Source organism: Mycobacterium scrofulaceum (assembly GCF_001667885.1).
Taxonomy (GTDB): Bacteria; Actinomycetota; Actinomycetes; order Mycobacteriales; family Mycobacteriaceae; genus Mycobacterium; species Mycobacterium scrofulaceum_C.
Map to the genome: position 1 here is coordinate 1 of NZ_LZJW01000042.1, position 104,772 is coordinate 104,772.

The window sequence follows — 104,772 nt, forward strand, 5'->3', positions numbered from 1 at the left end:
CCGCAGGCCCAAGGGGGCGATCATCGGTTGCCTGGCCGGGTTGACGGTCGCGTTCGTGGTGCTGACCGCGCTGGCCCTGGGTGGCCGTCCCGCCGCGGCCGCGGCCCTGATTGGGACGGCCGCGATCGTGCTGTGGGGGGCGATGGCCACGGCCGTGTCGCCGATGATGCAGTCCGCGGCGATGCGCAGCGGGGCCGACGACCCCGACGGGGCGTCGGGGCTCTACGTGACGGCTTTCCAGGTGGGCATCATGGCGGGCGCGCTGGCGGGCGGGCTGCTCTACGAGCGCAGCGTCGTCCTCATGCTGACCGCGTCGGCCGGTTTGATGGCCGCCGCACTGGTCGGGGCGGCGCTCAACACCAGCGCCAAGCTGACAGAAGCCAATCCGGCTGCGTTCAGGGCGGCCGACAGCCGCCCGCGCGTCCAGCCCGACATATGCATCCTCCACGTTCGAGTTCCTGACACAGTGTGGCATAGGGCGCCCGCCAGCTAACAAATTCAGGCCCGCGTGGAGGGCGATTATACCGCCATTTTGGCCGTTGAGCTGGCTGGCTATGAATCGCGTGAGCTTGTCGGCGCAACGTCGAGCGCCTGTCGGTTGGCGGCCGCCCCGACCAGTGCGGCGGCCATCAAACCGGCCGACGCGGTCAGCATGAGGACGACGCTGCGCTCGTAGAGCAGCCCGCCCGCCAGCGCGCCCGCCATGATGCCCACCTGGAAAGCCGTCACGTAGAGCCCCGACGCCCCGTCGGGGTCGTCGGCCCCGCTGCGCATCGCCGCGGACTGCATCATCGGCGACACGGCCGTGGCCATCGCCCCCCACAGCACGATCGCGGCCGTCCCAATCAGGGCCGCGGCCGCGGCGGGACGGCCACCCAGGGCCAGCGCGGTCAGCACCACGAACGCGACCGTCAACCCGGCCAGGCAACCGATGATCGCCCCCTTGGGCCTGCGGTCCAGCGGCCGCGCCACCAGGCCGACTGCTATCACCCCGGCCACGCCATAGGCGGCCAGCACCCACGCCAGATTCGGCCCGCGCACGCCGACGACTTCGCGGATGATCTCGACGATGTAGGTGTAGGAGACGAAGTGCCCGGTCACGCCGACCATGGTGATGATGCTGACGATGATCAGCCGGCGGTTGCGGTGGTGGCGGGACCGGGGGCCCACGCACTTCAGCTGGTCCTCGGTGAGCACCATCTCCGGCAGCAGCGCCCGGGCGGCCACCGTGACGACGACGGCCGCCACGGTCACACACACCACCGCCAGGCGCCAGCCCCACATCAGGCTCATGGCCGCCGTCAACGGGCTACCGACCACCAGCGCCAGGCTGGTTCCGACGTAGATCGACATCGTCGCGCGGCCGGCGTGGCTCGGCGGCACCAGCCGCGTCGCGATCGGCGCGATGACCGACCACAGCAGCCCGTGGGTGATCGCGCACAGCACGCGACCGGCGGCCAGCACCTCGAAGGTGGGGGCCAGCGCCGAGATCATCTGGGAGATGCTCAGGCAGGTCAGGCTCAGCACCAGCACCCGGCGGCGCGGCAGGTGCGCGGTCCAGCGCACCAGCGGAATCGTGGTCAGCGCCGCCACCAGGGCGTACCACGACAGCAGGGTGCCGACGAGGACCAGGCTGACGTGCAGGTTGCGGGCGATGGCCGGCAGCGCCCCGACGGGCAGGATCTCGGCGGTCACGTAGGTGAAGGCCGCCGCCGCCAGCACCACAAGCTGGGCCGCGACCCGTGGCGTCCACGTTCGGGCGGCAGCGTTGGTTTCGGCAGTCATGGCGTCGGTATCGGCCGGGCTACCCAGTTCCTGGGTTGTCGCGCCTAATGCGATCACACTGCCTTACCGTACGGACTGCAAGTACGGCTCCCCCCTTATTGGGTCCGCAAGCCGGGTCTCAACTCGGTCACCAATCAGGAACGAACGAGGCGTGCGATGGCGGCGGAGGCCTCGGCCAGCTTCTGGTCGGCGTCGTCGCCGCCCTCGGCCACGGCACGGGTGACGCAGTGGTTGAGGTGCTCGTCGAGCAGGTTCAGGGCGACCGATCGCAGCGCGCTGTTGACGGCGCTGATCTGGGTGAGGACGTCGATGCAGTACTTGTCTTCTTCGATCATCCGCGCGATGCCACGCACCTGGCCCTCGATGCGCCGCAGCCGCTTGGCGTAGTTGTCCTTCTGCTGCGAATATCCGTGCGCGTTCGTCATCGTGTCCTTCATTCCTACCCATCCGCACCCGCCGCGCGTGGCGGGCCGGCGTCCCGGAACCACTTTATACCCCGCCCGGGTATGACCCGCGCATTTGCCGTCCGGCCTGCTCACGCATACTTGCAGGATGTCCACACCACGCGATGCGACCGGAGTCACCGACATCAAACCGCGCAGTCGTGACGTAACCGACGGCCTGGAGAAGGCCGCCGCGCGCGGCATGCTGCGCGCGGTCGGCATGGGTGACGAGGACTTCGCCAAACCGCAGATCGGGGTGGCGTCATCGTGGAACGAGATCACTCCGTGCAACCTCTCGCTGGACCGACTGGCCAAGGCGGTGAAGGAGGGGGTGTTCGCGGCCGGTGGCTTCCCGCTGGAGTTCGGGACGATCTCGGTGTCCGACGGCATCTCGATGGGCCACGAGGGGATGCACTTCTCCCTCGTCTCGCGCGAGGTGATCGCCGACAGCGTGGAGACCGTGATGCAAGCCGAGCGCCTCGACGGCTCGGTGCTGCTGGCCGGCTGCGACAAGTCGCTGCCCGGCATGCTGATGGCCGCCGCACGCCTGGACCTGGCGGCGGTGTTCCTCTACGCGGGGTCGATCCTGCCGGGGCGGGCCAAGCTGTCCGACGGCACCGAACGCGAGGTCACCATCATCGACGCGTTCGAGGCGGTGGGCGCGTGCGCGCGCGGGCTCATGCCCCGGGAGGACGTCGACGCCATCGAACGCGCGATCTGCCCCAGCGAGGGCGCTTGCGGCGGCATGTACACCGCCAACACCATGGCCAGCGCCGCGGAGGCGCTCGGCATGTCACTGCCCGGCAGCGCGGCGCCGCCAGCGACCGATTACCGCCGCGACGGGTACGCCCGCCGCAGCGGTGCGGCCGTCGTCGAGTTGCTGCGCCGCGGCATCACCGCCCGCGACATCCTCACCAAGGAGGCGTTCGAGAACGCGATCGCGGTGGTGATGGCGTTCGGCGGTTCGACCAACGCCGTGCTGCACCTTTTGGCGATCGCGCACGAGGCCGACGTGGAGCTGTCGCTCGACGACTTCAGCCGGATCGGTTCGAAGGTTCCGCACCTGGCCGACGTCAAGCCGTTCGGCCGCCACGTGATGTCGCATGTCGATCAGATCGGTGGCGTGCCGGTGGCGATGAAGGCGCTGCTGGATGCCGGCCTGCTGCACGGGGATTGCCTGACGGTGACGGGTCAGACCGTCGCCGAGAACCTGGCCGCGATCGACCCGCCCGACCCGGACGGCAAGGTGCTGCGCGCGCTGGACAACCCCATCCACCCGACAGGGGGCATCACCATACTGCGCGGATCGCTGGCGCCCGAGGGGGCGGTGGTCAAGTCGGCCGGTTTCGACTCGCAGGTGTTCGAGGGCACCGCAAGGGTTTTCGACGGCGAGCGGGCCGCGCTGGACGCCCTCGAGGACGGGACGATCACCAAGGGTGACGCCGTCGTGATCCGCTACGAGGGCCCCAAGGGCGGTCCGGGCATGCGCGAGATGCTCGCCATCACCGGCGCCATCAAGGGCGCGGGCCTGGGCAAGGACGTGCTGCTGCTGACCGACGGCCGGTTCTCCGGCGGGACGACCGGGCTGTGCGTGGGGCACATCGCGCCGGAGGCGGTCGACGCCGGGCCGATCGCCTTCCTGCGCGACGGCGACCCAATTCGCCTGGACGTGGCGAACCGCGTGCTGGACGTGTTGGTCGACGCGGCCGAATTCGATTCCCGACGAGAGGGTTTCACCCCTCCCCCGCCGCGCTACAAGACCGGCGTACTGGCCAAGTACGTCAAGTTGGTGAGTACGGCGGCGAACGGTGCGGTCTGCGGGTAGCCCCGATCACCGCCGCGCTCAACGGATTTGGAGTTTATGCCCGGGTAGCCGCCGCGCGTGTGCGCCTGCCGAAGTAAGCGGCGTTGAGACCCAACAGGGTCAGCAACGCACCCGCGACCACGTTCGACCACATCATGCCGGTGGTCAGCGTGACGCCCTGCAGGATCCACGGCGACGCGATGACCCAGACGCCGAGCACCGGCATCGTCCAGGTCAACCCGTGTGCGCGGTCGAGCGCCGTCGCGAACCCGTACGCCAAGAAGGCCGCCGCGATCCCGGCGATCAGGTTGGACGTGGCAAGCGATCCCGTGGCGCTGAATCCCACCAGCCACGGTGACGCGGCCACGTACAGGCCCGTCAGCAGCGCCAGCCCGAAGGTGACGTGCGCACTCATCGACTCGGCGGCGCGGTCGTAATTCGCGCGCAGAGCCAACAAGTCGGGGTGGTGATCGATTGATGAATGGACTGTACTCATTTTGTGACCTTTCTGTTATGCAGCAAGCCTTTTGAGCCGTCTGCACCCATCCATCTGCCATCAAGATTACGCTCGAGCCCCGCACGCCAGCAACGAAATCCAGCCCGCCGGAAGCCGGATCGACCGCCCGCGTAGCGTCGTAGGACATGGACGTCGCGGACCGCCTGCGCCTGGACGTCCCGGTGGCGCAGGCCGGCATGGGCGGTGGCCTGGCCGGCCCCGAACTGGCCGCCGCGGTCGCCGAGGCGGGCGGCCTGGGCACCTTGGGCATCGCCACGCCCGGCCGATTGCGCGCGTCCATCGATGAGGTGCGGGAGCGGGCACCGGGCCGCGCGGTCGCGGTAAACCTGTTGCTGCACTTCGTTCATCGCGGGCACGTCGCGGTCTGCGTCGACGCCGGAGTCGACGCCGTCGTGCTGGCGTTCGGCGAAAAGCGGGGACTCGTGCGGCACCTTCGCGACGCCGGCATTTTCGTCTTCGTGATGGTCGGCACCTCGGGGCAGGCCCGCGCCGCCATCGATTGGGGCGCCGACGGTTTGATCGCTCAGGGGCGTGAGGCCGGCGGCCACCTCGTCGGAACGATGCCGGCGCTGCAGTTCCTCCCGCAGGCGCTGGCCGTCGCGGGCCACCGACCGGTGTTCCTCGCCGGCGGCATCGCCACCGGCGCCGACACCCGCGCCGCCCTGGCTGCGGGCGCCGGCGGGGTGGTCGCGGGGACGCGCTTCCTGATGACGCACGAAGCAAACGCCAACCGGGAGTATCAGCGGCGAGTGGCCAACGCGGACAAGACGATCGAGACCAATCTGTTCGGCCTGAGCTGGCCGCTGCGTCATCGCGTCGTGCCCAACGCCGCGACGCGGCGCTGGTGCCGAGCCGACGGCCGGGCAAAGGCGTTGCCGGCGGCCATCAATGCGATGAGCCGCCCGATGGCCGCGCTGGGCTATTTCGACGCCGGCGCTTTGATGCGCCTGCAGTCACCGGCCCGGCCGTTGCTCACACCGCTCGCGCCGCTCGCCGGTATGCCCGACGCGTGGGTGGACCGTGCGGCGCTGTACGCCGGCGAAACCGCTTTGCGCATCGGCGAACTCAGTTCCGCCGCGCAAGCGGTCGCCGAGCTCAGCCCTCGTTAGCGCACCAGCGCGAGCGCAAAGCCGTCCCAGCGCTTGGCCCCGACCGTTTGGATCACGGCCGTGTCCAGTCGTGGGTGCTCGCCCATCAGCTGCAACGTTTCGCGGACCGCCTGCGCCTGCGCGTTGTGCTGCGGGTCCAGGATCTGCCCTTCGCGAACCACGTTGTCCGCCACGATGACTGCGCCGGGGCGGGCCAGCCGGACGGCCCACTCCAGGTATTCGACGTAGTTCTCTTTGTCCGCGTCGATGAAGACCAAGTCGAACGGGCCGCCGCCCAATGTCGGCAACGTGTCCAGCGCCGCTCCGACGACCACCTCCACCCGGTCGGCGACACCGGCGCGCTCCAGGTTGGCCCGGGCCACCTCCGCGTGCCTGGGTTCGTATTCCAGAGTCACCACCCGGCCCTGCGGGCCGGCGCCGCGGGCCAGCCAGATGGTGCTGAAGCCGCCCAGCGTGCCGATCTCGAGGATGCGGTGCGCCTGGAGGGCGCCGGCCAGCAGGCTCAGGAACTTGCCCTGCTGGGCCGACACGGCGATCTGCGGCAGGCCGGCCGCGTCGCTGGCCTCGACCGCCGCGCTCAGTGCCGGATCGTCACCGATCACGGTGTCGTTCAGAAAGTCGTCGACGTCTTGGGGCGTGGGGTTCTGGGTCATGCCACCAAGCTAGCCGCGCGGCGCGGCGCCGGCCGCGGCGGTATCGGACCGGTCACGGTCGTTTACGTATACCCATGGGGGGTATATAGTGAGCGGCGTGGTCGATCACAGCCGTAAGGGATCACAACAGAGAAATGGGTGAGTGAAATGGCAAATTACGAAGCAGGCACCGAGTTGACCTGCGGCCACGAGGGCTGCGGGTGTCGCGTTCGCATCGAGGTCCCCTGCCACTGCTCCGGTTCGGGTGAGCCGTACCGCTGCACCTGCGGCGACGCGCTGACCCCGGTCAAGTAGTCCGCGCCTCTTCGCGTCGAGTGTGCGTCCGGGGCGGCGACACGCCGGGGCCGGAAACCCTGAGCGCACGGCCAAAGCCCTGAACGCACACTCGATGCGGCCGGCGAGCCGCGATCAGCGCCCGAACGTACGGCCGGCGAGCGCGACCGTGCCGCTGAGCCGCGGCGTGACCGCCGACGTGCCGACCGCAACCCGATAATCGCCCGCACCGATGCGCCAGCGTCCGACCCCGCCGTCGTAGCGTGCGAGGAGGCGCGGATCCGCCTCGACGGTCACTCGGCAGCGGGCGCCGGGTTCCAGCTCGACCCGCTCGAATCCCAGCAACCGCAGGCATGGCCCCTCGGGGGTGCCGGTGAGATAGAGCTGCGGGACGTCGGCACCAGCGCGGCCGCCCACGTTGACCACGCTGAAGCTGGCGGTCAGCGTGTCTCCGCCGCCGACCGTCAGGTCTTGGTAGTCAAAATTGGTGTAGGACAAGCCATGTCCGAAGGCAAACGCCGGCGTCGCCCCGGTGGCGGCGAACCAGCGGTAGCCGACGTCGGACCCCTCGACATACTCGATCGTGCTCGGCTCCCCCCACGCGGCGCCGAGGCCGGGCAGTTCCGGGCGCGGCGTCTGGCGCAAGTCGGTCGGGAAGGTGATCGGTAGGCGTCCCGACGGATTGACCCGCCCGGCAAGGATTTCCGCGATGGCCTGCGCGCCGGCCTGACCCGGATACCAGGCCTGCATGATGGCCGCCACCGAGTCACGCCAGGGCATGGTCACCGGGTTGCCGGTCTGCAGCACCACGACGGTGTTCGGGTTGGCCGCGGACACGGCGGTGATCAACGCGTCCTGCCCCTGCGGCAGCGACAGGTCGGCGATGTCGAACCCTTCCCCCTCGGCCCGAACGGCGAACACGATCGCGATGTCGGCGTGCCGCGCCGCGATCACCGCCTCCGCGGGACTGATGCCGGGGTCGAATTCGATGTGTGCGTGGGGGAACTGCTTTCGCAGCTCGTCGAGCGGGCTCGACGGCAGCAGGTGCAGCTTTCGCAGCCCGGCCTCCAGTCCGGCGCCACCGATCGGAATCACGGCCGCGTAGCCGCCCGGCGGAACGACGGCGCTCGAGCCGTAGCCGGCCGGCACCCCCACGTTCGCGTATCCGCCGATGACGGCGATGCGTGCGGTCGACTCCGGAGCCAGGGGCAGCAGCCCGCGGTTGGCCAGCAGCACCATCCCCTGCCGGGCGATCCGCAACGCAATCTCGTTGTGGGCGGCCAGATCCGGTGCGGGCGCGGTGTCGGCCCGGTCGACGCCGACCGCGAACACCGACCGCAGGATCCGCCGGACCATGTCGGAGAGGCGTTCGTCGCTCAGCCTGCCGTCGGCATGTGCGGCCCGCAGGGGCGCGCCGAAGGCTTCGCCCTGCCACAACAGCGCGTCGATCTGTGCCCCGCATTCTTGGTCGAGGCCGCCGAGCGCGCACTCCCACGATGGCGTGGCCCCCCAGTCGGACATGACCCAGCCCTGGTATCCCCAGGCGCCTTTGAGCACGCGGTTGATCAGGACGTCGTTGGCGGCGGCGTAGGTGCCGTTGACCTTGTTGTAGGCGGTCATCACGGCGCCCGGCCGCGCGCGCTCGATGGCCATTTCGAAGGCCAGCAGGTCGGATTCGCGATGCGCGTCGGGGTCGATGACGGCGTCCAAGAAGTGCCGATTGGTTTCGTTGCAGTTCAGCGAGTAGTGCTTGACGGTCGAGATGACGTGTTGTTGCTGGATGCCGATGATCGACTCCGCGGCGATCGTCGCGGTCAAAAGCGGGTCCTCGGAAAGGTATTCGAAGTTGCGCCCGTTCCACGGGTCACGCGCGAGGTTCATCGCTCCGGCGAGCTGCACGTTGAACCCGCGGCTGCGAGCCTCCCGGCCGATCACCTCGCCCGCCGCGCGGGCGAGCGCTGGATTGAAGCTGGCCGACAGCGCCAGCCCGGCGGGCAGCGCGGTCGCGGTGTCGCCCGGGCGGTAACCGGGGTTGGTCACGCCGAGGCCGGCGTCGCTCATCAGCAACGCCGGGATGCCGAGCCGCGGAACGCCGGGGACGTAACCGGCGCTCATCGGGACGCCCGGTGGGATGCGCTCGTCGCGCACCGGCCACATGTCACCGGCCCCCATCACGCCGACCAGCAGCGAGAATCGCTCGTCGTCGGTCAGCTGGGCCTCGACCTCGCGCGCCCGGGCGTCCGCGTCGTCGCCGAACGAGCTCACCGCACGCCCTCTTTGGCGTAGACGACGCGCAGCACGTGCCCGAGCTCCGGGCCCATCACCAGCTCCGCCAGCTCGCCGAACGTCGCGACGAACTCCGGGCCGTGCGGCGGCTCGGCCTGACACAGGTGGTGAGCGACCTCGTGCAGCACCACTAGTTCGCGTAGCGCCCAGTCGGCGGTGTCGCGGTCGGGAACCGCGATTACGCCTGTGCCGTCGCGGGATTCATAGTGGGCCGCGGTGGCGGCCCGTCGCGGCCGCACCCGCAACGGCGGGACGGAAGGCCACCGCCGGCGCACCGCCGGCAACGCAAGCACCTGGTCAACATAGCGCTGTGCGGCCGAAACCGAGCCGAATCGTCCCTCCGGCGGCAGCGTGAGCTGGGCGCCGAAGAAGTCCACGACCGGCGATCCGTGCTCGGCGGCGCGGTCGAACAGCGTCCGGACGAACTCCTCGGCCGCGTAAACCCTGGCCCGCTGGGAGTCCCTCTTGGCGGAGCGCCCCGGGCTCACCGGCCCAACGGGGTGCGCGCGCCCGGCAGTTCGGGGCTGCTGCCCAGCCGCGCCCGCCGGCCGGCCCGATCCCCCGCGCGCCGCGCGGCCGAGGAATAGCCGGCCGTGGCCCGGCTGACCTGATAGGTGCCGCGCGCCTTCGACGCGCTGCGGTAGTAGTCGCGCAGCTCGACGTCCTTGTCCCGCAACGCAATCGCCGTGCCGGGCGGGCGACGGCGGTCCTTGGTGGCCTCGCGCCGGGCCTCGTCGCGGGCCTCCGCCAGGCGCTGGCCGACGCGCGCACCGAAGGCCAGCTGGAAGTTCAGCCGCGCGGTGATGGTGGGTGTCGGCCGGTGTGCGCCCGACGCCAGGTACGCGTCCGACGCCCGCACCATCTGGACGACCAGGCTGGCGTACAAGGCGTGGGTGGCGTCGATGTCCTCGGCGAACCCGTAGGCGTAGACGAACGTCGAGTTCGATGCCACGTCACAGCGCACGTCGTTGGCCATCGCGATCAACACGAACAGCTGCACATAGGTCCGCAGCCCTCTGGTGCCGGCGTTCCCGATGGTGATGGTCCGCTGCGTCGGGGCCTGCGCCGGCGATCGGTTCGCCGCATGGGACCGCGCCACCGCCAAGTCGATGGATGACGCCGTGGCCAGCCGCTGCGCGGCGCTCATGAAGGCCTCCGCCTCGTGCGGGTTGTCGGTGCCTTCGGCCTGACGCAACAGTGCGGCGATGCGGGCCAGCATTTTGTCGTCGGTCATATGCGCCAAAATACGGGAGCGTTACGACACTTCCGCCTCAGAGCCGAGCGGTGATCCAGGAGACCACGTCACCGAGCACCTGGTCGCGCTCCGGCTCGTTGAAGACCTCGTGGTACAGACCGGGGTAGACCTTCAGTTCGACGTCGGTGGACCCGACACATTCGACCAGGCGCCGGCTGCCCGCAACGGGGATCAGGCGGTCGTCGGAGCCGTGCACCACCAGCAGCGGCGCCGTCAGCGCCGGTGCGCGCTGCGGCATGGTCTCGCCGACCTGCAGGAGGGCGCGACCGATGCCGGCCGGAACCTTCCCGTGGTACACCAGCGGATCGCTCTTGTAGGCCGCCACCACCTCCGGGTCCCGGGAGATGGCGTCGACGTCCAGCTCCTGCACCGGCAGTCCGGGCACCAGGGCGCCGAGCACCCGCGCGGCCAGCGCCATCAGCGGCGACACCTGGTCCTGCGCGGCCACCGCGGGCCCCGACAGCACCATCAGGTCGTAGCTGTCGGGCCGTTCGACGCCGTAGGCGAACACGATGCCGCCGCCCATGCTGTGCCCGAGCACGATGCATTTGAGGCCGGGGTTCTCCCGGGTGGCGATCCGCACCAGGCTGTCGAAGTCCGCCGTGTATTCGGAGATGTCGCGCACCAGCACCCGCTTGCCACCCGAACGGCCATGCCCGCGATGATCCAGCGCGTAGGTGACCAGGCCCGCCTGGCCGAAACACTCCGCGACGTGGTCGTAGCGGCGGGCATACTCGCCGAGACCGTGCGACAGCACGACCACCGCCCGCGGCGCGGTGTCCGGCGTCCAGACGTCGTAGACGATGCGCACTCCACCGAATCCGTCGAAGTTCCGTTCGGCTCGGTTCACTGCACGGTCCTAGTCATTACGGGCAGCGTAATGGCTGCCGGTGCCGGTCGCCCCGCCAGACACTGTCGTAGGCTTTCCCATCGTGGGACTGCTTGCGCAAAACGCCACAGACTCCGACCTCGCTCCCAGGGTCGGCGGTGACTTCTCGACGCACGCCGAACCGTACCGCCGCGAGCTGCTCGCCCACTGCTACCGGATGACCGGGTCGCTGCACGACGCTGAGGACCTGGTGCAGGAAACGTTGTTGCGCGCGTGGAAGGCCTACGACCGCTTCGAGGGCAAGTCCTCGATGCGGACGTGGCTGCACCGCATCGCCACCAACACCTGCCTGAGCGCGCTGGAGGGCAGGCAACGCCGGCCGCTGCCGACCGGATTGGGCGCCCCCAGCGCCGACCCGACCGCCGAACTGCAGGAGCGGGGCGAGGTGCCCTGGCTGGAGCCACTCCCGGACCTGACGAACGACCCGGCCGACCCATCGGTCATCGTGGGGTCGAAAGAGTCGGTCCGGCTGGCGTTTGTCGCTGCGCTGCAACATCTCTCACCGCGGCAGCGCGCCGTGCTGTTGCTGCGCGACGTGTTGCAGTGGAAGGCCGCCGAAGTGGCCGACGCGATCGGCACCACCACGACCGCCGTCAACAGTTTGCTGCAGCGCGCCCGGACCCAGCTGGACGCCGTCGGGCCCAGCTCGGGCGACCGGTTGGCGGCACCGGATTCCCCGGAGACCCAGGACCTGCTGGCGCGCTATATCGCCGCCTTCGAGGCCTACGACATCGACCGCCTGGTCGAACTGTTCACCGCCGAGGCCATCTGGGAGATGCCGCCGTACGTCGGGTGGTATCGCGGTGCCCGGGACATCGTCACCCTCATTCACCAGCACTGCCCCGCCGAGGATCCCGGCGACATGCGCCTGTTGCCGCTGGTCGCCAACGGTCAGCCCGCCGCCGCCATGTACATGCGTACCGGCGATCGGCACGTGCCCTTCCAGCTGCACGTGCTCGACGTGTGCGGCGGCACGGTGTCGCACGTGGTCGCCTTCCTCGACGAGAAGCTGTTCGCGAAGTTCGGGCTGCCGGAGGCGTTATGACATACATCGACGTCACGCCCGCGTCCGGAAAGCCGCTTCTGCTGTTGGGCGCGTTCGACATCGGCAGCGTCGGTTACGCCGCCGAAGAGTTCTTCGTCGCCGGCACGGCCTCGGCCTACGCGCCGAAGGGCGAGCTCGGCCCGGACGGTCGCTGGGACGTAACACCCGGTGACACCGCCGATTACACGACTCGGATCGTGGCCATCACTCCCACCGATCCGGCCCGTTTCAACGGCACCGCGCTGGTCGAGTGGCTCAACGTGAGCGGCGGCATCGACGCGCCGGCCGTATGGATGATGGCGCACCGTGAAATCGTCCGCGCGGGCTACGCCTACGTCGCCGTCTCCGTGCAGAAGGTGGGGATCGACGGCGGCGCCAGCCTGCTCGGGATGGACATGTCGCTGAAGACCCAAGATCCGGCCCGCTACGGGAGCTTGCATCACCCGGGCGACGCCTACGCGTACGACATCTTCTCCCAGGCAGGCGAACTCGTCAGGGATCGGGGCGACGGCATCCTGGGCGGGCTGCATCCGCAACACGTCATCGGGATCGGCGAGTCGCAATCGGCGATGTTCCTCACCACCTACGTCAACGCCGTCGATCCGCTCGCCCAGGTTTACGACGGCTTTCTGGTGCACTCCCGATTCGGGCCCGCCGCACCACTCGACGGTGTCTCGCTGATCGAGGGTTTGGAATCCTCCCGGGGGTCGCAACAGGCGGTGAAGTTCCGTCCGGACCTGCGCGTCCCGCTGCTCGCGGTCATCACCGAGACCGACCTGTTCGGCCATGTGCCGCTTGGCTATTACTCGGCGCGGCAACCCGACAACGACATGTTGCGGGTGTGGGAGATTCCCGGCGCCGCCCACGCCGACAACTACACCATTCAGGTGGCCCCGATCGACTCCGGTTCGGCCCCGCTGGCCGACATCGTGGCCGCCTACGCGCCGACCAACATGCTGATGGGTCAGGAACTCGACCACTACATCAACTTCGGCCCGCAGCACCACTACGTGGTGCAGGCCGCGGTGGCCGCGCTCGACGGGTGGGTCCGCACCGGCGAGCCGGCGCCGTCCGCCGCGCCGATCGCCATGAGCGAGTCCGAGTCACCCCAGCTTCTGCTCGACGCCAACGGCCTTGCCCGCGGCGGCATCCGGAGCCCCTGGGTCGACGTGCCGGTCGCCCGCACGTCCGGCGTCACCACGGACGAAAACCTGATGGCCGCGATCTTCGGGTCCGGTGAACCCTTCGACACCGACACGGTGGGCCGCCTCTACCCGGGCGGCAAAGCGGAGTACCTGGAGCGTTTCACCGCCGCGCTCGACGAGGCCATCGACGCTCGCTTCATCCTGCCTGCTGACCGCACCGAGATCCTGGCGCTGGCCGACGCGACATACCCCGGCGGCAGCGCCTAGAACAGCCGGCTGTCCGGTGCGGGCCCCGGCACCGGTCGGACCAGGCCCGCCCCGGTGACCAGCGGCAGATCCAGCGCCGAGAGCAGCCCGGGCGGGGCCGCGCACACCGCCGGGATGGCATTGACCATCCGCGAGGCGCCCGCGATGCGAGCACCCAGGTCGTGGTCGTGGTCTTCGGCCATCTCGAATTCACACCGCATCGCGGGCGATCCCTCGATCTCCACCCGATAGAGGCCGCGTCCGGAGGCCTGCCCGTAGCCGAGGTCTTTCGGAGGGATCGAGATGTGAGGTTGCGGCCAGTCCGGCGCGATGTCGTCGCGCATCCGCGTGACGTGGTCGAGGACGAAAGTCGGCTTGCCGCCGACGTATCCGGTCAGCGTGGAGCGCATGGCAGCGATCGTCCCGGCGGCGATGTGGCCGGTGGGTGTGTCGAAGGATTCGGTGGCGGGGATGCGTTCGTTGCTTTCCTCGATGTCGTCGATCTTGACGCCCAGACCGGCGGCGAGCTGATGCAGGACCGGCCCCCAGCCGAAGGTGAACATTCCCGGTTGGGCCGCGAACGCCTGGTACTCCGGGGGCTTGCCGAATCCCAGGATCTCGTACACCGCGGCCTGATCCGGGTACGTGGCGTAGTTGAACATCTCCGTCACCCGGACCGACTCGATGACGCGTGAGACGCCCGTGAGCACCAGCGGCAGAACGTCATTGGCGAACCCGGAGTCGATGCCGGTGGTGAAGAACGACGCACCGCCGTCGAGCGCGGCCTGCCGCAGCGGGTCGGTGAACGCCGCGTCGACACCGTCGGGAAAGACCAGCGGCACAACCGAACACGACACCACGTTCTTACCCGCGCGCAGGATCGAGACCATGTCCCCGACGGCCTCCAGCGGCCGCAGGTTGGCGCCGGCGGCGTACACCACCGCGTCGGCGTCGCCGGCGAGCAGCGCCGACGGGTCCTGGGTGGCGGTCACCCCGACCGGCGCGATCCCGCACAACTCCCCCGCGTCGCGCCCCGCCTTGGCGTCGCTGTGCACGACGACGTCGACCAGTTCCAGCTCCGGGTGGTCGATCACGCCGCGCAAGGCGATCACCCCCATCGAGCCCGGCCCCCACACTCCCACCTTGATCACTGCGGATCATCTCCTAATATTAGGACGCATACGATTAGAATTTGGACGGATCGTAGGGAGGTGAGCATCGGTACGTCAACCGCCAAATCGCCGCCCACCGGTCGGGTCGTCGACGTGCTTGCGGCGCTTGCGGATTCGCCGACGGGACTGACGTCCGCCGAGGTGGCGAAGCGCTGCGCGATCAGCACGTCCACCTGCGCCCTGGTGCTGGCCGAACTGGAAGGGCGCGCCTGGGTGGCGCGCCGCGAAGATCGCCGCTACGTGCTGGGCAGCGGCCTCTTCGGATTGGTTCACGGACTGCGGGCGCAGTTCCCGCTGCTGGACCGGGGCCGCGACGCCCTGCGTTTTCTGCATGACACGCTCGGCGCCGGTTGCTCCATGTCGAAGATCGGCGGGCGGCACCTGATCACCGTGGACGCGGTCGGCCACGGGACCGACGGCGGGCAAGCCGTCGGCCAGCGCTTCCCCATCGACCCGCCGTTCGGCCTGGTCGCCATGGCCTGGCGCGACGACGAATTCGTCCGGACCTGGCTGCACCGGGTGATGCCGCGGCTGACCCGGGCGGAAGTCGCCGAACACCAACGGGTGCTCGCCGACATTCGCGCCCGTGGGTACGGCGCGTGGCGATTCGACGACACCCACCAGTCGCTCCACGATCGGCTGACGGAGGTGCTGGCCTCCCTGGAGCCGACGGCGAGGGTGACCCGCCAGCTCACCACGCTGATGACGATGGTGACGCTGCAGTCCGTCACCGATGCGCTCGAAACCGACTTGGCGGCAGCCGAATTCGTCGTGCTGCCGATCTTCGGGCCGGACGGCCAGCCCGAGTATCAGATCGAGATCCACCTGGGCCGCTCGCCCGGGCTGACCCTGCCCGAGCTCGACGCCGCGCTTCGGCATGCCCAGGGGATGCTCGCCGCGACCGTGTCCTAGAGCCCGCGGGTCGGATTAGGCTGGGCGCATGGCAGCCCACGCGGACGTTCGGCGAGCGGCCGAGCGGGCCGTCACCACGACGCCCTGGCTGACATCGCGGCACTCGTTCTCGTTCGGCGATCATTACGACCCGGAGAACACCCACCACGGATTGCTGTTGGTGAACAACGACGACATCGTCGCGCCCGGAACCGGATTCGGCACGCATCCGCACCGGGACATGGAGATCGTGACGTGGGTCATGCGGGGTCGACTGGCGCACCGGGATTCCATCGGCAATCATGGTGTGATCTATCCGGGTCTGGCCCAGCGCATGTCGGCGGGTAGCGGGATCCTGCATTCGGAGGAGAACGACTCATCAACGGAGCCAGTGCATTTCGTGCAGATGTGGGTGGCGCCGGACGAGGCGGGCATCGCCCCGGGCTATCAACAGCACGAAATCGACGCGGAGATGTTGGACGGCACGCTCGTGCCGGTCGCCTCGGGTATCCCCGGTCGGGACGGGGCGATTTTCCTGCACAACCGCAGTGCCGCCCTGCACGTCGCGCGGTTGCGGGCCGGTGACTCCGTGCTGCTCCCGCAGGCGCCCTACCTGCACCTCTTCGCGGCGCGGGGCGCAATCACCTGCGAGGGCGTCGGCGACCTGCACGAGGGTGACGCCGTTCGGTTCACCGACGCCGGCGGCACGCGGGTGACGGCGGACGAGCCGGCGGAACTATTGGTCTGGGAGATGCACGCGAAACTGGGCGCCACGAGCCCATAGAGTGGGCGTGACAGACAGGAGCCGGCATGTCTCAATCGCGGCCGCAGCACGCGGCGCCCCGCCCTGACCGGAACATCAAGGCGGTCCGGACCGTGCGGTTCTGGGCGGCGCCGCTGGTCATCACGCTGGCCCTGATGTCGGCGTTGTGCGCGCTTTACCTCGGCGGCATCTTGAACCCGATGACCAACCTGCGGCACTTCCCCATCGCGGTGGTGAACGAGGACGCCGGGCCGGCCGGCGCGGAACTCACCGGCCGCCTGGTCAACGGCCTGGACAAGAACAAGTTCGACGTCCGGGTGCTCAGCCGCGACGCCGCCAAACACCAGTTGAACACCGGGCACGTGTACGGCTCGGTGCTGATACCGCCCAGCTTCTCGTCGAAGCTGCGCGATCTGGGCGCCAGCGCGGTGTCGCCCGGTCCCGCGGAACGGCCGGTGATCACGATCTCGACGAACCCGCGGGCCGGCACGCTCGGCTCCAGCATCGCCGCCCAGACGCTCAACATGGCGATGGGCGTGGCGAATGGTGAAGTGGGCGAACGACTCCTCGCGCAGGTCAAGGCGCAGACCGGCGGCGCGCCGCTGGCCGGGGCCGCCGAAGAGGGCCTGTCGACGCCGATCGAGATCGAGTCGACGGTGTACAACCCGCTGCCCGAGGGCACCGGCAACGGGCTGTCGGCCTTCTATTACGCGCTCTTGCTGCTGCTCGCGGGGTTCACCGGCAGCATCGTGGTCAGCACCCTGGTCGACGCGTTACTGGGTTACGTACCAGCCGAATTCGGCCCGGTGTACCGCCTGGCCGAGCAGGTCAAGATTTCGCGATTCCAGACGCTGCTGCTCAAGTGGGCGATCATGGTGCTGCTGGGGTTGCTCACCTCGGCGGTCTATCTCGCGATCGCCCACGGGCTCGGCATGCCCATCGACCTCGGCTGGCAACTCTGGGCATACGGGGTGTTCGCGATCGCCGCGGTGGGCATCACGTCGAGTTCGTTGCTCTCCGTGCTGGGTACCGGCGGCCTGCTGGTCAGCATGTTGATCTTCGTGATCCTCGGGTTGCCCTCGGCGGGCGCCACCGTGCCCCTGGAGGCGACGCCGACCTTCTTCCGCTGGCTGGCCGAATTCGAGCCGATGCACCAGGTCTTCCTGGGCACCCGGTCGCTGCTGTACTTCAAGGGGCAGGCGGACACCGGCATCTCGCAGGCGCTGATCATGACGACGATCGGCCTGGCGATCGGGCTGCTGCTGGGCGGCATCGTCACGCACCTGTACGACCGCAAGGGATTCCACCGGATACCTGGCGCCGTCGAGATGGCGATCGCGATGGAACACCAGGCGCAGCACAAGGCGCGGCAGGGCAAGCGCGAGCGGACCGGCACCGCCACCGCCACCGAGCCGGAGACCGCTAGCGAAAGCCCAAGCGAGCAAACGTAATTCGACCGCCGCCCGAGCGTCATCCGCCCGTTATCTAAATTGACAGTGTGACGGATGTGACTGATGATGTTTTTGTTGCATCCAGATTCGGGCGGAAAGGGCGATCGTGCTGACCCGACGCGCCAGCTTGCGCCGGCTGGTGGCCGGCTGCACCGCCATCGTCGCCGGCGCGGCCCTTGCGTGGACCGCCGGACTGCCGGTCGCGCACGCCGCCGACGGCCGCGATCTGCTGGCCAACGCCATCAACACCACCAAGGGCTCCTACCTGGTCTACAACTTCGGCCCCGGCCATCCCACCCCGATGCTCAACGCCGGCGGCAGCTGGTACGAGATGAACAACGGCGGCCACCTGATGATCATCAAGAACGCCGCGGGCCGGCTTTCGCCCCACCTGCTGGTGGACACGCACCAGGGCGATCAGGCGCGCTGCGAGAACAACCCCGGTGCCCGCACCGGGGAAGGGCTCTGGCAGGCCTCCGAACTGTATGCGCCGCTGCAGGCGTGGCAGCGGATGGGCCAGCCCACCATCGCGATTAACGCGAACTTCTTCGACGTGCGCGGGCAGAAAGCCGGCTCATGGCGACAGACCGGCTGCAGCTCGCCGCTGGGCGCCTTCGTCGACAACACCAACGGTCAGGGCCGCGCCAACCAGGCCGTCACCGGCACCGTGGCCTACCCCGGCAAGCAGGGCCTCTCGGGCGGCGGCGAAAGCTGGAGCGCCCTGACGACGATGATCCTGCCGTCGGGCGGCGCCCCCTATGTGGTGTGGCCCCGGAGCAAGAGCGACTACGACTCCGCCACCCCGGTGGTCCAGGATCTGCTCAACAAGAACGAGCGGTTCGTCGCGGTCTCCGGGATCGGGCTGCTGGCGCCCGGCAACACCGGGCAGCTGCACGACGGCGGACCCAGCGCCGCGCGAACGGCTTTGGCGTACGCGCGGCAGAAGGACGAGATGTACATATTCGAAGGCGGCAGCTACACCCCGGACAACATGCAGGACCTGTTCCGCGGGCTGGGTAGTGACAACGCCGTTCTGCTCGACGGGGGCGGGTCGTCGGCCATCGTGCTGCGCCGCGACACCGGCGGCATGTGGGCCGGCGCGGGCTCGCCGCGCGGATCGTGCGACACCCGGCAGGTGCTCTGCGATTCGCACGAGCGCGCGCTGCCCAGCTGGCTCGCCTTCAACTAGCTCGGCCCGAAGCGGAAGATCAGCAGGCTGGCCGCCACCACCGCGGCAGTGACGGCGAACACCGGTGCGACGACGAACCGCGACATCGACGCCCCCAGGAAGGCGCCCGCGCACATGGTCAGCACGACGCTGAGGCGCAACGCTTGACGCTCGCCCGATCCGCCGGCCAAGCGGCTGTCCAGACCGAGGCTGACGATCGTCGACGTCAGCACCGTGGTGGACAGTTCCTGGATGCCGAACTGGCGGGCGCTCGAGTGCTGCAGGCCGAACGTGACCGCCAGGACGCCGATCATGATCAGCTTGGTGTTGTTGTGATAGTGCAGGATTCCCGCGCCCGCCAGGATCGCCAAAGTCACCAGAAGGGTGATCTCCGTTGCCAATACGGTGGTGATCCACTGCCGCGTCCGGTCGGCGAAGTGCCGCGATATCCGGCCGCTGAGGATCGTGGTGCACACGAACATGGGCAAGGCGACCACGACCGCGGTCAGGTCGATGCTCGTCCTGGGCGCCAGCCAAAAGCCGAGGAAGATCACGTTTCCCGTCATGTTGGCGACGAAGACGTGGCCGAGCACCAGGATGCTGATCGAGTCCGCGAGGCCGGTGGCGAAGGTCAGCAGCAACAGGGCCGCGACGGTCGATCGCTCCGACACCGGCGAGGTAACGGCCATGGGTCGTAGCAGACCGCGCTAGACGTGCGGCGTCAAATCCAGCGACGTGATGGTCGTCATCCTGGTCACCAGCCAGCGGCTCTGCGCGCGCTTGAGGAACAGCCGGTAGGACAAGTACTTCAGCGACGGCACGTTCTTGGTCAACGGGCTGGTGGACGTGGTGTTGGTGTAGACGATGACGACGGCGTTGGTGTCGTCGATCGATTCGACGGCCGCGCCGGTGACGTCGGTGTGGTTGGTGATCTTGGCCTGCTTGTTGGGCGCGACGATGGCGTCGACGAACTTGCGGTACTGCGCCTCGAAATCACCGCTGAGGTAGCCCGACGCCCGGTCCGCGAGGGTGTCCATGTTCTCCGGCGTGTAAGTCCACAGCGTGGTGATCGCGTTGGCCGCGGTCCGCGCCACCTTGAGTTTCGTTGCGGCGGCGGCCCGATCGCTCAGGTACGGCTGCACGGTTGCCCCGGCGAACGCCGCGGATCCGACGAACAACGCGGCGGCCACGACGACGGTGATGGCCATCCGCTTGCCGGCCAGCAATTTGCGCCGTTTGCGCGCGGGGGGTTGATCTTCGGCCGCGTCGGCGGCCTGGGCGTCACCGTCGGCGGCCTCGGCGCCACCGTCGCCGGACCCGGCGTCACCATCGCCAGAGGCGGATTCGGCTGCGGTCGAGGCCGTTTCATCGGCGCCGCTCGATCCTTCGCGCTCCTCGGTCACCGCCTCGTCCGAGGCGGCGGCGGTCAGATCACCTGCTGCAGGTTGCTGATCTTCCACTGCTTTCCTTCCTGCGTGGCGGTCGCCGTCCACCGATTGGCGTTTTCCCAAACTTGTTTACCGTCGGGCGATTTCGCGCTCACGGCGGTGGCCACGATCGTGGTGACGCTGCCATCGTCGTTCCACCGCTCGACCCCGGCGTCCAGCACGGTGCCGGTGGCCGGTTCGGCGCGGGCCACCTGCAACAAGATCTCGTTCGCCTTCTCGCGGTACTCCTTGGCGAAGTCACCGGTCGCCTGAGCCAGCACCCGCGTCACGTAGTCGTTGGCGTGAAACGGATCGATGGAGGTGAACTGCGTCATGAAGCCGGTGACATAGCTGAGCACCTCGCGGTTCTTCGACGCGGAGCGTTCACGGGATTCATGGTCGACGAGCATCAGGCTGCACACCGTGATGGCCGCGGCCATGAGAGCCGCGGCGACGGCACTGGCCAGCGGCAGGCCCCAGGGCCGCCCCGGCGGCAGCGGATGCGGAACCAGCAGCGGCTCCTCGCCGGGCTGAAACTTGCGGCGTGGGCTCATTTCTCGGCTCCCGGCGGTTTGGGCTTGGTCAGCACCGTGAGGTCGTCGACGAGCCAGCGGCCGCCACCGCCCTTGACGAACGTCACCCGAACGGTGGCCGAAATGTAGCGCTCGTCGGGCGCGGCGCCGCGCCGCCCCTGCATGAACATCAGCATCGTCGCCCGATCGGGCGCCGCCGACTGGATGGCGTGGTCGGTCACCCAGTACTCGTTGATGACCGGGTTGCCCTTCTGCACCATGTCCTGCTGGGCGGCCAGCTGGGCACGGTACTTGTCGGTGGCCAACGATAAGGCGCGGGCGAAGTCGTCGTGCAACGATTTGGGGTCGTAGGTCAGCATCTGCGCGACGATCTTCGGCCCCTGCGTGTCGAGCTCTGCGCGGGTCCGGTCGGTGGCCCGGTCCGGGGCGAACACCGCCGCGTAGCTCATCAGCGCACCGGCGACGCACAGCCCGGCCGCGGCCGCCACCAGCACCGTCGTCCATCGCCGCGCGTTGAAGGCCGGCTCGGCCGGTTCGTGCCGGCGCACTTCGGTGCGCAGCAGCATGTCGGCGAAGGTGCGGCGGCCCGAATCCCACAGCGGCCAAAGCCATCCCACCACCGAGACGGTGTCGAGCAGGTGTGCCAGGTCGCGCAGCAGCAGGCCCCACGGCCCGATGGGTTCGCCGTCGCGGCGCGCGACCGCGATCCCGAAAAGCGCCCGCCCGATGCTCCAGCCGATGACCGTCGGCAGCAGCAGCCGGTTCACCAGCACCAGCAGGATGACAACCCCGATGACCGCGATGCACAGCCACCACCACACGCCGTTGGGCGGAACGGTGAACCAGGTCACCGCCATCGTTGCCACCACCGCGGCACCCGGCACGACGTCGACGGCGAGGGCCCCGGCGCGAATGTGCCAGGACGCCAACGAAGTCCGCGGGGACTGCTGGGCGGCCGTGGCCGGTGGCTTTTCGACCACCACCGTCACTTCGTCACCTGGTCGAGCTTGGCTATCTTATATTGGCCTTCGGCCTGAGCCATTTTCACGCGCAGCCGGTACCCGGTTTCGTTTTGCGTCTGGTCGTTGGCGACCTTGACGCGGACCGCGACGAGCACCTCCACCGAGCCGTCGGGGTTGTTGCGCTCGACGGCCGCCCGCATGTCCGACACCTGGACGTGGACGTTGGCGGCCTGATACGCCTGGACGAGCATGCTGGTGTAGAGCAGCGCCTGCGAGCGGAAATTGTCTGTGCCGCAGTCGATGATCTTCTGCTCACTCGCCGCCATCGCGTTGGTGTCGGGGGCCTGCGTCGCCGAAACGCAGTCGACGGCCGCCTTGAGCGCCGCGGCGTCGTTGCGGGCTATCGCCTGGCTTTCGTGGTGGTAGCGCAACGCGAAGTAACCGCCGACACCGACGCCGGCGGCGCACAGCACGAGCGCCGCGGCGATCCCGGTCAACCAGCCCCGGCCCATCCGGGACGGACGGCGGTCGACCGCCTCGCCGGGTACTGCGTCGGGCTCCGACGCTTCGTCGGCCGCGCTCTCGGGGACGGCCTGCTCGGTGGCGTCCTCGGGTTCCGCCGGGGCGGTGGCGGTCGTCTCGGCCGCGGGCGGCTCCTCGGCGGGCACGTCGGCCGCTTGCGGCTCCTCGGGAGCCGTCGGCTCGACCGCCTCGTCGGGTGCTGCGGCATCCTCGGGCGTCGCGTCGGAATCGATCGGGTCGACGGCGGCCGCGTCCTTGGGGCGCCGTCCGCGCAGACGACGAAACTTCGGCATCGGTGGGGGGTTCAGCCGGCTGGTGCCAGCATCTCCTTCCATCCGTCGTCTCCTGTTCTGGCCGAGTTCTCGACGGAGTATTTAACTCCATCTGGCCCTACCAGTTCACCGCTTTGGGGACTGTAGACCGCCGCGGGAGGCCCGCTGGGGGTGTAGACACACGGGTTGGGCTGCTGGCCGTTGCACTGCACGGTACCGGACCCCGGCCGCGACAACGGGTCGCTGGTCGGCGGGGGCGTGCCGGACACCCGGTCCGAGGGCGCCGGGTTCAGTCCGGTGTCGATCGACGGCGCCGGGATCACCTGTCCGGGCTTCACGGGCTGGTCGCAGCGCGCCGCAGGGGCGGGGCAGGTCACGATCTGGTTGGGGTCGCCGTACCAGGGGTTGGTACCCGCGGGCACGTACGGCTTCGGGTCGCGGCACTCCCGGGGTGTGGCCGCGCGCTTGCCCTCGACGTCCGTACACGGGATGTTGCGCGACCCGCGCACGCTGTTGGCCGGGGTGTCCATCGGGATCTTGCAGTACGTGCCCGACGGCAGCGGCTGCATGCTGGTGTCGGCCGGGGACCGCCACTCCGAGGCCGGGATGAAGCCGGTCAGGCAGGGCGGCGGCTGGTTGATCGACAACGCCAGGTCCAGGGCCGCCATGTTCGGGAAAGGCGCGGCCACCGTCTGGGCGATCGATGCGCCCTGGGGCAGGAACACCAGGACCTGCTCGACGCCGGTGTGGTAGCGCTTGAGCAGGTCGAACACCACCTCGAGATTCGCCAGCGTCTGCGGCAGCGACTCCCGCACGTCGTTGAACACGTCGTTGACCTGATCGGCCGTCGGTGCCGCCTGGCGCAGCACGCTTCTCAGGTGCGAGTCCTCCTGCGCGGACTGCGCGCCCAGCCGGTTCAGGTTGCGCGCCCAGCGTTCGATGGCGTCGCCCGACTTGACCTGGCTGTCCAGCACCGGGCCCGAGTTCTGGATGATGTCGTTCACGTCGTTGATGTTGGTCTTGAAATCGCCGACGATCGCCTGCGTCGAGTCCACCAGCCGTTGCAGGGCGGGCCCCAGGCCGCCCACGGACTGCGCCGTCTCGTCGAGCAATTGGGCGATCTTGTCCTTGGGCAAGACGGCCAGCCCGCGGTTGGCCGTGTCCAGCGCCGGCCCGATCTCGGCGGGCACCGTGCCCTTCGTGATCGTCTGTCCCTCCGACAGGAACTTGCCCGGATTGCCGGTCGATTCCAGGTCGAGGTACTGCTCACCGACCGCCGACACCGAGTGCACGTTGGCCGTCGCGTCGATCGGGATCTTGTAGCGACTGTCGATGCTCATCGTCGCTTCGGCGCCGCGCTCGGTCGGTTCGACGTCGGTGACCTTGCCGATGGTGATGCCGCGGTAGGTCACGTTCGCCGTCGGGTACAGGCCGCCCGAGGCGGGCAGCTCGGCCTTCAGCGTGTAGCGACCGATGCCGGCAAGGCTCGGAAGCTGCAGGTAGTACACCCCGAGCACGAGGATCGAGATCACGGTCAGTATCCCGAACGCGATCAATTGGCGTCTGATGAAGGGAGTCAGCAATTCCTGTCCCCCCTTTCCACCAGTGGCCCACCGGGCGCGTCGTTCGGGTTCGGCGTGTAGCGCACGTCGGGGATCATCGTCTCGGGGTCACGCCCGAACGACTGCTCGAGCGCGCGCAGGGCGCCGGACAATCCGGTACCGGTCAGGAACGCGTTGTCGACGGAGCTGTACGTCACGTCGAGCGTCAGCGAGATGTTGATGTAGTCACCCCGGAAGATCTTCGGCACGGTGTCGATGTCGAACGGCTGGGTGAGGATCAACTTCAGCGCGCCGATCAGGTACGGCGAGGCTTTACCCAATTCCTTCAACGGGCATTGCAGCGCCTGCAGGTCGGTGTGCAGCGGCCCGCGGGCTTCCGACAGGTACTGATCGGCGGCCTGGCTGAGCCGGCCCACCGCGTCGACGGCGTTGATCAGCAGGTTCTTGGTGTCGGCGAAATGCTTGATCAGCGGCGGAATGTCGGTGAGCACCCGGTCGAGGACGTCTGCGCGCGCGCCGACATAGGTCAGCAGCCGGTTCGTCGAGTCGATCGCGTGGGTGATGTCATCGCGCTGCTGGTTGAGCTGGCTGGTGAAGGTGTCCAGCTTGCCGAGGAACGACCTGATCGCGTCGCCCCGCCCGTTGAAGATGTTGTAGACCTCGTTCTGCAGCACCTCCAGGTTGGGGATGCCGCCACCGCGCAGGATCAGCGACAGGCTGGCCAGCGTCTGCTCGGTGGTGGGATACGACGACGAGTTCTTCAGCGGAATGGTGTCGCCGTCCTTCAGCAGTTCCTGCGACGGGTTCGGCGGCGAGGCCAGCTCGACGTGCTGGGAACCGAGCAGCGAGGTCTGGCCGATCTTGGCGATCGCGTTCTTGGGCAGCTTGGTGCTCTTGTCGACACCCAGCGTCAAAGTGGCGATCCAGTTCTTCAGCTGAATCTTCTTGATCGAGCCGACGAAGACGTCGGCGACCATCACCTTGCTGTTGCCGTTGATCGCCAGCGTGTCCGGCACCTGCACGTAGATCGTCATGGCGCCCGAGCCGCTGCCGGGACCACCGGGGATCGCGACGTTGGAGATGCCGCGCCAGCCGCACGAACTCAGCACCAGCGCCGCCATCAGCAGGACCAATGCCTGCCACGATCCGCGGCGGATCAGCCTCATTGCCGCCCTCGCGCGTTCCGCGCTCGTCTCGCGCTTCACTGGCCACCCCCGTCAGTCGGCACCGCGGGCCCACCCGCGTTGGGCGCCGGCGCCGCGACCGGCGCAGGCGTCGGGGCGACCGGGCCCGGGGCCACGTTCGGCCCGGGTGGCGGCGGCTGGATGGGAACCGGCGCGTTCAAACCGATGGGCGGCACGATCGGGTTCTCGTCGTAGGCGTTCGGCGGTCCCGGCGGCGTCTGCAGGTTCGATTGCACGGGCGCGATGTTGGGGCCTCCCATGAGCTCGGACAGCGAGTCCGGGGTCATCAGCCCCGCGGTGATCGGCCCGACCTGCTGGCCCTGCATGCCGGGCGCGACGATCCAGCCGGGCTGGGTGTTGCGGTGCGACGTCGGGGTGTCCGGAACCCAGATGCCGGGCACGGTGGTGTCCTTGTATCCGTTCGGCGGGTGCAGCCGATCTTCCGAATAGGCCACCTGCTTGGGCAGGGTCTCGGCGGTGCTGAACAGGTTCACGCCGAACGGCAGGTAGTTGAACTTGATCGCGTCGAGGATCGGCGCCAGGTACTGCGCGCACAGCTCGGCGGACTCCTGATACCCGAGCCGGCTGCCGGCCTGGATCGAGCTACAGATGAACTGCATCGGGTTGGCGAAGTTCGTGATCGCCGGGATGGCGACCACCGACCCGTGCGACGGGTGATAGATCTGGTTGATGTTCGCGGCGGCCGTCGGCAGGACGTGCAGCGCGGTCTCCAGCCCGTTCAGCGGATCCGGCTGCAGAATCGTGTTCGTCACCGTGGCCAGGTTGTTGATGTCGTAGGTCAGCACACCGCGGTTCTTGTCCAAAAACGGGCGCACAGTGGACAGCAGTCCGTCGAACTGCTCGATCGCGTTCGCAAGGTCCGTGTCGTTGTGCGCGAGCCGGGTGGTGAAGTCGGCCAAGTTCTGGTTCAGCGCGACGAACTGCTGGTCGTCCTTGTGCAGCGCGTTGACGAACAGCGCCAGGCTCTTCACCACCGCGAAGAAGTCGCCGCGGCCCTCGTTCAACGCGGTCAACGCCTTCGACAGGTTGGTCAGCGTCGTGTTGATCTCCTTGCCCTTGCCGGCCAGGCCATTGGCATAGGACTCGATGACCTCACCGAACGGGCCGGTCGGCTGCTCGGGCGTGGGGCCCAGCTTGGAGATGATGTTCGTGATGCTGTTGCGCAGCTGGTCCCACTCCACCGGGACCTGCGTGCGCTCCTCCGGGATCACGGCGTTGTCGGCCAGCACCGGGCCGCCCTTGTAGGGCGGCTCCAGCTGGATGGCCCGCGACGCCACCAGCGTCGGGTTGAGGATCACGGCGTTGGCGTTGGCGGGGACCCGGTACTTGTTCTCGTAGTGGAAGGTGACCTTCATCTTGTCGCCGGCCGGCTCGATCTTGTCGATCGCGCCCACCCGCAGCCCCATGATCTGGACCTTGTCGCCCGGGTAGAGGGCGTTGGCCGCCGGGAAGTAGGCCACCACGGTGTTGTTGGTCAGCTTTTCGTACAGCCGCCAGCCGACGAACCCGACGACCAAGGCGAGCACGATCACCAGCGAGCCGATGATCACGGTCGCCCGGGTCATCTTGGGTAGCCGGATGTTCCGGATGTCAAAGGCGGTGCTCAATTCTGGCTACCTCCCCCGGCAGCACCGCTGCCGCCCGTTCCGCCCGGGTTGATGAAGGGCGCCGGTAGCTGGTTCCCCGGCCCGGGTGGGGCCGCCGGTCCCGGCGGGAAGCCCGGCGCGAACGTCGACGGCGGCGGCGTCGGACCGGCCGGCGCCAGGTTCTCGGTGCGCGCGCCCGGGGGCGCCTGCGCCGGCAGCGGCACCGGTGTGCCCGGCACGTCCGGCGGCGGGTCGCCCGGTCGCCCGGCGATCGGGATGCCCGGCGTCGGCGGCAGACCGCCCGGGTTCGGCGGCGAGGTCATCACGTCGACCGGCGCCGGGAAGCCCGGCCCGCCGAACGGTCCGATGCCCCCGCCGGCGCACGGCAGCGGGTTCCACGGCCGCGGCAGACCCTCGTCGCCGACGGTCACGTTGCCGCCCGGGTTGGCCGGGGTGTAGGAGCAGGGCGACCCGGGAGGAACGGCCGGCCCCGGGTGCTCCGGGGTGCCCTCCAGCACCGGCGGCGCCGGCGGCGGCGCGCCGTTCGGGAGCCGGGTGCCGTTCGGGTCGGGCCACCGGAATTCGGGCAGCCCGGCGCTACGCCAGAAGTTCTCCGGGTCGATGCCGCGCTTCTTGAATGCGGCGTCCACCCAGGGCTGGATGATCTGGTACAGCGCGAGGTTGTGCAGGACCACCTTGAAGAACGGTCCCGACGCGATCGCCTCGTTCAGGGACGGCAGGAACTTGCCGACCTCGGTGAGTCCCGCGGCGACGTCGTCTTTGCGCTCCTTCAAGATGTCGCTCACGGTGCGCAACTGTTCGAGCACATGGTTGAGGTTGGGGTTGTCGTTGATGAAGCCCTTGACCTGCTCGGAGAAGGCGGCGACGTTCGCCAGCAACGCGTTGATGGCCTGGCCGCGCTCGTTGAAGGCGACCAGCAGGTCCTTGGCGTTGACCAGCAGGCGGTCGACCTGGTCGCTGCGGTCACCGAGGACGCTGGCCACCTGGTTGGCCTGGGCCAGCAGATGCTTGACCTGCTCGTCGCGCTTGCCGATGGTGTCGGAGAACTTGGCGACGCCGTCCAGCGCCGCGCTCAGGTGGGGATAGGTCTGGTCGATGGTCTGCGACAGCACGTGCAGCGATTCCTTGACCGTGTCGATGTTCCAGCCCTGGGCGGCCTTCGTGACGTCGAAGAACGCGTCGTAGATCTGATAGGGCGTGGTGCTCTGACCAATCGGCAACGAGTCGCCGGGCTTCAGTTTCTGATTGCCCCGGGCCTCGACGTCCAGGATCTTCTTGCCGAGGATGGTGTCGGTCTTGATCGCCAGCCGGCTCTCGGTGCCGATGGTGGCGGTACCGAGATTGAATTTGACCAGGATGTGGTCGCCCTCGATATTGAGGGCCTCGACCTTGCCGACGTCCACGCCGGCGATGCGCACCTTGTCACCCACGCCGATACCGCCGGTGTCGGTGAACTGGCCGTAGTAGTGCGGTTTGGCCATCAGCATCGGAACGCTCGTGAAGCTTTGACCGACGCCGATGACGAGCAGCGTCACGATGATGCCCATCAACCCGATGCGAACCCGGTTGGGTGGTTCCAGTGTCCTCATTGCGGGGTGCACCTACCCGTCGGCTGCTGGAAGAGCCGGACCGTGCGGACCGGCCCACCCGCCTGCAGACCGTTGATCTTCAGGGTGATGTCGCAGGCGTAGAAGTTCACGAAGTCGCCGTAGGAGCCGATGGCGCGCCCGATCATGTTCAACGCGCTGGGCACCTTCTTGAGGTAGTCGTTGAGCCCATCGCGCTGGTCGATGAGCGGCTGCTGGATCGCGTCCAGGTAGTTGAGGGTCTTGTGCAGCAGCCCGCGGTCCTCGGCGAGCAGGTCGGCGACCGTCCCGGCGGCGTTGCTGATGTGCGCGGTCCCGCCCGCCAGCTGGTCACCGTGGCCCTTCAGCCCGGTGATGAGCACCTCGAGGTTGTTGACCGTCTGGTCGAACTGCTGCCGGTGGCGGACCGTCGTGTCCAGGACGATGTTCAGGTTCTTGATGACCTCGCCGATCGCCTGGTCGCGCTCACCGAGCTGGTTGGTCAGCTGCGCGGTCTGATCGAGGATGTCGTTGATCGTGCCGCCCTGCCCCTGGAACACCGTGATCAGCGCGGTCGCGATGGTGTTCACCTTCTGCGGGTCCAGCGCACGGAACAGCGGCTTGAAACCACCGATCAGGGCGTCGAGGTCGAGCGCCGGCGCGGTCCGCGACATCGGGATGAAGCCGCCCGGCGGCAGCACCTTCTCGGCGCCCTCACCCTCGCCGCGCTTGAGCTCCAGGTAGCGGTTGCCGATCAGGTCGAGGTAGCGGATCTGCGCGGTCGTCGACTGGTACAGCGGCACCGAGCGGTCGACGTTGAACTTCACCCGCGCCCGCTTGCCGCCGTCGGCCAGCTCGACCGTGTCGACCTTGCCGATCTCCACGCCGGAGGCGCGGACGAACTGGCCCGCCCGCAGCCCGCTGACGTTGGTGAATTCGGCCGAGTACGAGTTGGTGCTGTCGAACCGCATCTGCCCGAAGACGACGATGATCATCACAGTGAAGATCAGCAGCACCAACGAGAAGATGCTGAGCCTGACGATGGTTCCGGTGATTTTCATGGGTTGATCGTGTTGTCCCCTACTTGGCGGCCCCAGACGTACTCGATGGCGTACGGCGAGCCGGTGTCGAGGTGGTTGTACGGCGCGATGCTGTTGCCGCTGTCCATCACCAATTCAGGTGCCGGCCACAGGTCGTGGGTGATCTGCTGCCAGCAACCGGGGGCGCCCCCCGGCCCGCCGCGCGCGTTCACCCGCGGCAAGTTCTCCGGGTAGGTGTACGGGTTCGGCGCGCCGCCGATGAGCCCGGCGAGCCCGCCCACCAGGCTGGCGAGGGTGGCCACCGCCGACACGGGGTTGGCCAGCAGCCCTAGCCCGGACAGGGCCTCGGTGTGGGCGCTCAGCGAGTAGCCGTTGCCGCCCAGGAACGACGAGGCCTTGGGCTCGATGTCGTGGTAGTTGCGCAGCGTGCAGAAGATCTCCGGGCTGTAGGTGTCCAGCAGCTGGGCCGAGGGCACCAGGTCCTGGGCACCGCGGGCCAGGTACGGGCCGCCCCGGTTGAAGATGTCGGCGCCGGTGTTGCCGAACCCGGCCGCCGACAACAGGGCCTGGTCGAGATCCTTCTGCTGCGCGTTGATCGTGCGCGAGGTGATGACCGCGTTGTTGAGGAAGTCGATGAGGTCGGGCGCGGCGTTGGCGTAGGTGTCCCCGAGCGCCGCCAACCCCTGAATGTCGCGGCGGGCCTGGGGCATCTGCGGATTGACGTCATCGAGGATGGCGTTGGCGTTGACCACCGACTGCCCGAACCGATCGCCCAGCCCGGTCAGCGCCTGGGCGGCGGCGCTCAGCGTCAGGTTCAGCTTGACCGGGTCCACCTTCTCCGCGATCGAGGTGACGGTCTGGAACAGCGTGTTGATCTCGGTGGTCACCGACCGCGCGTCGATCACGGTGTGCGGGTTGAGCTTCTGCGGCGACGGGTTCTTCGGCGTCGTCAGCGACACGTATTTGCCGCCGAACACCGTGGTCGCCTTGATGTCGGCGTTCACGTTGGACGGGATCAGCGACAGGTACCTGGGGTAGACGTCCAGGGTGAACTTCGCGGCCGGCTTGCCGTCGCGCACGGTCTCGGAGATGCTGGCCACCCGGCCGATCTCCACCCCGTTGTAGGTGACCTTCGAGCCGGGATCCATCACCAGCCCCGCCCGCGACGCCAGCATGGTCAGCTTCGTCTTGGGGGTGAAGTCGCCGCGGAACTGCCCGTAGACCAGCACCAGCGCCACGATGGCGATGATCAGCGCTGCCACGCCCGCCAGCTTGTACGGCGGGTTGCGGGGCTTGTTGACCTTCACTGGTGACGTCATGGCTACACCGTCAACGCGAAGTTGGGGTTGACACCGTAGAGCGCCAACGCGGCTGCCAGAACGACGACCTGGACCGACACCAGCGAGAAACGCATCGATCGGCCGACGGCCTCTCCGACGCCGACGGGTCCGCCGCCGGCGTTGTAGCCGTAGAAGCAGTGGGTGATCATCACGACCGCCGTGATGATGATGGCCTCGAGGAACGACCAGAACACGTCGTCGGGACGCAGGAACGTCCGGAAGTAGTGCTCGTAGGTTCCGTTGGACTGTCCGTACAGCACCGTGGTGGTGATCTGCGGGGACAGGAACGACATGATCATCGCCAGCGAGTAGAGCGGGATGATGACGACCAGACCGGCCATGATCCGGGTGGTCGCCAGGAACGAGATCGACTTGATGCCCATGACTTCCAGGGCGTCGATCTCCTCGCTGATGCGCATGGCGCCCAGCTCGGCGGTCGCGCCGGCGCCGACGGTGGCGGCCATGGCGATGCCGGTCACGACGGGGGCGGCGATGCGGACGTTGATCAGCGCGGCGAAGAAGCCGGTGAACGCCTCGACGCCGATGTTGCCCAGCGAGGCGAAGCCCTGGATCGCGACCAGGGAGCTACCCGACAGGGTCACGAAGCCGACGATCGCGACGGTGCCGCCGATGACGGCCATGGCCCCGGTGCCCATGCCGATCTGGGCGATCAGCCGCAAGGTCTCCTTGCGGTAGTTGCGCAGCGCGTGCGGGATGTGGCCGAGGGCGACCACCCCGAACCACGCCATCTGGCCGACGTCGTCGAGCCCGCGGGCCGCGGCACCGCCGTAGCGGTTGAGGTTTTCGGCTGCCCGCGGGAAGCGGGCGCGCAATACGGCAGAGGTCGACATGTCAGTGGCCCGTTCCGAATCGCACGCCGATGGTCGTCAGCACCACGTTGACCGCGTACAGCGCGACCACGCAGAGCACGACGGTCTCGTTGACGGCGGTGCCGAGCCCCTTCGAGCCGCCCCGCACGGTCAGGCCGCGGTAGCAGCCGACCAGCCCGGCGATCAGGCCGAACGTTGCGGCCTTGACCGTCGCGATGACGACCTCCGGCAGACCCGTGATCGTGGTCAGCGTGGCGAGGTAGGCGCCGCCCGAGACGTTTTGCAGGTAGACGCCGAACAGGTAGCCGCCGACCAGGCCGACGGTGATCACCAGGCCGTTGAGCAGGGTGGCGACCAGGGTCGCGGCGATCACCCGGGGGACCACCAGCCGGTGGATCGGGTCGATGCCGAGCACCTCCATGGCGTCGATCTCTTCGCGGATGGTGCGGGCGCCGAGGTCGGCGCAGATCGCCGTCGACCCGGCGCCGGCCACCACGAGCACCGTGGTGAGCGGGCCGAGCTGGGTGACCGCGCCGATCGCCGCGCCGGCGCCGGACAGGTCCGCGGCGCCGAACTGGGCCAGCAGCACGTTGAGCGTGAAGATCAGCAGGACCGTCAGCGGGATCGACACCATGATGGTCGGCAGGAAAGCGACCCGCATGATGAACCAGCACTGCAGGACGAATTCGCGCCATTGGAACGGCCAGCGGAACAGTGCCCTGCCGGTGAGGACGCACATCCGGAAGAATCCCCCGATGAGCGTCAGTGGGGTCTGCAGTTGGTCGCGTACGTAACCGACCAAATAGGGGCCCCGTCGACTCGCCGACGTTGAAGTCACGGCTGCCCCCTCCAGCTGATACCGCGCGCCTCTCGGCGCGGCGGCGGATCGTGTCGCACGCCTCTCCCCTTCGCCGTTGCCCGGCTGAGGGGACCCCCCCGCCTCGCCGTTACGTGGCCGGGCATGCCCCCGCGTCGCCCCGACCCAACGTGTGTGACCATCGGCTCCCTACTGACAAGTAGTAACGGAGACCACAGGAATGTACCCGATGGCCATGCACGTGTGAACTGCATCTGCACAATTAACCCTTCGTCAACAGCGGGCAAACGTTACAGGTTCCGTCAGCTTTCCTCTCTGGTCGTGAATTATGTTGCACCGGAGCGCTTTTCACCGATATTTGCGTTTCCGTAACGGATCCGTAGCTCAGTCTTGAGCACCTTGCCGGCGGGGTTGCGCGGCAACGCATCCACAATCTCGAGCGCCTTGGGATGCTTGTAGCGCGCCAGCCGCTCGGTGAGGAATTCCTCCAGCTCGTCGAGCAGCAGCTGGTCGCCCGCGACGGCCGCGACCGCGATCGGCACCTCGCCCCATTTCTCGTGGGCGCGCCCGATGACCGCGACCTCGACGATGCTGGGGTGGCTGGCCAGGACGTTCTCCACCTCCGCGCAGTAGATGTTCTCGCCGCCGGAGATGATCATGTCCTTCTTGCGATCCACCACCCACACGTAACCCTCGTCGTCCATCCGGACGAGGTCGCCGGAGTGGAACCACCCGCCGGCGAAGGCCTCCGCGGTGGCCTCCGGGTTGTTCCAGTAGCCGCTCATCAAAGTTGGTGCGCGATAAACGATTTCGCCGACCTCGCCGGTCGGCACGTCGTTCATGTTCTCGTCGACCACGCGGGCGGCCACGGTCGGGATCACCTTGCCGACCGAGCCGCGTTTACGGATCGCGTCCTCCCCCGGCAGCATGCAGGTGACGGGAGACATCTCGGTCTGGCCGAACGCGGCGAGGATCTGGGTGCCGGGGAACGTCGCCGACATCTCGCGCAGCAGCGCGTCGGGCGCCGGCGCGGCCCCCCAGGACATCACCCGCAGCCTCAGGTCGCGGGGCCGGGCCCGTTGCTCGGCGCAAACCGCCTGCCACTGCGCGGGCACCAGGAACAGGCCGGTGACCTTCTCTTCGGCCAGCACGTCGAGCAGTTGCCCCGGCTCGAACGCGCCGAGTGGGTAGATCACCGTCGGGGTGCCGAGCAGCAGCCCGGTCAGCATGTTGCCGATGCCCGCGATGTGGAAGAACGGGACGCCGACGAAACCGACGTCGTTGTTGATGTCGGCGCCGTTGGTGTACAGGCCCGTCATGGTCTGGCCGGTCAGGTTGGTGTGGGTGAGCACGGCGCCCTTCGGCCGGCCCGTGGTGCCCGAGGTGTACATGATCAGCGCCGGCGAATCGTTCGGAATGTCGACGTGGTCATGCGAGGCGCCCTGCTCGCCGATCAGGTCTTCGTAGCCGAGCAGGCGCTCGTCGCCCGCGCCGCCGGCCACGACGATGGTGTCCAGCAGTGGCTCGACCTCGCGCACCCCGGCGGCCACCGGGACGAGCACCGACTCGGTGATCATCACGCGGGCTTCACAGTCCTGGACCAGGAAGGCGATCTCGGCCGGGGTGAGCCGGAAGTTCAGCGGCACGGCGATGGCGCCGAGCATGTTGACCGCGAGCACCGATTCGACGAATTCGGTGCGGTTGAGCATCAACACCATGACCCGGTCGCCGAAGCCGACTCTCCGCCGGCTCAACGCATCGGCCAGCGCCGCCACCCGCTGCCGCAGGTCCCCCCACGTCACGGTCTTGCCCAGGAACCGCAGCGCCGGGGCGCCCGGTTGCATCAGGGCGTGCCGCTCGAGTTGGGTCACCCAATTCTGCCGCCGGGCGAGGTACGGCTGCTCCGTCCCCTGCGTCAGATGGCTCGCTAATTGCGCGGTCACTCCGGCCTTCCCCTTCACTCGCGCACCGCTTGCGCCAGGTTGATATTTGATAAAACATGGTGTTGTCTGGGTCACATTATGGCCTGAAAGCCCTGCTGACAAGCCCCGACAAAAGTTTCAAACCAACCTCCGCGACGCCCCGAAAGCCCTGGCAGCCCCCGTGAACGCACCGATATCCACGCGACTGAGGCGCCGACGGCCCCTGCGCCGGGCACAGTTGTCCGACGAGGTCGCGGGTCACCTCCGGGCGGCGATCATGTCCGGGGCGCTGCGGCCGGGGACGTTCATCCGCCTCGATGAGACTGCGGCCGAGCTCGGCGTCAGCGTCACGCCGGTGCGTGAAGCCCTGCTGAAGCTGCGCGGCGAGGGCATGGTGCAGCTCGAACCGCACCGCGGCCACGTCGTGCTGCCGCTGACCCGCCAGGACGTCGAGGACATCTTCTGGCTGCAGGCCACCATCGCCAAGGAGCTGGCCGCCGCGGCAACCGACCACATCACCGACGCCGAGATCGACGAGCTCGAACGCATCAACGAGGCGCTCGCGGCGGCCGTCGGGTCCGGGGATGCCGAGACCATCGCGGGCATCGAGTTCGCGTTCCATCGGGTCTTCAATCAGGCGAGCGGGCGAATCAAGCTGGCCTGGTTCCTGCTCAACGCCGCGCGCTACATGCCGGTGCTGGTGTACGCCGCCGATCAGCAATGGGGCGCCGCCGCCGTCGACAACCACCGGCAGCTGATCGCGGCGCTGCGCCGGCGCGACGCCGCCGCGGTGATCGAGCACACCGTGTGGCAGTTCACCGACGCGGCGGCGAGGCTGACGGAAATGCGGGACCGCACCGGCATCTTCGACTAGCGGCGATCACGAGCGCGGCCGCAAGGCCGGGCGAAGTGGGTCGCCGCCATCTTCGACTAGCGGCGATCACGAGCGCGGCCGCAAGGCCGGGCGAAGTGGGTCGCCGCCATCTTCGACAAGCGGCCGCGATCAGGACGAGCCGGCGGCCAGCTGTTCGGCGCGCTTCTTGAGGCTTTCGGCGAGGTGGTCCAGGACGTTGTTGAGGAGTTGCTTGACCATCGGCGCCGGAACCGGCATCGAGGTCTCGACGTCCAAGTCCACGGTCAGCAAGCTCGAGGTGCCCATCTCCACCACGCTGAACAACTGCTCCTGCTTGGTGAATAGGTCGCCCTGCTGCAGGACGGTCTGGATCTGGTTCTCCCCCGGGTAGTACACGGCCTGGATGAACACGCTCTGCATGCCTTGGTAGTCGGTGTCGAGCCGCAGCTGGCTGGGGCGCCCATCGTCGTAGCGGGCGAGCACCCAGAGGCCCTTGATCTCCTCGTTCCACTGCGGGTAAGCCTCGAAGTCGGCGACGATGGCCATGATCAAGGCGGCGTCGGCGCTGACTTCGACGGTCTTGCTCATAACTGGCATTGGCGAAGCATAGCCGGGTGGGCAGCACGCCCCGACGCTGCGGCCGGGCGGCGATTGTCGCGAAAGCCCCGGCGCGGCGGGCAATCTCGGGCCTATCGGTCCACGCGGGCCGTCGACAGCAACGACCGGATGGGGTCGGGAATTTCGATCGGCTTGCGGCTGGCGCGATCGACGTAGACGTGCACCCAGTGGCCCAGCGCGGTGATGGGCTGGGCCTGCCCGTCCCGCGCCGCGCGGAAGACGCCCAGCCGATACGTCACGCTGCTGCGGCCCAGCCGGGTCACCGCGACACCCACCGTGAGGCCTTCGGGGAAGTGCAACTCCGAGAAGTACCGGCAGCCCGACTCGGCGACGATCCCGAGTGCGGGCGTGGTGAGCGGGTCGAGGCCGGTGCTGGTGTTGATCCACGCGTTGATGGCGGTGTCGAACAACTGGTAGTACACGGCGTTGTTCAGGTGGCCGAACATGTCGTTGTCGGCCCACCTGGTTCCCACCGGCCGCAACACCGGGAAGTCGTCGCTGGTGAGCCCGTCCGGCGCCGGCGGCACCGCCGGAGCCGGCGAGACCGGAGGTTCCGCAGCCATGGTTGTATTCCAGCATGGTTCAGATTCGGGGGGCCGTGCTGGACCGGATCGGTCTGGCCCGCCCGTACGCCGAGTCCCGGCCGATCCGCGTCGTCGATCTCGACTTGGATCCGCCCGGCAGCGGTGAGGTGATGATCCGCATCGAGGCGGCCGGCGTCTGCCATTCCGACCTGTCGGTGGTCGACGGCAACCGGGTGCGGCCGGTGCCGATGCTGCTCGGTCACGAGGCGGCCGGGATCGTGGAGGAGATCGGTGCCGGCGTTTCGGATCTCGCGATCGGTCAGCGGGTCGTGCTGGTGTTCCTGCCGCGGTGCGGCCGGTGCGCGGCCTGCGCGACCGGGGGTCTGACACCGTGCGAGCCGGGCAGCGCGGCCAACGCCGCCGGGACGTTGCTCGGCGGGGACATCCGGCTCAACCAGGACGGCCACCGCGTCTACCACCACCTCGGGGTGTCGGGCTTTGCGACGCACGCGGTCGTCAACCGCGCCAGCGTGGTCCCGGTGCCACCCGACGTGCCCCCCGAGGTTGCCGCCCTGCTGGGCTGCGCGGTACTGACGGGCGGGGGCGCCGTGCTCAACGTCGGCAATCCCCAACCGGGTCAGACGGTCGCCGTCGTCGGGCTGGGCGGTGTCGGGATGGCCGCGGTGCTCACGGCGCTGACCTACGACGGTGTGCACGTGGTCGCCGTCGACCAACTGCCGGACAAGCTGGCCGGCGCGCGTGCCCGGGGCGCGCACGAGGCGTACACGCCGCAGCAGGCCGTCGACGCCGGCGTGAAAGCCGCGGTGGTCATCGAGGCCGTCGGCCATCCCGCGGCGCTGGAGACGGCCATCGCCCTCACCGGGCCGGGCGGCCGCACCATCACCGTCGGGCTGCCGCCGCCGGACGCACGAATCACGGTGTCGCCGTTGGGTTTTGTCGCCGAGGGCCGGTCGCTGATCGGCAGTTACCTGGGTTCGGCGGTGCCGAGCCGGGACATCCCCCGGTTCGTCGCGCTGTGGCAGTCGGGCCGGCTGCCGGTGGAGGCGCTGGTGTCCTCGTCCATCCGGCTCGACGAGATCAACGCCGCGATGGACAACCTCGCCGACGGCACCGCCGTGCGGCAACTGATCACGTTCGACTGACTACCGCGGGTGTAACGGCGCGACGGGCTCCACCGCCGCGTCCGGCAGGCGGTGTTCTTCGATGTAGTCCCAACGGATTTGGTAGCCCAGTCCGGGGGTCGACGGTATCTCGACGAACCCGTCCGAGGTGAGCGGGTCGCACGGCGCCGTCAGGTAGGGCGGCGCGGCGTCGTAGCGGGCGCCGGGCCCGAGCAGGCCGCGCTCGTAGTACTCGCAGACGTCCTCGCTGGTGGCGCCGAGCACCTGCAGGTTACCGAAGCCGCTCATGTGCAGCTCGCACCGCACGCCGACCGCCTCGCACATCCCGGCCAGCTTCATCACGCCCGTGATGCCCCCACGCAGGACGTCGATGCGGCTGATGTCCGAGGCGTGGCGCAGGATCCAGTCCGCCCGGGTGAAGAGGCCGCCCTCGGCGATCTCGGGAGAGCAGATCGGGATGTCGAGTTCGTCGCCGAGTCGCCGGTAGGACTCGACCCGGTACTCCGGCATCGGGTGCTCATACCAATAGAAGCCCAGCCGCTCCAGCTCGCGGCCGACCCGCAGCGCGTCCTCATAGGTGTGGTAGGTGCCCCACGGGTCGAACATCAGCACCATCTCGTCCCCCACCGCCGCCCGCACCTCACGACACACCCGGATGTCCCAGTCCACATACGACGGCCGCGGCAACGCGAACTGACCCGTCGCCGGATTCCAGTAGTGATAGGGGTGGATCTTGTAGGCGCCGTAGCCCTGACCTTTGCATTCGACGGCGTGCGCGGCGTACGCCTCGGGCGGTCCGAGATTGTTGAAACTGCTGGCGTAGGCCTTGACCCGGTCCCGGGCGCCGCCCAGCAATTTGCGGACCGGCAGCCCGGCGGCTCGGCCCGCCAGATCCCAGAGTGCGAGATCGATGACGCTGCAGACGTTTTCGGGTAGCTTGGCCGCCCACAGTTGCCGCCATATCTCGGCCCGGTCGAGCGGGTCCTGGCCGGCCAGCAGCGGGCTAAGGAATTGGGTGATGATCGCGCGGTCCCCCGGCAGCAGGCCGTCCTGGTCCCCGTGGAAGTGGCCGCCGAAGTAGTAGCCCTCGATGCCCTCGTCGGTGGTCACCTTGGTCACGGTCTGCACCACCCGGTAGTCGGTCATCAGCTGCCCGAACGAGATTCGGTCGACTTGTGTCTCGAACGGCACGACCTGGAGGCCGGTGATCTTCATGGCAGACATTCTGCCGACGCTCCGGGCCCTCAGGGTAGAGGCGAAGGTCCCGCGCGGCTCCCGTGCAGGGCGCGTCCCAATGCGTGCCCCTGCAGCGCGAACAGGTACTCGGATGTCGGCGAATCGGGCAACAGCGAGTCGAATCCGTGGCAGGTGCCGGCGAACACGTGCAGTTCGGCCGACACCCGGGCGTGCAGCAGGTGCAGCGCGTAGTCGACCGCCTCGTCGCGGAAGGGATCGATCTCCGCGCACGTGATCAGCGCCGGGGCCAGCCCGTCGAACCGGTCCCGCCGAGCGGGCACGGCCGCGTCCGGCCTGGCCGTTCCGCCCAGGTAGTGGCCCCACATCAGGTCGGCGGCCGCACCGTCGAACGCCGGGCTGCTACGAAACTCCTTCTTGGACGGGGTGACTCGATCGTCTAGCACCGGCTGGTGCAGCAACTGGAAGACGACCGGGGGCAGTGACCCGTCGGCCGCCGCCTGCGCCAGGCACGCGGCCAGGGCGGCGCCCGCGCTGCTGCCGGCGACGGCGAGCCGGGCGGGATCGACGCCGAGCTTGCCGGCGCCGGCCACCACCCACCTCAGCACGGCGCTCGCGTCGGCGAGCGCGGCCGGGTAGGGATGCTCCGGCGCCAGCCGGTAGCCCACGGACACCACCGTGCAGCGGCCGCGGCGGGCCAGTTCGACGCACTGGCGGTGGTCGGTGTCCAGGTTGCCCAGGGCGAACCCGCCGGCATGGCAGTAGACCACCACGGGTCCCGGTGTCTGCCCGCCGCGATAGATCCGCACCGGCACCGGCGACTCGGCCGGCACCGTCTCTTCGCCGATCTGGACACCGCGCGCGTCGGTCTGCTCGGCGGCGGCCCGCCGACGCTCGTTGAACGGCTCACGGGTGAGTTCGATTGAGCCGAAAGAAAAGTCGGTGCGGGTGGTCGCGATGGCCCGCAGTGCGGGGTCAAGCCGCTCGACGCCGTCCAGCTCCGTCATCGCGTTCCGCGCTCTGACGCCGTCAATGTACCGGCCACAGAATCGGCGGTGGGCTCGAAGTGGAAGTCACCCGGTGCGAACCTGCGCGTCATGCCCCAGAAGCTGCGAGCGCTTCGCGGCCATTGCGTCACCACGCGGCCGTTCGGGGCGCGGAAGTAGTTGCTGCACTGGGTGGTCCAGACGGTGCCGACCATCCAGCGGTCGATCTTGGCGACGAAGTCCGCGAGCGCGGCGGGCCGCACCGAGATGTAGGTCTTGCCCTTGCGCCGCAGGTGTTTCAGCGCCCGCACGATGTAGCGCGCCTGCGCCTCGAGCATGAAGATCACGCTGTTCGAGCCGACATTGGTGTTCGGGCCGTACAGCATGAAGAAGTTGGGAAAACCGGGCACGGCCATCCCCAGGTAGGCGTGCGCCCCGTCGCGCCAGGCCTCGCGCAGGGTGGTGCCGCCCTCCCCGCACACGTCCAGTTCGCCCAGATAGTCGGCGGCCGCGTAGCCGGTGGCACACACCACCACGTCGACCTCGCGTTCGGTGCCGTCCTCGGTGACCAGGGACCGCGCCCGCAGGTACCGCGCCGGGCTGGTCAACACCTCGACGTTGGGCCGGGTCAGCGCCGTGAGGTAGTCGGAGGAGAACACCAGCCGCTTACATCCCAGGGGGTGGGTCGGGGTGAGCTTGCGGCGCAATTCCTCGTCGGCGACGGTCTTTTCGAGCAGACCCAAAGCGGCCGACGTGAACTCCCGGGTCTTGTCGCTGCCGTTCTCGATCACCGATATGTTGGCTTCGCTGCGTAACCACAGCCGGGTCCGGTACAGCCTTTTGGCGCCCGGGACGTGGGCGAACGCCCAGCGCTCGCGCCGGGTGTAGTGCCGGTCGGGCTTGGGCAGGATCCAGGTCGGCGATCGCTGCACCGAATACACCTGGCCGGCCACCTTCGCCAGTTCGGGCAACAGCTGCGACGCCGTGGATCCCGTGCCGAGCACCGCGATCCGCTTGCCTTCCAGCGGGATCGAATGGTCCCACCGCGCCGAGTGCAGCACCGTTCCGGTGAACGGCTCCTGCTCCACGAGATCGGGCAGGAGCGGGCGGGTGAACAGGCCGACGGCGGAGACCACCACATCGAAGTGGTGGAGTCGGCCCTCGGCCGTGGTCAGGCACCACCGCCGGGTGTCTGCCTCCCACCGCGCGGCCCGGATGTCGGTGCGCAGCTTCAGGTGCGGGACCAGCCCGTACTTGTCGGCGCATCGCTGGAAGTACGCCAGTATCTCGGGCTGCGCCGACCACAGCCGCGACCAGTCCGGATTCAGGTCGAACGAGTAGGAGTACAGGTGCGATTTGACGTCGCACGCCAGTCCCGGATAGGTGTTGATCCGCCAGGTGCCGCCGACGCCGTCCTCGCGGTCGAAGATGGTGAAATCCCGAAAGCCGGCCCGCGACAGTAGGATTCCGAGCGCCAGCCCCCCTGGCCCGGCGCCGATGATGCCGATCGTGGGGCCGGTCATCGGATCTGCACGCATTGGCCGCCGTCGACGACCAGTTCGGCGCCGGTGATGAACGACGCCGCCTCGGAGACCAGGAACGCGACCGCGTCGGCGACCTCGCGCGGCTGGCCGATCCGCCCGAAGGCCGACGACGCGGCCAGCCGCAGCTGGGTGGCGTCATCGAGCATCGGGGTCGCGATCGGCCCGGGGAACACCGCGTTGACGCGGATCCCGAAGGGGGCCAGTTCGGCGGCGGCGTTCTGGGTCAGGCCGCGCAGCGCCCACTTCGCCGAGCCGTAGGCGGCGTGGTGCGGGAAGGGGCGGATGGCGCCGGTGCTGCAAATGTTGACGATGGCGGCCTGGGTGGCCGCCCGCAGGTGTTCCAGCGTCGCGTGCATGCCCAGAAACGCGCCCAAACAGTTGACCCGCCAGGAGTTTTCGAAGTCATCGGCGGTCTCGTCGGCCAACGACGCCCGGTGCAGCACGCCAGCGTTGTTGACCAAGGTGGTCAGCGCGCCGAAGCGGTCGACCACGGCGCGCACGGCCGACCCCCACCGGGACTCCGAGGTGACGTCGAGTTCGATCGCGATCACCCCATCGTCGCCCAATTCGCCCACCAGGCCGTTCAGCTCGTCGACGCGCCGGTCGCAGGCGGCCACCGAATAGCCGTTGGCGCGCAGCCGATTGGCGATGGCCCAGCCCTGGCCGCCGGCGGCGCCGGTGACGAGGGCAACGCGTTCATTCATGATGGTGTGACCTCGGGGGTGTCGGACAGGCCGCGCCCGGTGACGAACTGGCACCGCCGCCGCCGGAAACGCCATTGCCCGTCGGTGCGGACCATTTCGTCGTCATACAGGGCCGGCCGTAGGTGCAGGTCGCCCGCCCGGACGAACAAGACCTGCGACCGGGCCGTCGCGCTGTCGCCGTGGACGGCGATGCGGGAGACTCCGGTCAGGTGCAATCCGTGCGGGGCGTCCCTGAACATCTTCCCGATGCCGTCGTGTCCGGCGAAGACCCGTCCGTAGACCAGGAATTCGGCGTCGGGGGTGAACAGGCCAAGGCACTCGTCGATGTCGCCCGCGTCGAGCGCGAGCGCGTAGCCGGCGAGCAGCTCGCGGATCGCTTCCGGGTCATCCGCCATCGGTGGCCTCCCGCAGGTGCTCGGCGGCTCCCCGCCGCAACGCATGCGATTCGGCCGTCAGCGTGATCATCGACAGCCCCAGCTTCGCCATGGCGCGGCCCGTCGTGCCGTCACCGGCGTGGATGCCGGTCACCAAACCGGCCGCTGTGGCCACCCGGTGGGTTTGCACGATCGCATCGAGAACGGCCGGCTGCGTGGTTGCGCCAGCCACATCGACGCCGAGGGAGAGCGCCAGATCGGCGGGCCCCACGTAGAGCCCGGCGAGCCCGTCGACGGCGCAGATCTCATCGAGGCTGGATAGCGCCGCGGCGGTCTCGATCATCGCGAACACGCTGACCCGAGATTCCAGCGCGGCGGTGTCGCGGCCCAGGCTGGCCCGCAGCGGGCCGAAGCTGCGGATACCCGCGGGCTGGTAGCGGGTGGCGGCCACCGCCGCGGCGGCCTGGTCCGCCGACTCGATCATCGCGATGACCACGGCGTCGGCGCCGGCGTCCAGCACGCGCCCGATCGGTGCCGCGTCGGCGTTGGGCAGCCGCACCACGGTTCCGATCGGAAGGTGCTCGATCCGGCGCAGCATGCCGGCGATGTCGGCGTCGTCCAGGTAGCCGTGCTGGGCGTCGAAGCCCACGTAGTCGTAACCGGCCCTGGCGAATTCCTCGGGCCCGAGCAGGGTGGGACCGGTGATCCAGCCGCCCCATATCGGCCCACCCCGGTTCAGCGCCCGTTGCAAAACGCTCTGCGAATTGTCCGTCACGCGGGATGTCCGATCGCGATCTTGATGCGCTCGGGGACGGGGCGACAGGCCAAGTCGAAGGCGCCCTGCACGTCGTCGACGCCGAACGTGTGCGTCAGGTAGGTGGTGAGGAGGTCGGGGTGTTCGGCGGCGAACTTGCCGGCGAGTTCGAGCATCCGCCGCCGGTCCAGTGTCACACCGGATTTCAGCGTCAGGTTCTTGCGCAGCATGGCGCGCATGTTGATGGGGTAGGCGTCGTCGTCGGCGACGCCGAAGTAGAAGACGGTGCCGCCGGGGGCGGTGGCATCGATGGCGTGGCCGAGCGTGGCGACCTGGTGACCGACGGCCTCGATGACCACGTCGGCGCGGTCGGCGGCGGCGAGCTGGCTCACCCACCGGTCGCTGGTGGCACGCACCGGGTCGTCGACCCCGAAAGCGGCTGCCGCGCTTGACCGGTCGACGGGATCGACCCCGGTGACGCGCCGGGCGCCGGCCGCCTTGGCCACGTAGGAGAACAGCAGACCGATCGACCCCTGACCGATGATCGCCACGTGCTTGCCGGCGAGATCCGGCAGCTGCTCGCAGGCGTACAGGACGCACGCGAGCGGTTGCAGGCCGACCGCCTGCGCCGGGGTCAGTGCTGGGTCGTACGGCGCGAGGCCGTCGCCGTTGCTGATTACGCGTTCCATCATGCCGTCGAACCCGGACGCCCAGCCGACGACCCGGTCGCCGGCACGGTGCGCGGGATGCCGGCTGGCGATCACCTCACCGGCGACTTCATGGATGGGGAAGCCGTCCTTCTCGGCCGCGCTGGTCCCGTCGTCGCCCGGAATGCGCCCGCGGGCACCGCGAAAGGCGGGCAGATCGCTGCCGCACACGCCGGCGGCCATGAACCGCAGCAGGACCTCGCCGTCGGCGAGGCACTCGGGCGTCTTTTCCGGGATCGTGGTCCGCTCGAACCGGTAGGGCGCGATGATCCGGTAGGACCACACGTCAGACCTCCACCGGGATGTTGTTCCAACCCCACTGAAAACTGGAGGGCAGCCGCCTGGCGGCTTTGGCCTGAACCGCGAAGTCGGGCACCCGGCGCAGCCATTCCTGCAGCAGCACAGCGACTTCCAACCGGGCCAGGTGGTAGCCGATGCAGAAGTGTTGCCCGCGACCGAAGGCCAGCGAGCGGCGGATGGGCCGGTCCCAGATGAAGTCGTCGGGCTCGGGATATTCCCGTTCGTCGCGGTTGGCCGAGGCGAGCAGCGTGATGACGCGCTGCCCGGGCCGGATGGTCTCGCCATGAATGGTGAAGGGCTTTCGCGCGGTTCGGGCGAACCACTGCGCCGGCGCGCAGAACCGGATCATCTCCTCGCGCGCTACGGGCACGTTGTTCTCGAGGTCGGCGCGCACCGCGGCCAGCTGGTCGGGCCGCTGGATGAGCTCCCACAACCCGTGGGCGACGATCTTGGGCACCGTCTCGGTGCCGCCGATGAAGATGCAGAGCATCTGGGTGGCGACTTCGACGTCGTCGAGCGGGCTGCCGTCGGGCAGGCGGTAGCCGATCAGGCCGTCGACGACGGCGAGCGGCTCGCCGGACTGGTCGGCGCGGCGGCGCCGCACCGCGGGCAGCAGGTATTCGAAATAGTTGGGTCGCGCCTGGGCGGTGTCCACCCCGACACCGGCCTCGGCCAGGCTGCCCGCATTGACCGCGGCCAGCACCTGCGGCGCGAGATCGGTTGAAATGCCCAGCAGTTCGCACACCACAGAGGCGACGACGATGCCGCCGTAGTCCTGAGTCAGGTCGAACGAACCGCGCGGCAACAGCTCGTCCAGCCGCTCATTGGCCAGCCGGCGGATGCGCGCCTCCCAGCCGGTGACCGCCCTGGGGCGCAGCGGCTGGGAGTGGGCGCGGCGGATCTCCGCGTACAGGTCCGTGTCGAACACCGCGTGGAACGGCAGGGGATGCAACGGCGGGTCGTCGACCGGGCCGGTGTTGTGCTCGGCCAGGACGCTCGCCGCCGGCAGGGTGCCTTCCGACGCGACGAACGTGCCGTCGTTGACCTCAAGCACCTGCCAGATGTCCTCGAAGCGGGACAGCGCGTAGGTATCCCACTGCGGCATGTAGTAGACGGGATAGTGGTCGCGCAGGATTCGGTAGTAAGGCAGCGGATTCGCCATCACCTGCGCGTCGAAGGGGTCGTAGGCGAAGTCCGCGAAACCCGGCGCCGCTGGCTGTCCCGTCACTGCAGCGGCGAGGGCGGTAGGGCTTGCAGGATCGAGTCCTCCCAGCCGTCGCGCAGGGCGGGCGCCACACTCATCCAGGTGACGATCTCGGCGGGCGGGCTGTCTTTCCACGAGGGGTAGTGATTCGCGAAGCATTCCCAGCCGCCGTCCAACGCCCAGTAGTGGATGACCTCGTTGTAGCGGAAGGTCGTGGTGAACGACCCAAGCCAGCGCTTGCCGGTGCGTTCCGACCAGGGGACGTAGAGGCGCTCGAGTTCGCGGATGTAGTCGTCTTGACGCCCCGGCTTTGTCTGCATGATCTCCTGAATCACCAGCGGCGCAGTGAAATTGGTCTCGCGCAATTGGGCGAGGTTTTTGTTACTGGGCCCGGGGTACATGATTCGGCCCTCCCCCGCGGCGCCGATGTCGGCCAGGAACGCCGACCATTTGCCCGCCGCGGCCTCGTGGCTGCCGCCGCGCGCCTGGGCGGCCCCGATGCGCGCGTAGTCGGCGAACCCGTCGATCTCCCAGATGATCGTCACCTGGGGCCAGTGACCGTTGTACGGCGTGGTCTCCCAGATCGCGAACAGCCGCGCGCCCAGCTCGTCCATCATCGGCCGGTAGGTATCGCAGAAAACCTCGGTGAAGTGGTCGCTGCGCCCGGCGCCGAGCGAGACGGTCTCGTGCAAATAGAGCAGCGTGTGCCCGTAATACTTCTTCATCAGTCGAGCCGGACCAGCCCCGAGTCGCCGCGCCCACAGGTTCCCCAGTCGCAGAGCAGGGTCTCGGTGGAATACACCGTGGGGCAATCGATTCCGGCCGCCGCCAGCGCGTGACCCTTGAACCTGCGCGCCGCCGCGCTGAGCGCGTACTGTGCGCGGGCCATCCCGCGATCCACCCGCAGCGGCCACCCGGTCGGCGCTCGGCCCCACAACGCGACTTCGGTCATCCGGTCGTCCAGCGACTCGAGCACCCGGTCGCGCACCCGCGCGTCCGCCGCGAACGCCTCGGCGCTCACGGCCAGGCTCTCACTCGTCGCGCCCGGGCCCATCGCGGCGAAATACTCCTCCACATCCAGGGCATGCACACCGAGGATCCGCAGCGATCGGGCGTCGCCGCCACCCGGCAGGAGCACGGTTACCTGCCAACCGGCCATCGCCCGGTCATAGAGCCACCCGCCGGCCGATTGGACGACATCGAGGGCGCTCGCCGCGATGACGTCGAGCCGATATCGCAGACAGTCGCGGTCCGCGCGGCCGGCTCGGGCGGCCTTCACCCGGCCGCCGTGGCTGATGTCGAAGGTTGACGTGACCATGCAATCCGTTCCTCACCGCCGCACCGAAACTGGCGCTTACCGCAACGCTTGTCCTGGGCTGGGTGCCGCCTCGCGCGGCTCACCGGACAGCGTGACACTTAGGAGCAATTTTGTAAAGGCGCGACCGGTGGTCACGAGCCGCGGCGCGCCTTCAGTTCGGCCAGCACTTCGTCGGTGTGCTGACCGAGTTCCGGTGCCGCAGAACGCGGCGCCCAGGGTGTGCCGTGGAAATCGGCCGGGGTGGCGACCATCGCGACGCCGGCTTCCCCGTCGGGCACGTCGACGATGCCGCCCGCGGCGTGGAACTGCTCGTCGGCGACGACGTCCTCCAGGCTGTTCACCGGTGACCAGAAGAAGTCGGGCTCGGCGGCGAAGGCCTGCGCCCATTCGTCGAGGGTCCGGGTGGCGAAGATGGCGTCCAGTTCGGCGATCAGTTCCGCCGCGTTGGCGAAGCGCGCGTAGGCGTCGGCGAAGCGGGGATCGTCCAGCCACTCCGGATGGCCGACGACGCGACACAGCGGGGGCCAGTGCCGGTCACCCTCGAGCCCGACGATCCAGAACCGCCGCCCGTCGGCGGTCGCGTAGTTGTTCATGCAGGGGTTGCCCATCGATTCGCGTTGCCCGATCGCGATCGGCTGGCCGGTCAGCAGATAGGTGTTGAGGTCGAAGCTCACGGTGTAGGCGCCCTGGCGATAGAGCGAGGTGGTGACCAATTGGCCGGTTCCGGTGCGCTGCCGGGCGACCAGCGCCGCGCAGATCGCCGCGGCCAGCGTCATGCCGGCCGAGTGGTCACCCATGCCGCCGCGCTGGAACGGCGGGGTGTCACCCGGGCGGGTCAGCAGGTGAGCCACGCCCGCGCGCGACCAGAACGCGGCCACGTCGTAGGCGGCCCGGTCGGCGTCGGGCCCAGTCTCGCCGTAGCCGGTGATCAGGCCGTAGACCAGGCGGAGATTACGGGCGGCCACCGATTCGAAATCCAGCCCCAGGCGTTGCAACGCGCCGGGCCGCACATTGGTGACGAAAACGTCCGCGTCGGCAAGCAATTCGAACGCGGTGTCGAGGTCCGCCTTCTCCGCGAGATTCAGCACGACGCTGCGCTTGGAACGATTGTCCATTTCGAACGGCGGGTTGACACCCAGGTCGCAGCCCAGCATCCGGCCGAACAGGCGTCCGGGGTCACCGCTCGGCGGCTCGATCTTGACGACGTCGGCGCCCCAGTCGGCGAGGATGCCGCCGGCGGCCGGCCCGGCCACCCAGACCCCGAGCTCGACGACCTTGATGCCCTCCATTGGTCCCGCCATGGCTAAGTTCCTACCCTGCGCTCTCCGGATGTCACGCCAGCGTGACGCTGCATAGTGAGTGCCACGCTAGCGTGACATTCGGTGGCGTTTGCGTGCGATGGAAGGAGCGCCATGAGCCTGGTAGCCGGACGTGGTCCGCTCAGCAGTGATCCGGCCGGGCGATTCTCGCCCCCGCTGCCTGACGACGTCGTCTTCATCGAACCTCATCCGCGTCGGGTGCAAGCGTTCCAGGATGGACGCCTGGTGATCGACACCGAAGGGGCCCTGCTGGTCCACCGGCGGGGCCGACCGCTCAGCTACGTCTTTCGCGCCGAGGACGTCGGCGATCTGCCCACCGAGCCCGAGCCGGAGGCGCCGGGGTTTGTCCATGTGCCGTGGGACGCCGTCGACACCTGGCTGGAAGAGGGCCGAGAACTCGTCCACTACCCGCCGAATCCCTATCACCGCGTGGACTGCCGGCCCACCAAACGCCGGCTGCGCGTCTCGGTCGCGGGCACGGTGCTGGTGGACACCGACGACACCGTGATTCTATTCGAGACCGCCTTGGCGCCAAGGCTTTACGTCGACCCGGTGCACGTGCGCACCGACTTGCTGCGGCGGTCGGACACGGTGAGCTACTGCAACTACAAGGGTTTCGCCACGTACTGGTCTGCCGACGTGGACGGCCGCGTCGCCGAGGACGTCGCGTGGAGCTACTCAGATCCGCCACCAGAAAGCCTGCCCATCAAGGGTTTTCTGAGCTTCGACCTCGCCCGGGTGGACGTGGTGGCCGAGCTGCCGCACACCGGCGGTTAACTCGCGAGCCCGACGATCGCCAGCATGAACAGCACACCGCCGATCGTGCATGCGAGGGTCGCCGAGGTTCGGCGGCCGGCGTGTGCCCTGGGCAGGATGTCGGCGCCGGCCAGATACATCAGGAAACCGGCGAAGAACCCGAGGTACACCTCGAGCAGGCGATGGGGAATCGTCACCGCCAGGGTGAGAGCCGCCCCGGCCACCGGCGCGACCGCGTCGGCGCCGAGCAGGGTCAGGGCCCTCCGCCGGTCGTTTCCATATAGCGAGGTGACGGTGTAGGTGTTGAAGCCGTCGGCGAAATCGTGGCCGATCACCGCGACCGCCACCACCGCACCCGCCGCCGCTCCCGCCTGGAATGCGGCGCCAATGGCGAATCCGTCCATGACGCTGTGGCCGATCAGACCCGACGCGGCGACGATCCCGACGCCGGGCGCGTCCGGATCACCGGCATCCTCCGATCCGTCGCCGCGATGGATGCCCACCGCGTGTTCGATGACGTGCAGTACGAGAAAGCCGAGGACGAACGCGAGCAGCGGAGCCGGTATGCCGAAAAGGACCCAGTACCGTTGGCTCAGCGCTTCCGGCAGCAGGTCGAAGGCCACGGCGCCGAGCATCAAGCCGGCGGCCAGGCCGAGCACCAGATGGCGGTAGGAACCGATCCGCAGCGCCGCATACCCGCCCAGCAGCGTGGTGATAAAAGAGCCGAGGGCCACGAGAACCACCACTGCGGGCCCACCTCTCTGCGACCGGTACCCGGTGAAAAGGTAGCGCGCGACCCGGCGATCGGCGACCCGGCGACCCTGCGAGCCGAGTCCGCGAAAGTGTCGCTAGCGAAGCGCTTCTGAGCTAGCCGCCGTAACTGGGGCGGCCGAGCTTGAGCTCATGCTGGGCGATCATGTTGCGGAACACTTCCAGGGTGCCGCCATAGATCCCCAGCGGCAGCGCCAGCCGGTAAAGGTGTTCTGCCGCACCGTCGGTGGCCGAGCCCGCGGCTTTGGCGGGCAACGCCGACGCGGTCCCGAGGATGTCCATCAGGTCCGGGGTGATGTCGCGCATCGTCTGCGCGATGGCGACCCGTCCGAACATCCCGGGAGTGGACAATGCCGCCTCCATCCGGGCGACGTCGCGGCCGAGCCGGTATTTCACCGCGTCGTCGTCCAGCGGCCGCCGGCCGTCGGGCCCGGTTTGGGCGGCGGCCGCCACGACGGCGTCGACGACTTCGGCCATCAGGTCACCGTGCGCCGACATGGCGGCAAGGTATTGCAGGCCATGGTCTTCCGGGTCCACAATGCCGTGCTCGGAGTCCAGCGCCGAGCGCATCACCGTCCAACCGCCGTTCACCTCGCCGATGCGGTAGCGGTCGTCGACGCGGACGTCGCTGTAGTAGACGATGTTGGTGCGGTCGCCGTCCAGGGTGCGGATGCCCTGAATCTCGATCCCCGGCGAGTCCAGCGGCACCAGGAACATGGTGAGGTTCCGGTGCTTCGGCCCCTGCGGGTCGGTGTTGGTGAGCAGAAAGACGTACCGGGCGTTCTGCGCATTCGACGTGAACATCTTGGAGCCGTTGATGATCCAACCGTCGCCGTCCCGCACGGCGCGCGTCTTGCAGGTGGCGACGTCGGAGCCGCCCTCGGGCTCGGTATAGCCGAGACAGAGCCGGATCTCGCCGGACAGCACACCCGGCATCACCTGGTCGGCCAGTTCCGGCGCACCGAATTGGCGCACCAGCCGCGCGACCGCGGATGTGGTGCCCCAGTGATACCACGGCGTATGCGCCCGGGCGATCTCGAGCTGGAAGATGCGCCGGCGGACCGGGCTGAACCCGCCCTCGGACTCCAGCTTCCAATCCGATTCCAGATAGCCGGCCTCACCCAGCGCCAAATGCACTTGCTCGTCGAAGTTTTCGCCGAACTCCAACTGCCGGTGCAGCACTTCATCGGTGACGATCTTCGCGATAAACGCCCGGGTCTCGTCGCGGAAGGCCTGGTCCTCGGGTGAGAGTTCGACGCGGGAGAAGTCCATCAGGCGGCGTCGATCACCAGGGCGCGGAAGCGGTCGAGGGTCTCGAGCGCGTGGGCGATGCTGTCGCCCGGCAGGTGGACACTGACCCACGTCACGCCCAACTTGTTCAGCTTCTCCAAGCCGTCGAGGTAGGCGTCGGCGTTGAAGTCGTCGTCGGTAACGCTGCCACCCGCGAAGTTGGTGAAGGTGATGTCGATCGCCGACCAGTCCCGTCCCGCGGCATCACAGCGGCGCCGCAGGTCGTCGATGCCCTCGCGCAGGCGTTCCGCCGAGTCGATGACGGCGGTGCCTGCCGTCTGGGCCAGTTGGGGCGGCGCGGGGAAGGGACACCAGCCGTCACCGTACTGCGCCACACGCTGCCGCGCCGACGACGTGTTGCCGCCGATCCAGATCGGCGGGTGCGGGTCGCTGACCGGCCGGGGGTGCGCGGTGATCCCGCGGGCGCTGAAATGCTTTCCCTCGTAGGTGATGTCGTCGCCGGTCCAGACCGCCCGGATCGCCTGCAACGCTTCCTCGAACAGCTCGGCCCGCTCGTCGTAGCTCACGCCGAGCGCGGCGAACTCGCGCTTGAGATAACCCACACCGACCGCAAGGGTGAACCGGCCGCCGGATAACAGATCCAGCGTTGCGCCAGACTTGGCCACCACGAACGGGTTTCGATACGGCAGCACCACGATGTTGGGAATCAGCCGCAGGGTGCTCGTGGTGGCGGCCGCGAAGCCCAGCGCGACAAAGGGATCCAACGCGTCATGCCCACCGGCTTCCAGCCAGCGCTGCGACGGCGCCGGGTGATCGGTGAAGCCGAACCCGTGAATGCCGGCCGCTTCGGTGGCGGCGGCCACCTTCGCGATGCCGTCCCCGCTCACCAACTCCGGGTTGTACGGGTGGCTGTGCATCGGGTGGGTGATGGTGAACCGCATGAGGACGACCAGCCGCTAGAACCGGGCGCGGGAGTCGATCGATGTGTCGCTGGTGCGCAGCGGCCTGATCAGCGCTTCTTGGGCGAAGGAGCACAGCAGCTCGCCCTCCTCGGAATGCACCGTGCCGCGCACATACGACATTCCCGCGCCGACCTGGGTGCTCTCGTGCGTGTAGAGCAGCCAGCCGTCCCATCGCACCGGTTCGTGGAACGCCACGGAGATGCTCATCGGCGCGGTGGACACGGTCAGGTGGGCCTGGGCGGTGCCGATGCCCGGGTGCGCCCGCATCGTGGTGGAGATGCCCAGGTGGCCGGTGAAGTACGCGAGCAGCGCCTTCGCCAGGTCATCGCGTTCCGGGATCGTGTCGTAGTGCAGCCACGCGTACAGCTCCGGCGGCCCGACTTCGTCGGGGCTGTTGACGTCGACGACGTCGACTAGGCGCAGTTCGCGGCCGACCATCGGCATGGGCGAGGGGTTGGCGCCGTCGGGCCCGGTCACGTCGGGGCGGGGCAGGTGGTGCCGGATGACGTCACCGGTCGGTACGTCGGCCAGCACGGTGACGCTCAGGCAGCGCCGCCCGTTCTGATGCACGGCGACGACGGCGGTGGCAGTGGACCGGCCCTCGGCGACCACGTCGAGCACGAGCTCGATGGGCGGCCCCACGGTGACGGCGCGGGAGAACACCGCGTGCGCCGAGCGCACCGACTTGTCGGGAAATCGCTTGGCCACCGCGACAATCGCCTGGGCGAGCACCTGGGTGCCCTCCACCACCTGCCGTTCGTCGCCGCCGGCTCCAAGATCACCGCCGGTATCGCCGGTGAACCGGTCCTGCCCGTCGGCCCGCACGTCGAACAGATCCAGTAGCCCCTGAACCGTCCACTCGGTCTGCTCAGATTCGGTAGTCAATTCGGCCCCATCTCTCGTTGGCAGCTCATCGCACAGCGTGACACTTTGACTAAGATTTGTAAAGCTTGGCTAACAAAGGCAGGGAGGCAACGCAATTGGGCATCGTGACCAGCACATCGGAGACCGCATTCACCCAGTCCGCCGAGACCGTCTACGACTTCGTCACCAACCCCGAGAATTGGACGAAGACCTATCCCGGCAGCGCGCACATCGGCGGCCTCCCGGAGCTGCCGCTGCGGGTCGGCGACACCTGGGAGGAGGCGGGGCCCGACGGGGACCGGATCTTCACCTGGCAACTGGCGGCCGCCGTGCGCCCGACGCTCTTCGTGTTCACCTCGATCGGGCGGCTGGGCCACGATCGGGACGGGAACGGCGGACTGGAGGGCCGCATCACGGTCGCGTACCGGTTCACCAGGCCGGGGCAGGACGTCACGCTGTTCTCGCGGACCATGACGATCGAGGCGTTCAAGCACGCGCCGCTGCCGGATCAGCTTTTTCAGCAGGTCAATCCCGCGAAGATCGATGCGTACCACCAGGCCGTCGCCCGCGAACTCGGCAAGCCGCGAGATTGACACCGATACCCGCGGTGCATGACACTTTGGCGGTGTTTTGTAAAGCGGTGGAGGGGGTTCGCGGATGATTCCCGAACCGCTGGCCAACAGCTTCTGCTTCGGTGAGGGCCCGCGCTGGTTCGAGGGCCTGCTGTGGTTCTCCGACATGCTCGGCGAGGCCGTGCACACCTCGACCATGAGCGGGTCGGTGACCACGCTGCCGCTGCCCGGGCATTCGCCGTCCGGCCTGGGGTTCCGGCCCGACGGATCGCTGCTGATCGTCTCTGCCGAAGACCGCAAGGTGCTCCGCTACGACGGTGAAACCGTCGACCTCATTGCCGATCTCGCCGACCTGGCGCAGGCCAACCTCGGCGACATGGTCATTGACGACACGGGCCGGGCCTACATCGGGTGCCAGGCGATGAGCGGCGGTTGCATCATCCGGCTTGACCCGGACGACGGCGCCGCGATTGTCGCGGAGGACCTCGACTTTCCCAACGGCATGGTGATCACGCCGGACCGTAGGACCCTGATCGTCGCCGAGTCGACCGGCCGCCGGCTGACCGCGTTCACGATCGACGAGGACGGCGGGCTGGCCGACCGCCGCGTGTTCGCCGAGGGCCTCGACGGTCCGCCCGACGGCATCGCCCTCGACGCCGACGGCGCGGTGTGGGCGTCGATGACGCTGGCCCACCAATTCGAGCGGATCACCGAGGGCGGCGACGTGACCGACCGCATCGACATGGGCGAGCGCGTCGCCATCGCCTGCGCGCTGGGCGGCCCCGAGCGCCGGACACTGTTCTTGTTGTCCAGCACGGACGCCTATCCCCAGCGCCTGGTCGGGACCCGGCTGTCCCGGCTGGACGCCGTCACGGTGACCACGCCCGGCGCCGGACTGCCCTGACGAGAGGTTGAGGATGACCGACTCCTACTACGAGCTCGTCGACGCCGCCGACCCGCTGGGGGAAAAGTTTCGGGCCACCGACCTGGCGCGCGGCACCTGGTCGGCGGCGATCCAGCACGGCGGGCCGGTATCCGCGCTGCTGGTCCGGGCCTTGGAGCGGTGCGATCAGCGCGACGACACGCGCCTTTCGCGCGTCGTCATCGACCTGCTGGGCGGGGTGCCCGCCGAGGGCGACCTGTGGGTCAGCGCCCAGGTGCAGCGCGGGGGCAAACAGATCGAGCTGGTCGGCGCCGAGATGCTGGCGCCGGGTCCCGACGGTCAACCCCGCCCGGTCGCGCGCGCCAGCGGCTGGCGGTTGCAGACGCTGGACACCCGGGAGGTGGCCCACGCCGCATCCGATATGCCGGCGCCGCGCAGCGTGGCGCGCGATCGCAACCTGACGGCGCGGGACTGGGACCGCAACTACGTGCACAGCCTGGACTGGCTGTGGCTGACGGAACCGCTGAGCCCGGGCCCGGGCGAGTCGTGGATTCACCCGACCGTCGACCTCGTCACCGGCGAGAGCATGACCCCGCTGGAGCGCCTGTTCGCCGTCGCCGACTGCGCCAACGGCATCGGCAGCAAGCTGGACATCAGCCGGTGGACCTTCCTCAACACCGATCTGGCCGTGCACGTGTTCCGGGTCCCCGACGGGGAGTGGGTCGGCATTCGCGCCGAGACCAACTACGGCCCGGACGGCATCGGCACCACCGTCGGCACATTGTTCGACGAGCGTGGCGCGGTGGGATCCATCCAGCAGTCCGTCCTGGTACGCCCGCGCCCGCCCAAGCCTGCCCGGGAAGCGAAATGACCTTCCCCCGCTTCGTAGAGTTACAGACATGAGCCGGCCGGCCCAGACCGCAGAACCCGACACCTCGACGCGTCAGCGCATCCTCGACGCCACGGCCGAGGTGCTCGGCCGCAACGGCAAGACCAAACTCAGCCTCTCCGACGTCGCCGCCCAGGCCGGGGTTTCCCGCCCGACGCTCTACCGCTGGTTCGCCTCCAAAGAGGAGCTGCTATCGGCGTTTTCGAGCTACGAGCGGCAGATCTTCGAGAGCGGCCTGGTCCGGGCCACCGCGGGCCTGAAGGGGGTGGACAAGCTCGACGCCGTGCTCCGGTTCATCGTCGAGTACCAGCACTCCTACTCCGGCGTGCGCATGGTCGATGTCGAGCCCGAGCACACCATCGCCCAGTTCTCCGGGGTCATCCCGCAGATGCGGGAGGGCCTGCAGCGCCACCTGCCCGGGCCCAACGCCGCGGTGAAGGCGGCGACAGTCATCCGCATCGCCATCTCGCACTACATCGTCCCCAGCGACGATGCCGACCAGTTCCTGGCGCAGTTGCGGCATGCGGTCGGCATCAAGCCGCCTTCGGACTAGTCGAGCCGCACCTCGACCTTGACGCGGCCCTTCTCATCGCGGCTGGCGATCGCGTGGCCGGTGCGGTCGGCGCCGTCGAAGTTGAGCAGCGTGATCGGACCGCCCTCGCCGAGGAAGTTTCGCCACCACGTCTTGCTATCGGGCGACATGACGTTGATGACGATGCCGTCGCCGGAGCGGCGGTACCCGACCGGGGTCTGGATCGTCTTACCCGAACGCCTGCCGACGTAGCGAATCTTGATCAGCCCGCGTCGCACCAGTGGCCCGACGACGGGCGCGTCGATCATGCCATTGAACAAATTGTTGACGAACCCGACGATGGGCGTGTCGAAGATCCCGGAGGCCATGGAGCCCAGCGTATGTCAGACGGCGCGAGAACGATCAGTCGAACAGCACCGCCGCGTTAAGGTAGCCGGTCGGGTCGAGCGCGGCCTTGATCGTCCGCATCGCCGCGATGTCCGCGGTCTCGCGTGACATGCCCAGGTAGTGCCGCTTGCGGGTGCCGACGCCGTGCTCGGAGCTGACGTTGCCGCCGGATCGCGCGATGAGTTCCATCATCGGCCTGTACAGCGCCGTCTCCCGCTCGACCGGGCAGCGCAGCACGTTGAGATGCAGGTTGCCCTCACCGATGTGGCCGAACAGCACGGGCAGCGCCTCCGGCGCGTTGGACCGTACCAAATCGACTGCGGCGCTGGCGAATTCGTCGACCGACGACAGCGGCAGGGAGACGTCGAACTTCAACGGCGGCCCGTACACGCCCAGCACCTCGGCGAGTGACTCGCGCACCTGCCACAACCGTTGCTGCGCGGCGACATCCACCCCGACCGCGGGTTCGGAGGACATTCGCGCGCCGTCGAGCAGGTCGGCGAGCCGGTCGGTCTGGTCGTGGTCGGCGGCGAGCTCCACCAGCAGCAGCCAGTCGCCGTCGACCGGTGCGCCGACCCCGAGGTGCTCGCCGGTCAGCGCGGCGGCCCGGCCGTCGATCAGTTCCAGCGCCGCGATGCCGTCGGTGTCCCGGAACGTCCGGCCGGCATCGACCAAATCGGCCAGGTCGTCGAATCCGCAGATCGCCGTGATCCGCCGTGCCGGGGTGGGGTGCAGGCGCAGTTCGAGCGCGGTGATCACGCCGAGGGTGCCCTCGGCGCCGACGAACAGCGCCGACAGGTCGTAGCCGGTGTTGTCCCGGCGCACCCGGCTGTGACGGCGCAGCAGCGAACCGTCGGGTAACGCCACCTGGAGGCCGACGACCTGTTCGCCCATGTTGCCGTAGCGAACGGTGCGCAGTCCGCCGGCGTTCGTCGACGCCATCCCCCCGACGGTCGCCGTGTCCCGGGCGGCCAGATCCACACCGAACAGCAGGCCGGCGGCGCCGGCGGCCCGTTGCACCGCGGCCAGCGTCGCGCCGGCGCCGGCGTGGACACGGCGCTCGACGGTGTCCACGTCCTCGATGCCGTGCAGCCGCTCGGTGGACAGCAGCACGTCGTCGTGTTCGGGAACGGTGCCGGCCACCAGCGAGGTGCGACCCCCCTGCACCGTCACGTGCGCCCCGGCGTCCCGGCATAGTCGCAGCACCTCGGCGACCTGCTCGGCCGATCCCGGTCGCACCAGCGCACTGGCCCGTCCGCGATAGCGCCCGGTGTGGTCGACGCTGCGGCCCGCGAGCACGTCGGGATCGGTGACGACGTGGTTCGCTCCCACTACCTCGGCCAGGCTACGCAGCATCGACACCATCCCCTACGCCGAACGTGCACTGACGGCGAAAACAAAGCCCAATTCTCGCCGTGAGTGCACGCTCGGCGACGAACCGCCGGGCTAGAACTCCTTGTGCGGCACGTCGGTCACCAGGCCGCCGTCCATCACGAACTCGCTACCGGTGGAGTAGGACGACTCGTCGCTGGCCAAGAACAGGATGAACGTCGAGACCTCCCGCGACTCGGCCGGGCGGCCGAGCGGAATCGTCACCATGTCCTCGGGCAGGTGCTGGGTCATCGGGGTGCGGATGAAGCCGGGGTGCACCGAGTTGACGCGAATGTTGTGCGGCGCCAACTCCAGGGCCGCGGACTTCGCCAGCCCGCGCACGCCCCACTTGGACGCGACGTAGGGGTGCACCATGGGTGCGCCGCGCAGGCCCTCGATGGAGGACACGTTGATGATCGAACCGCCGCCCGCGGCGATCATCGGCTCGACGGCCGCCCGCATGCCCAGGAAGGTTCCGGTCAGGTTGACGTCAATCACCTTCTGCCACTTGGCCAGATCGAAACTCTTCAGCGGTCCGAGCGCGACGGTTCCGGCGTTGTTGACCAGCACGTTGAGCTTGCCGAATTCGCTGACCGCGGTCTCGACGGCGGCGTCCCACTGGTCGGGCTGGGTGACGTCGAGGTGGACGTAGCGGACGGAGTCGCCGATTTCGTCCGCCACCGCCTTCCCCTCGTCGTCGAGGATGTCGCCGATCACCACCTTGGCGCCCTCGGATGCCAGCAGCCGCGCATGCTCGGCGCCCATCCCCCGGGCGCCGCCGCTGATCAGCGCAACTTTGCCTTCTACCCGTCCCACAGGGACTCCTTTCGATTTAGGTGCTCACCAAAGTGGTTGGTGCGTAAAGGCCTTTGCCGGTGACCAGCGGCAGGTCGAGCGTGGTCCGAATGCCGGGAGGCGCGGCGATGACCGCGGGGATGGCGTTGACGATGCGGCCCGCCGCGCCGGCGATCGCGGCGTGATTGTGGTCGCCCTTGCGGCTGCTGGGAATGATGTCGACGGCGTACGACGGCTCCCCGGTGATCTCGACGCGGTAGGAGCCGTCGCCCGCGGCGGGCTGAGGCAAGTCCGGTCGCAGGTCGGGCCGCAGCCGGGTGACGTGCTCGATGACGATCGCGGGATGGCCCTTGACCATGCCGCGGATCTCGAACTGCAGCACGGCCACGGTCCCCTTGGCGACCCGGCCCACCGCGATGTCGAAATCCTCCGGTGCCGGCTCGCGCTGGTAGGACTCGGTGATCTCGTCGACCTCGATGCCCAGGCCGGCGGCCAGCTGACGGATCGCGGTGCCCCAGGCGATGCTGAGAATGCCCGGTTGCAACAGCATGGGGATCTCGTCCATGGGACGGGCAAATCCCATGTAGTGCATCACCTCTGCGCCGTCGTAACTCGCGTAGTCGTGAATCTCCATGCAGCGCACCTGCTCGACGCGCTGGCAGGTGCCGGCGAGCGCGAACGGGATCAGGTCGTTGGCGAATCCCGGGTCGACGCCGCTGATGAAGATGCTCGAATTGCCCTGCTTGGCAGCGTCTTCGACGCGACCGATGTACTTGTCTGGCATCACGCCCCACGGGTATTGCAGCAGCCCGGGCGACGAGCCGACGACGTTGACGCCGGCGGCGAGGATGCGCATGACGTCGGCCATCGCGTCGGGCAGCCGGGTGTCGCCCATCGCGCAGTAGACGACACATTCGGGCTTGGTGGCGAGCAGTGCGTCGAGGTCCGAGACGGCCGTGACCCCGGTGACGACCCCGGGTTCCAGGGCGACGCCGCACAGTTCGCCGGCGTCCCTGCCGACCTTCTCCGGGGTGGACACGCACACGCCCGTCAGTTCGAACTGCGGGTTGGTGATCAGTTCGGCAAGGGCCAGCCCCCCGACGTTTCCGGTGCCGACGTGCGCGACGCGGATCGCCATGAGAGTCTCCGTCCGTTGAGCGCTCCAAACGTTTCTAGACAGTAGTCCATAAATTCTTTGCCGCATACCGCCGGACCGGTCGCGATCGCCCGGGCAGAATGACTCCCCGATGACACAACGCGAAGACGTCCAGTTCCCCTCCGGCGGCGACTTGATCAGCGCCTGGCTCTACCGGCCGGCGGCCGGCGAACCGGCGCCGCTGCTGGTGATGGCGCACGGCCTGGGCGGGGTGCGGAGCATGCGGCTGGACGCGTACGCCGATCGTTTCAGCGCGGCCGGTTACGCCTGCCTGGTGTTCGACTACCGCAACTTCAGCGACAGCGAGGGCCGGCCCCGCCAGGTGCTCGATGTCGGGCTGCAGCTCGCCGACTGGGCGGCGGCGGTCGCCTACGCCCGCACCCTCCCGGGGATCGACCACGATCGAATCGCCTTGTGGGGCACCTCTTTTGCCGGCGGGCATGTGATCGCCACGGCGGCCCGGCTGCCGGGCATCGCCGCCGCGGTCGCCCAATGCCCCTTCACCGACGGCATCGCGTCCGCGCGCACGATCAGCAACCCGGCGGTCTTCGCGCGAGTCGGCCTCCTGGCGACGCGCGACCTGGTGGCCGCCCGGCTGGGCAAGCCTCCGGTCATGGTGCCGACCGTCGGAAGACCGGGCGAAGTCGCCCTGATGAGCACGCCCGACGCGTACCCCGGCTACCTCAGGCTCGTGCCCGAGGGAGCGGAGCTGACCAACGAAGTGGCGGCCCGCATCGCGTTGAAGATCATGGCCTACCGCCCCGGCCGCGACGCCGCGAAGATCCCCTGCCCGATCTTGTTCTGCGTGTGCGAAGCCGACTCGGTGGCACCGGCGGCGGCGACGCTGCGCTATGCCGCCAAGGCTCCGCGGGGCGAGGTCAAGCTGTATCCCGAGGGCCACTTCGCGATCTACGTCGACGAGGCATTCGATCGTGTCGTCGCCGACCAACTCGCCTTCCTCGACAAGCACCTGAAGGGCCCGGCGTAGCCGGGCGAGCTCACGGGCCGAGCGGAGAACTCGTCCGGATCGCTTCGTCACGGATCAGGCCGCGCAGCAGCGCGGTGCTGAACTCCGCGGCGATCTCCTTGGCGCTGCGACGTCCGCTGGGCCGCAACCACCGGTAGGCGCCGAGCGTCATGCCGATGTATCCGAGCGCCAGGACGTGCGAGTCGCACTGATAGAACTCCCCGCTGGCGATCCCCCGGTCGATCAGGCCGTGGACGTGCTCGTAGACCTGGGTCTCCTTCTCGCGGACCGCGGCGACCTGCTCCTCGGTGAACCACTCGGTGATGTACGGCTGCTCCTGGAAGTACACGGCGGCACCCTCGGGATTGGCAGCGATCTGGTCGAGCAGGCGCACGGTGTACTGGTACAACGCCTCTCGCGCCGTCATCGAGGGGTCGTCGTGCACGGCGGCCAGCGTGCGCTCGGCGGCCTGCTGGTAGATGTCGTAGAGGATCAGGGACTTGCTGGCGTAGTAGTGGTAGACCGTCGCCTTGTTCAGCCCGATGACGTCGGCGACGTCGTCCATCCGGGTGCCGTGGTAACCGCGCGCGGCGAACAGCTTGGTGGCGACGGCCAGCAACTCCTCGCGTCGCGTTAGTCCGTTCTCGGATGGCATCTGCCCTCGCTATCGTCACTGCCGGGCGGGACCCTTGGGGTGCCGGGCAAGGCCAATTATCAATCAACTGGTTGGACAGTTTAGGCAAACGCCAGGTGTCGCCCGGACACGGATGGGACTAGACTCGCTGTCAAAGCTCAAGTCGCGACTGGAGGGGTGGCCTCATGGATCCGAGCCCGGACTACGACGCTAGCGACGAGATCGAGTTCTTCTTCCGCTATGTCCCGTGGGGCCTGCGCGGCGTCGTCGACGGAAACGGCTACCCGCCGCCCGCCTACCCGCCGGTTTAGCCCTACAAGGCCTTCAGTTCCTCGGCGACCTCGGTCACCGATTTCTTCGCGTCCCCGAACAGCATCGTCGTCCCGTCCGCGTAGAACAGCGGGTTGTCGATGCCCGCGAACCCGGAGTTCATCGACCGCTTCAGCACGATCACCGATTTGGCCTTGTCCACGTTGAGGATGGGCATGCCGTAGATCGGGCTTGACTGTTCGTTGCGCGCCGCCGGATTGGTGACGTCGTTGGCGCCGATGACGATCGCGACGTCGGTGCGGGCGAACTCGTCGTTGATGTCGTCCATGTCCTTCATGGCGTCGTAGTCGACCTCGGCCTCGGCGAGCAGCACGTTCATGTGCCCGGGCATGCGGCCGGCGACCGGGTGGATCGCATACTTGACCGGCACACCCTTGTCCTCCAGCAGCGACGCCATGTCCTTGACCGCGTGCTGGGCCTGCGCCACGGCCAGGCCGTACCCCGGAACCACGATCACCTGGTTGGCGTAGGCCATCTGGATCGCCGCGTCGGCGGCCGACGTCGCCTTGACGTGCTTGTCGCCGCCGCCGTCGCCGCTGGGCGCCACGCCGCCGCCACCGAATCCGCCCGCGACGATCGCCGGGATCGAGCGGTTCATCGCCTTGGCCATCAGGTTCGTCAGGATCGAACCGGAGGCGCCGACGATCATGCCGGCGACGATCATCGCGGTGTTGTTCAGCGCCAGGCCCGCGGCCGCGGCCGACAGCCCCGTCATCGCGTTCAGCAACGAGATCACCACGGGCATGTCGGCGCCGCCGATCGGCAGCACCACCATCAGGCCCAGCACGCCGGCCGCGACGAGCAGGCCGATCATCCACCAGAGCGGCGCCCCGCCGGTCCCGGGATGCGCGTGCAGGCCGATCACCACGGCCGCGGCGACTGCGGCGACCAGCAGCAGCAGGTTGATCGGCTGCTGGGCCTTGCCGAAGCCGATCGGCGAGCCGGAGATGATCTCCTGCAGCTTGCCGAACGCGATGATGGATCCCCAGAACGAGATCGAGCCGATGATCGCGGCGAACAACGACGCCACCACGATGTGCACCGTCGGCGACTCACCGTGCTGGAACGCCGAAAAGCCGGACGTCTCAATGAATTCCGCGAGCGCGATCAACGCGACCGTGCCGCCGCCCACGCCGTTGAAGAACGCCACCAGCTGCGGCATGGCGGTCATCTTTGTCAGCCGCGCCGGCGGCACACCGAGCACCACACCCACGACCAGACCGGCGATGATCAGGACCCAGGACTCGGTGTGGCGGATCTTGATCAGCGTCGCCGCCACCGCGATGGCCATGCCGACCGCGGCGATCAGGTTGCCGCGCACCGCCGTCTTGGGCCCGGTCAGGCCCATCAGGCCATAGATGAAAAGGGCGAACGAAATGATGTAGAGAACGGTGACCAGGTAGTTCATTTCGCCGCCAGGTCTTCGGTCTTCACGGGCACGGCCTTCTTCTTGCCCTTGAACATCCCGAGCATCCGGTCGGTGACGATGAAGCCGCCGATGACGTTGAGCGTGCCGAACACCACCGCGACGAACAGGATGATCTGCACGGCCAGCGAGGGGTGTTCGACCTCGCCGAAGACCACCAGGGCGCCCAGCACCACGATGCCGTGAATGGCGTTGGTGCCCGACATCAGCGGCGTGTGCAGGGTGTTCGGCACCTTGGAAATGACCGCGAACCCGACGAACCCGGACAGCACCAGGATCGCCAGGTTGGCGAGTAATTCGTCGTACATCTAGGAGTCCTCTCCGGTACCGGCGCGGGTCACGCAGGAGGCCGCGATCACTTCGTCGTCGAAGTCAGGGGCCAGCTTGCCGTCGGTGATCAACAGGTCCAGTAGCGCCGTGATGTTCTTGCTGTAGAGCTCGCTGGCGTGCTCGGGCATCGTCGCCGGCAGGTTCAGCGGCGAGGCGATCGTGACGTCGTGCTTGACGACCGTCTGCCCGGGCTCGGTCAGTTCGCAGTTGCCGCCGGTCTCCCCGGCCAGGTCGACCACGACGCTGCCGGGCTTCATCGACTCGACCGCCGCGGCGGTCACCAGGCGCGGCGCGGGTCGCCCCGGGACCAGCGCGGTGGTGATCACCACGTCGAACCCGGCGATCGCCTTCTCCAGCGACTGCTGCTGCTGGGCGCGTTCGGACTCGGTGAGCTCGCGGGCGTACCCGCCCTCACCGGCCGCGTCGATGCCGAGGTCGAGCCATTGAGCGCCGACCGAGCGGACCTGGTCGGCCACCTCCGGGCGCACGTCGTAGCCGGAGGTCCGCGCGCCCAGCCGCTTGGCCGTCGCCAGCGCCTGCAGCCCGGCCACCCCGACGCCGAGCACCAGCACGCTGGCCGGCTTCACGGTGCCGGCCGCGGTGGTCAGCATGGGGAAGAACCGGGTCGACTCCGACGCGGCCAGCAGCACGGCCTTATAGCCGGCCACGTTGGCCTGCGACGACAGCGCGTCCATGACCTGGGCCCGCGAGATTCGCGGAATGGCCTCGAGCGCGAACGCCTGGACCCCGGCCTCGGTGAGCGCGCCGATCGAGTTGTCGGCGTTGCGCGGCGCCAGGAACCCGATCAGCGTCTGCCCGCGGCGCAGCCTGCCGACCTCTTCTTTGGTCGGCGGCGCCACCTTGACGACGATGTCGGCGGCCCAGGCGTCCCCGATGCTGGCGCCCGCCTCGGTGTAGAGCTGGTCGGGAAGCAACGCCTTTTCGCCCGCGCCCGACTCGACCACCACCGCCACACCGCTGCTGATCAGCGACGCCACCGCCTTGGGGACCAGCGCGACCCGTCGTTCGTCGGCCCCGGATTCGGCGACCACCCCTACCGTCGTCTGCGCATCTGTCATGGCGCGTACATCTGCTTTCCCATTTTCTGCCGTTTGAATGTGCCGCTGGCTGGCCGCACGCTTCGCTACCTTAACGCCTGCCGGTTTTCGCCCCGGACGTGCGATCGACCGGGGCCGGGATACCCCCCGACGGCCGATCGGCCCCCGTCGATCGTTCGTTACCCGGGGCGCACGCAGTACCGCCCGCCGCGTTGTGGAGTCACACGACGGCGTTGTGGCCGGCCCCGGTTACCAGAGCGGAATGTCGAGGCCGTGCTCGGCGGCCGGCCGCGGCCCGAAGTAGCGGCGCTCGGACTCGTCGATGCGTACGTCGTTGATGCTGGCCTCGCGGCGGGCCATCAACCCCGACGGGGAGAATTCCCACAACTCGTTGCCGTAGCTGCGAAACCACTGGCCGCTCTCGTCGTGACACTCGTATTGGAACCGCACGGCGATGCGGTTGTCGTGGAAGTCCCACAGGCTTTTTCGCAACGCGTAGTCGAGCTCGCGCTGCCACTTGCGGGTCAGAAATCCCACGATCGCATCGCGGCCGACGACGTGTTCGTCGCGGTTTCTCCACTGCGAGTCGACCGTGTAGGCGAGGCTGACCCGTTCGGGATCGCGGGTGTTCCAGGCGTCCTCGGCGGCCTGCACCTTCTGCAGCGCCGTCTCGTAGGTGAACGGGGGGAACGGCGGACGGGATTCGGTCATGGCGTCCATGGTGCGCCCCACGCCCGCCGCAGCCGAACGCAATGGGTTACATCCCCGGGCCCCGCGACCGCTCGCCATACCGCGAGACTGAAACCACGCACACCCGTCACGGCGTTTCGTGTGCGAGGTTTCAGTGTCGCGAAGGTGAACCATTAAGGCTCGCCATGTGGACCGTCAGGACACGTGTCCTATCGTGGCGGCATGGACTTCGCGATGTCGGCCAAAGCCAACGACTACCACAAGCGACTGTCCGACTTCATGACCGAGTACGTCTTCCCGGCCGAGGCCGACTACGAGAAGTACCGGCACGAGGCCGGCCCGAACGATCACACCGTCCCGCCGATCATCGAGGAACTCAAAACCAAGGCCAAAGCGGCCGGGCTGTGGAACCTGTTCCTGCCAGCCGAGTCGGGCCTGACCAACCTCGAATACGCGCCGCTGGCCGAGCTCACCGGCTGGAGCCTGGAGATCGCGCCCGAGGCGCTCAACTGCGCGGCGCCCGACACCGGCAACATGGAGACCTTGCACCTGTTCGCCACCGAGGAGCAGCGCAAGCAGTGGCTGGAGCCGTTGCTGAACGGCGAAATCCGCAGCGCCTTCTCGATGACCGAGCCCGCGGTCGCCAGCAGCGACGCGCGCAACATCGAGACCTTCATCGTCCGCGACGGCGGTGATTATGTGATCAACGGACGCAAGTGGTGGACGTCCGGGGCGTCCGACCCGCGCTGCAAGATCCTGATCGTGATGGGCCGCACCAACCCCGAGGCGGCCAGCCATCAGCAGCAGTCGATGGTGCTGGTGCCCATCGACACCCCGGGCGTGACGGTCGTCCGCTCGACAACCGTCTTCGGTTACCAGGACCAGCCCGGGCACTGCGAGATCATCTACGACAACGTGCGGGTGCCCGTGACCAACCTGCTCGGCGAGGAGGGCGGCGGCTTCGCGATCGCGCAGGCCCGCCTGGGGCCGGGCCGCATCCACCACTGCATGCGCGCGCTCGGTGGCGCAGAACGCGCGCTGGCCCTGATGGTGGACCGGGCCAGCAAGCGGGTGGCGTTCGGCCGCCCGCTGGCCGAGCAGGGCGTGGTTCGGGAGTCGATTGCCAAGTCGCGCAACGAAATCGACCAGGCCCGCCTGCTGTGCCACAAGGCGGCGTGGACCATCGACCAGCACGGCAACAAGGCGGCCCACACGCTCGTATCGCAGATCAAGGCGGTGGCGCCACAAGTCGCCTGCGACGTGATCGACCGCGCGATCCAGGTGCACGGCGCCGCCGGGGTCAGCGAGGACACGGTGCTGGCCCGGTCGTACGGCTGGCACCGGGCCATGCGCCTCTTCGACGGCCCCGACGAGGTGCACATGCGTACCATCGCGCGCGCCGAGCTCGGCCGGGAGAAATCTCCGCTCGCCGCGGCGGTCACCTCACATGACTGAAACATTGCGGGAGTTGTCCGGCGCGTGGAACTTTCGCGATGTCGCCGACGAGACGCCCGGGCTCCGGCCCGGCCGGCTGTTCCGCTCCGGTGAGCTGAGCCGCCTCGACGACGCGGGCCGCGCCACGCTGCGCGAGTTGGGTATCACCGACGTCGCCGATCTGCGCGCCACCCGGGAGGTCGCCCGCCGCGGCCCCGGACTGGTTCCCGACGGCGTCGACATCCACCTGCTGCCCTTTCCCGACCTCGGTGACGAAGACCAGCTCAGCGACGACGACGCGCCACACGAAACCGCGTTTCGGCGGCTGTTCGAGGGCGATCCGGACCAGTCCGACGAGGCGGTCAACGAGGCCGCCATCCGCCACATGATCGACGAATACCGGCAATTCCCGTTCCGCAACGGAGCGCAACGCGCTGTGCGGCATGTCTTTTCGCTATTGGCAGCCGGGCGTTCGGTGCTCACCCACTGCTTCGCGGGCAAGGACCGCACCGGCTTCGTGATCGCCACGGTGCTGGAGACGGTCGGCATCGACCGCGACACGATCGTCGCCGACTACCTGCGCAGCAACGCCGCGGTACCGCAGCTGCGTGACCACATCTACGAAATGATCCAGCAGCGTTCCGACGTCGAATTGACCCCGGAGGTCGTCACGTTCACCAAGGCACGGCTGGCCGACGGTGTCCTGGGCGTGCGTCCGGAGTATCTGGCCGCCGCGCGCCAGGCTATCGACGAGGCGCACGGCTCTCTGGATGCCTACCTGCGCGAAGCAGGTATTGCGCAGGCGGATGTCGACCGCCTGCGCAACGCGCTGCTCGCCTGATCCCGGCCGCTAGAGCTTGAAGTTGGCCTGCTTGGCTGCCGAGAGGTCGTCGATCTCGGACCAGTGCGCGGCCACGTCCTCCACCGTCGGCGGCTTGTCGAAGTTGGCGCCCTCGTTCTGGAACAGCGCCACCCGCTGCACCTTGCCCCCGCCGACGACGAAAACCGAAGCGGTGTTGGGGTTTTCCTCGGTGCACAGGTAGGCGACCACCGGCGCGACGTACTCGGGCGTCAGCTTTTCGAGCACTTCCTTGGGCAGGATGTCCTCGGTCATCCGGGTGGCCGCGATCGGCGCGACGGCGTTGGCGTGAATGTTGTACTTCGCGCCCTCCTGAGCCAGCGTGTTGATCATGCCGACGAGGCCCAGCTTGGCGGCACCGTAGTTGGTCTGACCGAAGTTGCCGAACAGGCCGCTGGTGGAGGTGGCGACGACGACCCGGCCGTAGCTCTGCTCCCGAAAGTGCGGCCAGGCGGCGCGCAGCACGTTGTACCCGCCGTAGAGGTGCACCTTGAGCACCGCGTCCCAGTTCTCGTAGGTCATCTTGTGGAAGGTGCCGTCGCGCAGGATGCCGGCGTTGCTCACCACACCGTGGATGGCGCCGAACTCGTCGATCGCCGTCTTGATGATGTTGGCGGCGCCGTCGGGGTCGGCGACGCTGTCGTAGTTGGCGGCCGCCCGCCCACCCGCGTCCCGGATCTCCTTGACCACCTCGTCGGCCATGTTGTGGCCGGCGCCGGTACCGTCGCGCGCACCGCCGAGGTCGTTCACGATGACGCTGGCGCCTTCGGCGGCCAGGGTCAGGGCATATTCACGGCCCAGTCCCCCACCGGCTCCGGTGACGACGATGACGCGATCCTGCACTCCGGGCATAAGGTTCCTCTCTAAGATGAAAAGTTGTTGCTAGCAAGCGATTTGGAACAGTGTCAGAACATCCGGCGGGCCATCTTGAAGGCTCGTTCGGTGTACGGCGGGTAGATGAAGCTGGACAGGTCGGGCCGCGTCGGCTTGGTCAGCACCGACTTGCGGTGGCTGAACTCCTCGAAGCCGTAGCGCCCGTGGTAGGCGCCCATACCCGACGCGCCGACCCCACCGAACGGGAGCTTGGCCGTCGAGACCTGGAAGGCCAGGTGGTTGACCAGCATGCCGCCGGCCGGCACCTCCTTGATCACCCGCTCGCGGGTCTCGCGGGTCTTGGTGAACAGGTACGCGGACAGCGGCTTGGGTCGCGCGTTGATGAAACGTATTGCCTCGTCCAGGGATTGGACGGTCACCACCGGCAGTACCGGTCCGAAGATTTCGTTCTGCATCAGCGGGCCGTTCGGGTCGGGGTCGACCACCACGGCCGGCTGGATGCGAAGGCTCGAGGCGTCGCAGGCCCCGCCGACCGCCACCTTGCCGTCCCCGCTGGCCAGGTAACCGCTGATCCGGTCGAACTGACGCTGATTGACGATCCGCATCCCGTTGGGTTTGTCCGCCGTGAACTTGGTGATGGCGGCGCCGATCTTGCTCACCAGCTCATCGCGAATCTTGGCGTCCGCCAACACATAGTCGGGGGCGACGCAGGTTTGGCCGGCGTTCAGCAGCTTCATCCACGCGATCCGCTTAGCGGCGACATCCACGTCGGCGTCGGCCGCCACGATCACCGGGCTCTTGCCGCCGAGCTCCAGCGTGCAGGGGGTCAGGTGCGGTGCGGCGCCCTCGTACACCTTGCGGCCGATCTCGGTGCCGCCGGTGAACAGCAGTCGGTCGAGGCCCTGCGCGATCAGCTCCTGGCTGACCGCGCCGTCGCCCTCGACCACGGCGATCGCGTCGTTGTCGAGGTACTTGGGCACCAGCTCGGCCATCAAATGCGCGGACGCCTCGGCGATCTCCGAGGGCTTGAGGATGACGGCGTTGCCGGCGGCGATCGCACCGACGGCGGGGCCCAGGGTCAGGTAGAACGGGTAGTTCCACGCGCCGATGATGAGCACGGTGCCGTAGGGCTCGTATTCGATCCAGCCGCGGCCGGGCAGCTGCGGCACCTCGAGGAGCTGGTAGCGCCGGCGGGCCCACCTGCGCACCCGCTTGGCCGCGAACTTCGCCTCGCCGGCGGTGGTCGCGATGTCGGCGATGAACGCCTCGAACGGGCTGCGGTCCAGATCCTTGGCGAGCGCGTCCGCGATGGCCGCCTCGTTCTCTTCCATCAGCTTCGCCAGCTGCAGCAGCTGGCGCTTGCGCCACTCGATGTCACGGGTGCGCCCGGTGGCGAACGTCTTGCGGAGCCGGGCCACCGTGCCGGGAACGTCGACAGAACCCCCGGGACCGGCGGGCGCGCCATTCGTGGCGGATGTCTTGGGTGTAACCGATTCGGTGGTCATCGTTGTCCTTCCCCTGCTTCGGTCATCCCGGGCGCGCCCGCCGCTCGTCGCACGGGCGCTCATGGGTGATAACCGCGATCCTAACCATCCGGTTGGGAGAGCAGTAGAAAGGATCTGTGGCTGCGGCCGGTCAGGGTTTGGCAGCGGTCACATAGGTGATGACGAACGGTCGGCCATCGGGCTGCGGTGGCCGCCCCAGCCGGAGCGCCTCTTCGTGGCCGTCGACCACCCCGGTGGTCCAGCCGTGCGCGGTGAACCACGCCGCGCAGTCGGGCCGCTCCCCGTCTTCGAACCACAAGTCGAACGGGTTGAAAGAGGTGTCCTGGCCGCGGGCTTCGCGTTTGGCGCGCAATTCGGCAAACCTCGCCTCGGCTTCCCGGCGTCTTTCCGGGTCGATGCCGAAGTCTTCCACCGAGACCTGGCTGCCGGATGCGCTCAGCCCGTCGATCGCGACGAACAAGCTTTCTTGCGCCGCAGCCGGCAGGAACGGCAACAGACCCTCAGCCAGCCACGCGGTGGGCTGACGCGCGTCAAAACCCTTGTCTCGCAAGGCCCGGGGCCAGTCATGGCGCAAGTCGACGGGAACCGGCCGCCGATCGGCGCGCGGCGTTGCACCGTACTCGGCGAGCGTCTCGGTCTTGTAGTCGAGCACCTTGGGCAGATCGATCTCGTACACGACGGTGCCGGCTGGCCAATCCAACCGGTAGGCGCGTGAATCAAGGCCGGCGGCCAGCAGCACCACCTGTCGAATGCCGGCCTGTGCCGCGGTGGCGAAGTAGGCGTCGAAAAAATGCGTCCGCACCGCCTGCGAATCGATCATGTTCTGCGACCGGACCGAGTAGTCCTCGTCTTCCGCCTCGTCCGGGTCCCCGGCCCACCACGCGGCCACCTGTTCGCGGACACCCGCCAGTTCGGGCGTGGAGACCAGCGGCTCGGCGAACTGGTCACGGATGAGCGGTGAGTCGCTGGCGGTCTCGGCCGCGCGGGCCAGGGCGACCATCACCGCGGTCGCTCCGACGCTCGTGGCGATGTCCCAGGAGTCGTCGAGCGAGCGCGGCATTACAGCCGCTCGGCCACGACGAAGTCGGAGAACGCGTCCTTGTCTTCGTCCAGCTCGACGCTTTGCACCCTGCGGTTCAGGCGGTGCATCTCGTCGATCGAATTCACCGCCGTCGCGCGCCAACCGTGCTCGTTGAGCCACTCGGTGACGTCCGCGCGGTGCTCGTCGCGGTACATCAGCTCGCCGACGTCCACGGTCTCCTCCAAGCCCAGCTCGTCGGCGACCTTCTTGAACCGTTCCCGCATCTTCTGGCGACGCTCCTCGGCGTGCATGGGTGCGGTTTCGGCCGAAACGCGGCTGCCGGCCGGGCTCAGCTCCCCGATCTGGGTGAACAGCTTGTCCTGGGCCTCGGCGGGCAGGTACATCAGCAATCCCTCGGCCAGCCAGGCCGTCGGCTTGGTCGGGTCGAAGCCGGCGGCGCGCAGCGCGGCGGGCCAATCTTCACGCAGGTCGATGGCGACCTCGCGGCGTTCGGCGGACGGCGTGGCCCCGCTTTCGGCCAGCGTGGTCGATTTGTAGTCCAGCACCTGCGGCTGGTCGATCTCGTAGACGACGGTGCCGGCCGGCCAGTCCAGCCGGTAGGCCCGGGAGTCGAGCCCCGACGCGAGGATCACCACCTGGCGGATCCCGGCGGCGACGGCGTCGGCGAAGTAGGAGTCGAAGAAGTGGGTCCGCACCGCCTGGTAGCCGCGCATGTGCTGGATGCGAGCGGCGGATTCCTCGTCGATGGCCTCGATCTTGGCCACGACCTCGGGGTCCAGCATGGCCTCCCACAGGACCGCGGCACCGGCGTTGTTGACCAGCAGCCGGGCGTAGGGGTCGCGGATCAGCGGGTCGGGCTGCTCGGTTTCGATGGCGCGCGCGGCGGCCACCATCACCGCGGTGCTGCCGACACTGGTCTTGATGTCCCAGGTGTCGTCGTGGGTGCGCAGTGAACTCATCGGGTTGCTCCTTGGGTCCTTGACGGAGGTCAGGCGGTCGGATCGCCGAGGCGCGCCCGCAGCAGGATGCTGCGCACCGCTTCTTCGGCCAGGTCTTCGGGTACCGGACGGCCCAGGCGGGCCATCTCCTCGCGGTTGCCCACGGCTCGCACCTGCCAGCCGTGTTCGGTCAGCCATTCGGCCGCGTCCGAACGGTCCGGCTCGTGATAGGTCAGCGCCTGGACATTGACGTCCAGGCCCAGTCGCTCACGCATCCGCACCCAGCGCGCTGAATTGCTCCGCTTGTTCAAACCGAACGCCTCGATGGCGACCCGGCTGCCCGGGGCGCTCAGGGCGGTGAACATTTCGAACAGGCGATCTTGCGCGTCGCTCGGCAGGTATGGGAGCAGGCCCTCGGCCAGCCAGGCCGTCGGTTCGGTGCGGTCGAATCCCGCCGCTGCTAAAGCGGCCGGCCAGTCGTCACGCAGGTCGACGGGGACGGTGCGGCGGCTGGCGGTGGGAGTCACGCCGTGCCGCTGCAGGACTTCGGTCTTGTACTCCAGCACCTTCGGCTGGTCGATCTCGTAGACCGTGGTGCCGTCCGGCCAGTCCAGGCGGTAGGCCCGCGAGTCCAGGCCCGCGGCAATGATGACCACCTGCCGAATGCCGTCCCGCGCGGCGTCGTCGAAGTACTCGTCGAAGAAGTGCGTGCGAACGGCCTGGTAGTCGATGCCGATGCGGTGCGCGCGGCGGCCGTGCTCATCGCCCTCGAGCCAGGCCAGCTCGGGATCGGCGAGCCGCTCCCAGGCCGGGCCGGCGGACGACACCAGGACGCGCGCGAACTCGTCGCGGATCAGCGGGTCACGCCCGGCGGTTTCCGCCGCGCGCGCTGCCGCGACGCCCAGCGCGGTGGCACCGACAAGTTCGGTGATGGCCCAGCTGTCGCCGGCAGATCTCAGGGAGGGCGGTAACGACTCGTCCAGATCAGTCATGACCTGACCATGGTACCGGGATAAGTTAGTTAGCCTATACGCTTTGTGCGCAACTTCACTGTCGGTCGCGGCGCCTAGGCGTTGGACCGCCGGAATGCCCCCTCGAGGAGCCGCCGCATCATTCCGGTGATGGAAAGCAGCGCGTCCGGGCCTTGAACGAAGCCGGCGTACAGACCCACCCCGCACATCAGCACGAGCAGCGCCTCGATCAACGCCGGCGCGTCGACGTCGGCGGGCACCTCGCCGCGCTCCATTGCGTCATTGACGACGCGAACGAGGAATTCCCGGCAGATCCGCACGGAGTCGTTGTCGTTTGTTCTCCATTCCGGGTGCCGCTGCGACTCGAGCACCCCGGAGATAATCAACGCCGACCCGGCGGGATTCTCCGAATTGGCACGCACCGCGGCGGAGATGAATGCGGTCAACTGCCCCGCCAGTGTGGTCTCCCGCTGGGCCTCTCTGATTCCGGCTCCGATGATGGCTTCGTTGGTTTGCTCCAACAGCTCCCGATACAAGACCCGCTTGCTGGAGAAGTAGTGGTTGATCGCCGGCCGGGTGAGGTCGGCGCGGGCCGCGATGGCCTGGAACGTCGCCCCGTCGTACCCCCGCTCGCTGAACACAAGGCGAGCTGCCTGCATGATCCGCTGTCGCGTCTCATCGGCCTTTGCGGCTGGGGGGCGTCCTGGCCTGCGGCTCACCCCTGAAGACATCGTTAAAGTGTGCCATTGCCATGGTGTGGCATTAGCGCATTTGGCGGAATGCTGCCGAACTTTCCAGCCTGGTAGTCCTGCATCGCCTCGACCAATTCCGCCCGTGAGTTCATCACAAAAGGCCCGTAGTGGAATACCGGCTCGCGAATGGCTTGGCCGCCCAGCAGCAACACATCCATGGCGGTCGTGCGCGACGATTCCTGCGCCTGGTCGGCCCCCACGGTGAACCGATCCCCGGGGCCCAGCACGGCCAGTTGGCCCTGCCGGATCGGGTGTGCGACCGGACCGACGTAGCCGCTACCCGACAACACGTAGACGAGCGCGTTGAAGTCGCGACGCCACGGCAGGTTCAGCCGGGCGCCATTTTCGATGGTCGCGTGCGCGAGAGTGATTGGGGTGTGGGTGATTCCGGGCCCCCGGTGACCGTCGACCTCGCCCGCGATGATGCGGACCAGCGCCCCGCCGTCCTCGGAGGCGATCAAGGCCGCGTCGCCACCTTCGATGGCCTGGTAGCGCGGGGGCGCGAACTTATCCCGCTTGGGCAGGTTCACCCACAGCTGGATGCCGTGAAAGAGGCCGCCGCTGTCGACCAGTTCCGCGGGCGGCGTCTCGATGTGCAGGATCCCCGAACCGGCGGTCATCCACTGCGTCGCACCGTCGGTGATCAGCCCGCCGCCACCATGGGAATCCTGGTGGGCGAATTTGCCGTCGATCATGTAGGTGACCGTTTCGAACCCGCGGTGCGGGTGCCAATCGGTGCCCCTCGGCTCACCCGGTTGGTACTCGACCTCGCCCATTTGGTCCATGTGCACGAAGGGATCCAGCGCCGCGGCGCTGACCCCGGCGAACGCCCGGACGACGGGGAAGCCCTCCCCCTCGTAGCCGCGGGGTCCGGTCGTGATCGATCGGACCGGCCGTTCGGTCTCGGTGGGGGCGGCGGCGCCGACCCGTGGCAACGTCAGCGTGTCGGCGGTGATGGCGGGCATAATGACCTCCCTGAATCGGAACTATCCGTATAACCGGACCGCAGTCCAGTTATTCCCGGCGACTCCCCGCGCGAACAGACGGTTGCGTAGTGCAATATTTGCTCTGGGGAATGGTCGGCCGGACAGCCCGATCGGTTGGGCGGTCGCCGGGCAAAGCGACGCTGCCGGGGGAAGGATGCGTGGATGGGGCAAAAACCGACGGCGGCCGCTCCCGTTCGGACCACCCGGCCCGTCTCCCGGGCGGTGGGTCAGCTCGCGGGGTGGCTGCGCGCAAACCGGCTCGGCCTGTTCTGCGTGGCAGTCGTCGTCGGCCTCGGCGCGGGGCTTGGCGCGGTGGCATTCCGCTACCTGATCTTCGGTTTCACCTGGCTGGCGACGGGGCACGACGAGTTCGGTCAGGACGGTTGGGTGGGCAGCGACCACCTGCCCTGGCTGGGGATCGGCTTCTTCGTGGTCATCCCCGTGGTCGGCGGGTTGCTGTACGGCCCGTTGATCTCGCGGTTCGCCCGGGAAGCCCGCGGCCACGGCGTTCCGGAAGTCATGATTGCGGTGGCCGAGAACGGTGGCCGCATCCGTCCCCAGGTGACCGTAGTCAAAGCGCTGGCCTCCGCGCTGTGCATCGGCACGGGTGGCTCGGTGGGCCGCGAGGGGCCGATCGTGCAGATCGGGGCGGCCCTGGCGTCCGGCTTCGGTCAGTGGGTGCGGATGCCGGAAAACCGGCTGCGGGTGCTGGTGGCCTGTGGCGCCGCGGGCGGGATCTCGGCCACCTTCAACGCCCCCATCACCGGGGTGTTTTTCGCCGTCGAGCTGATCCTCCGGGAACTGTCCGTCGAAGCGGTCTTCACCATCATGTTGTCGTCGATGGTGGCCGACGTGGTCGCCCGCGTGTTCTTCGGGTCCGCGCCGTTTCTCACACAGTTACCCGCCGGGATCGAGCTGGACCACATTGCCAACTACCTGTTGATCGCGGCCCTCGCCGCGATCGCCGGGCTCATCGGCATCGTCTTCAAAAACATCCTCTACAAGACCGAGGACGTGTGCGATCGGGTGTGGGGTGGGCGTCCGGATTGGGCCCGGCCGGCCGTCGGCGGGATCGTGCTCGGCTTGCTGTTACTGGCGGTCCCGCAGCTGTACGGGGTCGGCTACCCCGTGATGTACGCGGCCTTTGCCGGGCACTATGCGCTGTGGCTCTTGGTGCTCCTGGCCGCCGGCAAGATGCTGGCCTGCAGCCTGACCATTGGGATCGGCGGGTCGGGCGGGGTGTTCGCCCCTTCCCTGTTTGTGGGGGCGACCTCCGGCATGGCTTTCGGGTTGTTCGTTCAGCACGTCATCGGCACCGCCGTCGGGCATCCCGCCCTCTACGCCATCGTGGGCATGGGCGCGGTGTTCGCTTCGGCCGCCAGGGCGCCGCTCACCGCACTCGCCAGCACGGTCGAGATGACCGGGGATTTCACCTTGACTCTCCCCGTCATGCTGGCTGTGGCCGTCGGCACCACCGTGTCCCGCAGCGTCTCCTACGGCACCATCTACACCACCAAGCTGCTGCGCCGCGGCATTGACATCGACCGTCCCAAGCCGACCCACGCCTTCGACGACCTCACCGCGGCGGACGCGATGCACCGGTTCGGTGTTCCCCTGGATCTGACCCATGCCACCGCCGACACCGGAGCCGACCTGACCGCCCTGCTCGGCCCGGTCACCCGCGTCCGCGAGCCGCAGGCGCTGTTCGCCAATGACAGCCTCGCCCAAGCCCTGCGCCAGCTCGTCCTGTTCGGGCGTGACGGGCTGCCGGTCATCGATACCGACGCCCAGTCCGTTCAGGGCTGGCTGACCAATCAGAACGTGTTGCGTGCGGTCGCCGCGTCCTTCACGGACATGCCCCGGGACGCGCATCCGACAACCCCGGAGCACGACCCGCACAGCGAATTGGACGGGTACTGCATCGTCGAACACACGCTCGGCGCGGATTCGATGGCCGTCGGCCGACTCCTGGGCGAGCTCGACTTTCCGGACGGTCACCTGCCGGTGTCCGTCCTGCACAACCGACAACTCACCGATGCCGACGCCAAGTTACGGCTCACGGTGGGCGACCGGATAAATGTCCTCGTGCCCAAAAATGGTGCCGCCCAGAACGGGCCCTCGCCCGCCTAGGAGCTGCGAGCGGTACTCGCCGCGTCTTTCTCGGTGGTCGAGCCCTCGTGGGTCAGCTGGCCGCCGGCGCTCTCCAGGTGCGCCCGCACGAACCACTGGAACTTCTCGAGGTTGCCGGCCTGGTCGATCAGCAGGTCCTGCGTCACCGGGTCGAGCTCCTCGGTCTCCTCGATGTACTTGCGGATGTCTTCGATGACGCCGGTGTAGACGAGGTCGAGCGCCGCGAGGTGGGCCTGGACGGTATCGCGGCCGACTGAATAGTCGTCCCAGGTGCGGTCTTTGATGATGGCCCCTGGCGTGCCCTGCGGCGAACCGCCCAGGGCCGCGATGCGCTCGGCGACGTCATCGGCGAAGCCGCGGACCGCGTCCACCTGCGGATCGATCATCTCGTGGACACCAATAAAGTTGGGCCCCACCACATTCCAGTGCACGTGCTTGAGCGTCAGGTGGAGGTCGTTGTAGGTGCTCAGTTGTTTTTGCAGCAGTTCGGTCAGCCGCGCTCCCTGTTTATCGGTGAGCCCCGGGATGGTGAACTGTGTCATCGATTTCCTCCGTTTCGCACACGGTCACATATTCGGGGTTGGTTACCCGATGGCCGTTGCTGAAAACCCGGGGCCGACGAGGTGATGACCACGTTTAGAGATCGCTGATGTGCTGCACGGGGAGCCGGGCGCCGCGCCGCGGTTCATACGCGAGACCGCTGGCCTCGAGCAACCGGACCACCCGGTGGCGGTGCGGCCGCATGGGCTCGAGCAGTTCGAGCATGCCGGCGTCGTCGACCGGACGGCCGATCAGCGTCCAGCCGATCATCTTGGGGATGTGATAGTCGCCCACCGAGAGCGCGTCGGCGTCACCGAACGCTCGTTGCGCCGTCTCGGCGGCGGTCCATTCGCCCACGCCCGGCAACGACATCAACGCCTCGCGGGCCTGCGCGGCAGGACGGGACGCCAGCCTCTCGAGGGAAGCGGCCCGCTGCGCGCACGTCACCACCGTTCGCGCTCGTCCCGGGTCGACGTTGGCGCGATGGAACTCCCAGGACGGGATGTATCGCCACGCCTCGGCCGAGGGCGGCACCCGCATCCTGGCCGGCGCCGGTCCCGGGGCGGGTGACCCGTACTTGGACACCAGCAGGCGCCATGACCGAAACGCGTCGGCACCGGGCACCCGCTGCTCGATGATCGCGGGAATCAACGCCTCGAGCACCCGCCCGGTGCGGCCCAGGCGCAGGTGTGGGACCCGGCGGTGCGCGGCGGCGACCGTCGGGTCGTGCGGCGTGAAATCCGAGGCGTCGTCCTCGAGGCCGAGCAGCGCGGGCAGCCCCTCCACGAACTCCGGCGCCCCGCCTCCCCAAGCGACGCAGTAGGCCGCGTTGGCGGCGGCCCGGCTGATCCGTGCGGTGACGGGTCCGGTGGGCAGCAGGCTGGTTCGCCAGATCGCGCCGTCCCCGGACGACTGAAAACACGGGTCGCGCGGCCCCCGGCGAAGCGGCGCCAGCGTGTGGCCGAAGCTGACCGGCCCCGGGAACGTGACAGTGCGCGCGCTCTCCACCGACCGACTCTCCGATTGACCGTTAACGATGTGCCAAGTCAATATTGCGATGTGATGACGCCGTTCGATGACCCACAGGGCGAACTGGCTTGGATGTTCCTACAGAGTACGAGCGACGGTGGCGACCTCGACGAGGGCTTCACCCTGCTCAGCGACGACTTCACCTACTGGACGCTGCTCACCCGCTCCTCGTGCGACAAGGAGACGTTCCGGCGGGCGATCGAGCGACGCAAACAACAACTCGAGCTGACCATCGACCTGGTGCGCTGCGTCAACGAGGGAGAGACCGTGGTCGTCGAGGCGCAGGCCAGCGGCACCACCACCGGCGGCGTCGAATACGACAGCCCGTTCGTCTGCATCTTCGACACCCGCGACGGGCTGATCGTCTCGATGCGCCTGTACAGCGACACCCGGGCACACGAGGCCGCGCTGCCCGGGTGGACTTATTAGGACGCCGACACGCTGATTTCGGCCTTGTTCGGGTAGAAAGCCACATGCCCGGCGATCGCCGCGACCGCCGGATAGGGCTGCTCATACGTCCAGATGACGTCCTCGACGGTGTCACCGGCCGAGCTCGTCACGCTGTAGTAGCTGGCCTCACCCTTGAACGGGCAGTAGGTGCTGGTGTCCGTGCGGGTCAGCCGGTCCTGAACCACGTCGCTCATCGGAATATATTGCACCGCAGGCAAACTGGCTTCGCGCAATTCCAGGGCGGCCGTCGTGTCGGCCACCAGCTCGCCGTTGACGCGCACCTGCACCCGCCCCTTCGTGGTCTCGATGGTGATCGGGTGGCCAGCGCTGGGCTCTTTGATTTCGGGGTGGCTCATGGTCTCCTCCTAGACGCCGATGAGTTGTGCAACGCGAGCCGGCGCCCGAGGCTTCCCGATCAGTCGGGTTGGGCGGCCGGGCTGGTCTTCCGGGGGTTGCGCATGGCGGCCCAGAACCGCGCCGCCTCGCGGATCGATTCCTCGACCGGGCGCGGCTGCCAGCCCAATTCCCGCTTCGCCTTGCTGCTGTCCACGGGGGCTTCGGCGCGCATCATCCGCACGGAGGCCAAACTGAGCTCGGCGTCCTTCCGGGTGAGCCGCGCCTTGAGCGTGCCGGCCGCCGCCAGGGCGTAGAGCATGGGGACGGAGATCGACCGTTGCGGCGGCGGCACCCCGGCCTCGTCGGCCGCGATGCGGACCACGTCGTTCAGCGCGATCATCCGTTCGGACACCAGGTATCGCTCACCGATGCGCCCGCGCTCGGCCGCCAGGATCATCGCCCGCGCGGCGTCGTCGACGCCGACGACTTCCAGCTGAATGCCGTTCATCAGGAAGGGCAGCTTGCCGAACACCGCACCGGCGATGAAGGCGCCGTGCGGAGTGCCGCCCCAGTCGCCGTTGCCGTAGGTCGTCGACACGCACATCGCGATGGCGGGCAAGCCGGCCTCGGCCACGTACCGCAGCACCAGATTCTCGGCGTCCAACCGCGACTGGACGTAGGGAGTCAGCCGGCGGGACCGGATCACGTCGTCCTCGGTCGCCACGTGCCCATGTCGCCGGCCGACCGTCGTATAGGTGCTCGTGAAGATGAACCTGCGTAGGTCAGGTTGGTTGACGGCGACGTCGAGAACGTTGCGCAGGCCGTCGACGTTGGTGCGGAACAGCGGCGTCGGGTCGCGCAGCCATGCGCGGGTGTCGACGACGCAGTAGTAGACGTCGTCCACGCCGTCCATCGCCTCCCGCAACGTCGCGTCGTCGAACACGTCCCCGTGGAACCGGGTCAGCTCGAGGTCGTCGATGGAACGGGTGTTGGCGTTCGGGCGCACCATCGCCCGAACCGGCAATCCGTCGGCCACGAGCTGGCGGGTGACGTGCGAACCCAGAAAGCCGTTGGCGCCGATGACGAGCTTGGGCTTGGTGGTCACTGGGCTCCCCCGTTCTCCTGCATCCACCTAGCCGCGTCCTCGTCGAGCGTGCCCAGCGCCTGGGCCTTGCGGCACCACTTCAGCCCGGCCCGCAGGAAGCGCAACGGGTTATAGATGTCTTCCTGGCGGCGCCACAACCCGTCCCCCGCGTACGTGACGATGGAGATGTTGGTCGCGCTGATGACGCTCCCGTCGCCCGGATCGCGCATGGGGTTGTCCAGTTCGCAGATGATCCGGCCGGTCGGCTCGTCGATGACGGACCACAGCGAGGGGAACGCCACCATGTGGCTGCCGGGGTACGTCGTCATCGTCCGCTTGATCCACTGGCGTACCTCGTCGCGGCCGTGCATGGTGCCGGCCGCGTGCTCGACGTACTCGACGTCGGGTGTGTACTGCTCGACCCAGGCGTCCCAGTCGTGCGTCTCGGCGGCCCGGGCCACCGTCTGCTCGAACTTCTCGAAGGCGGCGGACAGTTCGCTGCGGGAGAACGTAGGAGTCGTCATGCTGCGGCACTTCGGAAAATCGTCGCGACGTTGCGGCTCATCGGCGGAGTGTAGCCTGGGCGGCATCGTGGCGGGCTAGGAGGACGAGCAATGGCAACCGAAAAAGCGATACTCGCCGGCGGCTGTTTCTGGGGCATGCAAGAGCTCATCCGCAAACAGCCGGGTGTGGTTTCGACGCGGGTCGGTTACACCGGCGGTGACGTCCCCAATGCGACCTACCGCAACCACGGCACCCACGCCGAGGCCATCGAGATCGTCTACGACCCGGCGGTCACCGACTACCGCACCATGCTCGAGTTCTTCTTCCAGATCCACGATCCGACAACGAAGGACCGGCAGGGCAACGACCGTGGACCCAGCTACCGGTCGGCCATCTTCTACCTCGACGAGGAGCAGAAGCGCATCGCGCTGGACACCATCGCCGATGTCGACGCGTCGGGGTTGTGGCCCGGCAAGGTCGTGACCGAGGTCAGCCCGGCCGGGGATTTCTGGGAGGCCGAGCCCGAGCACCAGGATTACCTGCAGCACTACCCGAACGGGTACACCTGCCACTACATCCGCCCGGGCTGGAAACTGCCGCGGCGGGCCACCGCCGGCCAGTAGGCGGGCCCGGCTCAGCGCCGGTGCACCACGATCCGGCCGCCGTCTTTGGGCGTGTAGGCAACGCCGCGGCCGTGCCACCGCTCCCCGGGCGCCGTCGTGGTCTCGATGGTGAAGTGGCGCAATACCGTTCGCAGCACGACGTCCATCTCCATGTTGGCGAACGCCGCCCCCACGCAGCGCCGGGTGCCACCGCCGAACGGGATCCACGCGAAGGCCGACGGCTTGGTCCCGATGTAGCGTTGCGGATCGAAGCGCTCCGGATTCGGGAAGACGTCGGGGTTTTCGTGGATCTGCGCGATGCTCACCAGGATTGACATGCCGCGGGGGATGACCCACTCCCCGAGCTGGTAGCGCGGAGGGTAGACGCGCCGGGCGGCGAAATCGATCACCGTCCGCGCCCGCTGGACTTCCAGGATGGTGGCCTGGCGCCATTCCTGTCCGTCGCCGTCGGCCTCTTCGGCCAGGGCGGCCAGCACGTCCGGGTGGCGCGTCAGTCGCTCGAACGCCCAGCCCAGCGTGGAGGCCGTCGTTTCGTGACCGGCAGCCAGCAGCGTGAGCAGCTCGTCGCCGATGTCCTTGCGCGACATCACCGAACCGTCGTCGTAGGTGCTGCGCAACATCAGCGCGAGCACGTCGCTGCGCTCGTCGAAGTTCGGGTCGGCGCGCTCGGCTTCGATCAGCCTGTCGATGACGGCGTCATACCGGCGGCGCCACTCGTCCAGGCGCCCCCACGGGGTGAAGCGCCCGTAGTTGCGCCGCGGTTTGGGCATGGTCGCCATCCGCGAGCCCAGCGTGACCCACGGCGGGATGAGGCGGCGCAGCTCGTCGAGCTCGGCGCCTTCTGCTCCGAAGACGGCGCGCAGGATGGCGTTGAGCGTGATGTGCATCATCGACGGTAGCGTCGGAAACGCCTCACCCTCGCGCCAGCCTGCGGTCTCCCGCAGGGTCTCTTCTTCGATGATCGATTCGTACTTCTTCATGCTCTTGCCGTGGAAGGGCGGCGCCAACAACCGGCGGCGCCGGCGGTGGTCTTCGCCGTCGAGCGCGAACACGGACCCCGAGCCGAAGAGCCGGCTCAAGTTGGGCTGGATGTTGCCGAGCTCGTCGGGGCTGGTGGTGAAGATCTGCTTGGCCAGCTGCGGGTCGGCGACCACCACGACCTCGCCGTACATCGGCAGGTTCAGCGTGAAAACATCGCCGTAGCGGCCGGCGAGCCGCTGAATCATCCCGCGACGCGACACCGCAAAACCCAAACCCTGCAACATCTTTGGCAGCCGGGCCGCCGGGGGCAGCCTGACGGCGGCGGAGGCCGCGGGGGCGGTGACGAGTTCACTCATGGCGGGCTGCTCCCCTATTCTCCCCGGAAATCCGGGGTGGTACCGCGGTGTACCAAGACCTTTGCCGTTACGGTACTCTGTAGTACCAACCTCTGACAAGAGGGGCGTGCCTGACGGAAGGGGCCGGCCGTGACTTCAGCGGCGACAACGACTGACGAAGCGGTCGTTGGAGATCCGTTCCGGCTGAGGTTGCTCGACGGCCTCGCCGCCTCCATCGCCGAGCGCGGCTACCGCGCCAGCACCGTGGCCGACGTTGTCCGTCACGCCCGCACGTCCAAGCGCACCTTCTATGACCAGTTCGCAAGCAAGGAAGAGTGTTTCCTGGAGCTGCTGGGGTCCGATATTGAAAGGCTCGGCGAGTGCATTGCGGCGGCCGTCGATCCGGAGGCCGACTGGCATGAGCAGATAGGCCAGGCGGTCGAGGCGTACGTCAGCTACATCGAGTCGCGGCCGGCCATCACGCTCAGCTGGATTCGGGAGCTTCCCTCGCTCGGCGCCGCGGCCCGCCCGGTGCAGCGTCGTGGGCTGCAGCTGCTGTCCAGCCTGCTGATCGACCTCAGCGCCAGCCCCGGCTTCCGGCGGGCCGCGCTGCCGCCGCTGACCGCCCCGTTGGCGGTCATCCTGCTCGGCGGGCTGCGAGAACTGACCGCCCTCGCGGTCGAGGACGGAAAACCGGTGCGGGGCATCGTAGAACCGGCCGTCGACGCCTCCATAGCTCTGCTCGGCCCGCGACACTAGGGTCGATCGCAGACATCCAACCGAACAAAGGACCTTGCGATGCGGCTATCGACCCGGAACCAACTCACCGGGACCATCACCGAGGTCGACCTCGGCAGCGTGATGGCGATCGTGAGGGTCAAGCTCGACGGCGGTGAGCAGATCGTCACGTCCTCGGTCACCAAGGACGCCGCGCTCGATCTCGGGCTCAAGGCCGGGCAGCCGGCGACCGTCTTCATCAAGTCCACGGAAGTCACCATCGGGGTCGACTAGCCATGGCGTCGACGATGCGCGCCGAGCGCTTCTACGCGGACACCAAAACCGTTGCACTCGAAGACGTTCCGATTCCCGAGCCGGGCCCCGGCGAAGTCCTCGTCAAGGTCGCCTTCTGCGGCATCTGCCATTCGGACCTGAGCCTGATCAACGGCACCTTCCCGGCGCAGCAACCCGTCGTGACCCAGGGCCACGAGGCGTCGGGCACCATCGCGAAACTCGGCCCGGAGGTGACCGGCTGGGACGAGGGTGACCGCGTGGTCGTTCCCGCCGGCCGGCCGTGCCAACGGTGCGCGAACTGCCGCCGCGGCGATGTGGTCAATTGCCTGCGGATTCAATTGATGGCGTTCGCCTACGACGGGGCGTGGGCCGAATACACCGTGGCGCAGGCGACGGGCCTGACCCGGGTGCCCGACAACGTTCCCCTGGAGCAGGCCGCGATCCTGGCCGACGCGGTGTCGACGCCGTTCGGGGCCGTCGTCCGGACGGGAAAAGTCGCGGTCGGTGAGTCGGTCGGCGTGTGGGGCGTGGGTGGGGTCGGCACCCACATCGTCCAGCTCGCGCGGCTGGTCGGCGCCGCGCCGATCGTCGCCGTCGACATCAATCCCGCGGTGCGGGAACGGGCGTTGAGCCTCGGTGCGGACTACGCGTTCGACTCCCGTGACGACGGACTCAGGGACGGCATCGCGGAAGTCACCGGCGGGCGGCTTCTCGATGTGGCCTTCGACGCCGTCGGGCTGAAGGCGACGTTCGAGCAAGGGCTCGACTGCCTCACGCCCGGCGGCCGGCTGGTGGGCGTCGGGATGAGCGCGGAGGCTCCGACCGTCGGCCCCACCTCGCTGTTCGGGTTGACCCACAAGCAGGTGCTGGGGCACTTGGGCTATCAAAACGTCGACATCGAAACGCTGGCGAAGTTGGTTTCGGCTGGGCGCCTTGACCTTTCAAAGTCGATCAGCGCCATCGTCGCCCTGGAGGACCTCACCGAGGGCATCGAGATGCTCGAGCACCAGGACGGCAATCCCATCCGGATCCTGGTGCGGCCCTAAGCGCGCCGGCGCTTAACCCTCGCCGCGCAGGAAGGTCCGCACCCGGTCGAGCACCAGCTCCGGGCGCTGGTCGATGATCCAGTGGCCGGCGCCGTCGACCAGCTCCACTTTGAAATCGCTGATGTGGTCGGCGTACCCGTCGGTGAGGTCGGGAGTGATCACCGGGTCTTGGGTGCCGGTCAGCCAGCGGACCGGCACCTCGACCCGCGCGTCGCCGTACTCGCCGCGCATCCAGCGCAGCATTTCCCCGGTCTGGAAGCTGCGGTACCAGCGCGAGCCGGCTTCGGCATGGCCGGGCTGAAGCATGCATTCGGCGTACACGCGCAGATCGTCCTCGGGCAGCGCGAAGCCGCCACCCACCCACGACCCCAGCAGGCGGCTCGTCCTCGAGTTGAGATTGCGGATCATCCGCGGGCCGACGACGGGCAACGAGATCGGGATCTGATACCAGAGCCGCCAAATGTTGCGCACCGCACCCAGATCGCGCTTCACCCAGGGCGCCACCGTGTTGATGCCGAAGAAACCGGTCACCTTTTCCGGGTGGCGCAGCATCATGATGAACGCGGCCGGTCCACCCCAGTCGTGGGCGACGAGCTTGACCGTCGCCACGCCAAGCCGATCCAGGACGGCCGCCAGATCGTCGGCCATCTCGGTCTTGGTGTAACTCGAGCGTGGCGCCGAGCTCCAGCCCGCGCCGCGCAGGTCGGGGCACAGCACGCGATAGCCGTCGGCGGCCAGCGGCCCGATCAGGTTGTGCCACTCCCACCAGTTCTGGGGGAAACCGTGCACCAGCATGACCGCCGGTCCTTCGGCCGGGCCCGCGTCCGCGACGTGGATCGTCACACCGCTTCCGAGCTCGACATACCTGTGTTCGACACCGTCCAGCGCGGGCATAGTGACCATGCATCCAGAAGGTAGCCGCCCGCCGCGGGTTAGGCCAGAAACCGCTCGACATATGGCGCGAAGCGGCTGCGCAGATCGGCCTCGTCCAGCCCGAACATTGCGCAGGACGTCACGACGTTCCCCAGCCGGCCGCGCCGATGGCCCGCCAGGTATTCGTCGATCGCCGTACCGGCTTCATCGCCGAACGGCTCGCCGGCCAACGCGTACACCCGGTTGGCGACGCCGGTTTCGTCGGCCATGAAGTCGTCGAACCGCACGTCGATCGAGCGTTCCGGCCCGATGGTGTCGCGATCGCGGACGAGCGCGGTCAGCATGTCGTCCAGGCGGTCGATCCACGATGCCGCGATCTCCTCCACCGGGACCGGCGAGCGGTGCATGCGTGCCGAGTAGGTGATCATCGCGATCATCGACAGCGCCACCGGCACCGGGTCGCGGTGGGTGAAAACGACGATGCTGCCGGGGAAGACGCGGTTCAGCACCGGCACCTGCTCGAGGTGCTGGGGCGACTTGAGCAGCCAGCGCCGGCCACCGCGCAGGAACTGCATGGCCTTGAGTTGCCGGGCGAGGTATTCGTAGTGCGGCGTCTGGTCGTGGGCCTGGTAGTAGTCGCGCCAGCGCGGCACGTGGGCCAGCGTCTCGAACAGCATCGTCGAGAAGTCGTTGGCCAGCAGCTGGATCTCTTCGTGGACGTGCTCGGTGGTCATTTCGTGCATCAGCGGGAAATAGGGCATCACGGTGTTGATCACGCCGACGGCGACGTCCATCCGCGCCCGCCGCGGATCCGGGTCGATCCCGGCCTCTGCCGGCAGCGGGAACGGTTCGACGCTTTCCCAGTACGGCATGGTGCGGAACGTGGGCGGGGCCGCCAGCAGGTTGTGCAGGTGGGTGGTGCCGGTGCGCGGCAGCCCGGCGATCACCACCGGTGGTTGCAGCTCGATGTCGTCGATCTCGGGGTGCCGCCGCACCAGGTCGGTCAAGAGCAGCCGGTTCTTGAGCAGTTGCAGCAGTTGCCCGTAGAAGTTGACGGTGCCCGCGTCGTGGCGGCCGTCGATGTCACGCAGCGCGGCGAGGTAGACGTCGAGCCGCTCCCGGTAGTCGGGCGGGCCGAAATCGTCCAGGCCGGTGTCGGCCGAGGCCCGGGCATGCAGCGCGTCGGCATCCAGGGGGCAGTCGCGCGCCAGCGAGGCCATCATGTCGAGGATTTGCTGGGCCTCGGGGCTGAAGCGGGGCTGGGCGAGGTCATCGAGGCGAACGGCGTCGGTCACGGCGACTTATGTTACTCTCGGTTTCGTAATGGTAGTGGATTTTGGCCGGCCCCGTGACCCACGCATCGACGGCGCGGTGCTCAACGCGACCGTGGAACTGCTCGCCGAGACCGGCTACACCGGGCTGCTGGTCTCCGCGATCGCCGAACGCGCCGGCACCAGCAAGCCCGCGATCTACCGCCGCTGGCCGAGCAAAGCGCACCTGGTCCACGAGGCGGTGTTTCCCATCGGCGCCGCCACCGAATTGCCCGACACCGGGTCACTGCCCGAAGACCTGCGCGAAATGGTCCGTCGCTCAATGACTTTCCTGACGACTCCGGCCGCCCGGGCCGCGCTGCCCGGGCTGGTGGGCGAGCTGGCCGCGGACCCGACGCTGCATTCGGCCCTGCTGGAGCGGTTCGCCGGCGTCATCGGCGGCGGGCTCGCCGAACTGCTGGAACGCGCGGCGCGCCGTGGCGAGGTCCGGCCCGACGTGAGCGCCACCGAACTCACCGACGCCATCGCCGGCATCACGCTGATGGGCCTGCTCACCCGCGTCACCGAACTCGACGACGGGTGGATCGATCGCACAACCACGTTGCTCCTGAAGGGAATCCGCGCATGACGCACGAGACGACGGCCGCGTGGCAGGAGCTACTCGGCACCCTGGGGACCCTTGACCGTTCCTTCCTGGAGGGTGACCGCGCGGTGACCGACGACCGGCACGTCGCCGACGGTTACCGCATGCTCGCCAGCACGCTCGGCGTCGCCTTCGACACCTACCTCTTCACCGAACCCGGCCGGCCCCAGTTCGTCGCCGTGAACACACCGTTCCGCCGGGACCGGCGCTGGGGCGGCGACAACACCGACGCCTACTACTACATCTGCCCGGTCGACCCGTGGCGGCGCTACCGCATCAGCGGCAACAAGGGTGACAGCGCGTACTTTTCGGTGACCGCCTACAACGAACCGTCGCCGGGCGCGTGGTCGGATCGGGTGGTCGCAATCGTCCGGGACAGCGACCTGGACATCGACGGTGACGGCAACTTCACGTTCGAGCTCGGCCCCACGCCCGGCGCCGCCGTGTTGATGACCCGCGATTACCAGGCCGACCCGCTGACCGGCCGGCCCGTCACCTGGCGGGTCGAGGCGCTCGACGAACCCGACCCGATCCGGCACGGGGATGCCGAGACGGCCGCGCGGTTGCGGGCGGTCTCGACCTGGCTGCGCACCATGTTCGCCATCGTGCCGCTGGCCGTCGGGACGCGGGCCGAGGACGAGCACGCGCTCGGGCACGAAACCGCGCACGCCGCAAACGAATTCGCCGACCCATACCAGGTGCCCGACGCCAACTTCGGCTGGTCGGCGCGCGACGCCTGCTATTCCTACGGCAGTTTCGTGCTCGACGAGGACGAAGCGCTGGTCATCACGCACCGCCCTCCGGCATGCAGGTTCTGGAATCTGGTGGTGTGGAACCAGTTCATGTCCACGTTCGGCGCGGCCGACGCCCGCTGCTCGATCAACGGCCACAGCGCCGCGCCCAACAGCGACGGCACGGTGACGGTGGTGCTGTCCCGCGGAATGACGGCCCACCCGAATTCGCTGACCACGCTCGACTATCCGCGCGGCAACCTCGCGTTCCGGTGGTTCCTGGCCGACGGTGTGCCGGGGCGTCCGGAGGTGCGACTCGTCAAGGCGACCGACGCGCCCACGACAGTTCGCTAACGCCCGGACCGCCGAGCGTGTGGCCTAGGTACGAAATCGCCGGCGAATCCATCCATAGCCCCCACAGTCGAGGTTCAGCCGACCTCCCCAACCAGCTCGATGGCCCGGCCGAGCGTGCGAAGCTTCGCCTCCACCGTGTCACCGGCGGGATACAGCCGCACGGTGTTCACCCCGGCGTCCCGCCACACGGTAAGCCGGGCGCGGACCATCTCCTCGGTGCCGATCAGCGTGGTGGCCAACACCATCTCGTCGGTGATCAGTGCGGCCGCGGCGTCACGGTCGCCGCGCTGCCAGCGCTCGCGGACCTCTGCGGCGATGTCGGCCCAGCCTTGCCGGCTGTAGGCCTGGTTGTAGTAGTTCGTGCTGGACGAGCCCATGCCGCCCAGGCTGAAAGCGAGTTCCTTCTTGCGGCCCGCGACCATGCCGCGCAATTCCTCCTCGTCGCCGGCGAAGGCGACTTCGGCGCCCTGGCAGATGTCGAGGTCGGCGCGCGTGCGGCCGGCGGCGGCCAAGCCTTCGTCCAGGTGCGAGAAGTACGCGTCGCCGGCGCCCTCCGGCACGAAGCTGGTCCCCAGCCACCCGTCGGCGGTCCGACCGGTCAACCGCAGCATCGCCGGTGACAGGGCGGCCAGGTAGATCGGGATGGGGTGTTCGGCCCGCGCCGACAGCCGCATCGGCACTCCCTCGCCGCCGGGGAGCGGAATGTGAAATTGGTTGCCGGAGTAAGACACTTTGCCTCCGGCGAAGACCTGCCGCACGATGTCGACGGTTTCGGAGATGCGCGCCAGCGGCCGGCTGAACGAGACGCCATGCAGGCCCTCGATCACCTGGGGGCCGGACGCGCCCAGCCCGAGGAGGAAACGCCCGCCCGACAGGTTGGACAGTGTGATGGCGGTCTGGGCGACCATGACCGGCGTGCGAACGCCGACCTGCAGGACACCCGAGCCCAGGAGCACCCGCTCGGTTCGCGCCGCGAGGTAGCCCAACGCCGAGGGCGCGTCGGAGCCCCAGGCCTCGGCGACCCAGCACACGTCGAGGCCCAGCTTCTCCGCTTCGACGACGAAGGCCGCGGTTTCACCAGCGCCGCTGGACAACTCGACCGTCGTCGCGGTTCGCATCAGCGCACCCCGTGCTCGGCCAGCCTCTTGATGGCCGCGAGCGTCTTGCCGATCGCGGCCTCGAATTCGCGCATCCGCACGAACACGATTTTCTGCTCCTTGTCGGGCATCGACTCGATGGCCACCGACAGCCCCGAACGTCCCGGTCCCATCTGCATCCAGTAGCTCAGCGCCGTGCCGCCGTCGCGGGAGGTCAGCCTGAACCGCCACATCGCCGCGGGATTGTCGGGTTCGCCTACGGCCCAGGCGAATTCACGCGGCTCGTCGCACGAGACGATCTGGGAGGTGGTGCTCCATCGCCCGAAGGCTTCGTGCTCGTTGTGTCCGGTGAAGCGGGCGCCCACGCGCGGGGCGTCGGCGCCCTCGGCCCACTCCACGGCTTGCAGCTCGTTGCTCAGCGTCGGCATCAGCTTGATGTCGGAAACCAGGCCCCACACCCGGGCCGGATCGGCATCAATCCATGTCGATGCCTCGACCGTTGGTTTGTCCGCGTAGCGCGCGCCGGTCCATTCCACGCAGCCCATTGTCCCCCGCGCGCAAGGCCCGGTTTGCGCGTGGGGGACGGGGCGGCCGTCAGGCGGCCGCGGGCACCGGATCGGCCTGGCGGCCGGCGGCGGTCTTGCGCAGCACGGAGTCGGGGAAGGTCAGCCGGACGATCTTGCGGACGACGGTCCCGAACTGCCGCGGCAGCGGGCCGCGGTTGTACGGGATGCCGTAGCGCTCGCAGATCTCCTGCACCTCGGGCGCGATCTCGGCGTAACGGCGCGCCGGCATGTCCGGGAACAGGTGGTGCTCGATCTGGTGGGACAGGTTGCCCGACAGCAGGTGGAAGAGCTTGCCGCCGGTCAGGTTTGCCGAACCGAGGACCTGGCGGAAATACCACATGCCGCGGGATTCGTCCTTGGTCTCCTCGACGGTGAATTCCTGGGTGCCGTCCGGGAAGTGGCCGCAGAAGATGATCATGTACGACCACACGTTGCGCATCAGGTTGGCCGACAGGTTGCCCGCGAAGACGAATGGGGCGAAGGGCCCGGCCAGCAGCGGGAAGGCCACATAATCCTTCAGCGTTTGCCGGCGCGTCTTGCGCCAGATGGCGCGCAGCACCTCGCGCTTGTCCGCGAGTTCGATCTCGCCGGAGCGGATCCGCTCGGTCTCGAGTTCGTGCAGCGCGACGCCGTACTGGAACAGCACCATCAACAGGAAGGCGTAGAGCGGGTTGCCCAGGAAGTAGGGCTCCCAGCGCTGATCTTCGCTCATCCGCAGGATGCCGTAACCGATGTCGCGGTCCATCCCCACAATGTTCGTGTGGGTGTGGTGCATGTAGTTGTGCGAATGCCGCCATTGATCCGCCGGGCACGCGGTGTCCCACTCGAACGACCGGCCGGAGATGGTGGGATCACGCATCCAGTCGTATTGACCGTGCATGATGTTGTGGCCGATCTCCATGTTGTCCAGTATCTTTGACAATCCGAGCATCGTGGTTCCCAGCAGCCAGGCGGGCGGCAGGAAGAGCAGCGCGCGGCCGCCGACCTCCAGCGCGCGTTGGGCCTTGATGACGCGGCGAATGTAGTCGGCGTCCTCGGCGCCCAGGCTGGCCATCACGCGCTCCCTGATGGCGTCCAGCTCGCGGCCGAACGCGTCGGCCTGTTCGGGGGTCAAGGTAATTTTGTTCTGTCTCATGGCTTTTCCTCTCGGGAACTTCTGGCGACTCAGAGGGATAGGTCGACGTCGCCGACGGGGACGGACACGCAGATCTGCACGTCTTCGTCGGGCAGGGTCGAGACGGCGCCGGTGATCAGGTTGCGCACCGTTCCGGCGGTCTTGCGCCGGGTGCAGGTGTGGCAGATGCCCATGCGGCAGCCGTTTTCGGGTGACAGGCCGGCCGATTCCGCTTGTTCGAGCAGCGGGCGTCCGTCGTCGACGACATCGATCCCGCTGTCGGCGAAGGTGACGCGGCCGCCCGACGGGTTGGCGGGTGCCTCGAACGACGGCGGCACGAAGCTTTCGGTGTGGACGTTGTCGCAGTGATTACGCACCGCTTCGACCAAAGGCGTTGGGCCGCAAACGAAGACCGCGTCGGGTGACGGCATGGCGGCTTCCAGGTGCGCGGCGCCGAACCGGCCGGCGAGATCGCCGCCGCCGGACCGGGTGTAGCCGTGCAGCACGCGGACGCCGGGCAGGGCCGACAGCTCGTCGCGGTAGCAGGCCTCGGCCGGGGTGCGGGCGTAGTGGATGAACGCGATCTCGCCGGGATGTTTCTCGGCCAGAAGTGTGCGCAGCATCGCCATGACCGGAGTGATGCCGCTTCCACCGGAGACGAAGAGGATGCGGCGCGGCCGCTGGGGTCCCCGCGCGGGCAATATGAAGTCGCCGCCGACACCCGCCAGTTCGACCACCATGCCGCGGCGGGCGTGCTCGTACAGATAGTTGGAGACCAGGCCGCCGTCGTGCCGGCCGATGGTCAGCTCGAGGGTGGCCGCCCCTTCGGCGTTGGCCGGCGAATAGCAGCGGGTGTGCCGGCGGCCGTCGATCTCGACGGCGAGGTTGACGTACTGGCCGGCTTGGACCGTCCAGGCGGACGTGAAGCTCTCGTTGGGCGCGAGGGTGAGGGTGACGCTGCGCGCGGTGGTGCGGCGCACGTCGATCACCTTCGCGCGGGCCTGGCCCAGCGTCCAGGTCGGCGCCACCAGCTCGGTGTAGCGGTCGACACCGTGCGGGCCGGTGAGCAGGTCGAGGAGGTCCGAACCCAACACTCGCTTCCGAAGAGTCCGGGCGAGGGCTCGACTGGGAGTGGTTTGAGTGAACATATGTACACCGTGCTGCCCCACCACCCGGTCAGTCAAGGGTTTACTGCTGCTCTGTGGTAGGGTTCACATAGTGAACAGCCGTACTCCTAGCTCACGGGTGCGCGGTTCTGGTCGCGAGCGCGTGCGCGAAAGCCGGTCGCGTGAGGAGCGCAAGGAGGCGACCCGGCGCGCCATCATTGCCGCGGCCCTGAAGCTGCTGCAGGACCGCAGCTTCTCCAGCCTGAGCCTGCGCGAGGTGACCCGCGAGGTCGGGATCGTGCCGGCGGCGTTCTACCGGCACTTCGAGTCGATGGAGGCCCTGGGGCTGGTCCTGATCGACGAATCGTTCCGCAGCCTGCGCGACACCCTGCGCGACGCGCGGGCCGGCAAGCTCGACCCGAACCGGGTCATCGAGTCGTCGGTGGAGATCCTGGTCGCCAGCGTCGCGCAGCGGCGCGAACATTGGCGGTTCATCGCGCGAGAACGCAACAGCGGACTGAGCGTGCTGCGCTATGCCATCCGCACCGAAATTCGGTTGATCACCTCGGAGCTCGCCACCGACCTGGCGCGCTTCCCGCGGCTACACGAGTGGACCACCGAGGATCTCAACGTGCTGGCGACCTTGTTCGTCAACGCGATGATCGTCATCGCGGAGGCGATCGAGGACGCGCAGAGCGCCGAAGCGCTGGAAGACATCCGGCGGATCGCCGTCAAGCAGCTGCGGATGATCGCGATCGGGATCGCCGGCTGGAAGAGCACCCCCTAGCGGACGCCCGACCGCCGCACGCGCAGTGAACAGTCGAACACTGGCCGCATCACTCCGTCGTCTGGGTGAAGTCCGGCTCCACGGTCTCGTCGACCACCTCGTACAGCGACTCACCGTCTTCGGGCGCTCCGTCGATCTGGCCCCGATGAGCGCGTCCGGGCGGACCGTCGGCGGGCACGCCCACGCCCGGCATGTCGGGTGAGACGTCGGGCACCTCCTCGGCGAGCCGGGCATCCAGGGATTCGCCCTCCCGCTCTTCCCGGGCCGTCATGCCGAAGCGGTTGGCCTCGCTCCAGTCCTCGGGCGGGTCGACCACGATGTCACCGTCGTCGTTGTGAAGTTCGTCGGAATCGGTGCCTTCGCTTGCGTTCAGGGTGTCACCGGGCCCGCCTTCCTCCGGGAAGTCCGCGGGATCAACGTCGGCTTGCGGGTTTTCGCTCATGCGGAAACGGTTGCCCGCCGGATTGGGGGGCTAAACGCTACCGCGGCGAGCGCCACATCGCCCACATCGTGGGGCCACCGTCGGGCAACACCAGCTCGCGGGTCACCGTGAAACCGAAACGCTCGTAGTACGGCACATTTTCGGGCTTGCTCGACTCGAGGTAGGCCGGACAGTATTCGGCGTCGCAGCGGTCCAGCCGGGACCGCATCAGGGCCTGGCCGAAGCCCCGGCCGCGGACCGACGGGTCGCTCCCGATCGCGGCCAGATACCAGTGCGGCTCTTCGGGATGTGTGCGCTTCATCAGTTCCTGCACGCCGCGCGCCCTCGTCGCGCGCAAGCCGAACACGCGCAAGAAGGTCGGGGTCATCGCCAGTTCACCCAGGCGCGTCTCCCGCCAACGGTTGGGGGGATCCCACAGGGCCGCCGCGCCGATGCCCGGACCGTCGCTGGCCACCTCGACACCGCCGCAGCCCAGATGATGGTGGCGGGTCATCGTGGCGAAGACCCGGTGCAGGTTCGCGGTGCGCGCCCTGTCGTCGGGCAGTAGCCAGGTCATCACCGGGTCGTCGTAGAAGGCACGCGCCAGGGTGCGTGACAACTCGCGGACATCGGCCTTCCGCGCCGGGCGCGCCTGGGGAGTCACCCGAGTCAGGTTAGCGGGTGAACACATCCGGGGTGTCATCGCCAACGCGGTGGGTACGTTATTTCGGTGACCGGCGTTTCGCGGCGCGTATTCGGGCGGGCGGCCGCCGGTGCGGGCCTGCTCGGCACCGCCGGGCTTGGTGCCGGGTGCGGGCGGGCGGGCACCGACCACGCGGCGCCCGCCGCCCCACCGCCGCCAGCGGCCAAGCCGGTGGGTCTGGTGCTTTCGCACGAACAGTTCCGCACCGACCAGCTCGTGGCGCAGGCCAAGGCGGCCGAACAGGCCGGGTTCCAGCACGTCTGGGCCAGCGACCATATCCAGCCGTGGCAGGACAACGAGGGCCATTCGATGTTCCCGTGGCTCACCCTGGCGTTGGTCGGCAACGCCACCAGCCGCATCTCGTTCGGCACCGGGGTGACCTGCCCCACCTACCGCTACCACCCGGCCGTGGTGGCGCAGGCCTTTGCCTCGTTGGCGATCCTGTATCCCGGACGGGTGTTCTTGGGAGTCGGGACCGGGGAACGGCTGAACGAACAGGCGACCACCAACGCGTTCGGCAAGTACACCGAGCGTCACGACCGGCTGGTCGAGGCGATCAGCCTGATCCGCCAGTTGTGGAGCGGATCACGAATCTCGTTCGCCGGCCGTTACTTTCAGACCAACGCGTTGAGGCTTTACGACACACCTGCCGCCCCAACGCCGATCTTCGTGGCGGCCAGCGGGCCCAAAAGCGCGACCATCGCCGGTCAATACGGCGACGGTTGGATCGGTCAGGCGCGCGACGTCACGAGTCCGACGCTGCAGGCGGCGTTCGGTGCGGGCGCGCGGGCCGCCGGCCGCGACCCGGGCGGCCTGGGTAAGCGGGCCGAGCTGTTCGCGGTCGTCGGCGACACCGCCGAGGCGACCGCCGCCGCAGACCTGTGGCGGTTCACCGCCGGCGCCGTCGACCAGCCGAATCCGGTCGAAATCCAGCGCGCCGCGCAGGCCAACCCCATCGACAAGGTGCTGGCCAACTGGACGGTCGGAACCGACCCGGCACCGCACATCAAGGCCGTGCAAACGATCCTCGACGCGGGCGCCGTCCCGTTTTTGCATTTCCCGCAGGGCAATCCGCTGACGGCCATCGAGTTCTACCGCACCAACGTGTTGCCGAAGGTGCATTAGCTCGACGTGGGCTCGACCTCGGGCTGAATGTAGACGACGCGCACCGCGGGCACCGTCTCCCGGACGCGCGCCTCGGCGTTTCGGATCACATCGGCCGCGGCGGCGAATTCCTCCTTCGGCCCGAACACGACCTTGGCGGCCACCACCATCTGATCGGGGGCGAGGTACTGGGTGCGCAGGTCCAGCACGGAATCGACGTGCTGCGCTTGTTGCAGGGCACACCGAATCATCTTGCATTGGCTCGCCGTGGCGCCCTCGCCGATCAACAGACTGTGCGTCTCTATGATCAAAACCACGGCGATGACGGCCAACAGGGTGCCGATGCCGAGCGTGCTGACGGCGTCCCACAACGGGTTTCTCGTCACGGCGGTCAGCGTGACGCCCGCAAACGCCATGCCCAGACCGAGCAGCGCGGCGCTGTCTTCCAGCAGCACGACGGGCGGCTCGGGTGCACGGGAATTGCGAACGAACTGCCACCAGTTCTCGGAACCCTTCAGCCGCTTGGACTCCCGCCGCACCGTGCGCAGGCTGAAGCCTTCCAAGACCGCGGCGACGACCAGGATCGCGATGGCGACGGCGGGCGCGGTCAACGGCTCGGGATGCGAGAGCTTGCGGAACCCCTCGTACAGGGCGGCGACAGCGCCCAGCACGAACACCAGGAGTGCCACAACGAAGGAATAGAAATACCGGCTTCGCCCATAACCGAACTGATGCAGGGCATCCGGGCGCCTGAGCGCCGCATGTTTGCCGACCAACAGCAGCGATTCGTTGATCGTATCGGCAAGCGAATGAAGCGATTCCGCGAGCATCGCCGAACTCCCGGTCACCAGGAAGCCGACGAATTTGGCCGCCGCGATCCCCGCGTTGGCGGCGAACGCCACCACAACAGACTTGGTCGTGCCGTCGCCCGCCATCGCGTAGAGCTACCCCCGGCGGGACGGGGCGAAACGATCGATGTTTTGCCACAGCCACACTCGAAGCTCAGCGCGGGCCGGCCCGTTTCAAGGCCGTCGCCCCGGGTATCCGCAGGCCACTTCGAGTCATAAGCCCAACTGGAAGGCAAGGCATGGACGCAATCACTTTTCTTCGCCAGGACCATAAAAGCGTGCTCGGTCTGTTCGAGACGCTCGACGGGGCGCCGTCGGGCTCGGGCGCCGAGGCGAGCGGCCTGGAGACCGTCGTGAACAATCTCATCATCGCGGAGTCACAGCACGAAGCCATTGAGGAGCAATTCTTTTGGCCGGCGGTGCGCGATGCGATCGGCGACGGAATCGTCGACAAGGCGCTCGAGCAGGAGCAGGCCGGCAAGAAGCTGTTGCAGCGCCTCGAGGACGGCAAGCCCGGCGAGCCCGACTATCACGAAGCGCTGCAGGAGTTCGTCAAGGCGGGCCGCGAACACATCGCCTACGAGCAGGACGTGGTGTGGCCGCAGGTCGAGCTTGCGATCAGCCGTGAAGATCTGGAGAAGATCGGCGAAAAGCTGGAGCAGGCAAAGAAGATCGCCCCGACCCGTCCCCACCCGGGTACGCCGCCGAACCCGACGGTGCTGAAGACCATGGGAATGGGCGCGGCGGTCGTCGACCATGTCCGCGATGCGCTCACCGGGCGCGCGGAGGACAACCCGCCGGATCCTCAGGTCAAGTAGCGAAAGACTCGACGGCCGGGCGCTGGATCGCCAGCGCCCGGCCTTCTTGTCCTTGAATCAGCTTGTGGGCGTGTGCTGTTCGTGCGTGAAGGGCTTTTCGGCCTTGATCGCGGGCGAACCCTGGGGGTTCTGCTGTGCGCCCTGGTTCTGGCGCGTGCTGCCCCCCAGCCACTGCTGTTCGGGCTTTTCGACGTACTCCCACTCGACGCCCTCGGGCCACGGCCCCTGACCCTGGTTCCACGGGCCGCGGATCGATTCGCCGTTGCCGTTGGACATGTTGAACGCGACGTTCTGGAAGCGCGGGTCACCCGGCAGCTGCCCCGGCGGGAAGTTCACCGGAAGCTCGTTCAGCGCCGCGGTGAACTGTTGGTAATGCGCCACCTCGCGCGTCATCAGAAAGTTGAGGGTGTCCTGCACGCCGGGGTCGTCGGTGTACTGCTTGAGGTACTCGTACACGATCTTGGCGCGCGACTCGGCCGCGATGTTGTTGCGCAGGTCGACGGTCGGGTCACCGTTGGCGTCGATGAAGGCGCCGGTCCAGTTGTTCCCGCCGGAGTCCTTGACGTCCGGGCCACCACCGCTGAGCACCAGGAACAGCGGGTTGATCGACACCGAGTGAATGATGCTGTCGCGCCCGTCGCCGCTGGCCACCGCCGGCATCCAGTCGCACTTCTCGTGGGCGATCTTCAGGTTGTCGTTGAGACCGTCGAGCAGCATCGTGATCATCGAGCCGACCATCTCGAGATGACTGAGCTCCTCGGTGGCGATGTCCATGAAAAGGTCGTACATTTTCGGGTTTTTCTGTCGCAGCACGAAAGCCTGGGTGAAGTACTGCAACGCGGCGGTGAGTTCCCCGTTCGCTCCGCCGAATTGGTCCATCAGCAACGTCGCGAACCGTGGGTCCGGCCGGTCGACGCGGACCTCGAATTGAAGATCTTTGTTGTGAACGAACACTGGGTCTCCCTTGGCTTGTCGAGAAGGTTATGGTGTCGCCGGGTACCCGCGGCCTGTGTCACCAAACGGCCGCGGCAGCAACTCCTAAACCGTCACCGAGGGTGCCCGTGTGACGCGCCGGGGGTGCATCATGGACAATCCCGCTTATGGACCTATCGGACCCGAGCTCCCGGCACGAGCTGGCGAGACGGATGGCCGAGCTTTCTCGCGACATCGCGGCTCCGCGCTCGCTCGGACAGGTGCTCGCCGACGTGAGCGCCGCCGCGGTGGAGCTCATTCCGGCGGCAGACGTCGCCGGGGTGCTGCTGATCAAAGGGGGCGGAGACTTCGAATCCGTCGCCGACACCGACGGCCTGGCTGCGGAGCTCGACAAGCTGCAACACGAATTCAATGAGGGGCCCTGCCACGACGCCGCCCTGAAACAGACGATCGTGCGCACCGACGACCTCCGCGAGGAGCCACGCTGGCCCCAGTACGCGCCCGCGGCCGTGCAACGCGGCGTGCTAAGCAGCCTTTCGTTCAAGCTGTATACGGCCGAGCGCACGGCGGGGGCGCTGAACCTGTTCAGCTTCAAGGCCGACGTGTGGGACACCGAGGCCGAAACCATCGGCACCGTCTTCGCCGCGCACGCCGCTTCGGCAATCATGGCCGGACGCCACGGCCAGCAGATGCAATCGGCCCTGTCGACGCGCGACCGCATCGGGCAGGCCAAGGGCATCATCATGGAGCGCTACAACGTAGACGAACTGCGCGCGTTCGACCTGCTCCGCCAGCTCTCCCAAGAGAGCCAGGTGAAGCTCATCGACATCGCGCAGCGCGTCATCGATACTCGCCGCGAAGACTGACGCTGGGTCGAGGCCATCTACGATGGGGTGGCTCCATCGACGAGGCCGGCGCGGCGCGGCGCCGGGGAACGGGTGGCCACCGTGTGGGATTTCGAAACCGACCCCGAATACCAGGCAAAGCTGGACTGGGTCCAAAAGTTCATGGTCGACGAGCTCGAACCGCTCGATCTGGTCGCTCTCGACCCGTACGACAAGAAGAACGCCGAGATGATGGCCATCTTGCGGCCGCTGCAGCAGCAGGTGAAGGACCAGGGCCTGTGGGCCGCACACCTGCGCCCGGAGCTGGGCGGACAGGGCTTCGGTCAGGTCAAACTCGCGCTCCTCAACGAGATTCTGGGGCGGTCCCGCTGGGCGCCGTCGGTCTTCGGCTGCCAGGCGCCCGACTCCGGCAACGCCGAGATCCTGGCCATGTTCGGCACCGACGAACAGAAGGCCCGCTACCTGCAACCGCTGCTCGACGGCGAAATCACCTCGTGCTATTCGATGACCGAGCCGCAGGGCGGTTCGGATCCCGGGCAGTTCGTCACCGCCGCGACCCGCGACGGCGACTACTGGGTGATCAACGGCGAGAAGTGGTTCTCCACCAACGCCAAGCACGCCTCGTTCTTAATCGTCATGGCGGTCACCAACGCCGAAGCGCGTACCTACGACAAGATGTCGCTGTTCATCGTCCCGGCCGAGACACCGGGCATCGAGATCGTCCGCAACGTCGGCGTGGGCGCCGAGTCCTCGGCGCGCGCGAGCCACGGTTATGTCCGCTACACCGACGTCCGGGTCCCAGCCGATCACGTGCTGGGCGGCGAGGGCCAGGCGTTCATGATCGCGCAAACCCGGCTCGGCGGGGGCCGCATCCACCACGCGATGCGCACAATCGCGCTGGCGCGCAGCGCCTTTGACATGATGTGCGAACGGGCGGTATCGCGCAAGACGCGGCACGGGCGCCTTTCGGATTTTCAGATGACCCAGGAGAAGGTCGCCGACAGCTGGATCCAAATCGAACAGTTCCGGTTGCTGGTGCTGCGCACCGCGTGGCTGATCGACAAGCACCACGACTATCAGAAGGTGCGCCGGGACATCGCCGCGGTGAAGGTCGCCATGCCCCAGGTCCTGCATGACGTCGTGCAGCGGGCCATGCACCTGCACGGCGCACTGGGGGTTTCCGACGAGATGCCGTTCGTCAAGATGATGGTCGCGGCCGAGTCGCTGGGCATCGCCGACGGCGCCACCGAACTACACAAGATGACGGTGGCGCGCCGGACGTTGCGCGAATATCAGCCCGTGACAACGCCTTTCCCGTCGGCACACATACCCACCCGCCGCGCCGAGGCCCAGGCCCGGCTGGCCGAGCGGCTCGAGCATTCCATCGCAGAGTTCTGAACCCTTCGCCAGGCTTCGCCGTGCCCCGCCGTCCGCGACACTTAAACCACGCACACGACACGCCGTAAAGCACCGCCATGGTTTAAGTCTCGCGGTTCGCGGGGCGCCGGCTCAGGCGCGCCAGGCTTTGTCGTGCGCGACCGCGGCCGTGGTTTATGACTCGCGGCGCGCCGGCTCAGGCGCGCCGGGCTTTGTCGCCCGCGACACTTAAACCACGCACACGACACGCCGTAAAGCGCCGCCGTGGTTTAAGTCTCGCGATTCGCGGCGCGCCAGCACGGGCAAGCCGGGCTTCCCCGTGCGCGACCGCGCCTTGGTTTAAGACTCGCGGGGCTCCGGCTCCGGCTCAGGCGATGTAGCGGACGATGCTCTCGGCCACACACGCCGGCTTGGCTGCGCCCTCGATCTCCACGGTGGTCGACATGGTCGCCTGCACAGCGCCGTTTCCGACGTCGTCGACGCTGACCAGCGATGTCTGCGCACGCACCCGGGAGCCGACCGGCACCGGGGCGGGAAAGCGAACCTTGTTGAGGCCGTAGTTGATTGCGAGCTTGATGCCGTTGACGGTGTAGATCTGGTGCTGCAGGCGGGGCAGCAGCGCCAGCGTCATGAAACCGTGGGCGATCGTCCCGCCGAACGGCCCGGCGGCCGCGCGCTCCGGATCCACGTGGATCCACTGGTGATCACCGGTCGCGTCGGCGAACAGGTTGACGTCCTCTTGGGTGATGGTCACCCAATCGCTGTGGCCGATTGTTTCCCCGGTAGCGGCCGCGAGGTCGGCGACTGATTCGAAGGTGCGCATTGAGTCCTCCTTGACTTCGCGGGTAACAATAACGCTCGTCTCAGCCCGGCGGCGGCGCGGGTTTCAAGGACACGCTGTGCCGTGGCCGGAACAGGTTTCACACCAGCGAGCCGGGGAAGCCCTGCGCGAGGATGCAGAATCGCACGGAGGGAGACGGCATGCCCGAACGCACACGGCACGGGACTGAGCCGAAGGCGCAAAGGGCCACGGCGGGTCGGCGGCCATCGGAGCGAATCCGCGAAGCCGAAAGCATGCGCCTGAATGTTCCGATGCTCGGACAGGTGCGAGTACCCCGCGCCGACCACCTCGCGTTCTACGGTGGACTGGCCGCGCTGGCGGCGATCCAAGTCCTGGATTGGCCGATGGTGCTGTTGCTGGGAGCCGGGCAGGCGCTGGCCGAAAGTCAGCACAGCCGCGTCGTCCGCGGGTTCGGTGACGCGCTGAGCGACACCTGATCGACCCCGTCGGTCGCAACCGCAATGGCGCTGCCACAAGCGGATTGGTTTCGATGCTCAAGGTCACACCGCCCCAAGTTTGGCAGCGCCTGAGGGGGGAACCCGTCAGGGGTTGAGAGCCCCACCGGAAGGAAACGAATGGCTGAGAATAAGGGCCACAAAGCCGAGTCGGACGTGGAACCCGAGACCCACGAGTCTCGATCGCGCGACGCGGCGGGAGAGGCCGACGGCTCGTATGTCGGGGCGGCCGGTTCCGATGACTCTTTCGACGCCGGGGAAACGGGTGCTGAAGCGCGGAGCCAGCAAGACTGATCCGCTGCGCCACAGGCCAATTCGAGGCGCGAGGTGTTGCTATCCGAGCGCGCCGATCGCGGCCTGCAGTTTGGCGGTGGCCTGGTCGGCCACGTCCTGCAACGCCCCCGGTTCGCCCGTCACCTTGACCATGAGTTGGGGATCCATCGCCTCGACGAGCACCGCGTCACCCGCGCCTTCGGGGTCGGCGCGCACCACCACGTTGCACGGGAGCAGCTGGCCGATCTGACGGTGAACCCCCAGCGCGCGATGCGCCAGGGTCGGGTTGCACGCCCCCAGGATGAGGTAGTCCTCCATGTCCTCGCCCAGCTTTTGCTTCAGCGTGGCCTTGACGTCGATGGTGGTCAACACGCCGAAACCCTGCTCGGCCAAGGCTTCGGTCGTTCGTTTCACCGCGTCGTCGAACGACGTGTGCAAAGTGGTGCTCAATCCGGTTGTCATTTCTTCTCCTCTTTCCAGTGTGGAACTGGTGGAAGCGCTAGGCCGCGGAGCGCGGGCGTTGCAGCTGGGCGAATTGGGGAACCGCGGCCAACGTGGCGACCGCGTCGAACAGCGCGACCGTGTCCTGGACCTCGGGTAAAGCGGTCAGGACCGGACCGAAGAAGGCACGCCCGTCGATCCGCAGAATCGGGCTGCCCCCGGTTTCGCCGAGCGCATCCTGGGCCTCCTGGTGCCCACGCCGCACCGGTTCATCCCACGATTCGTCGGCGATGACCGCGGCGGTGGTGTCCCGGGCGCCCGCCGCGGAAAGCATGCGGCCGACGAGGCCCTCGTCGAAGGGTTCGGAGCGATCGAAGTATCGCTCACCGAACGCGAAATACGCGGCGGTCCACCCGGCTACGCCCCGCTCCCGCGCGATGGCGGCCATCAGCCGGCCGACGCGTTGAGAATCACGCATGCGCGCCTGCTGAGGGGGCGGAAGTTCCCGTCCCTCGTTGAGCACCGCGAGGCTCATCAGCCGCCAATCGACCGCCGAGCCGGTCTTCTCGGCGACGGTGCGCAGCCAATGCGCGGTATTCCAGGAGAACGGGCACACCGGGTCCAACCACAGCGTGACTTCGGATCCGGCTCGACCATCGTCGGCGGGGTTCATCGCTCTTCGCCTTTCGTAGACGCCGGCCGTCAGGCCAGGCTCAGGAACAGTTTTTCCAGCTCGTCGATCGACACGGCCGGCTGGCCGGTACCACCCGCCGGCCGGGTGATGCAGTCACGCAGGCCGGAGGCGATGATCTTGAAACCGGCGCGGTCCAGCGCCCGGGACACCGCGGCCAGCTGAGTGACGACGTCTTTGCAGCTGCGCCCCTGCTCGATCATCGCGATGACGCCGCCGAGCTGACCATGCGCCCGGCGCAACCGGGCGAGGACGGCGTCCATGTCGCCCGGGTCATGCCCGACGATGTCGGCCGTGCGCGACGCACCGCCGCTAACTTCGTTTGCCATGACTCCTTCATACCATACCCCGAGGGGTATATGCTGTACCGGTGTTGATACCCCCGGGGGTATGGTATACCTGGACGCCGGACAACGTCGCCGGTGCCTGCGGGGCCCCGGAGTGCGGGCCGAATGGCCCTATCGGGTGCGGCCAGGCGGGCGTACTCCGTAACGAATAGGCCAGGTCACGAGCGAAAGGCTACGTCAGTGTCCACGTTTCTCAAACGGGCTTGGGTGCCGCTCGTCGTCGTGGGGGCGGTCGCCCTCGGCGGCGTCGCCGTCGACCGGCTCCGCGGCGTTTTCGGCTCGGACGCGATCTTCGCCGCGACGGGCACCAGCGCCGAACCGCTCGAGCCCTCGCACATCAAGCGCGTGACCTACGAGGTGTACGGGCCAAGCGGCACAACGGGAAGCGTGAGCTACCTGGACAAAAACGCGCAGCCGGAACAGGCGGACTTCACCAACCTGCCATGGACCCTCACGGTCACCACGACCATGCCGGCCGTCATCGCCAGCCTGGTGGCGCAGGGCGACAGTGACGGCATTGGGTGCCGCATCACCGTCAACGGTGAAGTCAAGGACGAGCGGTCCTCGGCCGGACGACACGCCCAAACTTCCTGTCTGGTCAAAGCCGGATGAACACCGAGTCCGAGGCGCGTCCGAGGTTCATGCGGTTCGTCCGCAGATTCGCCGTGCCCATCCTGCTGGCATGGCTGCTGCTGACCGTCGCGCTGAATGTGCTTGTGCCGCCGATCGAGTCGGTGGCCCGGAACCACGCGGTGACGATGTCACCGCAGGACGCGCCGGCGATGATCGCCGCCAAGCGCATCGGCGCCACTTTTCACGAGTCGGACTCCGACAGCATCGCGATGATCGTCTTGGAGAGCGACAGGCAACTCGGTGACGAGGCGCACCGGTATTACGACGGCCTGGTGCGGAAGCTGCAGGCCGACCCCAAGCACGTCCAGCATGTCCAGAACGTCTGGGGTGATCCGCTCACCGCCGCCGGCGTCCAGAGCCGCGACGGCAAAGCGGCCTACGTTCAGCTCAACCTCGCCGGCAACCAAGGCAGCACCCTGGGGAACCAATCCGTCGACGCGGTGCGCAAGATCGTCGACAAGTCGGAACCTCCACACGGGCTGAAGGTGTACGTCACCGGGCCAGCGCCGCTGACCACCGATATGAACGAGGCCGCCGACAAGAGCATGTTCAAGATGATGGGCGTCACGGGGGTGGTCATCATGATCATGCTGTTCATCGCCTATCGCTCGATCAGCACGGTGCTGCTGGTGCTCGTCATGGTCGGCTTCGAAATGGGCACGGCCCGTGGGCTTGTCGCGCTGCTGGGAAACTCCGGCCTGTTGGGCTTCTCGACGTTCGTGGTTGCCATGCTGTCCTCCTTGGCGATCGCGGCCGGAACCGACTACGCGATCTTCCTCATCGGCCGGTACCAGGAGGCGCGCCAGGCCGGACAGGATCGGGAAGCCGCCTACTACACGATGTTTCGCGGGACGTCGCACATCATCCTGGGGTCGGGCTTGACCATCGCCGGAGCCACGTTCTGCCTGCACTTGGCGCGCCTGTCCTACTTCAAGGCGCTGGGCATACCTTCGGCTCTGGGACTGCTCGTCGTCGTCGCGGGAGCGATGACCGCCGCGCCGGCCGTCGTGGCGGTGGCGAGCCGGTTCGGCTTGCTCGACCCCAGACGGATGATCAAGACGCGCGGATGGCGCCGGATCGGGACCGCCACCGTGCGCTGGCCCGGCCCGGTCTTCGCGGCCTCGCTGGTCATCGCGATCGTCGGCATCCTGATCATGCCGAGCATGAAGGTCAGCTACAACGACCGGTACTACATACCCGGCGGCCTGCCGTCAAACGTCGGATACGCCGCCGCGGAGCGCCACTTCAGCGCCGCCACAATGAATCCCGACATCCTCATGATCGAAAGCGACCATGACATGCGGAACAGCGGCGACATGATCATCCTGGACCGGCTCGCCAAGGAGGTCTTCGCCTCCCCCGGCATCGCGATGGTGCAGAGCATCACCAGGCCGCTGGGCGGTCCGATCGAGCACACGTCCATACCGTTCCAGATCAGCGCCCAGG

Annotated in this window: 112 protein-coding genes and 2 pseudogenes; 38 read left to right on the forward strand and 76 right to left on the reverse strand. The window is 68.3% G+C overall.

Annotated elements, in window-relative coordinates; genetic code table 11:
* A pseudogene (locus tag A5681_RS04865) lies at nucleotides 1-358 on the forward strand (MFS transporter); the annotation flags it as partial.
* Between the two features lie 194 nt (nucleotides 359-552).
* Here the strand turns inward: A5681_RS04865 and A5681_RS04870 are convergent.
* Both A5681_RS04870 and A5681_RS04875 read right to left on the reverse strand, forming a co-directional pair.
* A complete protein-coding gene (locus A5681_RS04870) occupies nucleotides 553-1,785 on the reverse strand; it encodes an MFS transporter (protein WP_067269943.1) in 1,233 nt (410 codons plus the stop codon).
* Nucleotides 1,786-1,919: 134 nt separating this feature from the next.
* On the reverse strand, nucleotides 1,920-2,210 hold the full coding sequence (locus A5681_RS04875; RefSeq protein WP_007167284.1) for a metal-sensitive transcriptional regulator: 291 nt from the start codon (nucleotides 2,208-2,210) through the stop codon (nucleotides 1,920-1,922).
* A 127-nt stretch (nucleotides 2,211-2,337) separates the two neighbouring features.
* Here A5681_RS04875 and ilvD point away from each other — a divergent pair, with 127 nt between their 5' ends.
* Nucleotides 2,338-4,053 carry a dihydroxy-acid dehydratase gene (gene ilvD / locus A5681_RS04880; protein ID WP_067269946.1) on the forward strand — a complete coding sequence of 572 codons (1,716 nt, stop codon included), beginning with the start codon at nucleotides 2,338-2,340 and terminating at the stop codon, nucleotides 4,051-4,053.
* 34 nt (nucleotides 4,054-4,087) lie between these two features.
* Here ilvD and A5681_RS04885 read toward each other — a convergent pair whose 3' ends face one another.
* Nucleotides 4,088-4,528 (reverse strand): SPW repeat protein, encoded by a 441-nt coding sequence (locus A5681_RS04885; protein WP_067269948.1) that lies wholly within the window; start codon nucleotides 4,526-4,528, stop codon nucleotides 4,088-4,090.
* 146 nt (nucleotides 4,529-4,674) lie between these two features.
* On the opposite strand from A5681_RS04885, the gene A5681_RS04890 reads away from it, so the two are divergent.
* A complete protein-coding gene (locus A5681_RS04890; RefSeq protein ID WP_067269951.1) occupies nucleotides 4,675-5,658 on the forward strand; it encodes a nitronate monooxygenase in 984 nt (327 codons plus the stop codon).
* On the opposite strand, the gene A5681_RS04895 is transcribed toward A5681_RS04890, so the two are convergent.
* Nucleotides 5,655-6,311, reverse strand: coding sequence for an O-methyltransferase (locus tag A5681_RS04895; RefSeq protein ID WP_067269953.1), 657 nt, complete (start codon nucleotides 6,309-6,311; stop codon nucleotides 5,655-5,657). The genes A5681_RS04890 and A5681_RS04895 overlap by 4 nt on opposite strands.
* 147 nt (nucleotides 6,312-6,458) lie before the next feature.
* Here A5681_RS04895 and mymT point away from each other — a divergent pair, with 147 nt between their 5' ends.
* Complete coding sequence (mymT, locus tag A5681_RS26290) at nucleotides 6,459-6,605, forward strand: metallothionein MymT (RefSeq protein WP_055401173.1); 147 nt, start codon at nucleotides 6,459-6,461, stop codon at nucleotides 6,603-6,605.
* Between the two features lie 114 nt (nucleotides 6,606-6,719).
* On the opposite strand, the gene A5681_RS04900 is transcribed toward mymT, so the two are convergent.
* From A5681_RS04900 to A5681_RS04915, 4 genes are read right to left on the reverse strand one after another with little or no spacing between them, the layout of a single operon-like run.
* Nucleotides 6,720-8,849, reverse strand: a complete 2,130-nt coding sequence (locus A5681_RS04900) for a beta-glucosidase (RefSeq protein WP_197498509.1) — start codon at nucleotides 8,847-8,849, stop codon at nucleotides 6,720-6,722.
* Nucleotides 8,846-9,358 (reverse strand): TIGR04338 family metallohydrolase, encoded by a 513-nt coding sequence (locus A5681_RS04905; protein ID WP_067269955.1) that lies wholly within the window; start codon nucleotides 9,356-9,358, stop codon nucleotides 8,846-8,848. The genes A5681_RS04900 and A5681_RS04905 overlap by 4 nt, the downstream gene beginning before the upstream one ends.
* Nucleotides 9,355-10,104: a DUF2786 domain-containing protein gene (locus A5681_RS04910; RefSeq protein WP_067269957.1), complete on the reverse strand. Its 750-nt coding sequence runs from the start codon at nucleotides 10,102-10,104 to the stop codon at nucleotides 9,355-9,357. Before A5681_RS04910 ends, A5681_RS04905 begins: the two co-directional genes overlap by 4 nt.
* A gap of 37 nt (nucleotides 10,105-10,141) precedes the next feature.
* Entirely contained in the window at nucleotides 10,142-10,936 is a 795-nt protein-coding gene (locus tag A5681_RS04915) for an alpha/beta hydrolase (RefSeq protein ID WP_419866292.1), read from the reverse strand.
* On the opposite strand from A5681_RS04915, the pseudogene A5681_RS04920 reads away from it, so the two are divergent.
* Nucleotides 10,929-12,059 (forward strand): annotated as a pseudogene (locus tag A5681_RS04920) (sigma-70 family RNA polymerase sigma factor). The gene A5681_RS04915 and the pseudogene A5681_RS04920 overlap by 8 nt on opposite strands.
* Nucleotides 12,056-13,471, forward strand: a complete 1,416-nt coding sequence (locus A5681_RS04925; RefSeq protein ID WP_067269963.1) for an alpha/beta hydrolase domain-containing protein — start codon at nucleotides 12,056-12,058, stop codon at nucleotides 13,469-13,471. Before A5681_RS04920 ends, A5681_RS04925 begins: the two are co-directional and overlap by 4 nt.
* On the opposite strand, the gene A5681_RS04930 is transcribed toward A5681_RS04925, so the two are convergent.
* Complete coding sequence (locus tag A5681_RS04930) at nucleotides 13,468-14,601, reverse strand: dihydrodipicolinate reductase (protein ID WP_082968198.1); 1,134 nt, start codon at nucleotides 14,599-14,601, stop codon at nucleotides 13,468-13,470. The genes A5681_RS04925 and A5681_RS04930 overlap by 4 nt on opposite strands.
* Before the next feature lie 60 nt (nucleotides 14,602-14,661).
* On the opposite strand from A5681_RS04930, the gene A5681_RS04935 reads away from it, so the two are divergent.
* The 4 genes from A5681_RS04935 to A5681_RS04950 all read left to right on the forward strand — a co-directional run bounded on the left by A5681_RS04935 (nucleotide 14,662) and on the right by A5681_RS04950 (nucleotide 18,916).
* On the forward strand, nucleotides 14,662-15,534 hold the full coding sequence (locus A5681_RS04935) for a MarR family transcriptional regulator (protein WP_067269965.1): 873 nt from the start codon (nucleotides 14,662-14,664) through the stop codon (nucleotides 15,532-15,534).
* Between the two features lie 28 nt (nucleotides 15,535-15,562).
* On the forward strand, nucleotides 15,563-16,297 hold the full coding sequence (locus tag A5681_RS04940; RefSeq protein WP_067269968.1) for a pirin family protein: 735 nt from the start codon (nucleotides 15,563-15,565) through the stop codon (nucleotides 16,295-16,297).
* Nucleotides 16,298-16,323: 26 nt separating this feature from the next.
* A complete protein-coding gene (locus A5681_RS04945) occupies nucleotides 16,324-17,727 on the forward strand; it encodes a YhgE/Pip domain-containing protein (RefSeq protein ID WP_067269970.1) in 1,404 nt (467 codons plus the stop codon).
* A gap of 79 nt (nucleotides 17,728-17,806) precedes the next feature.
* On the forward strand, nucleotides 17,807-18,916 hold the full coding sequence (locus A5681_RS04950; protein ID WP_156737849.1) for a phosphodiester glycosidase family protein: 1,110 nt from the start codon (nucleotides 17,807-17,809) through the stop codon (nucleotides 18,914-18,916).
* Here the strand turns inward: A5681_RS04950 and A5681_RS04955 are convergent.
* From A5681_RS04955 to fadD5, 14 genes are all read right to left on the reverse strand, one after another.
* Entirely contained in the window at nucleotides 18,913-19,584 is a 672-nt protein-coding gene (locus A5681_RS04955) for a YoaK family protein (RefSeq protein WP_067269974.1), read from the reverse strand. The genes A5681_RS04950 and A5681_RS04955 overlap by 4 nt on opposite strands.
* A gap of 18 nt (nucleotides 19,585-19,602) precedes the next feature.
* The gene (locus A5681_RS04960; RefSeq protein ID WP_067269977.1) at nucleotides 19,603-20,355 is read right to left on the reverse strand and encodes a mammalian cell entry protein; all 753 of its coding nucleotides are present in this window, start codon (nucleotides 20,353-20,355) and stop codon (nucleotides 19,603-19,605) included.
* Nucleotides 20,322-20,876, reverse strand: a complete 555-nt coding sequence (locus A5681_RS04965) for a mammalian cell entry protein (protein WP_067269979.1) — start codon at nucleotides 20,874-20,876, stop codon at nucleotides 20,322-20,324. The genes A5681_RS04960 and A5681_RS04965 overlap by 34 nt, the downstream gene beginning before the upstream one ends.
* The gene (locus A5681_RS04970; protein ID WP_067269981.1) at nucleotides 20,873-21,844 is read right to left on the reverse strand and encodes an RDD family protein; all 972 of its coding nucleotides are present in this window, start codon (nucleotides 21,842-21,844) and stop codon (nucleotides 20,873-20,875) included. The genes A5681_RS04965 and A5681_RS04970 overlap by 4 nt, the downstream gene beginning before the upstream one ends.
* Complete coding sequence (locus A5681_RS04975; protein ID WP_067269983.1) at nucleotides 21,841-22,674, reverse strand: Mce protein; 834 nt, start codon at nucleotides 22,672-22,674, stop codon at nucleotides 21,841-21,843. The genes A5681_RS04970 and A5681_RS04975 overlap by 4 nt, the downstream gene beginning before the upstream one ends.
* The gene (locus A5681_RS04980; RefSeq protein ID WP_067269985.1) at nucleotides 22,644-24,194 is read right to left on the reverse strand and encodes a virulence factor Mce family protein; all 1,551 of its coding nucleotides are present in this window, start codon (nucleotides 24,192-24,194) and stop codon (nucleotides 22,644-22,646) included. The genes A5681_RS04975 and A5681_RS04980 overlap by 31 nt, the downstream gene beginning before the upstream one ends.
* Entirely contained in the window at nucleotides 24,188-25,339 is a 1,152-nt protein-coding gene (locus A5681_RS04985) for a virulence factor Mce family protein (RefSeq protein ID WP_067269987.1), read from the reverse strand. The genes A5681_RS04980 and A5681_RS04985 overlap by 7 nt, the downstream gene beginning before the upstream one ends.
* Before the next feature lie 35 nt (nucleotides 25,340-25,374).
* Nucleotides 25,375-26,985: a virulence factor Mce family protein gene (locus tag A5681_RS04990; protein ID WP_067269989.1), complete on the reverse strand. Its 1,611-nt coding sequence runs from the start codon at nucleotides 26,983-26,985 to the stop codon at nucleotides 25,375-25,377.
* The gene (locus tag A5681_RS04995; RefSeq protein WP_067269991.1) at nucleotides 26,982-28,574 is read right to left on the reverse strand and encodes a virulence factor Mce family protein; all 1,593 of its coding nucleotides are present in this window, start codon (nucleotides 28,572-28,574) and stop codon (nucleotides 26,982-26,984) included. The genes A5681_RS04990 and A5681_RS04995 overlap by 4 nt, the downstream gene beginning before the upstream one ends.
* Complete coding sequence (locus tag A5681_RS05000; protein WP_067269993.1) at nucleotides 28,571-29,611, reverse strand: virulence factor Mce family protein; 1,041 nt, start codon at nucleotides 29,609-29,611, stop codon at nucleotides 28,571-28,573. Before A5681_RS05000 ends, A5681_RS04995 begins: the two co-directional genes overlap by 4 nt.
* Entirely contained in the window at nucleotides 29,608-30,909 is a 1,302-nt protein-coding gene (locus tag A5681_RS05005; protein ID WP_067269995.1) for an MCE family protein, read from the reverse strand. The genes A5681_RS05000 and A5681_RS05005 overlap by 4 nt, the downstream gene beginning before the upstream one ends.
* 2 nt (nucleotides 30,910-30,911) lie before the next feature.
* Nucleotides 30,912-31,781, reverse strand: coding sequence for an MlaE family ABC transporter permease (locus A5681_RS05010; protein WP_067269997.1), 870 nt, complete (start codon nucleotides 31,779-31,781; stop codon nucleotides 30,912-30,914).
* Between the two features lies 1 nt (nucleotide 31,782).
* The gene (locus A5681_RS05015; protein ID WP_067270001.1) at nucleotides 31,783-32,598 is read right to left on the reverse strand and encodes an MlaE family ABC transporter permease; all 816 of its coding nucleotides are present in this window, start codon (nucleotides 32,596-32,598) and stop codon (nucleotides 31,783-31,785) included.
* 305 nt (nucleotides 32,599-32,903) lie between these two features.
* Nucleotides 32,904-34,520 (reverse strand): fatty-acid--CoA ligase FadD5, encoded by a 1,617-nt coding sequence (gene fadD5 / locus A5681_RS05020; protein WP_067270193.1) that lies wholly within the window; start codon nucleotides 34,518-34,520, stop codon nucleotides 32,904-32,906.
* Nucleotides 34,521-34,680: 160 nt separating this feature from the next.
* Between fadD5 and A5681_RS05025 the strand changes: the two genes are divergently transcribed.
* Nucleotides 34,681-35,373, forward strand: coding sequence for a GntR family transcriptional regulator (locus A5681_RS05025; protein ID WP_082968199.1), 693 nt, complete (start codon nucleotides 34,681-34,683; stop codon nucleotides 35,371-35,373).
* Nucleotides 35,374-35,502: 129 nt separating this feature from the next.
* Here the strand turns inward: A5681_RS05025 and A5681_RS05030 are convergent, their stop codons facing one another.
* Complete coding sequence (locus tag A5681_RS05030; protein WP_067270004.1) at nucleotides 35,503-35,949, reverse strand: SRPBCC family protein; 447 nt, start codon at nucleotides 35,947-35,949, stop codon at nucleotides 35,503-35,505.
* A gap of 92 nt (nucleotides 35,950-36,041) precedes the next feature.
* Nucleotides 36,042-36,533 carry an acyl-CoA thioesterase gene (locus A5681_RS05035; protein WP_067270006.1) on the reverse strand — a complete coding sequence of 164 codons (492 nt, stop codon included), beginning with the start codon at nucleotides 36,531-36,533 and terminating at the stop codon, nucleotides 36,042-36,044.
* Nucleotides 36,534-36,547: 14 nt separating this feature from the next.
* On the opposite strand from A5681_RS05035, the gene A5681_RS05040 reads away from it, so the two are divergent.
* Complete coding sequence (locus tag A5681_RS05040; RefSeq protein ID WP_067270197.1) at nucleotides 36,548-37,657, forward strand: alcohol dehydrogenase catalytic domain-containing protein; 1,110 nt, start codon at nucleotides 36,548-36,550, stop codon at nucleotides 37,655-37,657.
* Here the strand turns inward: A5681_RS05040 and A5681_RS05045 are convergent, their stop codons facing one another.
* From A5681_RS05045 to A5681_RS05095, 11 genes are all read right to left on the reverse strand, one after another.
* Complete coding sequence (locus A5681_RS05045) at nucleotides 37,658-38,851, reverse strand: enolase C-terminal domain-like protein (RefSeq protein ID WP_067270009.1); 1,194 nt, start codon at nucleotides 38,849-38,851, stop codon at nucleotides 37,658-37,660.
* A gap of 29 nt (nucleotides 38,852-38,880) precedes the next feature.
* Entirely contained in the window at nucleotides 38,881-39,837 is a 957-nt protein-coding gene (locus A5681_RS05050; protein WP_067270011.1) for an alpha/beta hydrolase, read from the reverse strand.
* A complete protein-coding gene (locus tag A5681_RS05055; RefSeq protein ID WP_067270013.1) occupies nucleotides 39,834-41,339 on the reverse strand; it encodes a flavin-containing monooxygenase in 1,506 nt (501 codons plus the stop codon). Before A5681_RS05055 ends, A5681_RS05050 begins: the two co-directional genes overlap by 4 nt.
* Nucleotides 41,336-42,064, reverse strand: a complete 729-nt coding sequence (locus A5681_RS05060) for an SDR family NAD(P)-dependent oxidoreductase (RefSeq protein WP_067270030.1) — start codon at nucleotides 42,062-42,064, stop codon at nucleotides 41,336-41,338. The genes A5681_RS05055 and A5681_RS05060 overlap by 4 nt, the downstream gene beginning before the upstream one ends.
* Nucleotides 42,061-42,459 carry a nuclear transport factor 2 family protein gene (locus A5681_RS05065; protein WP_067270036.1) on the reverse strand — a complete coding sequence of 133 codons (399 nt, stop codon included), beginning with the start codon at nucleotides 42,457-42,459 and terminating at the stop codon, nucleotides 42,061-42,063. The genes A5681_RS05060 and A5681_RS05065 overlap by 4 nt, the downstream gene beginning before the upstream one ends.
* Complete coding sequence (locus A5681_RS05070; RefSeq protein ID WP_067270038.1) at nucleotides 42,449-43,213, reverse strand: HpcH/HpaI aldolase family protein; 765 nt, start codon at nucleotides 43,211-43,213, stop codon at nucleotides 42,449-42,451. The genes A5681_RS05065 and A5681_RS05070 overlap by 11 nt, the downstream gene beginning before the upstream one ends.
* Nucleotides 43,210-44,184, reverse strand: coding sequence for a zinc-binding dehydrogenase (locus tag A5681_RS05075; protein ID WP_067270043.1), 975 nt, complete (start codon nucleotides 44,182-44,184; stop codon nucleotides 43,210-43,212). The genes A5681_RS05070 and A5681_RS05075 overlap by 4 nt, the downstream gene beginning before the upstream one ends.
* A 1-nt stretch (nucleotide 44,185) precedes the next feature.
* The gene (locus A5681_RS05080; RefSeq protein WP_067270200.1) at nucleotides 44,186-45,361 is read right to left on the reverse strand and encodes a cytochrome P450; all 1,176 of its coding nucleotides are present in this window, start codon (nucleotides 45,359-45,361) and stop codon (nucleotides 44,186-44,188) included.
* A gap of 62 nt (nucleotides 45,362-45,423) precedes the next feature.
* A complete protein-coding gene (locus tag A5681_RS05085; protein WP_067270045.1) occupies nucleotides 45,424-46,128 on the reverse strand; it encodes an NIPSNAP family protein in 705 nt (234 codons plus the stop codon).
* Complete coding sequence (locus tag A5681_RS05090) at nucleotides 46,128-46,721, reverse strand: hypothetical protein (RefSeq protein ID WP_067270046.1); 594 nt, start codon at nucleotides 46,719-46,721, stop codon at nucleotides 46,128-46,130. The genes A5681_RS05085 and A5681_RS05090 overlap by 1 nt, the downstream gene beginning before the upstream one ends.
* 131 nt (nucleotides 46,722-46,852) lie before the next feature.
* Nucleotides 46,853-48,022 carry a CaiB/BaiF CoA transferase family protein gene (locus A5681_RS05095; RefSeq protein WP_067270050.1) on the reverse strand — a complete coding sequence of 390 codons (1,170 nt, stop codon included), beginning with the start codon at nucleotides 48,020-48,022 and terminating at the stop codon, nucleotides 46,853-46,855.
* A gap of 111 nt (nucleotides 48,023-48,133) precedes the next feature.
* On the opposite strand from A5681_RS05095, the gene A5681_RS05100 reads away from it, so the two are divergent.
* On the forward strand, nucleotides 48,134-48,817 hold the full coding sequence (locus A5681_RS05100) for a DUF427 domain-containing protein (protein WP_067270052.1): 684 nt from the start codon (nucleotides 48,134-48,136) through the stop codon (nucleotides 48,815-48,817).
* Here A5681_RS05100 and A5681_RS05105 read toward each other — a convergent pair.
* The 4 genes from A5681_RS05105 to A5681_RS05120 all read right to left on the reverse strand — a co-directional run bounded on the left by A5681_RS05105 (nucleotide 48,814) and on the right by A5681_RS05120 (nucleotide 52,665).
* The gene (locus A5681_RS05105; protein ID WP_067270054.1) at nucleotides 48,814-49,542 is read right to left on the reverse strand and encodes a ZIP family metal transporter; all 729 of its coding nucleotides are present in this window, start codon (nucleotides 49,540-49,542) and stop codon (nucleotides 48,814-48,816) included. The two genes, A5681_RS05100 and A5681_RS05105, sit on opposite strands and share 4 nt — an antisense overlap.
* 121 nt (nucleotides 49,543-49,663) lie before the next feature.
* Nucleotides 49,664-50,839, reverse strand: coding sequence for an acyl-CoA dehydrogenase family protein (locus tag A5681_RS05110; protein WP_067270055.1), 1,176 nt, complete (start codon nucleotides 50,837-50,839; stop codon nucleotides 49,664-49,666).
* Nucleotides 50,839-51,759, reverse strand: coding sequence for an LLM class F420-dependent oxidoreductase (locus tag A5681_RS05115; protein ID WP_067270058.1), 921 nt, complete (start codon nucleotides 51,757-51,759; stop codon nucleotides 50,839-50,841). Before A5681_RS05115 ends, A5681_RS05110 begins: the two co-directional genes overlap by 1 nt.
* A 15-nt stretch (nucleotides 51,760-51,774) precedes the next feature.
* Entirely contained in the window at nucleotides 51,775-52,665 is an 891-nt protein-coding gene (locus tag A5681_RS05120) for an acyl-CoA thioesterase (RefSeq protein WP_156737851.1), read from the reverse strand.
* A 95-nt stretch (nucleotides 52,666-52,760) separates the two neighbouring features.
* On the opposite strand from A5681_RS05120, the gene A5681_RS05125 reads away from it, so the two are divergent.
* The 4 genes from A5681_RS05125 to A5681_RS05140 all read left to right on the forward strand — a co-directional run bounded on the left by A5681_RS05125 (nucleotide 52,761) and on the right by A5681_RS05140 (nucleotide 55,541).
* Entirely contained in the window at nucleotides 52,761-53,237 is a 477-nt protein-coding gene (locus A5681_RS05125) for an SRPBCC family protein (protein ID WP_067270062.1), read from the forward strand.
* Nucleotides 53,238-53,301: 64 nt separating this feature from the next.
* On the forward strand, nucleotides 53,302-54,120 hold the full coding sequence (locus A5681_RS05130; RefSeq protein ID WP_067270063.1) for an SMP-30/gluconolactonase/LRE family protein: 819 nt from the start codon (nucleotides 53,302-53,304) through the stop codon (nucleotides 54,118-54,120).
* A 13-nt stretch (nucleotides 54,121-54,133) separates the two neighbouring features.
* Complete coding sequence (locus tag A5681_RS05135) at nucleotides 54,134-54,970, forward strand: thioesterase family protein (RefSeq protein WP_067270065.1); 837 nt, start codon at nucleotides 54,134-54,136, stop codon at nucleotides 54,968-54,970.
* A gap of 28 nt (nucleotides 54,971-54,998) precedes the next feature.
* A complete protein-coding gene (locus A5681_RS05140) occupies nucleotides 54,999-55,541 on the forward strand; it encodes a TetR/AcrR family transcriptional regulator (RefSeq protein WP_067270068.1) in 543 nt (180 codons plus the stop codon).
* On the opposite strand, the gene A5681_RS05145 is transcribed toward A5681_RS05140, so the two are convergent.
* The 4 genes from A5681_RS05145 to A5681_RS05160 all read right to left on the reverse strand — a co-directional run bounded on the left by A5681_RS05145 (nucleotide 55,538) and on the right by A5681_RS05160 (nucleotide 59,211).
* Entirely contained in the window at nucleotides 55,538-55,888 is a 351-nt protein-coding gene (locus A5681_RS05145) for a hypothetical protein (protein WP_067270070.1), read from the reverse strand. The two genes, A5681_RS05140 and A5681_RS05145, sit on opposite strands and share 4 nt — an antisense overlap.
* A 34-nt stretch (nucleotides 55,889-55,922) precedes the next feature.
* The gene (locus A5681_RS05150) at nucleotides 55,923-57,263 is read right to left on the reverse strand and encodes an FAD-binding oxidoreductase (protein ID WP_067270202.1); all 1,341 of its coding nucleotides are present in this window, start codon (nucleotides 57,261-57,263) and stop codon (nucleotides 55,923-55,925) included.
* A gap of 90 nt (nucleotides 57,264-57,353) precedes the next feature.
* Nucleotides 57,354-58,094, reverse strand: a complete 741-nt coding sequence (locus A5681_RS05155; RefSeq protein ID WP_067270071.1) for a glucose 1-dehydrogenase — start codon at nucleotides 58,092-58,094, stop codon at nucleotides 57,354-57,356.
* A gap of 16 nt (nucleotides 58,095-58,110) precedes the next feature.
* Nucleotides 58,111-59,211, reverse strand: coding sequence for a diacylglycerol kinase (locus A5681_RS05160; protein WP_067270073.1), 1,101 nt, complete (start codon nucleotides 59,209-59,211; stop codon nucleotides 58,111-58,113).
* A gap of 109 nt (nucleotides 59,212-59,320) precedes the next feature.
* Between A5681_RS05160 and A5681_RS05165 the strand changes: the two genes are divergently transcribed.
* Nucleotides 59,321-60,217 (forward strand): alpha/beta hydrolase, encoded by an 897-nt coding sequence (locus A5681_RS05165; RefSeq protein WP_067270076.1) that lies wholly within the window; start codon nucleotides 59,321-59,323, stop codon nucleotides 60,215-60,217.
* Between the two features lie 10 nt (nucleotides 60,218-60,227).
* On the opposite strand, the gene A5681_RS05170 is transcribed toward A5681_RS05165, so the two are convergent.
* Nucleotides 60,228-60,851, reverse strand: coding sequence for a TetR/AcrR family transcriptional regulator (locus A5681_RS05170; protein WP_067270078.1), 624 nt, complete (start codon nucleotides 60,849-60,851; stop codon nucleotides 60,228-60,230).
* Nucleotides 60,852-61,015: 164 nt separating this feature from the next.
* Between A5681_RS05170 and A5681_RS27020 the strand changes: the two genes are divergently transcribed.
* The gene (locus A5681_RS27020) at nucleotides 61,016-61,141 is read left to right on the forward strand and encodes a hypothetical protein (protein WP_007167223.1); all 126 of its coding nucleotides are present in this window, start codon (nucleotides 61,016-61,018) and stop codon (nucleotides 61,139-61,141) included.
* Nucleotides 61,142-61,143: 2 nt separating this feature from the next.
* Here A5681_RS27020 and A5681_RS05175 read toward each other — a convergent pair whose 3' ends face one another.
* From A5681_RS05175 to A5681_RS05190, 4 genes are all read right to left on the reverse strand, one after another.
* A complete protein-coding gene (locus tag A5681_RS05175; RefSeq protein WP_067270080.1) occupies nucleotides 61,144-62,568 on the reverse strand; it encodes an NAD(P)(+) transhydrogenase (Re/Si-specific) subunit beta in 1,425 nt (474 codons plus the stop codon).
* The gene (locus A5681_RS05180; protein ID WP_007167221.1) at nucleotides 62,565-62,894 is read right to left on the reverse strand and encodes an NAD(P) transhydrogenase subunit alpha; all 330 of its coding nucleotides are present in this window, start codon (nucleotides 62,892-62,894) and stop codon (nucleotides 62,565-62,567) included. The genes A5681_RS05175 and A5681_RS05180 overlap by 4 nt, the downstream gene beginning before the upstream one ends.
* The gene (locus A5681_RS05185) at nucleotides 62,895-63,995 is read right to left on the reverse strand and encodes a Re/Si-specific NAD(P)(+) transhydrogenase subunit alpha (protein ID WP_067270082.1); all 1,101 of its coding nucleotides are present in this window, start codon (nucleotides 63,993-63,995) and stop codon (nucleotides 62,895-62,897) included.
* 228 nt (nucleotides 63,996-64,223) lie between these two features.
* Nucleotides 64,224-64,685, reverse strand: coding sequence for a DUF1348 family protein (locus A5681_RS05190; RefSeq protein ID WP_067270204.1), 462 nt, complete (start codon nucleotides 64,683-64,685; stop codon nucleotides 64,224-64,226).
* Nucleotides 64,686-64,898: 213 nt separating this feature from the next.
* Here A5681_RS05190 and A5681_RS05195 point away from each other — a divergent pair, with 213 nt between their 5' ends.
* Nucleotides 64,899-66,119 carry an acyl-CoA dehydrogenase family protein gene (locus A5681_RS05195; RefSeq protein ID WP_067270206.1) on the forward strand — a complete coding sequence of 407 codons (1,221 nt, stop codon included), beginning with the start codon at nucleotides 64,899-64,901 and terminating at the stop codon, nucleotides 66,117-66,119.
* Nucleotides 66,112-66,939 (forward strand): tyrosine-protein phosphatase, encoded by an 828-nt coding sequence (locus A5681_RS05200; RefSeq protein ID WP_067270091.1) that lies wholly within the window; start codon nucleotides 66,112-66,114, stop codon nucleotides 66,937-66,939. Before A5681_RS05195 ends, A5681_RS05200 begins: the two co-directional genes overlap by 8 nt.
* A gap of 9 nt (nucleotides 66,940-66,948) precedes the next feature.
* On the opposite strand, the gene A5681_RS05205 is transcribed toward A5681_RS05200, so the two are convergent.
* The 7 genes from A5681_RS05205 to A5681_RS05235 form a co-directional block, all read right to left on the reverse strand.
* On the reverse strand, nucleotides 66,949-67,809 hold the full coding sequence (locus tag A5681_RS05205) for an SDR family oxidoreductase (RefSeq protein WP_067270093.1): 861 nt from the start codon (nucleotides 67,807-67,809) through the stop codon (nucleotides 66,949-66,951).
* 53 nt (nucleotides 67,810-67,862) lie between these two features.
* Nucleotides 67,863-69,296, reverse strand: a complete 1,434-nt coding sequence (locus A5681_RS05210; RefSeq protein ID WP_067270105.1) for an aldehyde dehydrogenase family protein — start codon at nucleotides 69,294-69,296, stop codon at nucleotides 67,863-67,865.
* 130 nt (nucleotides 69,297-69,426) lie between these two features.
* The gene (locus tag A5681_RS05215; protein ID WP_067270107.1) at nucleotides 69,427-70,356 is read right to left on the reverse strand and encodes an SAM-dependent methyltransferase; all 930 of its coding nucleotides are present in this window, start codon (nucleotides 70,354-70,356) and stop codon (nucleotides 69,427-69,429) included.
* On the reverse strand, nucleotides 70,356-71,297 hold the full coding sequence (locus A5681_RS05220) for a class I SAM-dependent methyltransferase (protein WP_067270109.1): 942 nt from the start codon (nucleotides 71,295-71,297) through the stop codon (nucleotides 70,356-70,358). Before A5681_RS05220 ends, A5681_RS05215 begins: the two co-directional genes overlap by 1 nt.
* A gap of 29 nt (nucleotides 71,298-71,326) precedes the next feature.
* Nucleotides 71,327-72,268, reverse strand: a complete 942-nt coding sequence (locus A5681_RS05225) for a class I SAM-dependent methyltransferase (protein WP_067270111.1) — start codon at nucleotides 72,266-72,268, stop codon at nucleotides 71,327-71,329.
* Nucleotides 72,269-72,342: 74 nt separating this feature from the next.
* Nucleotides 72,343-72,978, reverse strand: coding sequence for a TetR/AcrR family transcriptional regulator (locus A5681_RS05230; RefSeq protein ID WP_067270113.1), 636 nt, complete (start codon nucleotides 72,976-72,978; stop codon nucleotides 72,343-72,345).
* A 2-nt stretch (nucleotides 72,979-72,980) separates the two neighbouring features.
* Complete coding sequence (locus tag A5681_RS05235) at nucleotides 72,981-73,964, reverse strand: pirin family protein (RefSeq protein ID WP_067270115.1); 984 nt, start codon at nucleotides 73,962-73,964, stop codon at nucleotides 72,981-72,983.
* A 183-nt stretch (nucleotides 73,965-74,147) separates the two neighbouring features.
* Here A5681_RS05235 and A5681_RS05240 point away from each other — a divergent pair, with 183 nt between their 5' ends.
* A complete protein-coding gene (locus A5681_RS05240; RefSeq protein ID WP_067270117.1) occupies nucleotides 74,148-76,115 on the forward strand; it encodes a chloride channel protein in 1,968 nt (655 codons plus the stop codon).
* Here A5681_RS05240 and dps read toward each other — a convergent pair.
* Nucleotides 76,112-76,657 carry a DNA starvation/stationary phase protection protein Dps gene (gene dps / locus A5681_RS05245; protein WP_067270127.1) on the reverse strand — a complete coding sequence of 182 codons (546 nt, stop codon included), beginning with the start codon at nucleotides 76,655-76,657 and terminating at the stop codon, nucleotides 76,112-76,114. The genes A5681_RS05240 and dps overlap by 4 nt on opposite strands.
* A gap of 94 nt (nucleotides 76,658-76,751) precedes the next feature.
* Entirely contained in the window at nucleotides 76,752-77,663 is a 912-nt protein-coding gene (locus A5681_RS05250; protein WP_067270129.1) for a DNA-3-methyladenine glycosylase family protein, read from the reverse strand.
* Nucleotides 77,664-77,714: 51 nt separating this feature from the next.
* On the opposite strand from A5681_RS05250, the gene A5681_RS05255 reads away from it, so the two are divergent.
* Nucleotides 77,715-78,113, forward strand: a complete 399-nt coding sequence (locus A5681_RS05255; protein WP_067270131.1) for a nuclear transport factor 2 family protein — start codon at nucleotides 77,715-77,717, stop codon at nucleotides 78,111-78,113.
* Here the strand turns inward: A5681_RS05255 and A5681_RS05260 are convergent.
* From A5681_RS05260 to A5681_RS05270, 3 genes are read right to left on the reverse strand one after another with little or no spacing between them, the layout of a single operon-like run.
* Nucleotides 78,110-78,490: a DUF427 domain-containing protein gene (locus A5681_RS05260; RefSeq protein WP_067270133.1), complete on the reverse strand. Its 381-nt coding sequence runs from the start codon at nucleotides 78,488-78,490 to the stop codon at nucleotides 78,110-78,112. The genes A5681_RS05255 and A5681_RS05260 overlap by 4 nt on opposite strands.
* Nucleotides 78,491-78,549: 59 nt before the next feature.
* Nucleotides 78,550-79,575 (reverse strand): NAD-dependent epimerase/dehydratase family protein, encoded by a 1,026-nt coding sequence (locus tag A5681_RS05265; protein WP_067270135.1) that lies wholly within the window; start codon nucleotides 79,573-79,575, stop codon nucleotides 78,550-78,552.
* Nucleotides 79,572-80,078 carry a nuclear transport factor 2 family protein gene (locus A5681_RS05270; protein ID WP_067270137.1) on the reverse strand — a complete coding sequence of 169 codons (507 nt, stop codon included), beginning with the start codon at nucleotides 80,076-80,078 and terminating at the stop codon, nucleotides 79,572-79,574. Before A5681_RS05270 ends, A5681_RS05265 begins: the two co-directional genes overlap by 4 nt.
* 90 nt (nucleotides 80,079-80,168) lie before the next feature.
* Here A5681_RS05270 and msrA point away from each other — a divergent pair, with 90 nt between their 5' ends.
* A complete protein-coding gene (gene msrA / locus A5681_RS05275; protein ID WP_067270139.1) occupies nucleotides 80,169-80,681 on the forward strand; it encodes a peptide-methionine (S)-S-oxide reductase MsrA in 513 nt (170 codons plus the stop codon).
* A gap of 11 nt (nucleotides 80,682-80,692) precedes the next feature.
* On the opposite strand, the gene A5681_RS05280 is transcribed toward msrA, so the two are convergent.
* A complete protein-coding gene (locus tag A5681_RS05280; RefSeq protein ID WP_067270141.1) occupies nucleotides 80,693-82,018 on the reverse strand; it encodes a cytochrome P450 in 1,326 nt (441 codons plus the stop codon).
* A gap of 129 nt (nucleotides 82,019-82,147) precedes the next feature.
* On the opposite strand from A5681_RS05280, the gene A5681_RS05285 reads away from it, so the two are divergent.
* The 3 genes from A5681_RS05285 to A5681_RS05295 are packed head-to-tail and all read left to right on the forward strand — an operon-like array spanning nucleotide 82,148 to nucleotide 84,054.
* Nucleotides 82,148-82,756 carry a TetR/AcrR family transcriptional regulator gene (locus tag A5681_RS05285; RefSeq protein WP_067270143.1) on the forward strand — a complete coding sequence of 203 codons (609 nt, stop codon included), beginning with the start codon at nucleotides 82,148-82,150 and terminating at the stop codon, nucleotides 82,754-82,756.
* Between the two features lie 39 nt (nucleotides 82,757-82,795).
* Complete coding sequence (locus tag A5681_RS05290; protein ID WP_067270145.1) at nucleotides 82,796-83,008, forward strand: TOBE domain-containing protein; 213 nt, start codon at nucleotides 82,796-82,798, stop codon at nucleotides 83,006-83,008.
* A 2-nt stretch (nucleotides 83,009-83,010) separates the two neighbouring features.
* Complete coding sequence (locus A5681_RS05295; RefSeq protein WP_067270147.1) at nucleotides 83,011-84,054, forward strand: zinc-binding dehydrogenase; 1,044 nt, start codon at nucleotides 83,011-83,013, stop codon at nucleotides 84,052-84,054.
* 12 nt (nucleotides 84,055-84,066) lie between these two features.
* Here A5681_RS05295 and A5681_RS05300 read toward each other — a convergent pair whose 3' ends face one another.
* Together A5681_RS05300 and A5681_RS05305 are read right to left on the reverse strand one after the other, a co-directional pair.
* Nucleotides 84,067-84,957, reverse strand: a complete 891-nt coding sequence (locus A5681_RS05300; protein ID WP_067270148.1) for an alpha/beta fold hydrolase — start codon at nucleotides 84,955-84,957, stop codon at nucleotides 84,067-84,069.
* A gap of 29 nt (nucleotides 84,958-84,986) precedes the next feature.
* Complete coding sequence (locus A5681_RS05305) at nucleotides 84,987-86,222, reverse strand: sulfotransferase family protein (RefSeq protein ID WP_067270150.1); 1,236 nt, start codon at nucleotides 86,220-86,222, stop codon at nucleotides 84,987-84,989.
* A 28-nt stretch (nucleotides 86,223-86,250) separates the two neighbouring features.
* On the opposite strand from A5681_RS05305, the gene A5681_RS05310 reads away from it, so the two are divergent.
* Both A5681_RS05310 and A5681_RS05315 read left to right on the forward strand, forming a co-directional pair.
* Nucleotides 86,251-86,826 (forward strand): TetR/AcrR family transcriptional regulator, encoded by a 576-nt coding sequence (locus A5681_RS05310; RefSeq protein ID WP_067270153.1) that lies wholly within the window; start codon nucleotides 86,251-86,253, stop codon nucleotides 86,824-86,826.
* Nucleotides 86,823-87,926, forward strand: a complete 1,104-nt coding sequence (locus tag A5681_RS05315; protein WP_067270155.1) for a DUF1214 domain-containing protein — start codon at nucleotides 86,823-86,825, stop codon at nucleotides 87,924-87,926. Before A5681_RS05310 ends, A5681_RS05315 begins: the two co-directional genes overlap by 4 nt.
* 74 nt (nucleotides 87,927-88,000) lie before the next feature.
* On the opposite strand, the gene A5681_RS05320 is transcribed toward A5681_RS05315, so the two are convergent.
* Genes A5681_RS05320 through A5681_RS05335 form a run of 4 tightly spaced genes read right to left on the reverse strand, consistent with a single transcriptional unit; the run spans nucleotide 88,001 to nucleotide 91,851 of the window.
* On the reverse strand, nucleotides 88,001-89,044 hold the full coding sequence (locus tag A5681_RS05320; protein ID WP_067270157.1) for an LLM class flavin-dependent oxidoreductase: 1,044 nt from the start codon (nucleotides 89,042-89,044) through the stop codon (nucleotides 88,001-88,003).
* Nucleotides 89,044-89,568 (reverse strand): SRPBCC family protein, encoded by a 525-nt coding sequence (locus A5681_RS05325; protein WP_197498510.1) that lies wholly within the window; start codon nucleotides 89,566-89,568, stop codon nucleotides 89,044-89,046. The genes A5681_RS05320 and A5681_RS05325 overlap by 1 nt, the downstream gene beginning before the upstream one ends.
* A gap of 49 nt (nucleotides 89,569-89,617) precedes the next feature.
* A complete protein-coding gene (locus tag A5681_RS05330) occupies nucleotides 89,618-90,724 on the reverse strand; it encodes a fatty acid desaturase family protein (protein WP_067270159.1) in 1,107 nt (368 codons plus the stop codon).
* A 29-nt stretch (nucleotides 90,725-90,753) separates the two neighbouring features.
* A complete protein-coding gene (locus tag A5681_RS05335; RefSeq protein ID WP_067270161.1) occupies nucleotides 90,754-91,851 on the reverse strand; it encodes a ferredoxin reductase in 1,098 nt (365 codons plus the stop codon).
* Nucleotides 91,852-91,948: 97 nt separating this feature from the next.
* Here A5681_RS05335 and A5681_RS05340 point away from each other — a divergent pair, with 97 nt between their 5' ends.
* A complete protein-coding gene (locus A5681_RS05340; protein ID WP_197498511.1) occupies nucleotides 91,949-92,596 on the forward strand; it encodes a TetR family transcriptional regulator in 648 nt (215 codons plus the stop codon).
* Between the two features lie 49 nt (nucleotides 92,597-92,645).
* Here the strand turns inward: A5681_RS05340 and A5681_RS05345 are convergent, their stop codons facing one another.
* Nucleotides 92,646-93,038, reverse strand: a complete 393-nt coding sequence (locus A5681_RS05345; RefSeq protein WP_067270165.1) for a hypothetical protein — start codon at nucleotides 93,036-93,038, stop codon at nucleotides 92,646-92,648.
* Nucleotides 93,039-93,075: 37 nt separating this feature from the next.
* Entirely contained in the window at nucleotides 93,076-93,681 is a 606-nt protein-coding gene (locus tag A5681_RS05350) for a GNAT family N-acetyltransferase (protein ID WP_067270166.1), read from the reverse strand.
* Nucleotides 93,682-93,747: 66 nt separating this feature from the next.
* Here A5681_RS05350 and A5681_RS05355 point away from each other — a divergent pair, with 66 nt between their 5' ends.
* On the forward strand, nucleotides 93,748-94,845 hold the full coding sequence (locus A5681_RS05355) for a F420-dependent hydroxymycolic acid dehydrogenase (RefSeq protein ID WP_067270167.1): 1,098 nt from the start codon (nucleotides 93,748-93,750) through the stop codon (nucleotides 94,843-94,845).
* Here the strand turns inward: A5681_RS05355 and A5681_RS05360 are convergent.
* Nucleotides 94,842-95,759 carry a cation diffusion facilitator family transporter gene (locus tag A5681_RS05360; RefSeq protein ID WP_067270168.1) on the reverse strand — a complete coding sequence of 306 codons (918 nt, stop codon included), beginning with the start codon at nucleotides 95,757-95,759 and terminating at the stop codon, nucleotides 94,842-94,844. The two genes, A5681_RS05355 and A5681_RS05360, sit on opposite strands and share 4 nt — an antisense overlap.
* A 152-nt stretch (nucleotides 95,760-95,911) precedes the next feature.
* Between A5681_RS05360 and A5681_RS05365 the strand changes: the two genes are divergently transcribed.
* Nucleotides 95,912-96,490 (forward strand): hemerythrin domain-containing protein, encoded by a 579-nt coding sequence (locus A5681_RS05365; RefSeq protein ID WP_067270169.1) that lies wholly within the window; start codon nucleotides 95,912-95,914, stop codon nucleotides 96,488-96,490.
* A 57-nt stretch (nucleotides 96,491-96,547) separates the two neighbouring features.
* Here A5681_RS05365 and A5681_RS05370 read toward each other — a convergent pair whose 3' ends face one another.
* On the reverse strand, nucleotides 96,548-97,444 hold the full coding sequence (locus A5681_RS05370) for a manganese catalase family protein (RefSeq protein ID WP_067270172.1): 897 nt from the start codon (nucleotides 97,442-97,444) through the stop codon (nucleotides 96,548-96,550).
* Between the two features lie 146 nt (nucleotides 97,445-97,590).
* Here A5681_RS05370 and A5681_RS05375 point away from each other — a divergent pair, with 146 nt between their 5' ends.
* Together A5681_RS05375 and A5681_RS05380 are read left to right on the forward strand one after the other, a co-directional pair.
* The gene (locus A5681_RS05375; RefSeq protein ID WP_067270174.1) at nucleotides 97,591-98,289 is read left to right on the forward strand and encodes a GAF and ANTAR domain-containing protein; all 699 of its coding nucleotides are present in this window, start codon (nucleotides 97,591-97,593) and stop codon (nucleotides 98,287-98,289) included.
* Between the two features lie 81 nt (nucleotides 98,290-98,370).
* Nucleotides 98,371-99,666, forward strand: a complete 1,296-nt coding sequence (locus A5681_RS05380) for an acyl-CoA dehydrogenase family protein (protein WP_067270210.1) — start codon at nucleotides 98,371-98,373, stop codon at nucleotides 99,664-99,666.
* Nucleotides 99,667-100,012: 346 nt separating this feature from the next.
* On the opposite strand, the gene A5681_RS05385 is transcribed toward A5681_RS05380, so the two are convergent.
* Complete coding sequence (locus A5681_RS05385; protein ID WP_067270175.1) at nucleotides 100,013-100,468, reverse strand: MaoC family dehydratase; 456 nt, start codon at nucleotides 100,466-100,468, stop codon at nucleotides 100,013-100,015.
* Between the two features lie 281 nt (nucleotides 100,469-100,749).
* On the opposite strand from A5681_RS05385, the gene A5681_RS27605 reads away from it, so the two are divergent.
* Both A5681_RS27605 and A5681_RS27360 read left to right on the forward strand, forming a co-directional pair.
* Entirely contained in the window at nucleotides 100,750-100,923 is a 174-nt protein-coding gene (locus A5681_RS27605) for a hypothetical protein (protein ID WP_231996213.1), read from the forward strand.
* A 138-nt stretch (nucleotides 100,924-101,061) separates the two neighbouring features.
* Nucleotides 101,062-101,235: a hypothetical protein gene (locus A5681_RS27360; RefSeq protein ID WP_197498512.1), complete on the forward strand. Its 174-nt coding sequence runs from the start codon at nucleotides 101,062-101,064 to the stop codon at nucleotides 101,233-101,235.
* Nucleotides 101,236-101,274: 39 nt separating this feature from the next.
* Here the strand turns inward: A5681_RS27360 and A5681_RS05395 are convergent, their stop codons facing one another.
* From A5681_RS05395 to A5681_RS05405, 3 genes are read right to left on the reverse strand one after another with little or no spacing between them, the layout of a single operon-like run.
* Complete coding sequence (locus A5681_RS05395; protein WP_067270180.1) at nucleotides 101,275-101,676, reverse strand: DUF302 domain-containing protein; 402 nt, start codon at nucleotides 101,674-101,676, stop codon at nucleotides 101,275-101,277.
* 37 nt (nucleotides 101,677-101,713) lie between these two features.
* A complete protein-coding gene (locus tag A5681_RS05400; protein ID WP_067270182.1) occupies nucleotides 101,714-102,328 on the reverse strand; it encodes a DsbA family protein in 615 nt (204 codons plus the stop codon).
* Nucleotides 102,329-102,357: 29 nt separating this feature from the next.
* Nucleotides 102,358-102,675 carry a metal-sensitive transcriptional regulator gene (locus tag A5681_RS05405; RefSeq protein ID WP_067270185.1) on the reverse strand — a complete coding sequence of 106 codons (318 nt, stop codon included), beginning with the start codon at nucleotides 102,673-102,675 and terminating at the stop codon, nucleotides 102,358-102,360.
* A gap of 198 nt (nucleotides 102,676-102,873) precedes the next feature.
* On the opposite strand from A5681_RS05405, the gene A5681_RS05410 reads away from it, so the two are divergent.
* Nucleotides 102,874-103,305, forward strand: coding sequence for an MmpS family transport accessory protein (locus A5681_RS05410; protein WP_067270187.1), 432 nt, complete (start codon nucleotides 102,874-102,876; stop codon nucleotides 103,303-103,305).
* Nucleotides 103,302-104,772: MMPL family transporter (locus A5681_RS05415; protein WP_197498514.1), on the forward strand; the 1,471-nt coding region annotated here is incomplete at its 3' end. The genes A5681_RS05410 and A5681_RS05415, both read left to right, overlap by 4 nt.

Excerpts from the sequence above, each read along its gene's own strand:
- A5681_RS04870 (WP_067269943.1), bottom strand. The coding sequence starts at position 1,785 with ATGACTGCCGAAACCAACGCTGCCGCCCGAACGTGGACGCCACGGGTC.
- A5681_RS04875 (WP_007167284.1), bottom strand. The coding sequence starts at position 2,210 with ATGACGAACGCGCACGGATATTCGCAGCAGAAGGACAACTACGCCAAG.
- ilvD (WP_067269946.1), top strand. The coding sequence starts at position 2,338 with ATGTCCACACCACGCGATGCGACCGGAGTCACCGACATCAAACCGCGC.
- A5681_RS04885 (WP_067269948.1), bottom strand. The coding sequence starts at position 4,528 with ATGAGTACAGTCCATTCATCAATCGATCACCACCCCGACTTGTTGGCT.
- A5681_RS04890 (WP_067269951.1), top strand. The coding sequence starts at position 4,675 with ATGGACGTCGCGGACCGCCTGCGCCTGGACGTCCCGGTGGCGCAGGCC.
- A5681_RS04895 (WP_067269953.1), bottom strand. The coding sequence starts at position 6,311 with ATGACCCAGAACCCCACGCCCCAAGACGTCGACGACTTTCTGAACGAC.
- mymT (WP_055401173.1), top strand. The coding sequence starts at position 6,459 with ATGGCAAATTACGAAGCAGGCACCGAGTTGACCTGCGGCCACGAGGGC.
- A5681_RS04910 (WP_067269957.1), bottom strand. The coding sequence starts at position 10,104 with ATGACCGACGACAAAATGCTGGCCCGCATCGCCGCACTGTTGCGTCAG.
- A5681_RS04925 (WP_067269963.1), top strand. The coding sequence starts at position 12,056 with ATGACATACATCGACGTCACGCCCGCGTCCGGAAAGCCGCTTCTGCTG.
- A5681_RS04940 (WP_067269968.1), top strand. The coding sequence starts at position 15,563 with ATGGCAGCCCACGCGGACGTTCGGCGAGCGGCCGAGCGGGCCGTCACC.
- A5681_RS04945 (WP_067269970.1), top strand. The coding sequence starts at position 16,324 with ATGTCTCAATCGCGGCCGCAGCACGCGGCGCCCCGCCCTGACCGGAAC.
- A5681_RS04955 (WP_067269974.1), bottom strand. The coding sequence starts at position 19,584 with ATGGCCGTTACCTCGCCGGTGTCGGAGCGATCGACCGTCGCGGCCCTG.
- A5681_RS04965 (WP_067269979.1), bottom strand. The coding sequence starts at position 20,876 with ATGAGCCCACGCCGCAAGTTTCAGCCCGGCGAGGAGCCGCTGCTGGTT.
- A5681_RS04975 (WP_067269983.1), bottom strand. The coding sequence starts at position 22,674 with ATGGAAGGAGATGCTGGCACCAGCCGGCTGAACCCCCCACCGATGCCG.
- A5681_RS04985 (WP_067269987.1), bottom strand. The coding sequence starts at position 25,339 with ATGAGGCTGATCCGCCGCGGATCGTGGCAGGCATTGGTCCTGCTGATG.
- A5681_RS04995 (WP_067269991.1), bottom strand. The coding sequence starts at position 28,574 with ATGAGGACACTGGAACCACCCAACCGGGTTCGCATCGGGTTGATGGGC.
- A5681_RS05000 (WP_067269993.1), bottom strand. The coding sequence starts at position 29,611 with ATGAAAATCACCGGAACCATCGTCAGGCTCAGCATCTTCTCGTTGGTG.
- A5681_RS05005 (WP_067269995.1), bottom strand. The coding sequence starts at position 30,909 with ATGACGTCACCAGTGAAGGTCAACAAGCCCCGCAACCCGCCGTACAAG.
- A5681_RS05010 (WP_067269997.1), bottom strand. The coding sequence starts at position 31,781 with ATGTCGACCTCTGCCGTATTGCGCGCCCGCTTCCCGCGGGCAGCCGAA.
- A5681_RS05030 (WP_067270004.1), bottom strand. The coding sequence starts at position 35,949 with ATGCCAGTTATGAGCAAGACCGTCGAAGTCAGCGCCGACGCCGCCTTG.
- A5681_RS05035 (WP_067270006.1), bottom strand. The coding sequence starts at position 36,533 with ATGGCTGCGGAACCTCCGGTCTCGCCGGCTCCGGCGGTGCCGCCGGCG.
- A5681_RS05040 (WP_067270197.1), top strand. The coding sequence starts at position 36,548 with ATGGTTCAGATTCGGGGGGCCGTGCTGGACCGGATCGGTCTGGCCCGC.
- A5681_RS05045 (WP_067270009.1), bottom strand. The coding sequence starts at position 38,851 with ATGAAGATCACCGGCCTCCAGGTCGTGCCGTTCGAGACACAAGTCGAC.
- A5681_RS05050 (WP_067270011.1), bottom strand. The coding sequence starts at position 39,837 with ATGACGGAGCTGGACGGCGTCGAGCGGCTTGACCCCGCACTGCGGGCC.
- A5681_RS05055 (WP_067270013.1), bottom strand. The coding sequence starts at position 41,339 with ATGACCGGCCCCACGATCGGCATCATCGGCGCCGGGCCAGGGGGGCTG.
- A5681_RS05060 (WP_067270030.1), bottom strand. The coding sequence starts at position 42,064 with ATGAATGAACGCGTTGCCCTCGTCACCGGCGCCGCCGGCGGCCAGGGC.
- A5681_RS05065 (WP_067270036.1), bottom strand. The coding sequence starts at position 42,459 with ATGGCGGATGACCCGGAAGCGATCCGCGAGCTGCTCGCCGGCTACGCG.
- A5681_RS05080 (WP_067270200.1), bottom strand. The coding sequence starts at position 45,361 with ATGGCGAATCCGCTGCCTTACTACCGAATCCTGCGCGACCACTATCCC.
- A5681_RS05085 (WP_067270045.1), bottom strand. The coding sequence starts at position 46,128 with ATGAAGAAGTATTACGGGCACACGCTGCTCTATTTGCACGAGACCGTC.
- A5681_RS05090 (WP_067270046.1), bottom strand. The coding sequence starts at position 46,721 with ATGGTCACGTCAACCTTCGACATCAGCCACGGCGGCCGGGTGAAGGCC.
- A5681_RS05095 (WP_067270050.1), bottom strand. The coding sequence starts at position 48,022 with ATGGCGGGACCAATGGAGGGCATCAAGGTCGTCGAGCTCGGGGTCTGG.
- A5681_RS05100 (WP_067270052.1), top strand. The coding sequence starts at position 48,134 with ATGAGCCTGGTAGCCGGACGTGGTCCGCTCAGCAGTGATCCGGCCGGG.
- A5681_RS05110 (WP_067270055.1), bottom strand. The coding sequence starts at position 50,839 with ATGGACTTCTCCCGCGTCGAACTCTCACCCGAGGACCAGGCCTTCCGC.
- A5681_RS05115 (WP_067270058.1), bottom strand. The coding sequence starts at position 51,759 with ATGCGGTTCACCATCACCCACCCGATGCACAGCCACCCGTACAACCCG.
- A5681_RS05130 (WP_067270063.1), top strand. The coding sequence starts at position 53,302 with ATGATTCCCGAACCGCTGGCCAACAGCTTCTGCTTCGGTGAGGGCCCG.
- A5681_RS05135 (WP_067270065.1), top strand. The coding sequence starts at position 54,134 with ATGACCGACTCCTACTACGAGCTCGTCGACGCCGCCGACCCGCTGGGG.
- A5681_RS05140 (WP_067270068.1), top strand. The coding sequence starts at position 54,999 with ATGAGCCGGCCGGCCCAGACCGCAGAACCCGACACCTCGACGCGTCAG.
- A5681_RS05145 (WP_067270070.1), bottom strand. The coding sequence starts at position 55,888 with ATGGCCTCCGGGATCTTCGACACGCCCATCGTCGGGTTCGTCAACAAT.
- A5681_RS05150 (WP_067270202.1), bottom strand. The coding sequence starts at position 57,263 with ATGCTGCGTAGCCTGGCCGAGGTAGTGGGAGCGAACCACGTCGTCACC.
- A5681_RS05160 (WP_067270073.1), bottom strand. The coding sequence starts at position 59,211 with ATGGCGATCCGCGTCGCGCACGTCGGCACCGGAAACGTCGGGGGGCTG.
- A5681_RS05165 (WP_067270076.1), top strand. The coding sequence starts at position 59,321 with ATGACACAACGCGAAGACGTCCAGTTCCCCTCCGGCGGCGACTTGATC.
- A5681_RS05170 (WP_067270078.1), bottom strand. The coding sequence starts at position 60,851 with ATGCCATCCGAGAACGGACTAACGCGACGCGAGGAGTTGCTGGCCGTC.
- A5681_RS27020 (WP_007167223.1), top strand. The coding sequence starts at position 61,016 with ATGGATCCGAGCCCGGACTACGACGCTAGCGACGAGATCGAGTTCTTC.
- A5681_RS05175 (WP_067270080.1), bottom strand. The coding sequence starts at position 62,568 with ATGAACTACCTGGTCACCGTTCTCTACATCATTTCGTTCGCCCTTTTC.
- A5681_RS05180 (WP_007167221.1), bottom strand. The coding sequence starts at position 62,894 with ATGTACGACGAATTACTCGCCAACCTGGCGATCCTGGTGCTGTCCGGG.
- A5681_RS05185 (WP_067270082.1), bottom strand. The coding sequence starts at position 63,995 with ATGACAGATGCGCAGACGACGGTAGGGGTGGTCGCCGAATCCGGGGCC.
- A5681_RS05190 (WP_067270204.1), bottom strand. The coding sequence starts at position 64,685 with ATGACCGAATCCCGTCCGCCGTTCCCCCCGTTCACCTACGAGACGGCG.
- A5681_RS05195 (WP_067270206.1), top strand. The coding sequence starts at position 64,899 with ATGTCGGCCAAAGCCAACGACTACCACAAGCGACTGTCCGACTTCATG.
- A5681_RS05200 (WP_067270091.1), top strand. The coding sequence starts at position 66,112 with ATGACTGAAACATTGCGGGAGTTGTCCGGCGCGTGGAACTTTCGCGAT.
- A5681_RS05205 (WP_067270093.1), bottom strand. The coding sequence starts at position 67,809 with ATGCCCGGAGTGCAGGATCGCGTCATCGTCGTCACCGGAGCCGGTGGG.
- A5681_RS05210 (WP_067270105.1), bottom strand. The coding sequence starts at position 69,296 with ATGACCACCGAATCGGTTACACCCAAGACATCCGCCACGAATGGCGCG.
- A5681_RS05215 (WP_067270107.1), bottom strand. The coding sequence starts at position 70,356 with ATGCCGCGCTCGCTCGACGACTCCTGGGACATCGCCACGAGCGTCGGA.
- A5681_RS05220 (WP_067270109.1), bottom strand. The coding sequence starts at position 71,297 with ATGAGTTCACTGCGCACCCACGACGACACCTGGGACATCAAGACCAGT.
- A5681_RS05225 (WP_067270111.1), bottom strand. The coding sequence starts at position 72,268 with ATGACTGATCTGGACGAGTCGTTACCGCCCTCCCTGAGATCTGCCGGC.
- A5681_RS05230 (WP_067270113.1), bottom strand. The coding sequence starts at position 72,978 with ATGTCTTCAGGGGTGAGCCGCAGGCCAGGACGCCCCCCAGCCGCAAAG.
- A5681_RS05235 (WP_067270115.1), bottom strand. The coding sequence starts at position 73,964 with ATGCCCGCCATCACCGCCGACACGCTGACGTTGCCACGGGTCGGCGCC.
- A5681_RS05240 (WP_067270117.1), top strand. The coding sequence starts at position 74,148 with ATGGGGCAAAAACCGACGGCGGCCGCTCCCGTTCGGACCACCCGGCCC.
- dps (WP_067270127.1), bottom strand. The coding sequence starts at position 76,657 with ATGACACAGTTCACCATCCCGGGGCTCACCGATAAACAGGGAGCGCGG.
- A5681_RS05260 (WP_067270133.1), bottom strand. The coding sequence starts at position 78,490 with ATGAGCCACCCCGAAATCAAAGAGCCCAGCGCTGGCCACCCGATCACC.
- A5681_RS05270 (WP_067270137.1), bottom strand. The coding sequence starts at position 80,078 with ATGACGACTCCTACGTTCTCCCGCAGCGAACTGTCCGCCGCCTTCGAG.
- msrA (WP_067270139.1), top strand. The coding sequence starts at position 80,169 with ATGGCAACCGAAAAAGCGATACTCGCCGGCGGCTGTTTCTGGGGCATG.
- A5681_RS05280 (WP_067270141.1), bottom strand. The coding sequence starts at position 82,018 with ATGAGTGAACTCGTCACCGCCCCCGCGGCCTCCGCCGCCGTCAGGCTG.
- A5681_RS05290 (WP_067270145.1), top strand. The coding sequence starts at position 82,796 with ATGCGGCTATCGACCCGGAACCAACTCACCGGGACCATCACCGAGGTC.
- A5681_RS05295 (WP_067270147.1), top strand. The coding sequence starts at position 83,011 with ATGGCGTCGACGATGCGCGCCGAGCGCTTCTACGCGGACACCAAAACC.
- A5681_RS05300 (WP_067270148.1), bottom strand. The coding sequence starts at position 84,957 with ATGGTCACTATGCCCGCGCTGGACGGTGTCGAACACAGGTATGTCGAG.
- A5681_RS05310 (WP_067270153.1), top strand. The coding sequence starts at position 86,251 with ATGGTAGTGGATTTTGGCCGGCCCCGTGACCCACGCATCGACGGCGCG.
- A5681_RS05315 (WP_067270155.1), top strand. The coding sequence starts at position 86,823 with ATGACGCACGAGACGACGGCCGCGTGGCAGGAGCTACTCGGCACCCTG.
- A5681_RS05320 (WP_067270157.1), bottom strand. The coding sequence starts at position 89,044 with ATGCGAACCGCGACGACGGTCGAGTTGTCCAGCGGCGCTGGTGAAACC.
- A5681_RS05325 (WP_197498510.1), bottom strand. The coding sequence starts at position 89,568 with ATGGGCTGCGTGGAATGGACCGGCGCGCGCTACGCGGACAAACCAACG.
- A5681_RS05330 (WP_067270159.1), bottom strand. The coding sequence starts at position 90,724 with ATGAGACAGAACAAAATTACCTTGACCCCCGAACAGGCCGACGCGTTC.
- A5681_RS05335 (WP_067270161.1), bottom strand. The coding sequence starts at position 91,851 with ATGTTCACTCAAACCACTCCCAGTCGAGCCCTCGCCCGGACTCTTCGG.
- A5681_RS05345 (WP_067270165.1), bottom strand. The coding sequence starts at position 93,038 with ATGAGCGAAAACCCGCAAGCCGACGTTGATCCCGCGGACTTCCCGGAG.
- A5681_RS05360 (WP_067270168.1), bottom strand. The coding sequence starts at position 95,759 with ATGGCGGGCGACGGCACGACCAAGTCTGTTGTGGTGGCGTTCGCCGCC.
- A5681_RS05365 (WP_067270169.1), top strand. The coding sequence starts at position 95,912 with ATGGACGCAATCACTTTTCTTCGCCAGGACCATAAAAGCGTGCTCGGT.
- A5681_RS05375 (WP_067270174.1), top strand. The coding sequence starts at position 97,591 with ATGGACCTATCGGACCCGAGCTCCCGGCACGAGCTGGCGAGACGGATG.
- A5681_RS05385 (WP_067270175.1), bottom strand. The coding sequence starts at position 100,468 with ATGCGCACCTTCGAATCAGTCGCCGACCTCGCGGCCGCTACCGGGGAA.
- A5681_RS27360 (WP_197498512.1), top strand. The coding sequence starts at position 101,062 with ATGGCTGAGAATAAGGGCCACAAAGCCGAGTCGGACGTGGAACCCGAG.
- A5681_RS05395 (WP_067270180.1), bottom strand. The coding sequence starts at position 101,676 with ATGACAACCGGATTGAGCACCACTTTGCACACGTCGTTCGACGACGCG.
- A5681_RS05400 (WP_067270182.1), bottom strand. The coding sequence starts at position 102,328 with ATGAACCCCGCCGACGATGGTCGAGCCGGATCCGAAGTCACGCTGTGG.
- A5681_RS05405 (WP_067270185.1), bottom strand. The coding sequence starts at position 102,675 with ATGGCAAACGAAGTTAGCGGCGGTGCGTCGCGCACGGCCGACATCGTC.